Below are 113,002 nucleotides of genomic sequence, written 5' to 3' on the forward strand. Positions count from 1 at the left end.
AGGGCAAGGGCCACCCGCAGGAATTTATCGACAACTACCAGCGATACGTAGCGGGGCAGGTGTGATGGACTGGAAGAGCGTAGGCCAGCGTGTTGCCAAAGCCGCGCCCCTGCTGGGAACCGTACTGGGAGGACCTGCTGGCGGTGCTTTTGGCGCTGTCGTTGCTGGCGCTCTCGGCGTGGATAATCAGCCTGATGCTGTGGCGGCTGCTATGGCGTCCCCTGAAGCGGTGGTTAAGCTCAAGCAGATTGAGTCGGATCATCGCGCCGAACTTGAGCAGATAGCCGCCAATGTCACATTGGCTGAACTCAAAAACCAGGAGCATGCCCGGGAGATTCACAAGCATTCGCCCATGCCGGCCATTGTTACCGGTGCGCTAACGGCCATGGTTGCAGTGGCGGGCTGGCTGCTGTTCCACGTTGAGATCCCGGCAGCCAACCGCGATGTGGCCTATATGCTGTTTGGGCAGCTGCTGGGCTTATGGGCTGCATCCGTTACGTATTGGGTAGGCACCACGCGCTCCAGCGCCGAAAAAACCCGTTTACTGAAGTCCGGGGCCTGACGCTGCGGCGTTGCGGTTGAATTATTGCCACCAGAAACAGTCAAGGATTAAGAATGGCTGACGAATCACTGCACGTCGTTTGGAAGCGCTTAGATGAACACCGGCAAGCCATTAGCGACCTGGAAAAAAACGACGTGCGCCACGACACCCGGATTGCTGACATGAACACCAACATGAATGCAAAAATCGACGGACTGGCCGCGCAGGTGGCCAGCTTTATGAGTGAGTCTAAGGCGTCTAACGATGCCACAGCGCATAAACTGGATACGGTCATTGCCAACCAGAATCAGAAATCCGGCGCCATTAGGGCGGCCGGTTATATCGTCGGTCTGATCTTGGCGATAACACCCATTGTGGTGGCCGTGGTCGCGGTCATGAAGAACTAGGCAACCCTATGGAATTACTCGCCGCGCTGCGCAAGCACATCCTCACCAGTCCGCTTGATATCAAGGCCGACAACCTGGTCACCTTTGCTAAAGACGGCGAAATCGTTAGCCACCAGGGCGACACCAACCAACATTTTGCCATCCGCTACGACGCCAACATCATTGTGGTGGACTACGGCAAAGCCCCTGACATGCTGTTTTACATTGTGCTCAACTGGCTAAAGGCCAACAATGCCAACCACCAGGCCAACGCCATCCGATTTAATGCCGATATCATCGACCACAAAAAAACCGATGTAGAAATCATCGTCCAGCTCGAGGAGCTGGTGGGCGCCAACGAAGTCGAGGGCGGTATCCAGCTGGTACATAACGGCGTTGCGCCCATTGATGTTGTGCCCCTTAGTGCGGGGGAGTGGGAGCTTTACATCCCGCCAGATCCTGACCCCGTGGCCGACTGGATTGCCCAGGGCGAATAGTGGCCGCCGAATATACCGACGCCACCCTCAACGACTGGCTCAGCGCCACCCTGGCGCCATTGTCACCGGCCAGCCGCCGCCAGCTTATGCGCGATATCGCCCTGTATTTACGCCAGTCCCAAAGCCAGCGCATTGCCGCCCAGCAAAACCCCGATGGCACCGCCTTTGAGCCCCGCAAAAGCCGTCTGCAGAAGCCCGGCATTCGTCGCCGTGCCATGTTTGCCCGCATCCGCACCCGCAAGCACCTGCGCTACCGGGCCAGCGCCGATGAGGCCGCCGTGGGCTTCCGGGGCCGGGTGGCGGCCATTGCCGAGGTGCACCAACACGGCCTTATTGCCGAGGTAGAGCAGGGCGGGCCGCTGGTGAAATACGCCCAGCGGGAGCTGCTGGGTCTATCAGACACCGACATGAGCCACATCGACACCCTGGTTAGCAAGCACCTTTCTGGGCGGTAAAAGCCACCCCATAAAATACCCCGCCAAGCCGTAAACCCGCCCGTTACACCGCCGCAGCCACTACGCGCGCGCATAAATCATCAACAATCACAGCCATGACCGAACTCGAGCTCATCAGCGACCTGCAGCGCCGCATCGCCAATTTGATCACCCTGGGCATTGTGCACTCGGTGGACGGCATCTTTTGCCGGGTAGCGATTGGCGGTGATGCCAACAACCTCACCCCGCCCATCAAGTGGCTGGCAAACCGTGCTGGTGATGAAAAGAGCTGGTCCCAGCTCGACGTAGGAGAGCAGGTCATGCTGCTGTGCCCCTCGGGCGACCCCGGCAACGCCGTGGCGCTGCCCGGGCTTTACAGCGCCGCCAGGCCTGCCCCCAGCACTGACCCTGATGAAACCGTGAGTGTGCTGCCCGATGGCGCCGTGTTCAGCTACCACCACGGCAACCAGCATTTATCCGTCACGCTGCCAGAAGGTGCGACCACCGAACTGATTACCGACGGCGGCCTGCACATTGTGGGCGACACCGAAATCGACGGTAACGTGACCATTAACGGCACCACCCACAGCACCGGCGCTATCACCACCGACGACGACATGGCCGCCGCTGGCAGCGTCCATGCCGACGGCGACGTGTCCGACGGCACCCGCTCAATGGGCGCCGACCGCGATATTTACAACACCCACACTCACCCCAATGGCGTAATGAACACCGAAGCGCCGAGCCAGCAGCAATGAACGGCGTAAACGCAAAAACCGGCAAAGCGCTGAGCGGGGCAGAGCACCTGCGCCAATCCATTGCCGACATTCTCACCACCCCGGTGGGCTCCCGGGTAATGCGGCGGGACTACGGCAGCCTGGTCCCGTTGTTGATCGACCAGCCCCTCAACCCCGCGACCAAGCTGCGGCTGTTTGCCGCCACGGCCCACGCCATTGCCAAGTGGGAACCGCGCTTTACGCTCACCAAGACCCGCTTTGGCCAGGCCGATACCGGCAAATTTGAGCTGCACGTTGAGGGCATTGATGAATCGGGCCAGCAAGTGCTGACGGGAGTGCCGCTGTAATGACCACCACATTTTCCGCCATCGACCTGTCGCAGTTGCCACCGCCCAATGTGGTCCAGCCCCTGGACTACGAAACCATCCTGGCAGAAATGATTGCCGACATGCGCGCCCGCCACCCGGACTTTGACGCCAATGTGGAATCAGACCCGGCCTATAAAATTCTGGAGGTGGCCGCTGCCCGTGAGCTGAACATCCGCCAGCGGGTTAACGACGGCGCCCGGGCGATTATGCTGGCCTATGCCACCGGCTCAGATCTGGACCAGCTCGCCGCCAACAAAGAACTCACCCGTTTTGTGCTCGACCCCGGCAACCCCAACGCCATCCCCCCTGTGCCGCCCACCTACGAGTCTGACGCCGACCTCCGCCGCCGGGTGCAACTGGCTGACGAAGCTCTGACCACGGCCGGCAGTCGCGGCAGCTACGTGGCGCTCACACTGAACGCCGACGCCAGTGTTAAAGACGCCGACGCCGAAAGCCCAACCCCCGGCGAGGTGACCGTGTATGTGCTCAGCCGCACGGGTGACGGCACTGCCGACAGCGGCTTGATTGAGACGGTAGAAGGGGCGCTGAATGACGAAGACAAGCGGCCCATGACCGATAACGTCACTGTGTTGTCGGCCACCATCGCCACCTACGCCATCGAGGCCGTGCTCACCATCTACCCCGGCCCCGATGCCATGGTAGTGCAGGCCAACGCCATTGCCGCCGCCCAGGCCTACGCCGACAGCATCCATAAGCTGGGCTACGACATTAAATTGTCCGCCGTGTATGCCGCCTTGCATCAACCTGGAGTGCAGTCAGTTGATCTGGTCCAGCCCGCCGCCGATGTCGCCATCGACACCGGCGAGGCCGCGTATTGCACCGCCTTTGATATCACCGTGGAGGGCGAAGCCGGTGTCTGATACCAGCCTGCTGCCCAAAAACGCCAGCGACTATGAGCTGGCGCTGGAAGCCGTCACCGCCCGGATCGGTGAAGTGCCGGTGGTCATGCGGGAAGTCTGGAACCCCGATACCTGCCCCTATGCGCTCTTGCCCTGGCTGGCCAGCGCCGCCTCGGTAGATGCCTGGGATGCCAACTGGACCGACGCCCAAAAGCGCGCCGCTATCAAGGCCTCACTGGCCGTGCACCGCCGCAAAGGCAGCATTGGCGCCGTCAAGCGCGCCCTCAATGCCATTGGCCTTGGGGTGAAAGTGCAGGAGTGGTTCAACCAAGACCCACCCGGCGACCCTTATACATTCAACCTGATTTTTGAAACCGACCAGACCGGCATACGCTTTGAAGATATCGACAAAATTCTGGCCGTGGTCAACAGCGCCAAAAGCCTGCGCTCACACCTGAACGAAATCATCCCCATTGTGATCAGCCGCAACCAGCCTGCGTTCGCCACCGTCAGCAACAGCGGCCATGAAGTCACCGTTAATCAATACGCCGACCCCATCGTTGTCATCAACGAGCTGGTTGTGCCCGTCACCGAGGCCTGAAATGGAAGTTAAAAACTACTTCGCCTTCACCGCTGAAAATAAGCCCATCCGGTTCTGCACGGCTTACCTCTACGAAGCGGGCACCAGCAACCTGGTAACCGGGCTGACCGATAAAAACGGCAACCCCATCGACAATCCCTTTCAGGCGGATAAAGATGGATTGGTGCAGTTTGCAGGCCCTAATGGCGTGTATGACCTGCGGTTTAAAAGCAGCCTGCGGGACTATCGGATACGGGTGAGTATTGTTGATACGCCAGCGCTTCTGGCGGCAGCAGCAACGGCGGCCGAGGCGGGCAGCCAAGCGGTAGAGAGCGCGGCATCAGCCAAGCGGTCAGAAGAAATAGCCCTTGATGCAAACCAGATTTATGACTCTACGGCCGATGCTTTGAGCAACGGGGTAAAAACGGTGGTAATCACAGCGCCGGGCTCTGGTGGTACAGACGGGCAATACATTGTGCCCGTTACGGGCACCACAGGGAGCGGTGGCCAGCTATTGGTTGTGGTGTCGGGGAATGCGTTGGCGGAGGCTTACGTTCTTACGCGAGGCACGAACTACACTGGACCGTTGAGCGCGGATATTGATACTGCAGCGGGGACCGCCGGGGCAGAAGTGTCGCTGACTTTGGCCGCGAACCGGGGTGTTGGTCAGCGGTTTTACATTCCCAGTGCTAGCGCTACCGGGTTTTATGATCGATACAAAGTGAATGCCGGCCCGGTGGCAGTGCTCGAAAAGACGCTGCCGGCGCAGGACTTAATCGACGATATTGTCGCCACGATCAACGATCGAGACGATGTTGACAGTCTGCTATCGATCAGCGATTTTGCCGGTCTCGTCGGGTTTTTAGTGCGACAGAACGGGTCAATATTGTCGCCGAGTTACAATATCGAGTCCGATGATGGTGGTGCGGGTGTGGTATTTGCCGACAAATTCGGATTCGTCGGGTTTGAATTTTCACCAACTTTTGGCGCAGTTGCTCCAAAGTTTTCGGGGCTCGATTTTGACATTGAGTCGTCGCGCCATGTTGATTTTGCAGTGCTCGATGGTTTTGGCTTTGTACTGTTTACGCCATCCGGATTTTCTGCGCCACCGAGCGACCCCAGCCAGCCAGCGGAAAACTATGAGGCTCGGAACGCGCGTAATTTAGCACTGAGCGCTGCCGTTGCGCGATCGTACAACGCATCGACTGCGTCGCTCAGCGCAAAATACAACCATTTTGTGTATTACGGGCAGTCTCTCTGTACGGGGTTTGAGGGTTGGCCTGCGCTATCAAAAACCGCTTATAGCGATTTGGGCAATCTAATGCTCGGCAATTCGACGCGACCGGACGACAAATTTAGCGCGGATTTTACGCCCGTTGGCGTATCAACACTGCAGCCGCTCAAAGCGGTCGTGCAGAGTAATGATGGATCAACAATATTGTCTGATGCTGCCGTGGCTGCGCTGACGCCTGGCGCCGGCAACGAGGGCGAATCCCCGGATGTTGGGGCAATTAATTTCTCCCGCCGCCAGTTTTTGGATTATCACTCATTGTCACAGGACGGAGAGCGGCGTTTTGTTGTCACTAACTGCGGGGTGGCGGGCCGGACAATTGCGGAGCTAAGCAAGGGGGCTGATCCCGAAATCTATAACCGCACGGTCGATGCATGCACCGCAGTCAAATCTATCGCAGACAGCGAGTCTGCCGCGTATCAAATCCCAGCCATTATTTGGATGCAGGGTGAGTACGATTACATATTTGATACCCCGCAAGCGACTTACAAATCAGATTTGGTTGCGCTTAGAAATGACATGATCGACGATCTGTGCAGTGGTATTGCGGGGCAGTCCAGGCCGCCCGCGTTTATCACTTATCAAACCGGTGCGGGTTATACGAAAGATGATCAAAATCTTGCGATCGGGATGGCGCAACTGGAGTTGTCAGAGGAGCAGGATAACTGGTACCTGGCGACACCGGTGTATCCATACACCGACAAAGGTGGGCATCTGGACCCAAACGGCTATCGCTGGGTTGCAATGCAGCTGGGCAAAGTCATCCATCGCGTCTGCACCCTGCGTCAAGGCTGGCGGCCACTGTCTCCGAACGGGCTCACAAGAGACGGTCGCGTAATTGTCATTGATTTTCACGTGCCTGAGCCGCCGCTTGTTTTTGATGCGCCCTATGTCGTGTTGTCGGCGACTAACTATGCAACAAAGGGGTTTCGGGTGCTGGTCAATAATGTATCTGCATCAATTCTGTCGGTGTCTCTGCTGCATGACACGATGGTGCAGATAGAGCTGGTTAACGACGTGCCAGAGGGCGCAACCGTTGCTGTGCAATATGCGCCGCAGGCGGGCCACGGCGGCAATGGCAATTTGCGTGACAGCGATCCGACGATCGCGTCGGAAAACTACGAGTATTCAGCAGGTAATGGCCAGTACGCCGGGGCCAACATCCCGGCATTGGTCGACAAACCGTATCCGCTACACAACTGGTGTGTGGCATTTCATCTAGCTATTTGAGGGCGCAATTATGGGTTTAGTTCTGCGAGTAAAGAATGCGGATTTTTCTGCTAGCGCGGTTGCAGTCGTTATGCCGGTCATGGACGACCTTGCGTATTGCAATTTTTTTGGCGGCAACGAGGCCAATTTGGTGCGTAATCTGGCACCAAACGGCGAGCTGTCAATCGTGAGTGGTGCACCGCAGGTAAATGATAACAGTGTCGTGTTGGGCGGTGGCTATGGCTACATACAAACGCAAGTGGATGACGACTCCGAGGTGTCAATTATCACCGTTGTGCGGGCGTTAGAAGATGTTGGCGGTGCAATCGTTGTCGGCAACACGTCATCGGCTAGCCAAGTGCACGCGGGCACGACACAGGGCACCGCGCTGTATTTTACGCAGGAGACCGCTGGTGACGGCGCGCTGGCTGCGCGATTTAACAGCGCGCAAACGGATGGATCGACCTCATCTGGCGTCATCGCGTCGTTGATTGGCGGAGTTACTGAGGATCAGTTTTGCTGCTTGGCGGCCAGCCGCAAGGCATCGACAAAGGCCCGCACAGTAAAAAACCTGAGCACAGCCGCGCAGAATGTCGTCAACGGCTCGCTAGATCCAGATTACGGCGAGCAGTTCCGGATCGGCAGGGGATACAACCTGTCAACATTCCCGGATGACGTTGAAGTCGCGTTTGTTGCAATTTATAAGCGCGCGCTGAGTGATGCCGAGTTTTCTGCGATGTATGACTATCTTAAAGGTCTTTTCTCTTCAAAAAGCATTGAGATCTAGGTGGCCGTCCATGCCAAACTTCAAAACCATCCACACCGCCTACGCCCTAGAGCGCCTTGCCGCCGCTGAAATCAGCGGCGAGCCCATCAACCTGGTGGAAATCGCCGTGGGCGATGGCAACGGCGTTGATGTCTACCCCGACGAAGGCCAATCGACGCTGGTTCGGGAGCGTTTCCGTGATGTGGTCAACCGGGTATATCAACACCCGGAAGACAACACCCGCTACACCGCTGAGCTGATTATTCCCGCCACGGAGGGCGGGTTTACCCTGCGGGAAATTGGGGTTTTTGACGACCAGGGCGGGCTGTTTGTGGTCGGAAATCTGCCGGAAACCTACAAGCCCACCGACGCCGATGGGGCGTTTTCAGACACCGTGGTCCGCGTTGAATTTGCCGTAAGCAATGCGGCGGTGATCACCCTGCAGGTCGACCCCAACGTGGCGGTGGCTACGCAAACGTGGATCATCAATAACATCAAAATGGCTACGCTCACACCGGGCGGCACCACCGGCCAGGTGCTGCGCAAGCAGTCCAACACCGACGGCGATGTGGACTGGGAAGACCCTGACGTGGCCAATATCACCGTGGACACTATTGAGGAAGAACAGACCCTGGCCGACAGCCAAACCCAGGTGGATTTGGCTGTGGTCAGCACCCGGGGGCTGGCGGTGTACATTGATGGCCAGCGCCTTTACCCCGGGGCAGGGGCCGACCAGTGGCAGAAAGCGGCGGCGCCCAATGATGAAACCCGGATCATCCTGGGCCAAAGCTACACCGCCGGCACAAAGATCATCTGCGCCCAGAACGAGCCCACCGGCAGCGCGCCTGCGCCACTGGAAAAGAGCAAAAATCTGTCTGATGTGGCCAACGTGGCAACCGCCCGGGCAAACCTCAGCGTATACAGCAAGGCTGAGGCAGACCAGAAGGCACCCCCGGGGCTGGTAGGCATGTTTGCCCGCAACTCTGCACCCACGGGCTGGCTCAAGGCCAACGGCGCGCTGGTGAGTCGCACAGCCTATGCCAATCTCTTTGCTGCAATCGGCACCACCTTTGGCAATGGCGATGGCTTTAACACCTTCGCGCTGCCGGATCTGCGCGGGGAGTTTATGCGCGGCTGGGATGACAGCCGCGGCATTGATTCCGGCCGGGCTTTTGGCTCAGCCCAAGGCTCAGATAACAAGGCCCACACCCACTTTTCGTTTACGTCAGACACCGGCTCAGTCAACCCCCAAAGCAGCCCCATTACCGCCAGCAACAGCCCAGTGCCAAAGAGTGCGACCGGGGGGGAGGCCAACGCCCATATTGCCGGTAAAGCGGCCACGCCATCGGTGGGGCTCACATCGTCATCGGGCGGCACTGAGGCGCGCCCGCGCAATATTGCCATGCTGGCCTGCATCAAGTATTAAAGGAGCTGCGCATGATCGTTTATCAACACGACGCCGCAGGGCTGTATCAGGGCGAGACCGAAGCCGACGAATCACCGCTGGAAACCGGCAAGTTTTTATTGCCCGCTCGATGCACCGAAACACCGCCGCCGCCCGAGGTGCCCGAGGGCAAATGGCCGCGCTGGAATGGTCACAGCTGGGATCTGGTCAACCGGCCCGCCCAGTCAGAACCCGAAGACCCGGTGGCCAAGCTGCAGGCCTTTTTGCAGCAAAACCCCGACGTGGCGCAGCTCATTTCCCAATAGCCCACCATCTTACCCCGCTGTATAGCGGGGGTTTACTCCTGCCACTGCTTTAACGCGCATGGCAACCAGCGAAAAATGCGGGTAACGCAATCATTAATCGCTGGAGACCACCATGTCTGACCAATATCACCACGGCGTCCGCATTATCGAAAAATCCGAAGGGGCGCGCCCAATCCGCACCGTGAATACGGCGGTGATTGGTCTGGTGGGTACCGCGCCAGACGCCACCCCAGCGGTGGCCGCCACCGGCCAAATTGGTGTTGTCGCTTCAGACACCGCCATCGCGCTCACCTCAGCACTGATCGGCCAGGCGGGCAACAGCGTTACCATTACCGTGATTGATACCGGCGAAGTGGACGAAGCGCTGGCCGTCGCCGTAGACGGCAACGACATTACCGTTACCCTGGCTACCGACGGCACCGGCGATGTCACCAGCACCGCCGCCGATGTGATTAACGAGCTCACCAGCGAGGCGTCCGCCCTGGTCACCGCCGTCAATGCCACCGGCTCAGACGGAACTGGCGTAATGATTGCCGAAGCGAAAGTCACCCTTACCGGTGGCGTGAATGAACCTTTCCCACTCAATACTCCAGTTTTGGTACTGGGCAACCGGGCCAAAGCCGCCTTGCTCGATAGCACCGGCAAAGGCCTCGGCACCTTGCCTGCCGCCATGACCGCCATCTTTGATCAGATCGGCGCCATGGTTGTAGTAGTGCGGGTGGCAGAGGGCATTGATGATGCCGCCACCACCACCAATGTGATTGGCTCGGTGGTAGACGGTAAAGCCACCGGCCTGCTGGCGCTGAAAGATGCCCAGGCCCAGCTGGGTGTTAAGCCGCGCATTCTGGGTGTGCCGGGGCTGGATCACCTCACCGGCGTGATTGCGGCCATGGTGAGCGTGGCCGACGGCCTGCGCGCCTTTGCCTATGCCTACGTGAGCGCCGACACCATGGAGGCCGCTGTTACCGCCCGCGATAGCTACGGCTCCAAACGGCTTATGCTGCTGTGGCCTGAGTTCACCGGCTGGAACACCGCACTGAATGCCGAGGTCGCGCTTACCTCAACCGCCCGCGCATTGGGTGTGCGTGCCCGTGCCGACAACGAGGTGGGCTGGCACAAAACCCTTTCCAACATCGAGGTGAATGGCGTAACGGGCATTTCCAAATCGGTCCACTTTGATCTAACCAACGTCAACACCGACGCCAACTACCTCAACGGCAACGAAATCACCACGCTCATTCGCAGCAGCGGCTTCCGCTTCTGGGGTTCGCGCACTTGCTCCAACGACCCGGTGTTTGCTTTTGAGTCGGCTGCCCGCACTGGCGACATTCTGGCTGACACCATTGCCGAGGCGCACATGTGGGCAATGGATAAGCCCATGAGCAAGGTGCTGATCAAAGAGATTGTGGAGGGCATTAACGCCAAATTCCGCAGCCTCAAGGCCAGCGGCTACATCGTGGACGCCTATGCCTACGTGGATACCGATCTGAACACCACCGAGCAGCTGGCAGCGGGCAAGCTCACCATCAGTTACGACTACACTCCCGTGCCGCCGCTGGAAGACCTCACGTTTATCCAGACCATTACCGACCGTTACCTGGTGCAACTGGTCGCCTAAGCGCGCCTGACGCCATCCACTCAATCACCGGAGAGCAACCATGCTGCCCAAGAAACTGAAGAACTTTAACCTGTTTGCCGACGGTGAAAACTTTGTTGGCAAGGTGGACGAAATTACCCTGCCCAACCTTGAGCGCAAGATGGAAGAAATGCGCCCCGGCGGCTTTAACGCCCCGGTCGACAGCGACATGGGTATGAACAAACTCACGTCGTCTTTCCGCCTGCACGAAATGGCCGCCAGTGTGCTTCGCCAGTTCGGTGTAACCACCGTAGACGGCGTGGCCCTGCGCTTTCTGGGCGCCGCTGTGAGCGACGGCGACGCCAGCCGCACCGATGCCATTGAAGTGGTTATGCGCGGGCGCTACAGCGGCCTGGAGCTGCCCAGCGGCTACAAAGCCGGGGAGTCCGGCATGCTCAACTGCACCGCCAGCCTCAGCTACTTCAAATATGTGGTAAACGGCGAAACGCTGATCGAAATCGACGTGATCAACATGATCGAAAACGTGGGCGGCACCGACCGCCTGGCAAGCCAGCGCAATGCGCTGGGTCTATAAACGCGTAACAAGGGGCGACTTATGAAAACGCAAGAAGTAGTACCGGCAGGCGTAGAGCAAGCGCCTGAAGCAGAGCAAAAGCAGACGCTTAATCCCGGCGAGATCCAGCTCAAAAAGCCGATAAAACGAGGCGATCAGGAAATTACCAAACTCACTCTGCGCAAGCCCAATACCGGCGCACTGCGTGGCTGCCGTCTTTCACTGCTGCTGAACGCCGACGTCGACAGCCTGATCACGGTGTTACCGCGCATTACTGATCCCGCACTGACAGAAATGGAAATTACCGACATGGATGTAAAAGACCTGGTGAGCTGCGCAGAAGAGGTGATTGGTTTTTTGAACTGATTGGGCGGTCGGCAGGAATGCCACTGCCCGACCAGGTGGAAGACCCAATGGCAAATATCGCTACCGTCTTCCACTGGCCGCCCTCAGAAATGGCGGCAATGCCCCTGGCCGATCTGGTCATGTGGGAGCAAAAAGCGCGGGACCGATCCGGCAACACTAAACCCAACTGAACCCGGTAACGCACATGAGCAATCTGGACACCGCGCTAACCCTCAAACTGGTCGACCAATGGAGCGGCCCCGCTAAAAAGCTGGCTGGCATCAACAGCGAGCTGGCCCAAAAACTCTCTGCCACCGGTAACGAGCTCAAAAACATTGGCAACCAGCGCAAAGCGGTGGCCCGCCTCAAAGAATATGAATTGGCATCCAGCAAGGCCAAAGAGGCCTCTGCCCAGGCGGCGGAGAAGGTCAAGCAGCTGCGGCTGGCGCGGGAGAAAGAAGCCGATCAGCTGAAAATCACCCAGGCCAATCTGCGAAAATTGCAGGAACTCAAAGCCAGTGGCGTGAAAGTTGATGCCAAAACCATCAATAACCTCAAGCAACAGGCCAAAGAAAATAAAACCCTGATCCGCGAGCATGAGCGCGCAGAAAAGGCGCTGGAGCAAACCACCAAACAGCGCCGCCTGGCGGTGGAGCGTGCCGCCCAACTGCGCAGCAAGCTGAAAGCTGAGGGCATAGAAACCCGTGATTTAACCGCCGCCCAGAATCGCTTGGGCGATGCCTATGCCCGCACCCAATCGCGAATAAAAGCCGTATCTCAAGCCCACGGCCAATTGGCAGCGGCAGAAGCCAAACACAACGAAACCCTGCAGAAAGCCGCGAATACCACCATCGTGGCGGCAGGGATGGACCGTGTTGGCCGGGGCGCGCTGAATTTTCTGCGTGGCCCCACTGATCAGGCCATCGCGTTTGAATCGGCCATGGCCGATGTGAAAAAAGTCGTGGAGTTTGATAACCCCGCCCAGTTTAAAGATTTTGCCGCCACCCTCCTGCAGATGACCCGCAGTATCCCGATTGCCAAAGAGGGGCTGGCCGCCATTGCTGCTCAGGGTGGGCAGCTGGGCGTGGAGCGCAGCGCGTTGCCGGGCTTTGTTGAAACCGCTGCCAAAATGTCCACGGCCTTCGATATGTTGCCCGATCAGGCCGGTGAGTCCATGGCCAAACTGAGCAATGTGTACCAGGTGCCGATCGCTGAAATGGGGCACCTCGGAGACGCAGTAAATCACCTATCTGACAATACCGCGGCTAAAGCCAAAGAGATTGTCGACGTGCTGCTGCGGGTAGGCGGCACCGCCACCCAGTTTGGTCTCACCACAGTGCAAACCGCTGCGCTGGGTGACGCCTTTGTGGCTCTGGGCAAAAAGCCCGAGGTGGCTGGCACTGCCATTAACGCCATGCTCAACAAGCTGCAAACCGCCACCAAGCAGGGGGCCAAGTTCCAAGGCGCGCTGGACGAAATCGGCATCTCTGCTGACACCATGGAATCCATGATTGCCCAGAACGGGCAGGGCGCGCTGGACGAGTTTCTGGCGGCACTCTCACAAATCGACAAACAGGCTCGCGCCGGGGTGCTGACCGACCTGTTTGGCCTTGAATATTCCGATGATATTTCCCTGCTGGCGGGCAATCTGCAGGTGTACAAAAAGGCATTGGATAAAGTAGCCAACAGCGCAGATTTTGCTGGCAGCATGTCCAGAGAGGCGGAAAACCGCGCTGCGACTCGAGAGAGCCAATTAATCCTTCTGCAAAATCGCTGGGATGAATTTCAGACCAAGCTGGGTAATGAGCTGTTACCAGTAATCGATTGGGTTGCTGGTGCGGCTACGCGACTGATAGATGCCCTCGACTGGCTAACCGATAAATTCCCCGGCGCCAGCAAGGTGGCCATGATTTTGGTGGGCGGCCTTGGGGCGCTGGCCTTAGCTGTCGCGCCGGTATTAGTGGCCATTGCCGCCCTTCGGGTGGCCATTTCCGGGCTGGGCGTGAGCGCTAAACGGGCAGCCCTGCAGAATGCGGCCGGGGGGCTCACTGGTCCCGCTGCTGTCGTGGCAGGCGGCACCAAAGGCGGCAAAATTAAAAGCCTGCTGAAGGGGCTAGGCTCGAAGGCCGGGATAATTGGCGCCGGATTAAGCGCCCTGTCCATTGGCAGCACATTAATGAGTGACGATCCCAATATCAACAAAGGGCTGGAGGTCTCCAAAGATCTCGGCGGCATGGGCGGCGCACTGGCTGGCGGTGCGGCCGGTGCCGCACTGGGCTCAGTTGTGCCCATTGTCGGTACCGCCATTGGCGGCCTGGTGGGCGCCATTGCCGGTGGCATGGGCGGCGAGTGGTTTGGCAACAAGGTGGGCGACTGGGTGTTTGGTAACAAGGGCGCTGATGTCGCCAAAGCCAGTGTGCCGGTCAGCAGCGGGGCCCCGGTGGTAGCCGCTGGGGCTGCCGGGGGCCAGAACTACACCGATGCCAGCCAGTACACCATCAACGTGCACCAGCAGCCCGGCGAAAACGCCGATGCCCTGGTGAAAAAGACTATTGATGAAATTGACCGCCGCAAAGCCCGCCGCCGGGGCGGGGCATACGCGGACCACTCGTGAGGGCTAAGCCATGCTGATGTCGCTGGGCTTGTTTGTATTCTCCATAGACTCGCTGGCCTATGACCGGCTGCAACGCAGCACCCAATGGCGCTGGGCGGCCAATAACCGGCTGGGTGAGCGTCCGGCCCACCAATTTACCGGCCCCGGTGAAGACCGCATTACGCTTAGTGGCACGCTGGCCCACGACATTACCGGCGACGGCCAGCGCCTGCAGGATCTGCGCGATCTGGGCGACAGCGGTAAAGCCTGGGTGCTTATGCAGGGCGACGGTGAGCACAAGGGCTTCTGGTTTATCGACTCGGTGGAGGAAAACGCCAGCTATTTTTTCCCCGACGGCACCCCGCGCAAAATTGAATTTACCGTGGTGCTCAATCGCAACAACGACGGCGAAACCGACACCATTGGCACCCTGGCCATGAATGGCACCGGCAACCCTGAAACGGCCCGTACAGCATGACACCCATTGCTGCAATTACTGCCAACGGCGTCGCGCTGGCGAGCGAAGTGCAAAAGCGCATTATCAGCGTGAGTTACCACGACGCCAGCGGCACCACCGCTGACCAGTTGGTGCTGGAGCTGGACGACAGTGACGGTACCCTGAACATTCCCCCAAAGGGCGCGGTACTCAGCCTGCAGTTGGGTTTCCGGGACAAGGCCCTGCACAACAAGGGCACATTTACCGTTGACGATGTGGAGCACGCGGGGCCGCCAGACAAGCTGATTATTACCGCCCGCAGCGCGAACTTCCGCGAAGAGTTCAAGTCCCTGCGCTCTACCCATTGGGAGCCTGGCACTACCTTGGGTGCGCTGGTGGCAACCATTGCCGAGCGCTACAACCTGGCGCCGAAGGTGGCCCCCGATCTGGCCGATGTCGCGCTGGCGCAACTCAACCAAACCGCTGAATCAGACAGCGCCTTTCTCAACCGCATTGGCAAACAGTTTGACGCCGTGGCCACCAGCAAAAATGGCTACCTGTTGTTTTTCCCCAAGGGGCAGGGCGCCACTGCCAGCGGCGCGGCCTTGCCAATGGCCACCATTACCAAAAACCAGACCACAGACCATCGCTACAAAACCGCCGACCGCAACAGCCGCTTCACCGGCGTGACCGCTCGCTGGTACAACAACGACACCGCCCAGACCGAGACCGTGACCGTGGGTGAGGCGGGCTACACCAAACAAATTCGCGACCCATTGCCAGATGGGCAGCAAGCGGGTGAGGCGGCAAAAGCCGAGTGGGCACGTATTCAGCGCGGCGACGCCACCATGAGCATTACCGTGGAGCCAGGCCTCCCCGAGCTGGTAAACGGCCAACCAGTGGCGCTGAGCGGCTGGAAGGGGGATATCGACGCCCACAATTGGGTGATCGAGGACTTAAACCACACCGTCAGCGACGGCGGGTTGGTCACGGCGGTGGAGTTGGTCACGAAGAGGTAGTTTTTGTCAGGATCTTGACCAAAAAAAAGCCCCCTATGTTGGGAGCTTTCGTGAATATTCTATTTCTTTGAGAGCCTTTTATGCCGCAAGTAACTCTTCTTCGGCGGCGACAGTGGAAACAGCCTCGTTCCACATGTTGTCTAGCTCTTCAATAGCCTTAATGGCTTGGTTAAGAAGCTCTATGGTTTCAGCATAGTTACCCATATTTTGCCTCCTTGGCATTTCCCAGTTGACGACAGTGTTATGCTTCCTATCAACCACATGCTTGTGGATAAACTGTGCATAACTTTTTAGTAAGGACTATCTTGCACTATTTCTGCTTAAATTTCAATTTTTCGCAACGTGTAAAAATGACTCATTTTCTAGAGCGTTTACGGCATCTATAAATGCGGCTTCATCATCTTGGTGGATCGCCTGCACTATATTTTGAATGTGCAAAATGTACTGCCTCACGTTCGCTATCTTAATGTGGTCTTCATCAGCTAGCTCAGGCCTATCTACTATTTTTGACAGCACAGGAAGCACAACAGTTTCCAATGAGTCACATATTTTATGAACATCCGGGTCCGGTATGTCCATCAGGGTAAATCCATACGTTCGGGAGTGATGAAGGACTTTGTTACAAAAAAGAACAGTTTTTTCCCATAACTCGTCGGCCAGCTCACTTATTTTATTAGCGTGTTGATCTATTGCGTTCATACCCTTGTCAGTCCTTTGCTGGCAAAAGGTGAAATTTTACTACATGTTTTTAAGCGTGAGCTAGACCCCGTTGTCGATACGTGCTGACCAAGATGCTAGATCAACATAGATCGGAGTATAGCTCTTTCTATTTTTTGTAGCAGAGAGCCATTATTTTGCTGATAGCTTTTGCTTCAGTAGGATAAATTCTGAGTCCATAGTTGATCGCCAATGATTTAAAGCGTCTCGTGTATTCACACCGAAATCCCGCCGCGGGCGGCATCCAATCATCAGGCCCCTTAGCGCCTTTCTCCCGGTTGGCTTCAGCATCCACAGCCAGCAAATTATCCATGTCATTGGCAAAGGCACGCTTCTTTGCCCTTGTCCAACCGCTGGCTCCATGGCCATGCGCCCAGGCCAGTGGCACGATGTGATCAATATCCAGATCAGAGGCTTTATCAAAACGCTGGCCAGTGTAGGGGTCTAGCCACGATCCGTGGCTAACTGAGCAGCCTTTGTTGCGTTTGAACTTGACCGGCACCTGGCTATCACGAATCAGAACCTCAGAACGGGTGTCTTGGCAGTCATTATCTGCATCGATCCAGTGGGGCCAATCTTTCCGGTTGTAGAGAGTAGAAAATTCGCGGCCTTCGCTGACGGCCTCTGTTTGTGCCTTTTCAACTTGTGTCTTCGCGGATGTGCAGGGAGCGCGGTGGCAGTGGTATTCGCCGGTCTGGCGATTGGTGTGACCTCCGTTGCTATCCAAGCCGCCACCGTGGGGAAAGGCGCTGGGTGCAAAAATCAGGAGAGAAACTAAAAGCAGTCTATTTAACATAACTCAAGTGCAGTCCGTGCATGCTCGGTTTCTTACCCTTTTTTTTCTAGCGCCTGGCGCAAGCCTGCGATGTGTAGGGCCATACGTTCGAGGTGGAGGAGGTCGTCTAGGGTCAGGTGGCCATCTTCATAGAGTGATTGAATTCTTAACAACGTCTCTTCCGTTCTATGTGGCTCAGAATCTTCCAGGCGCTTATCTCTAAGCCAAACAGGTGGGTTAAACTCAAACAACTCGCAAATGAGAACTATGTTCTCTGCCGTAATATTCCCTGTCCTTTTCCATTTCGAAACGGCGCTCTCAGTTACCCCCAGTGCTGTGGCAACTTGGACCTGAGACACGCCCGCCTCATTGAAAAAGGTTACAAGCCACTCCGAATTCTCGGCGAGTATGTTGTCGTCTCTGTTACGCATCTTTCCCATAGGTCAAGTTTATACGAAAAATCGTTGACATTTACTGTCCAGTTGGTTCAGTATTCTTTTGAAATATGAACCTTTGGGAAAGTTTATGTCCGCAATTCAACGCGCAATCGAACTCCTCGATAGCCAAAAGTCCCTAGCCGATTTTCTAGGGGTGACAGAGAGCGCCGTTTCGAAATGGAAACGGACAGGTGTTGTTCCTCCACACCGTTGTCGCGCCATAGCTGATGCTACGGATGGTGCTATTTCAGTTCATGACCTGAGGCCTGACATTTTTGGTCCTCCCTCTCCTGTGGAAACTGAATCCTAAATCCAAAGAGTTAGAGCGTCTTGAATATCCGATCACAGACCACCCAGCGAGGCGAAAACCCATGAACCTTACCGATTTTCAGATTGCCGTTTTAGGCGATGACACCAATGAAGTCCATTCCCTGCTTTTAGACATCGACCGCAGAACAGAGCGTGACCGCTACCGTGAAGCTGCTCGACAGTTTGGGTTCGATCTGCTGGAACATCGGGGTAAATGCTATGCAATGAGGCGTGAATTGGCCTCGGTTTTTGGGTACTCGGGTGAATCAGGTCTTCGCATGTTATGCGAAAAGTATGATGTCGAGGGCGTATCTATAGCCACATTCGCACCTGAAGTGCGAATGTGGGCTCAGGAAAACCTTGGTCTCCATAGCCGAGACGGTAAAACCATCTTCCTTTCTTGGGATGGCTTTCTTCTGGCGGGCGCGCGGGGCGATAGCGAAGCTGCCCGCAAGGTTTTCGCCTATCTATTAAAGATGGAGCGCGCCGGTCGGATTGCAGGTGGCGCGATGGATGCCGCAAAAGCCAATGAAGCTCGTTTAAAGCAAGCCGAGCGCGTGGTTAACATCGCAGCAAAGTTTGGCAAGGTGCCGCAACCGCTTCAACAGAAGATCGGGGAATACCTAGACAACATCCTTGATATAACCCTTGGCCAATCCGGGCAGCTCACCCTTTTTTCCAATAAAGAAGACAAGTAGAGGGGCTGCCAGTGGGTGTTTTTGCCTGTTCAAAAGCTAAGCCCAAGGGGGTGATATCACCCCTTGGGGCCGCAATTCTCTTGCGTAACTGCCTGTTTTTGCACTCCAAGGGGGGGATATCCCCCACTAAAACCGCCGTTTTTGTTCTCGCCGGGGGTCTTAAGACCCGGTTGAAGAATCCGCCCATGCACTCCGAGTTGCTGGTTCTGAAACCTATGAGACGTTGGTGTTGCAAACATCAACACGGAAGGAAGTAAGCATGGAAATTAATCACACGCAAAATCGCCTCGCACTGATTCGTCGTTATCTGGATAGGTGGGCTTCAAGCCCACGCCATAACCGCCAGTTAGTGGCAGAGATCGTGGTGGAGAAGTTCGACCAGCTTGGCTTGAAAGAGCAACTGGCGGGCACTGGTGTGGAGTTTTCGCACGGCGATGATGCGGTTGGGGATATGCGCGCTCACGCCCAAAAGCTGTGGCGCTGGCTGGGAGCCTATGAGGAGGCCAAGCCTGCCCCGGATAAGCTTTGGTATTTAGAGCAGGCCATTGTGGCAGCAATGCCGCAGGATCTTCGTCTTCAGTACTTGCGGCATGTGTACGCGGCCTCTGGTATTTCCGTTTCTCACCAATTCGAGAGTAATGCAGCTGCATTGACGCTGGATCACTTGATTAAAGAGCAGGCGGATGCTGCCTGCTCACTGGTGTCCCTTATGGATGGCGTCGACCCCGGCGAGTTGGATAAAGCAGATAAAGAGCTGCACGAAGCCCTGTCGGCCACCGTTAGCGCCATCAACTACGTTAAAGCGCTGCGCGCAGGGGGTGCAGAATGAGCCGCCTTGTGCCATGCCCCCATTGCCTTTCTGACTCTTACATTCGTGACAGCGAGCAAATGACCCGGCTCACTCGTGAGCTGACGCTGATCTGTAAGAACCCTGTTTGCGGCCACACTTGGGTGGCCCATTTAACGGCCACCCGGACGCTGTCTGAGTCGGCCACGCCAGACCCCTCCATTCACCTCCCGGTGACCAAGGGCCTTTTCTCCAAAAACTAACACAGGTGCGACCATGAGCAATGTATTGCCGTTTAACCCTGATAACACCATCAGCAACGCTGCCCTGAGCTACATGTTGAAACACCGCAGCCAGCATCTGACCAGCCGCCAAGGCAACGAGGCGCTGCTGTCGCGCTGCCAGGCGCACCTGATGATGACGTTTGATATCACCGCCGACCGCGCCCAGAAAGAAGCGGCATTGGCGCTGGCAGAGGCCAGCCACAGTGGTGAGGTGTGGATTGATGTGGACGCCACCTGTGCGTTTTACACCACGCTGCGCACCAAGGATGGCCGCCAGATTATTGTGAGTGCAGACCAGATTCTGCACGCGATTACCGACTTCTTTTCTCTCCAATAACGAGGCCCCCACATGAACGTGACTGTGAACGCACAGGGACTGGCTGCCGCCCTGAAAAACAATCTGGCGCAAAAGCGAAGCACCTTGAACATCCTTGAGCATGTGCTGTTGATCGCTACGGAATCGCCCGCTGAGCTGCGGGTGATCAGCCGGGATTTCTCTCAAGAGATCGAGGTGGTGATTGCCGCTGAGCGTGTTGAGCAGGCGGGGAGTGTTACTTGTCATGCCGAGAAGTTGCAGGCGGCTGTCACGGGGCTGGCTGGGCCTGCCACCTTGAGCACCACGGGCAGCCCCGGCAGCGAACAGTTTAAAACCGTGTTGCAGCAAGGCCGTCGGCGCTTTCAGATTTTGTCGATGCCGGCAGATATTTTCCCCAAAGGGAAGGAGATGGGCCAGGCGAAATCGCCTGCGTTAGACCCCCAGGAATTAGCCAAAGCCATTGCGACGGTGCAGTACGCGGTGGCAGTTCATGACGCGCGCCCCGCGCTGCTGGGGGTTCACCTGAATGAGCATGACGTGGTTGCAACGGATGGTCACCGGGCCGCTTGCGCGTTGATCGATGCCGATTTTCGGCCTATTACGATTCCCCGCGATAGCCTCAAAAACCTGATTGCGGCGCTGATGGAAGAGGGCGCAGAGCTCCGCTATAGCGATAGTGCCATTGAAGTAGTCCACGCCTGCGGCCGCTACCGGTCGCAGCTGCTTGATGCCAAATACGTGGATTACAAACGAGTGATGCGCATTCCTGCAAACGGCGTGACCGCCACCCTGGACGCGGCGCATATCGCACCTGCGTTGAGCCGTCTGCGCAGCTTTGTGCCGGTAGGCACCCAGATGCTTGGCTGCGAAATCAATGAAAACCTGCTGTCGCTGACGGCGGGCACAGAGAGCGACACCAAGGACGAAGCTGAGGCGCAATGCAGCGGAAGCTGGCCGAAGGTGCACCTGAATCTGAGTTACCTGAACGATGCCATGAATACCATTAAAGGTGAGTTTACCTGGCAGAACTCTGGTGCTCACGAAACGCAATTTATGTGGACCGGCAATCAGGATGTGGTCCACATCATCATGCCGATGCGTGTTTAGTCGTCCTCACCGAATCAACTACCAAAACGGAGAAAGCATCATGAATGACGCGATGTTGAGAAACCTGACCCTGGATGAATTGGAATGCCACCTACGCGTGACTGAGCAGGATAGCCCGGCCCATATCGCGGTTTGCATGAAACTCGATGCGCTGGATTTACCGGACACCCGGCATGAGCAAGCGGTTAACAGCCTTACGGGAATGAAAGCAGACGCGAACAACATCGCCAAGGCGCTGGAAAGTATCTCTATCTCTATCCGTGATCAGCTTGGCGACGTATTCGACGACACAGAAAAGCTCAGCGCGAATATAGACGCGATTAAGCACAGCCTGCGATTTTAAGGGGCCACCATGATCCCAGCGGTACATAACGATATCACCCAGCGCCTGCTGCGGGATTATCAGTTCAAGGAGCGCAGCGGCTGGCTGCGCTCCGGTGTTTGCCCCAGCTGCGGCAAGAAGGAGCTGTACACCAAAGCGGAAAGCCCTTGGGTGATTCGCTGCGGCCGGGAAAATAACTGCGCCTGGTCCGGCCACATTAAAGAGCTGTACCCCGATGCGTTTGAGAAATTCAACGAGCGCTACCAGCCCACGGACGATAACCCCCGAGCCACCGCCGACGCGTACTTAATGCAGGCCAGGGGCTTTGATATTACCCGCATTGCGGGCTGGTATGAGCAGGACCGCTGGTGGAGCCCCAACGTGATCGGCAAGCAGTCGGGCACGGCCACGGTGCGCTTTATGATTGCCGATGGCATCTACTTTGACCGCTTCGTTGAAGAACTGTGGGTTAACGACAACGGCGAGAAGAAGAAGCGCAAGGCCTCATTCAAGGGCGATTATAAGGGCCTGGCCTGGTTCCCTCCGGGGCAGGAAATCGCCCACGGCAACGAGGTGTTTATTGTTGAGGGTATTCTGGATGCGATTGCCCTTTACCTGAACGGTTACAAGGCCTGCGCCATACTCGGTTGCACCAATTTCCCCTCGGCGTTTTTCGACGAGCACAAGCATAAAGACGTGCGCTGGGTGTGGGCGCTGGATGGCGACGTGGCAGGCCGTAAGTGGACCCTGCGCCACCATACTCGCCTGGCTGAAACCAACGAGCGGTCTACCGCCGTGACCATCCCCCAAAACAGCAAGGGCAAAGACGACTGGAACGACCTGCACATGCAGGCCCGCCTTACTGAGAAGGATATGGCGCGGTATCGCTACCACGGCAGCCTGCTGGTTGCCGCCAGTGCCAGCGAAAAAGCCCTGCTGATGTACAACCACCACCAGCGGCAGGAGTTTAATTTTGAGTTTCGCAGCCGGGTGTACTGGTTTGCGCTCAACCTGGACAAGTTCAACAAGGCCTATAACAGCCTGAGCGATGCCGATGAGGGGATGACTGAGCGGGAAATGCGCGACAAGGCGCTGGAGCTGAGCAACACGATTTGCGAGATCGCCAACTGCCACTTTCAGTTTTTGTATTTTCAGGCCAATACCATCACCGATGAGAGCTGGTATTACGCCCGCATTACCTTTCCCCACGGTGGGCCAGCCGTTAAAAACACCTTTACCGGGGGCCAGCTTTCCAGTGCCAGTGAGTTTAAAAAACGCCTGCTATCGGTCGCGGCGGGCAGTGTGTTTACCGGCACCAGTCAGCAGCTGGACACGATTGCCAAGGACCAGCTTTTCAATATTAAAACCGTCAATACCATCGACTTTTTGGGCTACAGCAAAGAGTTTGGCATTTACGTTTATAACGATGTGGCGGTGAAAGATGGGCGCCTGATCGGTATCAACGATGAGGACTATTTCGACGCGGGCAAACTGGCGATCAAGAGCCTGAACCAATCCGTTCACCTGGCGATTGCGAAAAACGCCGATAACTACCGCACCGACTGGGTACACCACATTCATGTGTGTTTTGGCGAAAAGGGCCTGGTGGCGCTGGCCTTCTGGTTTGGTGCTTTATTTGCCGAGCAGATCCGCGATACCCAAAAAAGCTACCCATTCTGCGAAATCATCGGCGAGCCCGGCGCGGGTAAAACCACCCTCATTGAGTTTTTGTGGAAGACCTTTGGTCGGCGCGATTACGAAGGCTTTGACCCCAGCAAGTCTACGGCAGCCGCCCGTGCGCGGAATATGGGGCAGGTGTCCAATATGCCGGTGGTGCTGATTGAGGGCGACCGCGACGAAGATACCGCCCACGGCAAAAAGTTTGACTGGGACGAGCTGAAAACGGCCTACAACGGGCGGTCGGTGCGCAGCCGGGGAATGAAGAACAGTGGCAACGAGACCTACGAGCCGCCGTTTCGTGGCGCGGTTGCCATCAGCCAGAACGCTGCTGTACAGGCCAGTGAGGCGGTGCTGCAGCGGATTGTGCACCTACGCTTTACCCGCGCCGCGCACAACGACGACAGCAAGCGGATGGCCCATGAGCTGGAGCACATGCCCTTGGAGCATGTGAGCAGCTTTGTGCTCGAGTCGGTAAAAAAAGAGGCCGAGATTATGGCCCTGATTACCGAAAAAACCCCCGAATTTGAGCAGCGCCTGATGGCCCAGCCCGGCATTAAGAACGTGCGGATTGCGAAGAACCACGGGCAACTGTGTGCCCTGGTAAGTGCCTTGGCGCTGGTGTTGCCCCTCAGTAAAGAGCAGGTGAAGGCGACCCAGCGGGAGCTGCTGAACATGGCGGTGGAGCGCCAGAAGGCGATTAGTGCTGATCATCCGGTGGTGCAGGAGTTTTGGGAACAATACGAATTTCTGAATGGTGACGACAACGATCCCAAGCTCAACCACAGCAAAAATAAAGATCGAATCGCCATCAACCTCAACCACTTTGTGGAGCGCGCCGTGGAGCACCGCCAGCAGGTGCCGCCCATGACCGATCTGAAGCGCCTGCTTAAAGGCAGCCGCCGTCACAAATACCTCGATACCAAGGTGGTTAATTCTGGCATTCACCTGAACGGCACCGAGGGAAAGTCGGTGCGCTGCTGGATTTTTGAAAACAAGGAGAGACCCGCGTGAGTGAATTTACCGAAGACCCCGGCATGGCCAGCTATGAGGAGCTGGTGGCCGGTGGTAATGCACTGGCCATGGCGCTGCTGGATGTGTTGCTACAAGTGCACCGTGAAGATGAGTCTAACAAGCTGATTGTGCGCGCTGCCAAGCCGCTCAGCGAATGGAAAGCGATCTATGACCGCACCGGCTTTGCCAAACGTCCGCACCTGCCGGCAGGTGCCACCCATGACCGCTGAGAAAATGCTACCCGCCGCCATGATGGTGTTGCAACTGGGCGCTGCCGCGCCCTACCTGATGGGGGGCGACTGGAGAAAAGGGCTCTATTGGCTGTTTGCCGCAGGGCTCACCTACGTGGTCACGTTTTAGTGGCCCAAAACTAAGGAAGGAGAACCACCATGTTGATATTAACCCGACGGATAGGCGAGACCCTGATTTGCGACGACAACGGCAAGCTGGTCGAAGTGACTGTGCTGGGCGTGAAGGGCAACCAGGTGCGGCTTGGCATTGTTGCTGAAAAGGATGTGGGCGTGGACCGCGAGGAGATTTACCAGCGCAAGCAGGCCCAGAAACAAGCACCTGACATCATGACCGACCGGCGCAAGCACCTCTCCGCCATTTAACGAAGGTGGCACCGGAGAGCGGCAACTCCCCGGTGCCTACTGACCACAACAGGGGCATGACCATGCACAAAACGGGAGGTCAGAACGGAAAGAAGGGCGGGGCACTGTCGCGCCGTGCGGCCATGCTGTGCCAGGCGCCGGAGTTTCGGCTTTGGCTGGACCGTATGCGCAACGCCAAATACCCGATCGACATTCCCGACGGCACCCACACCGAAGAAGACGCCCGCGACTTCTTTCTGGATGCCTGCGGCATAGAAAGCCGCGCCGAACTGGACCACAAACCCGAGGCGGCGGCGATGTTTCAGAAGATTTGTAAAAGCTATTCCCGTTATCAAGCGAGGTGAACCATGAAAAACGAACGTATCCATATTTCAATCGGCTTCGGCGATGCAATATTGCCGGTGGTGAAATGCGAAGATGGGCATGACCGAGTGCCCCTTAAACCGATATGCGATCAGATCGGTATCCAGTGGAAAAGACAAAATTGCTTAACGACTCATATCTGACCGAGCGGTTTGGGATGACTTTGGGGGTACCCCGGTACCCCCAAATGGACGAGAAACCTGTTGAAAGAGAGCAATATCTTATCCGATTAGACCGTGTCACTTCGTTTTTGAACACATTAAGTCCCCGAAATATCAATGCTCAGGGCAATCTGGAATCTGCAGAGTGGCTTAAATCTAAACATGAGGAATGGGACGGCGCGCTCCATGCCTATGAAACTCAGGGCATCGCCGTAAAAGCCGGAAATGGTTCCAGCATTGTTAACGTGCTCGCCAAAATCGATGGTATTAAAAATCCCAAGCTCAGGCAGGTCGCTATTGAGAAAGCCAACGCGGCCTATGGCCTGGATATTCCTGTGGTAACCCAGCTCGGGTTCGGGGAGTAGGTGCTTGGTGCGTATGCGAGAAGGTCAGTGGTCCCTGCTTTGGGTGAGACTATCACTCGAAGCAGGGAGGGGGGCGTCAATGCGCTACAGCGTGGTTGTCCTGCTTTGCTATAGGTGTGGCAACGACTTTAAGGCCAACGCCCATCGCCCCCAATACCTTACTGATGGTTTCAAATTGTGGTTTAGCGCCGACTCGCAATGCTTTATACAAACTTTCACGTCCGAGGCCGCTGGCCTGGGCGATCTGAGTCATTCCACGAGCTTTGGCAACATAGCCGACAGCTCGGATCAGCTCGTTGGTATCCCCGTCTTCCAGAACCATCGAAAGGTATTCTGCAATATCCTCTTCGCTGCGAAGCTGTTCGGCCATATCAAATTCAGTCAGGTCGCTTACTTTAATTTTGTCATTCATGGTTCAATCCTCCAGCTGTTCAGCCAGTTTTTTAGCGGCGTCGATATCGGCCTGTTGGCTCGATTTATCTCCACCGCCGAGCATTACAATCAGTGTTTCGCCGCGCTCTACAAAGTACATTCGCCAACCGGGGCCAAAGAACTCGCGCATTTCAAAAACGCCGTCGCCCACGGAGCTGGTGTCACCCAACAAGCCCCTAGAGGCTTTTTCCAAGCGACGAGACAAACGCAGTCGAGTTGTACTGTCTTTCAGGCCGTTAAGCCAGTCGTCGAATTCATCCAGGCGCTTTATTGTGTACATGCGGCTAGTGTATCCGTTTGGATACGATTGTCAAACATTGGTTCAACAGCATGCAATTTGACAATTCTAAATAATTATCCATACACTATCCCCGTTGCGGCAAAATCCGCAGCCGGGATTGGCGTCCCGATTCGAGCAAGAGCGCAATGGCGCTCATCCGAAGCGCTTTTTTTGTGCCCGCAGTTTATGGCGGGTGTCATGGGGGCGACTTCGGTCGCGCCGGTTCTCTTGCCCGGTAACGCCAACCCTGTGACGCCCGCCACCCTATTAATTGGCGTTAATGGTGGCGGTTCTCTGACTCAGCAAGAGGCTACTGCCATGAAAAACCCTACCCAAAATCCGTCCGGATTCAACGCAGATCACCTGGATACTGTCCGCGAGCAAGGCTCAGTTGCCGTCAATCTGACGTCAACTGAAGTCAATCTGACTCCGCTTGAACCCGCTTCAGTTGACCTCAGCCTGAGGTCAACTGCCGTCAATTTGACGGCGGTTGACCATTCAGTCGATATCAATCTGATATCGGTTGAACCTTCTGCGACTGACCTCACCGAGGATTCAGTTGGGGTCAAATTGACCCCAACTGATACCAGTTTGGTATCGACTGAGCGCGAACCATCCTTACTTTCCATTCCCGGCCTGAGCGTAAGCTGTTTGGCATCGGCTTTTCTCTACCTGCATGTAGCCCTGGACAGCGCTATTGACTCGGTCAATGAGCGCCTGATCGACAACAGCGATCTTCCCAATGTGATGGCCCACCATATCGACGAGGTGCGCGCCGTTCTGCAACTGACGCCTTACTGTTACCTGAGCAAGCAACTGAAAGCGCTGCTGTGGTGCCTGGGCCGCCAGGCCGACCTCATGCCGGAGGGCGAGCTGGACAAAAAGGCCATGGTCACCAACCTGCACCGGGTGCAAATGAATGTGTGGCGCTGGGAAGCCAAAACCCAGCAAAGCGCGGTAGTAGGGGAGGCGGCATAATGACTCAACATACCCCCATGCCCTTTCACTGGGGCCAGATCGAACTGACTCAGGCCGTATTTATCGATGGCATTCCTCATGCCACCAAAACCGCGATCGGTGAGTGGCTGGAATATGCCGAGCCGCGCAGGTGCATCAACAATATCTTAGACCGAAATTTGCACATCAATCATTACTCAGTTGACATCAAGTTGATGTCAACTGACGGCAAAAATTACGACACCAAGGTGTATCACCCCATTGGGTTTTTGCTGTTGGTGATGGAGTCCGGTCAGCCAAAAGCCCAGGCGATGAAGGTGGCGGTGGCCGAGTTTGTGTGGCATTTCGCCGGGCCAGTTAACATCAGCGACAAGGAGAGGAATGGCTACATCCGGGAGATTGAGCGGCTGACCGATAAACTGGCTGTCTGCCGGGATGCGATGGTGTACAAGCAGACCTGGATTACCCTGCAGCACTATTGCCGCCTGGCTGCCTGGCCAATGCCAGAGCTGCCGTTGCTGGGCAAAGAACCTCAGCAGATGGTGCTGGAGGTGCTGCCATGAGCAAGGCCAATATCAGCATCAATCGGGATGTGTTCACTTGCCCACAGTGCACCTCACCGGCGGTTATCACCCGCTTTAAAAAGCAGACGCGCTGCAATACCGAGGTGTCGTTGGTTTGTAATAGCCCACGGTGCTATTTCCAGTGGGTTTGTCAGATAACGGCGGTGAGGGCATTGTCGGTGGCGAGGTCGCCGCATCCAGAGGTGCGACTTGCTTCAGTTGGGTGACAGCGTAACAGGAGGGTGGGCGCGGCGGTTTGCCGCGCTCTTTTTAAGCCTTGCTATTCATATTCACAGAGAACATGGTCGCTTCTACCGTAACTGCTTTTTTGCAGCAGTTTTGGTTCAACCGATCCGAAGCAGCCGAACTGATTCCATGCCTTTTCACATAAGCCTTTTTGTTCATCATCAAAGGCATTCGAGATTCCTGCCATACAAACACCGTTGTATTTTGAATCCCGCCCTCGGAGAGGACCGCCTACTTTGGCTTCTAGCTTTTTCTCTGTATCAACTCTCATGGAGATGCCATCGCATAGGGCCATCGCTTGCAGGGCATAGCAAAAATTCTCCACGAGGTCAGCGTTTTCATCCGCTTGTGAGTAGGCGGGGAGCCAGATCAGTATGGCAATCAATAGCTTTTTCATCGTCAAATTCCTTTTGTGATTTAAGTTTCTTGACCCCCCATAGCCGTCTGGAAGAGCCTGCAGACCTTTTTGAAAGTAGGGCGATAGTAAATGGCTAAGGGTTGGGAAGTCCACGGTGGGATGCTGCGGGTCTATTTTTACTACAAGGGGGATAAGTGCCGGGAGCCATTGAACCTGCCGCCCACGGATCAAAACAAGGCGTATGCTGAGGGCCTGGTGGCCACCATTAAGCATGAGATTCGGCAGGGCATTTTTGACTATGCCAGCCGATTTCCCAATTCGCCGCGGTTGAAGCAAAACACCTTCGGCCACTACCTGGATATTTTCTATGAGATCAAAGCGCGCAAGGTGGCGGCGCTGACGCTGGAGAATTACCAGCGCTGGGGAAGAGGCTATATTCGCCCGCAATGGGGCCATAGGCTGGTGGAGGATATCGACACCATCGACATCGAGAAGTGGATCAGCGCGTCCCTTGACTCGCTTGCCAGCAAAAGCATCAAAGAGATTCTGCAGATAATGTCTCAGGTGTTTGACCTTTACGGCACCCGCCACCGCGTTCACTACAATCCCACAAAGCCAATCCGGGTGGCGTTGCCTGACTCTGAAGATCCGGATGTGTTCACGCGCCGGGAAATTAACCTGATTCTCAATACGCCCACTGAGCGTGAATCTGAGCGCAACATGACGGAGTTTTGGCTGTGGTCCGGCCCGCGCACCGCAGAGCTGATTGCGATGAGCTGGGATTATATCGACCTCGACGCCGGTATTGCCCGGTATGAAATGGGCGTGGTTGAAGGGCAGTACAAGGCGACCAAGACGCGGCGTTCAAAGCGCACGGTGGAACTGTTGAAGCCGGCTGTTGACGCGTTGCGCCGGCAGAAGGCGATTACCGGCGACCTGGAGCCGATCACGGTTGAGATGACCGACAGGGATAACCGCACTATCCGCAAAGTGAAATTCCGGCCGGTATGGGTAAGCACCGGTACCGGCGAGCCGTTCATCCACATTAAGAGTTATCGGGAATATTGGTGGACCAATCACCTGGAGGCGGCAGGGGTTCGCTACCGGGGGCCAAGCCAGTGCCGCCACACCTTCATTAGCCAGATGCTAACGGTGGGCATGCCCATCAACTGGATTATTGCGCAGGTAGGCCACACATCCGAAGCCATGATCCGGAAGCACTACGGCAAATTCATTCAGGAAGACCAGCCGATCAACTTCTCGCAACTGGCCAACGCCAAGTTGGGGTTTACTGGGCAAGAAGAATAACAAAGCCCCGGATTCACAAGCAGAAAAGGCCGGTAATTCGGCCTGCCTTCCCACTTCGTCAGTCCCAGAACGGTCCCAAAATCGTCCCATTCCAAACTGCCAGTCTCGGAAAGCCCCGTATGACGCGGGTTTAAATGGCGGAGGGGCAGGGATTCGAACCCTGGGACGGTCGCCCGTCGCCGGTTTTCAAGACCGGTGCTTTCGACCACTCAGCCACCCCTCCGGAGAAGCCCGAGATTATACCTAGGTTTGTTTCTGAAACAAGCGTATTTCTAAAAAAGACTTATAAATCAGATGGGTGTGGCTAAAAATTAGGCAAAAAAAGCCCGGCATTTGCCGGGCTTAGGTGAGATATTGTCAAACTTAGTTCCGGGGGTCGTTGGCCGCTCTTGGCAGCTTCGGACGATCCGGGTTAGGTTGCGCCATAACACTGGCGTCTAGCACTGGCGCTTGCGGTTGCGCCGTGGTGATATCCACAGTGCCAACTGGGCTGGGTGCAACGCGCGGATCGTTGGCGGCTCTACCTTGCGGCTTGGCAACGCTGCTGGGAGCGGCGGGTGACGGCGCGGCATTAGGCTCGCTCGCTGCAATCGGCGCTTCGGGCTCTGATGTTGTTTCAGCCGCCGTATCCGGTGCTGACGGCTCAGCCGGTGCCTCAGCGGCTGGTTCGACGTCCTGCGCCGGCGTATCGGACGGTGGTGTCGCTTCAGTGTCCGCTACCACGGCTTCGGTTGCGCTGTCTTCCGTCGCTGTCGATTCGGCCTCTTCATTACGCTTGGCTGGCGCCGGCTCGTTTTCAGTAACGGCGTTTTCAGTTGCCTCTACCTCCATTGAGTCGTTGCTGACGGTGTCCTTCACGTCTGCAGCCGGGGCAGTGGGCGCAGTAGCTTGGTTCGGCGTTTCCTCGCTGCGGGGTGCGGGAGCCTCAGTCGCTGTGATGGGCGCCTCTGTCGTCGGAGCCGCTTCAGTGTTTACCTTCGCATCCTCTGCAGTCTCCTCAGCAACAATACTGTTGCGTGCTTCTTCCGGCAAAGCATCTACGGGTGCGGCACTGCGTTTACGTTCCTGGGGGCCGCGAGGGCGGCGGTTGCCGCGGCGACGCGGGCGATTGTTTGACTCATTGCCCTTGTTATCGCTGTCGGCCTGATCGTTTTCCGGCTTGCGCGTGTCGTTGCTGGGCTTGTCATTGCCTTTGTTCGCCGCCGTATTGTCGCGATCATTGCGATTACGGTTGCGATTGCGGTTGTTGTTGCGGCTATCGCTGCGATTGTCACCGCGCTCGTCATTGCGCTTATCGCGGTTTTGCTTGTTGCCGCCGCGTTCGCTGTTCGCTTTCGCTGTGTCGCTGTCACCACCTTGGTTGTTGCGATTGCGCTGGTCGTTGGGGCGACGATTGCGGTTGCGGTTCTGGCCACCGCGGTTGTTGTTGCGGTTCTGACCGCCGCGGTTGTTGTTGCGGTTGCGATTGTTGGCGCGGCGTGGTTCAGGAGTGGGCTCGGGTTCAGGCTCTTCGCCTTTAAAGAAGGCGGCGATACTTTTACCCAGCTTGCTGAAAAAGCCTTCCTCATCCGCCTTTTGCTCAGCAGGCTTATTGTCGGCGGGTTTGTCGCTTGCCGGCGAGGGTGCTGGTGCCGGTGTTTTGGGCGCCAGGGTGCGAACCACAGCAGCGGGTGCGGCGGCCGGCGCTTGTGGGGCCTTGATTTGCTCGTCTTCACTTTCCGCTTCAGCGGCAATTTTGTAGCTGACCTCGGCATCGCCGTCGATGTCGCTCTCGCGCAGGCGGGCTACCTCGAAATGTGGCGTGTCCAGGTGTGGGGCGGGGATCACTACCACACGCACGTTACTGCGCTGTTCGATGTCGTGTATTGCCGTGCGCTTTTCGTTCAGCAGATATGAGCCAACATTGACGGGAACAATGGCGCGAATTTCGGCGCTTTTCTCTTTATTCGCTTCCTCTTCAACGAGGCGAAGAATCGACAGGGCGAGGGATTTGGTGTCGCGAATAGTGCCCTGGCCGCTACAGCGGGGGCAGACTTTGGCGCTGGTCTCGCCCAGAGAGGGGCGGAGGCGTTGGCGAGACATTTCAAGCAGGCCAAAGCGCGAGATTCGCCCGGTTTGGATGCGGGCGCGGTCGGTTGCCATGGCATCCCGAACCCGGTTTTCCACTTCGCGTTGGTTTTTGGCTGCCATCATGTCGATAAAATCGACAACGATCAGACCACCGATATCACGCAGCCGTAACTGGCGGGCAATCTCATCAGCAGCTTCAAGGTTGGTTTGCAGTGCTGTTTCCTCGATATCGCCGCCCTTGGTTGCTCTGGCAGAGTTGATATCGATGGAGACGAGTGCCTCTGTTGGGTCGATAACGATAGAGCCGCCGCTGGGGAGTTGAACCTCGCGCTGGAAGGCCGATTCAATCTGGGACTCTATCTGGTAGCGGTTGAATAGGGGAACCTGGTCTTGGTAGTAGCGCACCTTGTTTTTAAAGTGCGGCATCACCTGTTCAACGAAGTGCATCGCTTCGTTGTAGGATTCCTCGGAATCGATCAAGACCTGGTCGATATCGTCGCGCAAATAGTCGCGAATTGCGCGGATAATAACGTTGCTTTCCTGAAGGATAAGCACCGGAGCCTTGCGCTCTTCACCGGCTTGCTGAATCGCTGACCACAGGTGAAGAAGGTAGTCTAAATCCCACTGCAGTTCTTCCGAGCTGCGGCCGATGCCCGCTGTGCGAACAATGACGCCCATGCTGTCTGGGATGTTGATGCTGTTCAGCGCATCGCGCAAAGCGGCGCGCTCCTCTCCCTCAATGCGACGAGAAATGCCGCCGGCACGGGGATTGTTAGGCATCAGTACCATGTAGCGGCCGGCGAGACTAATAAAGGTTGTGAGTGCAGCGCCTTTGTTGCCGCGCTCCTCTTTTTCAACCTGAACGATAACTTCGGTGCCTTCTTTTACAAGGTCCTTGATTTTCGCACGGCCGGAAACGTCAGAGGGGTTGCGGTAGAAATATTCTTTGGAGATTTCTTTAAGGGGAAGAAAACCGTGGCGTTCGGCGCCGAAGTCGACAAAAGCGGCTTCCAGGCTGGGTTCAACGCGGGTAATTTTACCCTTGTATACGTTGGCTTTTTTCTGGACGCGGGTACGGTTCTCGATATCCAGGTCGTAAAGGCGTTGCCCGTCTACGAGGGCAACACGCAACTCTTCTGGCTGAGTTGCGTTAATAAGCATTCTTTTCATGAGCTATCAAATCCCAAAAGCCGGGATCTGTCGGGCCGCTCACGTGATTGAGCATCTATAAGCGTTGCAATGAGTCGATTGGGCCTTATGGGCGCCGGGGCCGTTTTCGGCCAGCGTTCTCATTGTGTGCGGCATGGTCGTTTGTTGCCGCGCTTTTCTCGGCGCGATTGTTCACGCGCTGGTCGTCGTTCGTCTAATACGGTAGGCGCAGGGTATACGCGCCAAATATCGGTAACGTCTATTCGTACGTCGCTTTTACAGAGTTCTATCACATCTACGGTGCCGGCAAATCTCGGCAGCACAATGTTTTATGTACCGGCACTACGCTAAAATGCCGCCGGTACACTGTTTGTTCACGTGGTGAGGCGCTGCCAAATTCCCTATGGCGATATCTGCCTCTGTAGACGGTTGGCGGTTTTCCCTTGCAACACAGCCCTGCTGTGGCGGGAACCGGGCCCAACGGCTACGCGTTGGAATATAGCAGTATTCAGTAGTTGTCTCAATGATTTACCGAGGTTTTGAGTGAGTTCAGACGGATTAGTTAATCCCGCAGTGCGGTTTGTCACCGTGACTGACGATTTTGCCGGGCAGAGGCTGGATAACTTTTTAATGAGAGAGTTAAAAGGTGTTCCTAAGTCTAAGATTTATAACATTTTGCGCCGTGGCGAAGTGCGAGTGAATAAATCGCGGGTTAAGCCGGCATACAAGCTCATGGCGGGGGATGTGTTACGCATTCCGCCTGTTCGGTTGGCGCAACGCGAGACGGTGCCTGTGTCGACTTCGCTGGCGACGCGGATCCGCGATGCGGTGATCTACGAAGATGAGGGCTTGATGATAGTCAATAAACCCTCGGGATTGGCGGTGCATGGCGGCAGTGGAGTGTCGATGGGCCTGATTGAATCTCTGCGCCAAATATACCCGGAGTGTCGGCATTTGGAGTTGGTTCACCGCCTTGATCGCGACACCTCAGGCTGTGTCATGGTTTCGAAAAAAAGAAGTGTTCTTAAGGAATTGCATCAACTTCTTCAGAAAAAACATGCAGTCGATAAGCGTTATCTTGCGCTGGTGGGCGGGAGTTGGCCTGTGCGCAAAAACCAGGTGAATGTACGACTGCAGAAAAATGTGCTGCAGTCCGGTGAAAGGATGGTTCGTGCAGGTATTGAGGGAAAGGCCTCGCTCACCGAATATCGGCTGCTCAAGCGTATTGAGGGTGCAAGCTTGGTGGAGGCCAGACCAATTACCGGGCGCACCCATCAAATTCGCGTTCACTGCCAGTACGCCGGCCACCCGATCCTTGGCGACGATAAATATGGGGACGACGCCGCGAATCAGCGTTTTCGGGAAAAGGGCTTAAAGCGTTTATTTCTGCATGCCCATTCGTTGTCTTTCACTTTGGGTGAAAGGAAGGTCTCGGTGGAAGCGCCTCTGCCAAGTGACCTACAAAAAGTTCTAGAAAGCGAGGGTAACTAGCCGTCATGCTTATTATTTTTGACTGGGATGGGACGCTGCTCGATTCATCTGACAAGATCGTGGCGTGCATGCGCCAGGCCGCTGCCGACTGTGGCGTGGCGCCGCCGAGCCCGGCGGAGGTGCGCGATATTATTGGCTTGGAATTGAGTCGCGCGATTGCAATTCTTTTTCCTTCGAAGTCTCCAGAGGGTGTCACCGAGATTCGCGATGCCTACGCACGGCGTTTTGTGGAGGCTGATTGCCAGCCATGCTCGTATTTTGACGGGGTTGAGCGTGGTTTGCGGCGCTTGCACGCGGCGGGCCATCAGTTGTGCGTGGCAACGGGCAAAAGTCGCAAGGGCTTGAACCGGGTATTCTCGCACTTGCCGGAGGCCGCGCTGTTTACTGCCAGTCGCTGCGCCGATGAAACGGCGTCAAAGCCAGATCCGTTGATGTTGCGTGAATTGTGTGAGGCCCTGAGTGTCGCGCCGCATGACGCGGTCATGGTCGGCGATACGGAGTACGACCTGGAGATGGCTCATCGCTTTGGTATGCCGTCGATAGGTGTTAGTTACGGCGTGCATCATCCTGATCGCCTAAAGCGGTGGGGGCCTCGCGCCATTATTGACCATTTCGATCATCTGGATGCGGCGCTGCCGCGCTAAGTTATGCTCGCGCGGCAGGGTTGCCTAGGGGAGGTCGTAGCCCTCTTTGGTCAGAAAATCCACCAAGCGTATGAGCGGTAAGCCAATCAGGGTATTGGGGTCGTCGCCGCTCAGGCGCTCAAATAAACTAATGCCCAAGCCCTCCATTTTGAAGCCGCCGGCGCAGTCGAACGCGGGCTCTTTGTCCACGTAGCGAGTGATCTGGTCGGTGGTCAAGGGGCGAAAATAGACGGTAAATGTTTCTACGCAGTTCTGCTGGCGGCCGCTTTGACTGTTAATCAGGCATAGGCCGGTGTGGAAGTGCAGCGTTTTGCCGGAGCACGCTTGAAGCTGCTCAATGGTTCGGTCCCGGTCGCCGGGCTTGCCCAGCGCGATGCCGTCGAGGTCTGCAACTTGATCACTGCCAATAACTAGGGCGTCTTTGTGCTGAGTGGCCACGTGGGCGGCTTTCTGCCGCGCTAGGCGCAGTGCGGTCTCTGCGGGCTTTTCCGTATTTAATGGTGTTTCGTCGATATTCGGAGCGTGACACTCGGCTTGTATGCCGAGTTGGCTGATTAATTGCTGGCGGTAGCGCGAGCTAGAGGCGAGTACGATCCTGGTGGGGCTGGCCATTTAATGCGGGGTCCGGTCAGAAGTTTCAGGCAGTTTAGCAGAATCCCTGCCGCCAATTTGCAGGGGCTTGAGGGCAGTGGCTTGCCCGCGGTTCTTGTGTGGGCGAAAAGGCGGCGTAAGCGCCTAAAAATACGGCTTTTTGCTTTGACATCGCCCGGTCAAATCCCTATGATTGCGCGCTTATGCAAAGACAGCCCCTGCCTAAGCAGCTGGATGCGAGGAAACTCTGCATCAGCGCTGCGGAAATTTGCGCGAAGATCAGCGTAAGCGAGTTACCCCGTTTTGCGGCGGGACTGGCTTCTGATAACGGCGAAGTACTGGCCGATATCAAGCTGTATCGAGATGAACAGGGGTTTTACCGAGTGGATGGGAAGGCTCGTGCTGCAGTCGAAGTGAGCTGCGAGCGCTGTTTACAGGCCATGCCCATTGAAATTGCGGCGGAATTCGCTCTCGCTCTAGTGTGGACCGAGGAGCAGGCCAAAGCTTTGCCGAAGTCATTGGATCCGGTGATTTTGGGTGAAGAGCTACTGGCGCTCGATGAGTTATTGCAAGACGAGCTGATTATCAGCACGCCTTTCGTTAGCTACCACGATATAGACGAGTGCAAAACCACCGCGCCAACTGACTATCCCGCGCCGGAAGGCGCCGGAATTGAAGAGAAGGGCGAGTCGCCTTTTTCTGTACTGGGGTCATTAAAACCCCAAGATTAAGTGAAGAGGAATTGTTGAGCCATGGCTGTTCAGAAAAGCAAGAAGACCCGTTCTCGTCGCGGCATGCGTCGTTCACACGATGCACTGTCTAGCGCAGCGCTGTCAGTAGACCAGACTAGCGGTGAAAAGCATCTGCGCCATAACGTTACCGCTGACGGTTTCTTCCGTGGCCGTAAAGTAGTCGCTGGTAAAGACGACTAACATTTGCGTGGCATCACTGCGGCTAGCCGTTGATGCAATGGGCGGAGACTTCGGTCTCCGCTCTACGATTCCCGCCTCCGTTCTCGCACTGAACGAGAATTCAGAACTTCATATCACGCTAGTAGGCGACGAGCCCGCTATTCGTGCTGCCCTGGCTGATTCCAGAGCGCCCCTCGACCGCTTATCAATAATCCATGCGCCGGATGTGGTGCTGATGGATGATAAACCTGCGTCAGCACTTCGAACAAAACGCCAGTCGTCCATGGCGATCGCTTTAGAGCTGCTTCGTGATGGTCAGGTGTCCGCGGTGCTTAGCGCCGGAAACACCGGCGCACTCGTGGCAATGAGCTGCATTATTGTCCAGCGCATGGACGGCATTCGCCGGCCCGCGATCTGCGCCCCAATCCCCTCCGACCACCATCACACCTTCATGTTGGATCTCGGCGCAAATGTCGAGTGCAGTGCTGAAGAACTTCGCCAGTACGCAGTGATGGGGAGTGCTTTGTGCAGCGTTGTGGATGGCAATGCCCAGCCGCGCGTTGGTTTATTGAACATTGGTGAGGAGCTGATAAAGGGGACCGCACTGATGCAAGACACGGCGGCGCTGTTGAACGCGGAACCACGGCTTAACTACGTGGGCTTCGTTGAAGGCGGGGATATTTTTGGCAGTGAGGTCGATGTGGTGGTTTGCGATGGCTTTGTTGGCAATATCGCCTTGAAGGTGAGTGAAGGTACGGCGTCATTTATCAATCGAACACTGCGTGCTCAGCTGCGCGAAACCCTTCTCGGGCGCTTGGTCGGTTTATTGTTGTTGCCTGTGCTAAAGCGTTTTCAAAAGCGGCACGACCCGCGTCATTACAACGGCGCTGTACTGCTCGGGCTGAAGGGGGTGGTTGTGAAAAGTCATGGCAGCTCTGATGAAAAAGGTTTTCTAGCGGCAATCCAGCAAGCCGCTAGGGCAGTCGGCCAGGATCTACCAGCGCGCATCGCCGAGCATTTGTAGTGCGATGCGCCATTTAAAAATCAATAAGTGAATAGATAACAAAGGATGTACAACTGATGGAAGCAAAGAAGTTAGCATTCGTTTTTCCCGGACAAGGTTCGCAGAAAGTCGGCATGCTTGCCGATTTAGCGGCAGCCTTTCCCGAGGTGAAGAACACCTTTGCCGAGGCCTCTGACGCCCTGGATTACGATATGTGGGCGTTGGTTCAAGAAGGTGAGCAAGCTCAGCTGAATCTGACCGAGACGACACAGCCCGTGTTGCTTACCGCTAGTGTGGCGGTGTGGCGCCTGTGGTTAGCACAGGGTGGCCTGCGCCCGGCGATGATGGCCGGGCACAGCCTGGGTGAGTTCTCTGCGCTGGTCTGTGCCGGTGCAATCGACTTTGCTGACGCCGTGCGACTGGTTCGTGCGCGTGGTCAATATATGCAGACTGCCGTGCCGGTGGGTGAGGGCGCTATGGCGGCTGTGCTGGGGTTGGATGACGCGAAAATTGAAGAGATTTGTGCGGCAACTGACGGCGTTGTTGAGGCCGTGAATTACAACTCGCCTGGACAGGTGGTTGTGGCGGGACATACCCAGGCTGTGGAAGCGGCGCTGGGTGCGCTGAAAGACGCCGGTGCCAAGCGCGCGATGTTGCTGCCGGTGAGCGCTCCTTTCCATACCTCATTGATGCGCCCAGCGGGTGAAAAGCTAGCCCAAGCCTTGGCAGAATTGACGATTAACGCGCCTGTCATTCCCGTGGTGCACAATGTTCACGCACAAACTGAAGCAAACCCGGCTCAGATCAAGGAATTGCTGACTCAGCAGATATACAGTGCGGTCAAATGGGTGTCCTGTGTGCAGACAATGACCGACTCTGGGATCGAAATGACGGTAGAGTGCGGGCCGGGCAAGGTGCTGAGTGGCTTGAATAAGCGAATTCAGAAATCGCTGCAGTGCTTGAACCTGGAGAGTCCAGAAACCCTAGAGGCCGCATTGGCTGCGGTCGCCGAATAATAAGGAAGTCGTTGTATGAGTGATAAAGTTGCATTGGTGACCGGAGCAAGTCGCGGTATTGGGCGGGCAATCGCTCTGGCACTAGGCGAGGCAGGTTACACCGTCGTTGGCACGGCTACATCGGAGTCAGGTGCAGAGTCAATATCTGCAGGCTTCGCTGAGCAGGGCGTGACGGGCTGCGGAATGGTATTGGATGTTGCGTCATCACAGTCAGTGGACGCCGTGCTTAAGGCCATTGGTGAGCAATACGGTGCGCCTACCGTACTGGTGAATAACGCCGGTATTACCAAAGACAATATTATGATGCGAATGAAAGAAGAGGAGTGGTTCGATGTCATCGACACTAACCTCAACTCTCTTTATCGCATTGCAAAAGCCAGCCTGCGCGGCATGACTAAAGCGCGCTGGGGGCGAATTATCAATATCAGCTCTGTTGTGGGCTCAATGGGCAATGCTGGTCAGGCCAATTATGCCGCGGCAAAGGCCGGAATGGACGGCTTTACTCGAGCGCTTGCCCGGGAGATTGGTTCTCGTGGAATCACGGTGAACAGCGTAGCGCCGGGGTTTATTGATACGGACATGACGAAGAAATTGCCCGAGGAGCAGCGTGAATCCCTCGCGGGGCAAATTCCTCTGCAGCGCCTGGGGCAGCCCGAGGAAATTGCGGCCGTTGTCGCGTTTTTGGCGAGTGATGCCGGGGCTTACATTACGGGTGAGACAATTCATGTAAATGGCGGCATGTATATGGCGTAAACATTTGAAAAATAGGGCTTTCTTTCTAGAAATGTCGAATTTTTCTGTTTTAGCTATGCACAAGCGTCGGTAGTCGATGTAGAATTAGCGTCCAAGTGCTGGGCCGTACGCATCACTATTTTCGGTGAACGACTGAGTTGCCCTAGGGTGAGTCAGGCGCTCCAAACTTTAAAAATTAATTAGGAGTCATTTAGGACCATGAGTAGCATTGAAGAACGCGTCAAGAAAATTGTGGCAGAGCAACTCGGTGTTAAGGAAGACGACGTGCAGGAGTCTGCCTCTTTTGTAGAAGATCTGGGCGCAGATTCTCTGGATACCGTTGAGCTAGTAATGGCCCTTGAAGAGGAATTTGAAACTGAAATTCCCGATGAAGAAGCCGAGAAGATCACAACTGTGAAGCTGGCCATCGATTACATCAAAGAAAATCTGCAGTAAGTTTTCTGCACAGGCGGGAATTCCCGCAAGGAAAAAGCCGTTTCTATGAACATAGAGCGGCTTTTTTTATGTCTGAAGATAAAGTTTGCGCGCAGATTGCGATAGTATTCTGCCGGTAAAGGCGGTAGCTCGGTATCAGATAGCCAGTTTCTGTAGGGTTAGCGAGCATAGAAAATAGGTAGCTGGAGGTATTCATGTCAAAGCGCAGAGTGGTGGTAACTGGATTGGGGATGGTGAGCCCACTCGGTAATTCCGTTGCAGAAAGCTGGCAGCAGATTCTCGAAGGGCGCAGCGGCGTTGCCGAAATAAATAGCTTTGACACCTCGGCGTATGCAACGCGCATTGGGGCCTCGATAAAGGATTTTTCTGTCGACGAGTATATGTCGGCGAAAGAAGCCAAGCGCTTTGATCCGTTTATCCACTATGGCATTGCGGCAGCAGAGCAGGCCCTGAGTGATTCTGGGCTGGCGATACAAGACAGCAATGCGCATCGCGTAGGAACCGCAATTGGTTCTGGTATTGGCGGTATCGGCTTGATTGAAAAAAGCCGGATGACTATCGAGAAGAGTGGCCCGAGAAAGCTGTCGCCGTTCACAGTACCAGGCGCGATCATCAATATGGTGGCGGGCCTGATGGCGATCCGCCACAACCTTCAGGGGCCAAGCATCGCGATCACCACTGCGTGCACCACGGGTACCCACAATATTGGTATGGCGGCGCGCATGATCGCCTACGGCGATGCCGATGCGATGCTCGTTGGTGGTGCCGAGATGGCAACCACGCAGGTTGGCTTGGGCGGCTTTGCCGCGGCGCGGGCAATGTCGACGCGCAACGATGACCCCCAGGGCGCAAGCCGCCCCTGGGACAAAGAGCGCGATGGCTTCGTATTGGGCGATGGCGCAGGCATGCTAGTACTGGAAGAACTTGAATCTGCAAGGCAGCGCGGCGCGACAATTTACGCTGAGTTGAGCGGTTTTGGTATGAGCTGCGACGCCTTTCATATGACCTCTCCACCAGAAGACGGCCGCGGTGCCCTTGCGGCAATGCAAGCGGCATTGAACGATGCCCAAAAAGATGCCGCGGTACTGGATTATATCAATGCCCACGGCACCTCCACGGTGGCGGGCGATGTTGCAGAAAGCCGGGCGATAGAGCGTTTAATGGGGCCGGCGGCTGATGCGGTGGCGGTAAGCTCCACCAAATCAATGGTTGGGCATCTACTGGGCGCGGCTGGCGCTGTTGAGGCGATATTCTCGGTGCTCGCCATTCGCGATCAGGTGGCGCCGCCGACCATAAATCTACAGACGCCGGATGAGGGCTGTACCCTGAATTACGTTCCCAACGCTGCCCAGCAGCGCCGGATTGAGCACGCCATGTCGAATTCGTTCGGTTTTGGTGGCACTAACGGCAGCTTGCTTTTCAGTCGCTATCAAGGCTGAGTTGGCGCTCTCGGATGGTAGATAAACAGGCCATTTTTAACGGCAAGCCCTGTGATCGATCTTTAGCGGCGAATCGAGGTATGGCCTATGGCGACGGGCTGTACGAAACCCTATTGGTGAATGAGGGTAAGCCGTTATGGCTGGACGAGCACCTGGCGAGACTGTTATCCGGTGCGACGCGCTTGCGGTTAGACATCGATAGCGTAGCCTTGTGCGAGGACGTTCGCGCAATCTGCGCGCCGGTAAAAGGTAGGCGAGTCCTTAAGATTCTGTGTTTTCGCCGCAGTGGCGGGCGCGGCTACCAGCCTCAATCGCGCACTGCAGAGCGCTTATTATCCCTTTGGCCAGAACCTGGTGGCGAGTTGTGGCACCACGGCGCCCGGCTTATGTTGTGTCAAACGCGCATGGCAATGAATGCCCAGTTTGCCGGCATTAAACATTGCAACCGGTTGGAGCAGGTAATGGCCGCCGAGGAGTTGCAAGGCAGTACTTGCGATGAAGGCTTGATGCTGGATACCAGTGGCCGCGTAATAGAAGGAACGCGAAGTAACCTGTTTGCCGTAAGTTCCGGAAAACTGTATACACCGTCGCTGAACGAGAGTGGTGTTGCAGGTATCATGCGGGAGAAAATACTGCACTGGGCGAAAGCGCAGGGAATACCGACTCTTCAAGTAAATATGGGCCCGTCAATGCTCCAACGTGCTGACGAAATCTTTGTATGCAACAGTGTTTTTGGGCTGTGGCCGGCGCTGTCTATCGGCTGTCTACAGAAATCTATCGGTCCGATGAGCCGAGCCGCGCAGGCACATTTTGAATCTCAATTTCATGCGTAAATTATTTCGCGCTGCGATAGCGCTTATTTTTCCCGTTGTAATCCTCTGCCTGCTCTTGCTGGCATATGTCGATCGCTACTTTGACCGGGCTCTGAATCTGGGCGAGACTGCCCAAACGTTTGTACTGAACCGGGGAACCGGCTTTTCTGCTGCCATTAATCAGGCCGCCTCACAGGGGTGGCTCACACAACCCGATGTACTGAAGATCTACGGCCGCTTATTTCCATCACAGGCAGAAATTCGCGCGGGGGAATATCGCCTAGAGCCCGGCATCACCGTGGGAGAATGGCTGCAAATGCTCCGCGATGGCGAGGTGCTGAGCCACCAATTGACCTTTGTCGAGGGCTCTACGCTTGGCCAGGTAATACAGCAATTGTCGTCCCACGCATTGATTGATGCTGAGGGTATGAACCCCCCGACAGATGAGCAGTTTTGGTCCAGTCTTGGTATTGAACAGCCGCTGGCAGAAAACCCGGAAGGTTTGTTTTTCCCTGATACCTATGACTTTCATCGCGGTGATTCAGCCGAGATGTTGCTGCGCCGCGCCTACCAGCGATTACAGCGAGTGTTAAATGAAGAGTGGGCGGCGCGAGCGGACGGCTTGCCATATAAAACCGCCTATGAAGCGCTGATTATGGCGTCGATCATCGAGAAAGAGACCGGCGTGCCCCATGAGCGCGGCGAGATCGCCGGCGTATTTGTTCGACGCCTTCAGCGTGGTATGCGTTTGCAGACAGACCCAACTGTCATTTATGGAATGGGGGAGGCCTACCGCGGCAACATCCGTGGGCGAGATTTGCGTGACGCCAGTAACCCTTACAACACATACAGAATCAACGGCTTGCCGCCAACGCCGATAGCATTGGCTGGGCGAGAAGCCATTCACGCAGCCCTTCACCCAGTGGCAGGTGATAGCTTGTTCTTTGTGGCGAAGGGTGATGGCAGCCATCAGTTTTCGGCCACCTTGGCCGAGCATGAGGCTGCGGTGAAACGCTACCAGCTGCGTCGACGCAGTGATTATCGATCCAGCCCTGTGGCTACGGAGAAACGCTAATGCCGACGACTGCGCGATTTATTACCCTGGAAGGTGGGGAGGGCGTCGGAAAGTCCAGCAATATGGCGTTTATCGTCGATACGCTGGCGGCGGCGGGCATCCCCTATATCCAAACCCGCGAGCCGGGCGGTACCGCTTTAGCGGAGAGTATTCGCGAATTGTTGCTCGAGCCTCGCGATGAGCCGATGGCAGAGCTGACGGAGTTATTGCTGGTGTTCGCGGCGAGAGCGCAGCATTTACAACAGAAAATAATCCCTGCGTTAAACGCCGGCACCTGGGTGATTTGTGATCGCTTTACGGATGCCACCATGGCATACCAGGGAGCTGGGAGAGGCCTATCTGTGGCAGTTATTCAGCAGTTGCGCCAATTGGTGCAGGCTGAGTTGCAACCGGATCTTACGCTGTTGCTCGATGCCCCTATTGATGTCGGTATGGGGCGCGCGAGTCGTCGCGGGGAGCTCGATCGCTTCGAGCGCGAGCAGGCAGATTTCTTTCAGCGCGTGCGCCAGGGCTATTTGGATCAGGCGCACGCTGAGCCGGAGCGATACCGGGTGATTGATGCCTCGCAAGCGCTGGAAGCAGTGCAGCAGGATATTCACCAGGTGCTGCAAGAGGTATTGCAGGGGGCTGGGGCATGAGTAGTATGCCGCTGAGTTATCCCTGGCAAATGCCACAATGGCAGCAGCTGGCAGGCTTACATGAAGGGCAGCGGTTTCCCCATGCGCTGTTACTGGGTGGACCCTCGGGTATCGGCAAGCTGCAGTTTGGTCGGGCGCTGCTTTGCAGCCTGTTGTGTGAGCACCCTAAAAATTTTTTGGCTTGTGGTGAATGCCATTCGTGCCAGCTTTACCAAAGCGGTAGTCACCCGGATATCCGCGAGCTTTGCCCGGAAGAGGGCAAGCGCCAGATTGGCGTTGATCAGGTCCGCGCTCTTCAGCAATTTACTTCGCAAAGTGCTTACCGAGAGGGTGGCCGTAAGCTGGTATTGATTCACCCCGCTGAGGCGATGAACCCCTACACCGCAAATGCCTTACTGAAAACCCTGGAGGAGCCGGCGGGCGACACCGTACTGGTTTTGCTGAGTCACTCGCCGAGTCAGTTGTTGGCGACTATTCGCTCGCGCTGCGTGCAGCTTACCTTCCCCCTGCCCGAACACAACAGTGCCCTGAAATGGTTGCAGAATCAGTTAGGGCAGACTGAGGATGCCGAGGCCCTGTTGCGGGAGTCTGGCGGGCGTCCTCTGGCCGCTCAACAGCTTTATGAGAGCGATGGCCTGAGCCAATGGCGAGCACAGGACGCCGCGCTGGCTGAGGTGGTCGAGGGCAAAAAGACCGTGCTGCAACTGGCCGATAGCTGGCAAGACCGGGAAGTTCCAGAGGTGCTTGAGTGGTGGCTGAATCGCTTGGCGGCACTGATCAAACACTTGTCGGCCGGTCAGCCGTTGAACGCGCGTTGGCAGGCTTACACGTCTATGGCCTTGCCGTCGGTTTATCTGCAATACGAGCAAGCCTTGGGATTGCGGGCGACCTTGCTTCGCGGTGCGGCGCTCAATAAACGCCTGGTATTGGAGAAGCTGCTACTGGACTGGTTTGATGCCTTTTATGGCCGTGCGCCGTCGCGGGCTTATTGATATAGTAGAAACATAACTCGCCGAACACCCGATGCAGGCGGTGGGCACAAATGGGGAAGGGTTCATGAGTGGAGCACAGCAGGGCGCGCGCAACGGTATTTTGTCCCTGACAATCCGTGATAAAGCAGTGTTGTATGCGGCATACATGCCGTTTATTCGCGATGGTGGTCTATTTGTGCCAACGACCAAGTCCTACAAGGTTGGCGATGAAGTCTTCATGCTGCTGACGCTGATGGACGAAGTGGAAAAAATTCCCGTTGCCGGAAAAGTGGTGTGGATTACCCCGCGTGGTGCGCAAAGTAATCGCGCGGCGGGTATTGGTGTTCAGTTCATTGGTGAAGACAAAACCGCCAACCAAAAAATAGAGCAGCAGTTAGCCGGAATACTGGAGTCGGAAAAACCGACCCATACCATGTAATTGAAGCCCCTCCTCGATAGCAAATTTGGAAACCCTTTTACTATGTTGGTAGACAGCCACTGTCACCTGGATCGCATTGACCTCAGTCCATACGACGGCGAGCTTGCTGCTGCCGTTCGCGCCGCGCAGGAGCGTGGGGTAGATAGAATGTTGTGTATTGGCATCGACTTAAATAATGCCCCCAAAGTCGTAGAGATCGCACAGCAGTTCGACAATATCTATGCATCTGTGGGGATTCACCCCTTGGATATCAGTGAAGATATTTGTGAAGTCGATGCCCTGGTTGAACTCTCAGACCAGGAGAAAGTGATTGCGATCGGCGAAACCGGGCTCGACTATTACTACAGCGCTGAGAAGAAAGTGCTGCAGCAAGGCAGCTTCGCCAATCACTTGAAGGCGTCAGTAAAAACGGGAAAGCCCGTCATCGTGCACACGCGTGACGCCCGTGAAGATACCCTGTCGTTGATACAGCAGCACGGCGACCCAAAGGTTGCTGGTGTGCTGCACTGCTTCACCGAATCGTGGGAAATGGCCAGCGCAGCCATGGAGATGGGCTACTACATTTCCTTTTCGGGCATTATCACCTTCAAGAATGCCGCCGAGCTGCGCGACGTGGTAAAAAAAGTACCGATGGAGCGCTTGCTGGTGGAAACCGATTCTCCCTATCTTGCGCCGGTGCCTTATCGCGGCAAGAAAAATGAGCCCAAATACGTTCGCGAGGTCGCCGAGTGTGTTGCCGAACTAAAAGGGCTGAGTTTTGAGCAGGTTGCTGAGCAGAGCAGCAGGAATTTCGACCGACTTTTCAATTTAGTGTGAGCTACTTCACCGCATCTTACCGTGGGGACAAATTTTGAGTGATTCCAATCTCCAGCGCACCGCGCTCTACCAGCTTCATATCGACCTTGGCGCAAAAATGGTGCCCTTCGCCGGTTATGAAATGCCTGTGCAATATCCTCTGGGTGTAAAGAAAGAGCACCTTCATACCAGGGAAGCGGCAGGGTTGTTCGATGTATCGCACATGGGGCAAATTCGCCTTCAAGGTGAAAATATAGCTCGGGAACTGGAGAAAATACTGCCTCAAGATGTGCTCGGTCTGGCAGAGGGGCGTCAACGCTACGGCTTAATGCTAAATGAGCAAGGCGGCATTCGTGACGATCTGATGTTTGCCAATCGCGGCGATGATTTTCTACTAGTGGTCAATGCCGCATGTAAAAACGACGATGCCGCCTGGCTGCGTGAGCACCTGCCTTCATCAATACAGGTTGAGCTGCAAAATGATCGCGCACTACTGGCATTGCAGGGGCCAAAAGCTCGCGCCGTGCTAAGTAAGTTGGCGCCGACAACGGCTGCCATGCGCTTTATGGATACGGGTTTTATCAGCGTGGCGGGCATTGATTGCTGGCTGAGCTGCTCCGGTTACACTGGCGAGGATGGCTATGAAATTTCCGTGGCCAGTGCCGATGCCGAAAAATTAGCAAAAGCGCTTTTAGCTGAACCTGAAGTGGAGGCTATAGGTCTGGGGGCTCGCGACTCGCTGCGTCTCGAGGCCGGGCTGTGCTTGTACGGGCACGATATGGACCAATCTCGCAGCCCAATTGAAGCGGGCTTGTTGTGGGCAATTCAAAAATGCCGGCGTCCAGGCGGCGAGAGAGAGGGCGGGTACATCGGCGCAAGCGTGATTGCTCAGCAACTTCAAGATGGCGTTGCTGAGAAGCGGGTGCTGTTAGATGTGGAAGGGCGGGCGCCGGTTCGTGAGCACAGCGCCATTGTCAATGCTGACGGCGAACGTGTCGGTGAGGTCTGCAGTGGGGGCTTTGGCCCGTCGACGGGTGGACCGCTGGCGATGGCCTACATCGCGTGTTCGGCGATGGAGCAGCAAACGCTGTTTGCCGAGCTGAGAGGCAAGAAAATTCCCGTGGCCGTTCGCAGCGGCAGTTTTGTTCCCCAGCGTTACTATCGCGGCTAATGCTTCCGTTTCAGCTGGGTGTCATAGAGGGTTTTTACGGCCGCCAGTGGAGTTGGCCCCAGCGTCAATCTCTGCCGAAGATGCTCTCTGATTGGGGGTATTCGGCGTATATCTACGCCCCGAAAGGCGACAGCAGTCTGCGTAGTCGTTGGCGAGAAGACTTCGACGCTGGGCACTTTGCGCGATTGCGCAGCCTCTCAGAATCCGCGCGCGAAGCCGGTATTGGCTGGGGTGTTGGTCTGTCTCCCGCCGGTCTGCAAGCTCACTTCACGGAAGCGGATGGCGCTGACCTGAGGCGAAAGCTGCAACAAATTAAAGCGCTGTGGCCGTCCCAGCTATGGATTTTGTTTGATGACCTGCCTGCGGGGGTGCCTGAATTAGCAGTGAGCCAATTACGAGTGGTGGATGCAGTTCGGCAGGTGTTGCCCGATACCCCGCTGGCGATTTGCCCGAGCTATTACAGCGAAGACCCGATACTGGAAAGCCTGTTTGGCGATTGCCCGAAGGATTATTTTGCGACCCTCAATGAGGGCTTGTCTGAGGATGTCGATATCCTGTGGACGGGACCGCGGGTTATCACTACTGCCTACGACGCTGACGACATGCATCGAGCCGCGTCGATCCTTGGCCGAAGGCCATTGTTGTGGGATAACTACCCAGTCAATGATGGCAAAAAGAGCAGCCGCTTTCTCAATATCCTGCCATTTTCCGGGCGCCCGTCGTCACTAAAAACGCTGGCGAGCGGGCATTTTGTGAACCCGATGAATCAGTTTCACCTATCGTTACTACCGCTGATGGGGCTCGCTTCGGTATATGCAGGCGAAATTATCGCGCAAGACAGCATTTTCAAGGCCGCGCTGGGGAGTTTGCCCGAAGACTTGGCGCAATTATTGGCGGAGTATGCGCCAATGTTCCAGAATGAGGGTTTGGATGGTATGCCGGCGGCATTAAAAGCGGCAATTGCATCCAGGTGTGACCGCATAGCGCATCCCGCTGCAGGGGAGTTGGCTGCTTGGCTGCGAGAGGAGTACAGGTTTGACCCGGATTGCCTGACCGAGTAGGTCGGGTGAGCGGGGATTTTACGTGGCGGCTTGCCATAAATTACGCTTTCCGGTAGTTTTAGCACCCGAATGTTTACATGGTAAACATGTTGCTTCAGGCAAATGCCGCCGCCAACATCTCGACTAGAGAACTCGAATAGAGGGAAAACAATGATTTATCAAGGCAAGGCGTTAAGCGCAAGCTTTCTGGAAGATGGCATCGCGGAGCTCTGCTTCGACCTCCAGGGCGACTCCGTCAACAAATTTAACCGCATCACTCTCGAAGAGTTGGGCGAGGCGACCAAAGCTTTGGCTGCCGAATCCGGATTGAAAGGTGTTGTGGTTACCAGTGGTAAGGCGGTATTTATCGTCGGCGCTGACATCACCGAATTCACCGAGCTGTTCAAGTTGCCAGATGACGAGCTGCGTCAATGGTGCTCGCAAGCTAATGATGTGTTCAACGCTTTTGAAGACCTGCCGGTACCCACTGTCGCTGCCATTAATGGCGTTGCACTGGGCGGTGGTTATGAGATGTGTTTGGCCTGTGACTTCCGCGTGATGTCTAGCAGCGCTGTGGTTGGTCTGCCCGAAGTGAAACTGGGTATCAACCCAGGTTTTGGCGGCACCGTACGCCTGCCACGTGTTATTGGTTGCGACAACGCGAACCTGTGGGTGGCTACTGGTAACCAGCAAAAGCCTGATGCTGCCTTGAAAGATGGCGGCGTAGATGCGGTGGTTGCACCTGAGTTATTGAAAGATGCCGCCGTTGATTTGCTGAAGAAAACCATTGCCGGTGAGTTTGATTACCAAGCGCGCCGCGAAGAGAAAAAATCGCCCGTCAAGCTGAACGATATTGAGCGCATGATGGCCTTTACTACTGGTAAAGCCATGGTTGCACAGCAAGCAGGTAAGAACATGCCCGCGCCTGTGACTGCCGTAAAATCGATGGAGCGCAACGCGACGTTGAGCCGCGATGAAGCTATCGAAGTTGAAATTGACCATTTCATCAAGCTGGTACGCACCCCGCAGTCTAACGCATTGGTCGGCTTGTTCCTGAACGAGCAGAGCGTTAGTAAAGCAGCCAAAGCCGCAGCGAAAGCCGGTGGCGACGTAAAACAAGGCGCAGTTTTGGGCGCCGGTATCATGGGTGGCGGTATCGCTTACCAATCTGCCTACAAAGGCACGCCCATTTTGATGAAAGATATCGCTGAAGCCGGTCTTGAGCTGGGTTTGAAAGAAGCTGGCAAGCTGCTTTCCAAGCGCGTTGCTCGCGGTCGTATGACCCCGGATAAAATGGCCTCAGTACTGAGCAGCATTCGTCCCACCTTGAATTACGATGGGTTTGACGCTGCCGACGTGATTGTCGAAGCGGTTGTTGAGAACCCCAAAGTGAAGCATGCTGTACTTGCTGAGACCGAAAAGCACATCCGTGAAGATGCGGTTTTGGCCTCTAATACTTCTACAATCTCTATTAGCTATCTTGCCGAAGCTCTTGAAAGACCTGAGAATTTCTGTGGTATGCACTTCTTTAACCCTGTGCATGCTATGCCTTTGGTAGAGGTTATTCGCGGCGAAAAAACCAGCGACGCCACCGTTGCGCGCACCGTTAAATATGCCCTGCAAATGGGTAAAACGCCTATCGTCGTTAACGACTGCCCAGGCTTCTTTGTAAACCGCGTGCTGTTCCCATACTTCGCTGGCTTCGACATGCTGGTTCGCGACGGTGCGGATTTCCGCCACGTAGACAAAGTAATGGAAAGCTTCGGTATGCCAATGGGCCCGGCTTACCTGATGGACGTGGTGGGTATCGATACCGGCTTCCACGCTGCAGAGGTAATGGCAGAAGGCTTCCCGGATCGCATGCGCCACGACTTCAAAGGCATCTCTCAAATGATGTTTGAAGCAAACCGCTACGGCCAGAAAAATGGCCTGGGTTTCTACAAATACGAGGAAGACAAGCGCGGTAAGCCCAAGAAGGCCGAGGACGAAACGGCTCTGTCTATGGCGGCACAAGCGCAGCAAAGCAAAGTGGAAATCAGCGATGAGGACATTCTCGCTCGCATGATGATCCCAATGTGTGTTGAAACGGTTCGCTGTTTGGACGAGGGGATTGTTCGCGACCCTGCCGATGCCGATATGGGCTTGGTGATGGGTATCGGTTTCCCGGTATTCCGCGGTGGCGCACTGCGCTACATCGACCAAATGGGCGTGAAGGCATTTGTAGAAATGGCTGATCGCTACGCTGATCTTGGCAAGCTTTACCAGGTTACTGACAGCCTGCGTGAGATGGCGGCCAAAGGCGAATCTTTCTTTAAATAATCGGGCGGAGACTGAAACATGAACTTCAAAGCAAATGATGTAGTCATTGTAGATTGCGCCCGTACTGCGATGGGCCGCTCTAAGAACGGCGTATTTCGCAATGTGCGCGCAGAAAATATGTCGGCGGCGCTGGTAGACGCGTTGCTGGCGCGCAATCCCGGTGTTGATCCCGCTTCCTTCGAAGACGTGATCTGGGGCTGTGTAAACCAAACTAACGAGCAGGGCTGGAATATTGCCCGTATGATGTCGGTGATGACTAAGCTGCCCCACGAAGTGGCTGGTCAGACGGTTAGCCGCTTGTGTGGTTCCTCGATGTCAGCCCTGCATACTGCAGCGGCGTCAATTACTGCAGGCCTCGGCGATACCTTCCTGGTGGGTGGTGTTGAGCACATGGGTCACTTGGCGATGAACCACGGTGTTGACCCCAACCCTCAGGCGAGCAAGTACGTGGCGCGCGCCGCGGGCATGATGGGTATGACCGCCGAAGCGCTGGGTATGTTGCACGGCATTAGCCGTGAGCAGCAGGACGAATTTGGTCTGCGCTCCCACCTGCGTGCCGCTGCCGCGCAGGAGCAGGGTTTATTCGACAACGAAATCGTTGCCATCGAAGGTCACGACGAAGAAGGTCGCAAGATCCTGGTGAAAGCCGATACGACCGTTCGCCCTGAAACCACGCTGGAAAGCCTGGCTCAGTTGCGGCCTGCTTTTGATCCTATAAATGGTACTGTAACTGCGGGTACCAGCTCGCAGATTGCCGACGGCGCATCAGCAATGATCGTTATGTCTGGTCAGCGGGCGATGGACCTCGGTCTCACGCCGCGCGCGAAAGTGCGCAGCATGGCAGTGGCAGGGGTTGATCCCTCAATCATGGGCTACGGTCCTGTGCCATCAACCCAAAAAGCACTGAAGCGTGTTGGTTTGACGATGGATGATATCGATACTGTTGAGCTGAACGAGGCCTTTGCCGCGCAAGCTCTGCCAGTATTGAAGGACCTGGGTCTGCTGGACAAGATGGACGAGAAAGTGAACCTGAATGGTGGCGCAATCGCGTTGGGTCACCCCTTCGGCTGTTCCGGTACCCGTATCATCGGCACGCTGCTTAACGTTATGGAGCAAAAAGATACCAGTGTGGGTCTTGCTACCATGTGTATCGGCATGGGCCAGGGTATCAGCACGATTATTGAGCGCGTATAAGCGTTCAGCCCCTCCGGCCCCTTTGTGGGGCCTTGTCGCAGGGCTTTGCTTGATTGCGGGCAGACCCTGTGGCACAATTCCGACCCTCGTTTGGCAGCAGTCAAACGAAGTCACGTTAAGTCGTTAGTTTTCAACGATTTACAAGTGTGCGGATGTGGTGAAATTGGTATACACGCCAGATTTAGGTTCTGGTGCCGCAAGGCGTGAGAGTTCGAGTCTCTCCATCCGCACCATTTCATAGAATTCTTTAAGCGGGCTGGCATTGAAAGAGCCAGGTCGTGTGATTGATCGCTTTTGAGGAACTTCCATGCAAGTCTCAGTTGAAACGACGTCAGGTCTTGAGCGTCGCTTAATCGTAGGTGTACCTGCCGCTCGTGTTGACAGTGCCGTAGACAGCCGCCTGCAAGAAGCTGCGAAAACCGTCAAGCTGAACGGTTTCCGCCCCGGTAAGGTGCCGATGAAGGTGGTTCGTCAGCGCTTCGGTCAATCTGTGCGTATGGAAGTGTTGGGTCAGGTAATGAATGACTCATTTTACGAGGCAATTCAGGAGCAGGGTCTCAAGCCTGCAGGTCGCCCTGAAATTGAGCCCAAAAGCATGGATGAAGGCAAAGATATCGAATTCGTTGCCACATTTGAGGTGTTCCCCGAGATTGAGTTGCTGGATTACAGCAGCATCGAGGTCAAGAAGCCGGTATCTGAAATCACCGACGCCGACTTGGATAAAATGATCGAAAACCTTCGTAAGCAGCGCGCTAGCTGGGAAGCGGTAGAGCGTGAGGCAGCGACGGGCGACCAAGTGAATATCGACTTTGTTGGCACAAAGGACGGTGAAGAATTCGAGGGTGGAAAAGGCGAAGGGACCGATCTGGAATTGGGTTCAGGTCGTATGATTCCAGGTTTCGAAGACGGTATTGTCGGCATGAAGGCTGGCGAAGAGAAAGTGGTAGCGCTGAGCTTCCCTGAGGATTATCACAGTGAAGAGCTAAAAGGTGCCGCGGTAGAATTTGCGATCACCGTGAACGCGGTGAAAGAGCAAGCGCTGCCCGAACTGAATGATGAGTTCTTTAAAATGTTCGGTGTGGAAGAGGGCGGCGAAGACGCTTTTCGTGCTGAAGTTAAAAAGAATATGGAACGCGAGTTGAAAAATGCGACAAAGACCCGCATTAAAACTCAAGTGATGGACGGTGTTCTTGACGTGCACGCTGAGTTGCAAGTGCCCAAGGCACTGGTCGCTCAGGAAATTGATGCCTTGCGCAACCAGCAAATGCAGCAATTTGGTGCATTGGCGGAAAAGTTGAACCCCGCGGATATCCTGCCAGACGACCTGTTCCGCGAGAATGCAGAGCGCCGCGTTAAGCTGGGCCTGGTATTGAACGAACTGATTGCTGCGGAAGAGATTAAAGCTGATGCCGATAAAGTGCGTGCCACTTTAGAGGAAATGGCAGCAAGCTATGAAGATAAAGAAGAAGTTATCAACTACTACATGAGCCAGCCGCAGCAATTGCAGCAGATTGAGGGCATGGTTATTGAAGAGGAAGTAGTTGAAAAACTTCTTGAAAAAGCGAAGGTTAGCGAAGAAACTTTAAGCTACGAAGAAGTTATGTCTCCGCCAGCTCAGGAAGACGAAGAAGATTGATCACACTAGTTCACTAGTGCTCTTCGTCAAGCGGCTGAACTTCGGTTCCGCCGCTTGATTTTTTTCTGGCATGCCATAACGTAACAGTCAATTCACGACACAGAAGAGAATTGCGTATGTCCCGAAACTCCTTTGATGGAATCAATAACAATACAATTAACAACTTAGGGCTCGTGCCCATGGTTGTTGAGCAAACGGCACGCGGTGAACGGTCTTACGATATTTACTCCCGCCTGCTCAAAGAGCGCGTGATCTTCTGTGTGGGCCCTGTTGAAGACCACATGGCTAACCTGATTGTGGCGCAGATGCTGTTTTTGGAGTCCGAGAACCCCGATAAAGATATCCATTTGTATATCAATTCGCCCGGCGGGTCGGTAACCGCGGGTTTGTCGATTTACGACACCATGAGCTTTATCAAACCCGACGTAACTACGATGTGTATTGGCCAAGCGGCCAGTATGGGTGCCTTCCTGTTGAGTGGTGGTGCCAAGGGCAAGCGTTTTATTCTGCCTAACGCGCGGACGATGATTCACCAGCCCAGCGGCGGTGCACAGGGCCAGGCGACAGATATCGATATCCATGCGCGCGAAATTTTGATCATTCGCGAACGTCTGAATCAATTAATGGCTGAGCATACCGGCCAGGATTACGAAACCATTGCTCGCGACACCGAGCGCGACAACTTTATGAATGCTCAGCAGTCGTGCGATTACGGGCTTGTTGATCAGGTTATTACGTCACGTAGCTAAGGGGGCGCGCCCTCGCGGGCGCGGCCGTTCACTTGCAAAACAGGGCAAAAGGGGTCATCTTAAGATCAGAAAAAGATGCCCAATACGTCGACAAGGTGATTGTTAATGAGTAGTAAAGACGGCGCAGATGACAACGGCAAGCTGCTGTATTGTTCGTTTTGCGGCAAAAGTCAGCATGAAGTACGCAAGCTGATTGCGGGGCCTTCGGTATTTATCTGTGATGAATGCGTGGACCTCTGTAACGATATTATCCGGGAAGAGGTTCAGGAAGCCGCCAGCGAGGCGGGCAGTGACAAGCTGCCGTCGCCGCAGGAGATTAACGCGACCCTGGATCAGTACGTTATTGGTCAGGCGCGCGCCAAGAAGGTGTTGGCGGTTGCGGTATACAACCACTACAAGCGACTCCGCCACGGCGATAAAAGCAAGGACGAAGTAGAGCTGGGCAAGAGTAATATCTTGTTGGTGGGGCCAACCGGCAGTGGTAAGACGTTGCTGGCCGAGACGCTCGCTCGTTTGTTGGATGTCCCGTTCACAATTGCTGATGCAACAACGCTGACGGAAGCTGGCTACGTCGGCGAAGACGTTGAGAACATCATTCAGAAGCTGTTGCAGAAGTGCGACTACGATGTTGAAAAAGCCCAAATGGGTATTGTCTACATCGATGAGATCGACAAAATCTCTCGCAAGTCAGATAACCCATCAATTACCCGGGATGTCTCCGGTGAGGGCGTTCAGCAAGCGCTGTTGAAGTTAATTGAGGGCACGGTAGCTTCGGTTCCCCCGCAGGGCGGTCGGAAGCACCCACAGCAGGAGTTTTTACAGGTAGATACCTCGAATATCCTGTTTATCTGTGGCGGTGCCTTTGCGGGCCTTGATCGGGTCATCCGTGACCGCTCTGAGAAAGGTGGCATCGGCTTTGGTGCGGAGGTCAAAAGTAAGGACGAATCCCGCAATGTGGGTGAAGTACTGGCTGACGTCGAACCAGAGGATCTGGTGCGTTACGGCTTGATCCCCGAGTTTGTCGGCCGACTGCCGGTGATTGCTACGCTCGAAGAGCTCGATGCGGAGGCGCTTGTCAGCATCCTGACTCAGCCGCGTAATGCGCTAACCAAGCAGTACGCCAAGCTCTTCGACATGGAAGGTGTTGAGGTTGATTTCCGTGAAGACGGGCTTCGGGCCGTTGCTGAGAAGGCCATGGTTCGTAAGACAGGTGCGCGGGGGCTGCGCTCGATCCTGGAGTCTGTACTCCTGGATACCATGTATGACCTGCCGTCCACGGATAATGTCAGCAAGGTTGTGGTGGATGCATCGGTGATCAATGGTGAATCGCCACCTATTCTGGTCTACAGCGACCAAAGAAAGGTCGCTCCAGAGGAATAAATCCACGTAAAGCCGCCTGATTCCCAGGCGGCTTTTTTGTCAGTTTGTTTACAGTCAAGTCTTGTATTTCTGCCTTCAAATCCCCATCTTAGAACCATAACCGCCCGCATATCGTAAAACGGTATACCTGCTGTGCGGGCCCAAAATGATTCAAAAAGAGGCGAGCTAATGGCTGACAAGCGTGAAACTCTAGAGTTGCCGCTGCTTCCCCTGCGAGATGTAGTTGTCTACCCCCACATGGTTATCCCTTTGTTCGTAGGCCGAGATAAGTCGATTCGGGCTCTCGAGCTGGCCATGGCTGACAACAAAGAAATTATTCTCGCAGCACAAAAAAATCCAGATGTGGATGAACCCTCCACAGAAGACCTGTATGACATTGGCACCGTCGCCAATATTCTTCAGTTGTTGAAATTGCCTGATGGCACCGTCAAGGTGCTTGTTGAAGGTGATTATCGCGCACAGATAGACGCTATCGCCGCTGAGGACGAGTATTTCAGAGCAGAGGCCTCGCCAATTGTTGAGCGGAAAATCCCGGATGAAGAGTCCGAGGTGATGCTGCGCTCTGCTATCTCCCAGTTTGAGAAATACATTAATTTAAGCAAGAAGATCCCCTCTGAAGTACTGACCTCTCTATCCGGTATTGATGAGCCTGGTCGTCTGGCAGACACCGTTGCCGCTCACATGAGCATGGAGCTCGAGCAGAAGCAGGCGGTATTGGAAATGAGTGATGAGCGCGAGCGCTTAGAGCACTTAATGGCGCTGATGGAGTCGGAAATCGACCTGTTTCAAGTAGAAAAACGCATTCGCGGGCGCGTTAAGAAACAGATGGAAAAGAGCCAGCGTGAGTACTACCTCAATGAACAGATGAAAGCGATTCAGCGCGAGTTGGGCGAATCAGAAGAGGGTGCCAACGAGCTTGAAGAGCTTGAGAAGCGCGTCGCTGAATCTGGTATGAGCAAAGAGGCGCTCGAAAAAGCCAAGGCTGAGCTTTCTAAGCTAAAAATGATGTCGCCAATGTCTGCCGAGGCCTCAGTTGTACGCGGCTATATCGATTGGCTGGTAAATATCCCCTGGCAGAAGCGCTCGCGTGTAAAACATGACCTCAAACGCGCGCAAGAAATCCTTAACAGCGATCACTACGGTCTTGAAGAGGTTAAGGAGCGTATCCTCGAGTATTTGGCTGTACAAAAACGCGTTAAGAAAGTGAAAGGGCCCGTGCTGTGCTTGGTGGGGCCGCCAGGGGTAGGTAAAACATCGCTGGGTGAGTCGATCGCACGTTCAACGAATCGGAAGTTTGTTCGGATGGCGCTTGGCGGGGTTCGCGATGAGGCAGAGATTCGCGGTCATCGCCGCACATACATTGGCTCCATGCCGGGTAAAGTTATTCAGAAAATGTCTAAGACAGGCGTGCGTAACCCGCTGTTCTTGTTAGATGAAATTGACAAGATGGGGATGGATCATCGCGGCGACCCGGCATCGGCGCTGCTTGAAGTGTTGGATCCGGAGCAAAACCACGCCTTTAACGATCATTACCTCGAGGTGGACTACGATTTATCCGACGTCATGTTTATTTGCACGTCGAATTCGTTGAATATTCCCCCGGCATTGCTGGACCGGATGGAAGTCATCCGCATACCCGGATACACCGAAGATGAGAAGATCAACATAGCGCGGCGCTACCTCATTCCTAAACAGCTGAAGAATAACGGCTTGAAGGAAAAAGAAGCGTCTATCGGCGATGAAGTGATTCAAGACATTGTCAGGTACTACACTCGCGAGGCAGGTGTCAGGGGACTGGAAAGAGAGATCGCCAAGGTTTGCCGTAAAATTGTTAAGAATGTGGCGCTTAGCGACGATAAGTCGCCTATAGAGGTCACCTCGCAAAACTTGGAAGAGTATCTGGGTGTTCGCAAATTTACCTTCGGTAAAGCGGAGGAAGAAAACAAGGTTGGTCAAGTAACAGGGCTGGCATGGACGCAAGTGGGTGGCGAGCTGCTAACCATTGAGGCGGTGTCAGTGGTCGGCAAGGGGCGTCACATCCAAACCGGATCGCTGGGCGACGTTATGCAGGAGTCGATTCAAGCTGCTATGACGGTAGTGCGGAGTCGGTCTAAGCGTTTGGGCGTGCCGGCGAAGTATCACGACCGCCACGACATTCATATTCACATGCCTGAAGGGGCAACGCCGAAAGACGGACCGTCCGCTGGTATAGGTATGTGTACCGCGCTGGTTTCTGTTATCACCGGAATTCCGGTCCGCAGCGACGTGGCGATGACCGGTGAGATCACTTTGCGCGGTCAGGTATTGGCGATTGGCGGCTTGAAAGAGAAGCTTCTGGCCGCGCACCGCGGCGGTATTACCACAGTGCTGATCCCGGCCGAAAATGAGCGCGACCTTAAAGAAATTCCGGAAAATATTAAAGCCGATCTCGATATTAAACCGGTCAAGTGGATTGACGAAGTGCTTAATATAGCGCTTGAGCGCGTGCCCGAGGAGATTTCGGAGGAGGAATACCTCGCGGGTTTGAGTGATGAGCAGAAAGCGCTGGAAAACAATCCGGAAGGAGAAAAAGACAGCCGAATCAGTGCCCACTGAGTCGGCTGAGTGCAGGCGGTAGAGCTTGCTGTTCTGGTCATCCAGTGATCAGGCTGCAAGCCGCATGTGCTCTATGCTTCGCAGTTTTACGATAATGCGGCCAGTGATGCAGAGTTTCCTTGACCGCCCCAGAAGCAGTTGGTATAAATCCTTCTCTCTGAGTCGGCGGCTACTGTCATCGTGTTTACATGCTAACGTCGCCACCAGCTTTGCAATACAGTTTTTCATAACAATTCGAAGGGGAAGGATAAGTGAATAAATCTGAGCTAATCGACGCCATTGCCGAGTCAGCAGATCTCTCTAAAGCGTCGGCCGGTCGTGCACTGGACGCAGCAGTTGAAGCCATTACTAACGCGCTGAAGTCTGACGACTCTGTGTCGCTGGTCGGTTTTGGTACTTTCAGTGTTAAAGAGCGCGCTGCTCGCACTGGCCGTAACCCCCAGACTGGTGCGCCAATTGAAATTGCTGCTGCGAAGATTCCTAGCTTCAAGGCTGGTAAAGCGCTGAAAGACGCCTGCAACTAAGTTCAGTTGCGACAGTCATAGCGTTAGACAGAGTCGTCGCGAAGAGGTACCGCCTCTGTCGAAAGGCGCATCGAAAGATGCGCTTTTTTTATATTTGAATGGGTTCAAAGGTAAATGCTGCAAAATATCCGCAACAATATCCAAGGTACCGCTGCCAAGGTCATTATCGCCATTATCGTGGTGCCATTTGCGTTCTTTGGTATCGACAGCCTTTTCAGTGGTGGCTCACAGACACCGGCCGCGGTAGTAAATGGTGAAAAAATTTCTCAGGCGGAGTTGCAGCAGGCACTTGCCATGCAGAAACGCCGCTTGATCAACATGATGGGCGACAAACTCGAGCCCTCGATGCTTGACGATGCCGTGTTGCGCAAGCCGGCTTTAGACTCGCTGATTAAACAGCAGTTGCTTTTGCAAGCGGCAGAAGACGCGGGAATTGAGATTACAGACCAGCAGCTAAATATCACCATCGCCTCCATGCCTCAGTTCCAGGAAGATGGTCGTTTTTCACAAGAGCGCTACCAGCAAGTATTGCGCCTGCAGGGCTACAACAGCGCGTTGTTCAAACAATTACTACGCTCTGACTTACTTATTCAGCAGCTGTCGGCATCTGTGGCGGCATCGGCTTTCGTTACTGAAAGAGAGTTGGACGAAGCCATCGCCTATATCCACGAAAGCCGCGATTTTCAAACCGTCACCGTGCCGCTCGAAAAATATCGCAAGTCAATCACGCTGACTGATGAAGAGCTCAAAAGCTACTACGAAGAAAATGGCGCGCGCTTCCAGAGCGAACCCAAGGTAAAAGTGTCATATCTGGAGCTGAAAGAAGAGCAGTTCTACGAGCCTGTGTCTGAACAGCAAGTGGTCGCCGAGTACGAGCGCCTTATCGAGGGGATGGCGCAGGATACAGAGCGTGAAGCAGCTCATATACTGTTAGAAATTGACGATGAGCTTAATCGCGACCAGGCGGTAGCCAAGCTCAATGAAGTTAAACAGCGCCTGCTATCCGGCGAATCGTTCGCCGAATTAGCTAAGTCGTTGTCCGAGGACCCAGGCTCAGCGTCCAATGGCGGAAACCTGGGCTTTACTGCAGGCGACAGCTTTCCAGCAGAATTTGAAGATGCCCTGGCAGCGCTGGAGGCGGGGCAAGTCTCCGACCCTGTTGAAACTGAAGCAGGTGTCCACTTAATTAAGTTGCTGAGCGTCAAGCAGCCAGAGGTGCCCAGTTTGGAGTCGGAGCGCTTGGCAATTACTGAAAGACTTCGTCGCCAAAAGGCGCGTCCGAAGTTATTGGCGGCGGTTGAGTCGCTACGCGATCTCGTCTTTAACGCAGAAAGCCTCGCTATGCCGGCTGCCGAGCTGAAACTGGAAGTTAAGCGCAGCGACTGGCTTTCTTCTGAGGATAATGACGGCTTGTTTGCTGACCAGAGAGTCAAACAAGCCGCGTTTGATAGCGAGTTGAGAGAACAAGAGTTAAACAGCGATGTGTTTGAGCTCAGTCCTGATCACTTCTTGGTGTTGCACGTCGATCAATATCAAGCGCCCCAGCTGCGGCCCTTTGAAGATGTGCGAGCAGAAATTGAAGTGAGCTTGCAAACAGAGAAAGCGGCGCAGCAGGCAAAAGCTGACGCCCAGGAGATAGAACAACAATTAGCTGCCGGTCAGCGTGCAGAGGCAGTTGCCAAGCAGCACGGTCTGGACTGGCAGGCGATGCAGGATATCCGCCGCAGTGACATCAGCGTAGAGCCGGCACTGCGACGTTTCGTTTTTGAATTGGCGGCACCGGCGCAAGATAAGGCCGTTGCGGCGACATTGCATCAACAGAGCGGTGATTACACGGTCGTTCAACTTCTTGCGAGCGAGCCTGGTCAACGCGCCGCTCTCGAGGCCGAAGCATTGTTAAATTTGCGTCGAAGCGTTGCTCAGAATGCGTCATCTCAAGCGTTTGCTAACTATTTTAACAATTTGTGGAATAACGCAGATATCACCATCAACTAACAGGTTGATATCAAGTAAGCGACGAAGTACCCCATACACTACCGTGGCGAATGCCCTGGTAAGGATAGAATAATGAATAAGGCGAGCGAACAACGGCGCCTGTCGGCGGGTCAAGTGGACGTTTGGTGTTGTGCGACTGACGACCCGCGACTATTAGCGAAGATGGACCGCTATTTGAATATGCTCTCTGATGAAGAGAAGCAGGAATACGAGCAGCGTCAGCATGCTGGACAAGCAGAAGAATACCTGGCCAGTAGAGCGTTTTTGCGCACAGTACTTGCGCAGTACACGGGGCAGGAGCCGGAGCAGCTGACATTCGACAGCAACGACTTCGGTAAACCTTTTCTACCAGCGTACAGCGATAGCGTAAGCTTTAATGCCGCCCACACCCACGGCTTAACGCTTTGTGCAGTGACCAGTGGCTGTGATATTGGCGTGGACGTCGAATTCCAAACCGATAGCCAGGGAATGCTGGACGCTGCTGATGATTATCTTTCTCCCGCGGAAATGCTTGCATTGCGCGAAGTTGAGGAAGAAGGGCGGCTAAGTGTTTTCTTTCGCTCCTGGACATTGAAAGAGGCGTATTTGAAAGCGCGCGGCAAAGGCTTGTCGATTCCGCTGCACGATTTTTCGGTACTACTCGATGGTTTGGACGTAAGCCGCTTCGACGCCGATGACGCCGAGCGTTGGGAATTGCGCTTACTTGCTCAAGATGAAGATTTTACGGCTGCTATCGCTGTGGCCGGAAAAATAGCTGATATCAAAGCGTTCCATTGCTTGCCTCTCGTTGAAATGTCCGAGCTCGGTCAACTCGCTGAATTACTACCTGCGGCTAAATCATAGGCTTGGTTTCTGCTGCAGTCCCTGCCAAGGAGGATGTGTGTACAAAATTCTTACCCTGAACCAAATCTCTGTGAAAGGCCTCGAGCGCCTGCCTCGCGAACAATATGAGATCGCCAGCGAATTTAGCTCACCCGACGCCATTTTGCTGCGCAGCCACAAATTGCAGGGCACGGATATTCCGCAATCGGTCAAAGCCATCGCTCGCGCAGGGGCTGGCACTAACAACGTGCCCGTCGCAGAGTGCACAGACCGGGGTATCCCGGTATTTAATAGCCCGGGTGCTAATGCCAACGCGGTAAAGGAGCTGGTCATAGCGGGCTTGACGTTGGGTTCGCGCGGTATTCTCGAGGGAATTGCCTACGTGAATACGCTAGGGGACATGAAAGATGGCGCCGCTCTTGCCAAATTGTTAGAAAAGGAAAAGAAACGCTTTAAGGGAAATGAGCTGGCGGGCCGCACTCTGGGTATTGTTGGCCTGGGGGCTATTGGCTCGATGATCGCCAGAGCCGCGCTTGACCTGGGCATGAAGGTCATTGGTTACGACCCCGCGCTGTCAGTCGATGCCGCATGGCGTTTGCCAAGCGCGGTGAAAAAAATGGAGAACCTGGGCAGCTTGTTTGCCCGTGCCGATTACATCACCCTCCATCTCCCGGTACTCGATGCAACGCGAGGGCTGGTGAACGCCGAGCTTCTGAGTAATTGTCGCCCAGGCACGTGCTTGCTGAATTTCGCACGTGAAGAGATTGTCGATGTTGCTGCGGTGATCGATGCCCTGGATGCCGGGCAGCTACGTCGCTTCATCACGGACTTTCCAACGCCGGAATTGATTGCGCGTGATGAGGATGTGGTGCTGATGCCGCATATCGGTGCCAGCACCGATGAGGCCGAAGAAAATTGCGCGATCATGGCGGCTGATCAGTTAGATGATTTCCTGCGTAACGGGAACATCAAGAACTCGGTAAACTTTCCGAATCTGCAGCTTGAGCGCAGTGGTGATGTGCGCCTGGCCGTGGCCAATCGCAATGTGCCGAAAATTCTTGGCAGCATCTTGGCGCTGTTATCCGATGCAAACGTAAATATCATTGATATGCTTAACAAAAGCCGCGATGAAATTGCCTATAACCTTATCGACTTAAACGGCAATGTCGACGACGCATTGCTTGCAAAAATTGCTGACCTAGACGGTGTGGTTAACGTGCGAGTCATTCGCTGAGTGCAGCTCACTTGGCGACCCTAGGGAGAGCCCCATGAGTAGCCTTGAAACCATTGAACGCTTATTGAAAGACCAGGCCGGCAGACCACCGATTGAAAAGTGGCAGCCGGCGCTGAGTGGCGAAATCGACATTCAGATTTTGGCTGACGGGCGTTGGGTTCACGAAGGTGGCGAAATCAAGCGCCATGAGTTGGTTAAGCTATTTGCCTCTATTTTGCGGTGCGAAGCGGATGGTCACTATTATTTAGTCACTCCGGTCGAGAAATGGCGCTTACAGGTTGAAGACCTCCCGCTGCTGATCGTTGACATGGAAGTAGGCGAATCAACGTCGGAAGGGCGTAGAATTGCCGTTAAAACTAACGTCGATACATGGCATGAGCTCGGTCCTCAGCATCGGCTCAGTGTGACCGAGTCACCTGATTCGGGGGAGCCGAGGCCGGCCGTTTCTCTCGAGCACGGCTTGTCAGCAAGAGTGAATCGCGCCTGTTTTTACCGCCTGGTAGATCTGGCTGAGCAGCATGGCGATCGACTCATTGTTCGCAGCGCCGGTGAACAATTTGAGCTAGGGCGTGTATAAGTAACCCCAGACATTTTGGGGAGATGAAAACCAAAAAAGGCAGCCATCTGGCTGCCTTTTTTGTTGAAGCGTCTCAACTACATGTTGGGATAGTTCGGTCCGCCCAAACCTTCAGGAGTCACCCACACAATATTCTGGGCGGGGTCCTTAATGTCACAGGTCTTGCAGTGCACGCAGTTTTGCCCGTTGATTTGGAAGCGCGCTTGGCCACCTTCGTCTTCGACCACCTCATACACCCCTGCTGGGCAGTAACGCTGAGCGGGCTCGGCGTACTTGGGCAGGTTGTCACGAATAGGCAGCTCGGCGTCCTTCAGCGTCAGGTGGCAGGGCTGATCTTCTTCGTGGTTAGTGTTAGAGAGGAATACTGACGACAAGCGGTCAAAGCTCAGCTTGTTATCAGGCTTGGGGTACTCAATCTTTTTGCAGCTGTCTGCAGGCTTCATTTGCGCGTAATCAGGCTTGGTATCGCTCAGCGTCCAAGGCAGGTTGCCGCCAAAGATATTCTGATCGATAAAGGCATAGGCTGAGCCGAAGAAGTTGCCGAACTTGTGCTGAGCTGGGCCAAAGTTGCGCTGAGCGTACAGCTCTTTATACAGCCAGGAGCCTTCAAAAGCAGTGGTGTATTCGGTGAGTTCTTCACCGGATTTATTGTCTTCAGTCAGCGCCTTGTGGACAACTTCCGCGGCCAGCAAACCGGACTTCATCGCGGTGTGGCTACCTTTGATCTTGGCAAAGTTCAGCGTGCCCGCGTCACAGCCAATCAGCAGACCACCTGGGAAGGTCATTTTTGGTAGAGACTGCAGGCCGCCTTTTGCGATAGCCCGAGCGCCGTAGGACACGCGCTCACCGCCATCAAGGTACTGCTTGACGACGGGGTGTTGCTTATAGCGTTGGAATTCCTCGAAGGGAGACAGCCACGGGTTATCGTAGCAGAGGTCGGTAATCAGGCCGATTGCGACTTGGTTGTCTTCCAGGTGGTAGAGGAAAGAGCCACCGAGGGCGCCATTTTCAGAGAGTGGCCAGCCGGCAGTATGAACGACCTTACCTTGTTCGTGCTTGGCGGGATCGATTTTCCAAAGTTCTTTAATGCCGATGCCGTAATGCTGGGGCTCTTTGCCCGCATTCAGGTCGAATTTTTCCATCAATCGCTTGCCGAGGTGACCGCGGCAGCCTTCTGCAAATAGGGTGTATTTTGCATGCAGCTCCATGCCGGGCATGTAGCTGTCTTTTTGGCTGCCATCTTCGGCAATGCCCATATCGCCAGTGACGATACCTTTTACACTACCGTCGTCATTGTACAGAACATCAGCAGCGGCAAAGCCGGGGTAGATCTCTGCACCCATGCCTTCGGCCTGCTCGGCCAGCCAGCGGCACAGGTTGCCCAGGCTAATAATGTAGTTACCTTCGTTGTGCATCGTTTTGGGCACAGCGAAGTCGGGAACTTTGATGGCTTTTTCACCGCTGGTCATGAAGTAGATGTCATCACCAGTCACTGGCGTGTGCAGCGGCGCGCCTTTTTCTTTCCAGTCTGGGAATAGCTCGTCCAGCGCGGTGGGTTCAAATACTGCGCCAGATAGAATGTGGGCGCCGACCTCAGAACCTTTTTCTACAACACAAACGCTGATGTCTTTTCCGCTGGTTTCACTTAACTGGCGAATTTTGCAAGCTGCTGCCAAACCTGCAGGCCCAGCACCGACGATCAGGACGTCAAATTCCATTGATTCGCGTTCCACAGACTCTCTCCTCTAAGATTAAGCACAGGTGTAGCCCTTATTGGCTGGGCGTTTTGACACCATTTTTGAAGGCGCAAGTATAAGTGTCAGCACGTAAAAACGCCACATAAGCACCGCTCGGCTGTCAAACTTAACGTCAGTATTACCCGGGGTTGTTCTTTTTTATATGGCAGGAATGACCGCGCAGATCGTATTTTCGGCGATATTCAGCGAAATAGAACTGCGCTATGCCTGTTATTCAGCGGCTGAATAGCGCACTCATGTTGACCTTGACGGCCAATGCCGTCAATATAACGGCGCTTTTTTTAACGGGGCTAAACGTCTGGACGGATCGAATTATTGATCCGCAGCGTAAAGACGACTAGCTGTTTCATTTCATTTACGCGTTTACTGGGGAATCCATGAAGGTTCTTGTTGCTGTCAAACGAGTTGTTGACTACAACGTCAAAGTGCGTCCGAAGTCGGACGGTACAGACGTTGATCTGAATAATGTCAAAATGGCGATCAATCCATTCTGTGAAATCGCTGTTGAAGAAGCGGTACGCCTGAAAGAGAAAGGTGTTGCTACTGAAATCATCGCTGTCTCAATCGGTCCTAAAGTGGCTCAAGAGCAGATCCGTACTGCGTTGGCCCTGGGCGCTGACCGCGGCATCCTGGTAGAAACGGAAGAAGACGTTCAGCCACTGGGTATCGCTAAAGTACTCAAAGCCGTTGTTGACAAAGAGCAGCCGCAACTCGTGATCATGGGTAAGCAGGCGATCGACGGCGACAACAACCAAACCGGCCAAATGCTGGCGGCACTGACCGGAATGGCTCAGGGTACTTTCGCATCAGAAGTTGCCGTTGACGGCGACAGTGTTGCAGTGACTCGCGAAATTGACGGCGGCCTGCAAACCGTTAAGCTGGCATTGCCCGCAGTTGTAACGACTGACCTGCGCTTGAACGAGCCTCGTTACGCGTCACTGCCTAACATCATGAAGGCGAAGAAGAAGCCTCTCGATACACTGACGCCAGACGAGTTGGGTATCGATGTTACACCACGTGTGAAAACCTTGAAGGTTGAGCCGCCTGCAGAGCGTCAAGCGGGTATCAAGGTTGCGGACGTTGCCGAACTGGTTGAGAAACTGAAGAACGAGGCGAAGGTAATCTAATGAGTATTCTAGTTATTGCAGAACACGATAACGCCTCTATCAATGGGGCAACCCTGAACACAGTCAGCGCAGCGAAAGCTATCGGTGGTGATATCGCCGTACTCGTTGCGGGTGAAGGCTGTGGTGCAGCGGCTGAAGCGGCGGCTAAAATCGACGGCGTTAGCAAGGTGCTGGTTGCAGACAACGCTGCCTACGGCCACCAGCTGGCTGAGAATGTGGCGCTGTTGGTCGCAGAACTGGGCAAAGACTACGGTTACATTCTGGCTCCTGCGACCACTAACGGTAAGAACACGCTTCCGCGTGCTGCCGCGTTGCTGGATGTTGCGCAAATTTCAGAGATCATTTCGGTAGAGAGCGCGGATACCTTCAAGCGCCCCATCTATGCCGGTAACGTTATCGCCACTGTTCAGTCTTCTGACGCGATCAAAGTCATCACTGTTCGCGCAACGGCGTTCGATGCTGCTGCCGCAGAAGGTGGTTCTGCTGCCGTAGAAGCGGTTGCTAGCGCACACGATGCGGGTAAGTCCAGCTTCGAGAAAGAAGAGCTGGCTAAGAGCGATCGTCCAGACCTGACTGCCGCAGACATCGTTGTCTCTGGTGGCCGCGGTATGCAAAATGGCGACAACTTCAGCATGCTGTACTCCCTAGCAGACAAGCTTGGTGCCGCAGTTGGCGCATCGCGCGCGGCTGTTGACGCGGGCTTCGTACCTAACGATATGCAAGTAGGTCAGACGGGTAAAATCGTCGCACCGGGGCTGTACATCGCTGTCGGCATTTCTGGTGCTATCCAGCATTTGGCTGGTATGAAGGACTCAAAAGTCATTGTTGCTATCAACAAAGACGAAGATGCTCCTATCTTCCAGGTTGCTGATTACGGTCTGGTTGCAGACTTGTTTGACGCCTTGCCTGAGCTGGAAAGCGCTATCTAATAGCCCTTCAGCTAGTGAGCACAAAAAACCCGGCTTAGGCCGGGTTTTTTGTGCTCGCAATATCGGGAATTTAGCGTAGTAAATAGAGTCAGATAAAGACAATTGGAGGTCGGGTACTCCGGCGTCTGTTCACGGTGGGAGACAGGTAATGAAAAAAATCGTATTTGGGCTTTGCTTGTATGCCGCAGCGATGGCGACTCAGGCCTTGGAACTGGCTAGCGAATCGTCGATGCTCAATGTGGTGAGCGTGAAAAACAATCGCGTTGCCGAGTTGTTTAGCTTTGATGCTGTTACCGGGCAGCTTAATACCACCACCGGCAAAGCACTTATCAATATCGAGCTGGCAAGCATTGACTCTGGGATTGATATTCGCGACAAGCGAATCAAAAAATACCTTTTTGATGTCGATAACCAGCCATTGGCCACGTTCAACGCCACAATTGATACGGATGCCCTTGCTGCTATTGAGGTATCTTCGCCGCAAGCGATGACCGTTGAGGGCGAACTGATGCTGGGCGGCAAGCGCCAGGCATTGCGTTTTAATACGCTGGTAAGCCGGCTGGAAAATGGTGATATTCGTGTGGTAACCACGTCGCCGGCGTTTATCGATATCGCCGCTTTGGGCTTGGAGCAGGGCATAGACAAACTGCGACAACTTGCTGGGCTGAATTCCATTACGCTGGCGGTGCCCGTCACCTTTTCGGTGCTGTTTCAATAAAGCGCTTAATCCCGGCGTAGCTCATCGCGAATAGCGATGGGCGTCGGGCAGTTGAGCACAACAATATACGATGACACAACAAAGCTCAGAATGGCGGTAGCTTGAATGAGATGAGACGCGCTACTGCCAATGACGCCTTGCTCAAAAGCCAGATAGGCGATCAACAGCGAGAATTCGCTGATCTGCCCCAAGCGAAGCCCCAGATCCCAGCATAGCCGCTTAGACGCTAATGTTCGCCGCAGAAGAAAGCGAAAACTCAGTGGTTTTATCGTGAGTAGTATCGCGGCGAGAAGGAGGGCTGGGGCGGCTATTTCTGTGATCAGCGCCAGATTGAAGCGTGCCCCCAACGAGAAAAAAAACAATATCAGAAAGAAATCTCTTAACGGCTTAAGGCTAATTGCGATGTACTGGGATATCGGGCTGGTAGCGAGGCTTATGCCGGCGAGAAAGGCGCCCATTTCCGCAGAAAGCCCCATCGCATGGGCCGCCTCGGCAAGCCCTAAGCACCAACCTATCGCCAGCAAAAAAATGTATTCCTGAAAGCGGTCAAAGCGCTGAATAAGTGGCAGTAATAAGTAGCGTACAGCGACAAACGCCAGGGCGCAGAGCAAGGGGAGCGCGACAAGGGTTTTACCGAGGCTGATTGGCGATAATTCGCCTTGGCTAACGCTGGAAATTAACAGTAGTACGAGTATGGCGATCATATCTTGCAGCAATAAAATCCCGACCATTAGTTCGCCGTTTTCGCGGTGGTGCAAAACGGTGGTTGGCAGTAATTTAATGCCGATAATCGTGCTGGAAAACATCATCGCGGCCCCGATTATCCACGCCTCGGCCTGAGTAAAGCCAAACGCCACGCCAACACTGTAACCAATGGCCAGGAATATTGTGGAGCTAATTAGCGCCATGCCTGTGGTTTTTTTCAGGCTGTGCAGCAGCGCTTGGGGCTGCATATCCAGACCGAGCAGAAAAAGCAAAAACACGATGCCAAACTCGGCGATCTCTGCCAATAAGCCTAAATCGGTAACCCAGCCGCCACCGTAGGGGCCAATGATTGCGCCCAGTGCAATATAGGCAATGAGTAGCGGCTGACGGCTGATTAAGGCGAGCGAGGCCAGCAAGGCGGCGCCGCTAAAAATAAGAAAAAATGAGAAGGTCAGGCTGGTTTCCACACGCGCTCCTGCTGCTCTACTTGCGCCGTATCACAATGATCCGGCACTACTCAGCATAGCGGAGCGAATGAGAGGCGTAAAAAAACCCGCATAGCGGGTTTAGTGTGCAATTACGCTTGGCGACGCCGGAACAGGGGGAGTGGCTGGTCCACGCTGGACTGATAGCTTTCGCTGAAGTCGTTCAGGCTGGCCAGCGCGGCTTCCAGCTCGTCGCTGGGCAGGGCATAGCTGGAAAACCCGCAGCGCTTCATATAGAATAGCTGGTCGCGAATAAAATCACCAACGGCACGAATTTCGCCCTGATATCGGCGTTGCTCGCGTAGCTCGCGGGCATAACTGAAGCCGCGGCCGTCCATAAACTTCGGAAAGTCTACCGCCACAAAGCTGAGCGTTGACAAGTCTTCGTCGCTCAGTGATTTAGGTGACTCGTCACTGGCCAGATAAACGGCTATTTCGCCCAAGGCGAGCAGGGCGTCGCGCTGCTGCTGCCAGAGCGCCAACGGAACGATAACGTGGTCGGCACTCGGTAAGGTCTCGGCGTCGCGCCAAACTTGCCAGTTGTCGTCAACAACCTGACCATTCTTAATAATCTTAGGCATATACACGCTCCTTAAACGGCGCCAGGCCTATGCGTTCGTAGGTATCGATAAAGCGCTCTTCGGGGTGGCGCTTTTCAAGGTAGCAGTTGAGTATTTTCTCAACGACGTCGGGAATTTCGTCTTGCGCAAAAGAAGGGCCAAGGATCTTACCCAGCGATGCATTCAGCCCCTGCTGACCGCCGAGCGACACTTGATAGAACTCCTGACCTTTTTTATCGACGCCGAGGATACCGATATTACCAATGTGGTGGTGGCCACAAGCATTCATACAGCCGGAGATATTCAGCTCTATGTCGCCCAGGTCGTAAAGGTAGTCAAGATCGTCGAAGCGGCGCTGAATGGCTTCTGCAATGGGGATCGACTTGGCGTTGGCCAGCGAGCAGAAATCACCGCCGGGGCAGCAGATGATATCGTTCATCGTGCCTACCGTCGGGCTGGCAAGCTCCAGGCTGACAAGTTTTTGCCATAGAGCAAAAAGCTGGCGCTGCTGAATATCAGGTAGTACCAGGTTCTGTTGATGGGTTGAGCGAATTTCACCAAAGCCAAACTCCTCGGCGAGGTCCGCGACTGCTTCAAACTGTTCTGCAGTGATATCGCCCGGTGCGACGCCGGTGGTTTTCAGCGATAGGGTCGCGATAGCATAGCCACGTTGCTTATGGGCGTGCACATTGTGGTTGAGCCAGCGGGCGAAATCGACATTCTCGAGGGCGAGGGCCTGGAGATCTTCATTTTCCAGCGCCTCGTAATCCGGGCGAGTGAAAAATGACTGAGCGCGGGCAATTTCCTCGTCGGGAAGGTCTAAATTGCCATCTTTAATAAAGGCCCATTCTTCTTCCACTTTAGCTTTGAAGGCGTCTGCGCCCATGGCGCGAACCAAAATTTTAATACGCGCTTTGAATTTGTTGTCACGGCGGCCCAACTGGTTGTAAACCCGAACGATGGCCTCCAGATAGCTGAGCAAGTGGCGCGGTGGCAAGGCCTCGTGGATAACACTGCCGATAACCGGCGTACGACCCAAACCGCCGCCTACAATTACTTTGAACGCGGTATTGCCGTTGTCGTCTTTGACGATCTGCACGCCGATGTCGTGAACCAATACCGCCGCCCGGTCTTGCTCAGAGCCGCACACAGCGATTTTGAATTTACGGGGAAGGAAGGCAAATTCCGGGTGAAAAGTGGACCACTGACGAATGATTTCACACCACGGCCGGGCATCTTCAACTTCATCGGCGGCAACGCCAGAGAACTGGTCTGCGGTGACATTGCGAATGCAGTTACCACTGGTCTGGATGGAGTGCATTTCCACCTCAGCCAGATGCTCCAGAATATCGGGAACTTCTTCCAGTTTCGGCCAATTCAACTGAACATTTTGGCGGGTACTAATGTGTGCATAGCCCTTGTCGTACTCGCGGGTAATAAAGGCTAGCTTGCGCAGCTGCTGGCTGTTCAGCGTGCCATAGGGCACCGCAATGCGCAGCATGGGAGCAAGGCGCTGAACATACAGGCCATTTTGAAGGCGCAGCGGCAAAAACTGTTCCTCAGTGATTTTGCCAGCCAGATAGCGCTCGGTTTGATCCCGATACTGAGCGACGCGTTGGCTGATGATCTGCCGATCGTACTGGTCGTATGCGTACATATAACGTGTAATCTCTCGCGTTAAGTGTCATGCGGTCCCGGCGTGTGACGGCGGGGCGCTTAATTATAAATCGGAGCGAATGATAAATTTTAATCGGTTCTGCCACTAACGCTTTTTGCGGATAAGCCTTATGCGTTTGACCGATTACTTCACTCTCTATCTCAGCAAATAGCAGTCTTTTTCATAATCTTGCTATACTGGCGGCTTTTCCAAGCCGGTTCGCCGGGTGTTAACGTCATCATTCCATTGAGGTTGTCATGTCTGACCAAAACCAAGAAGCCCGTGAAGATAATTTTGCTGACGCCTGTGCGTCTGTAGCGATCCTGACGATTGTTATTGCAACCGTCGTATACTGGTTGTCAGGTATGCCTTCTTAAAGCCATCACCCGTCAGCAACAAAAAAGGCTGCCAATTGGCAGCCTTTTTTGTTTCGCCACTGTTAGGGATCGTAGTCCAAAATCGGTGACAGCCAGCGTTCCATTGTCGCCATTTCCATCCCTTTTCGCTTCGCGATGTCGGCCACCTGGTCCTTGCCCACGCGCCCCACGGCAAAGTAGCGTGACTCCGGGTGGGAGTAGTAGAAACCACTCACGGCGGCCGCAGGGAACATCGCCAAGTGTTCTGTCAAACTAATGCCCGTGTTCTCGGTGGCATCGAGTAATGTAAACAGTGTTTCCTTTTCTGTATGGTCGGGGCAAGCCGGATAGCCGGGAGCAGGGCGTATGCCACGGTAGGCTTCCTTAATCAGCGCCTCGTTGTCCAGGTCTTCCTCTGGGGCGTAAGGCCAAAACTCTTTGCGAACACGCAGATGCATGTGTTCGGCAAACGATTCTGCCAGGCGATCAGCCAGCGCTTTCACCATAATGGCGCTGTAATCGTCATTGGCCTCCTCGTAACGCTTCGCTAGCTCTTCCGCGCCGATTCCTGTGGTCACCGCAAAGCCGCCCACGTAGTCTTCGACATCGCTACCCTCGGGGGCAATGTAGTCGGCAAGGCTCATTTGCGGTTTATTGTCCGCTTTTTGGGCCTGTTGGCGCAGGTGATGGAGCAGGGCGATTTCTTCGCCCTGCTCGTTAAACACGGCAATATCATCGCTGCCGCGACGCTTGGCGGGCCAAAAACCAATCACGGCGTTGGCCTTGATGTGCTTCTCGTTAATTAATTTATCGAGCATTTTCTGCGCGTCGTTGTATAGATTTTGCGCAGCCTCGCCGACTTTCTCGTCGTTGAGAATTTTTGGATACTTGCCCGCCAGTCCCCAGGAGATGAAAAACGGCGTCCAGTCGATGGTCTCGCGCAAGGCTTCCAACGGGTAGTCTTCAAAGACTTTGGTGCCGGTAAAGCTGGGTTTGGGCGGCTGATAGTCACTCCAATCGAAAGGCAGGGCGCGCTCGCAGGCCGCTGAATAGTCCAGCAGTCGGGTTTTCTGAGCATTGCCTGCGCGGCGTGCGCGAATGCGCTCGTATTCATCGCGGCGGTCAGCGACGAACTGCGCCTTCAGGTCCTGGCTTATCAGCTGAGTGGCAACGGCGACGCTGCGGGAGGCATCTGGCACGTAGACAGTGACATCATTTTGATACTTCGGCTCAATTTTTACCGCGGTATGCGCTTTCGATGTTGTGGCACCGCCGATCATCAGTGGCACTTGGTAATCCAAACGTTGCATCTCACTCGCCACGTGGACCATCTCGTCAAGTGAGGGTGTGATCAGCCCGCTAAGGCCGATAATGTCTACCTCTTCGGCTTTCGCCGTTTCCAAGATCTTATCGGCCGAGACCATAACGCCCAGGTCGATTACCTCAAAGTTATTACACTGTAGAACAACGCCAACAATGTTTTTGCCAATGTCGTGAACATCGCCTTTCACCGTCGCCATTAGCACTTTGCCGTTGGCCTTGGCGCCGACCTCTTTGCCAGCTTCAATAAAGGGGTTTAGGTAGGCAACGGCCTGTTTCATTACCCGGGCAGATTTTACAACCTGGGGCAGGAACATCTTGCCGTCGCCGAATAGATCACCAACAACGTTCATGCCGTCCATCAATGGGCCTTCAATCACGTCGATGGGTTTTGCCGCTTCTTGTCTTGCGGCCTCGGCATCCTCTTCGATAAACGTGGTGATTCCTTTTACCAGGGAGTGCTCAATACGCTTGGCGACCGGCCATTCACGCCAGCTAAGGTCTTCCTGCTGGGCCATGCCCTTGCCGTCACCGCGGTATTTCTCGGCGATATCGAGCAGCCGTTCGGTGCTGTCGTCGCGGCGATTCAAGATGACGTCTTCCACCGCGTCGCGCAGTTCGTCCGGCAGGTCGTCGTAGATGGCGAGCTGACCCGCGTTAACGATACCCATGTCCATGCCGGCTTTGATCGCGTGGTAGAGAAACACTGAGTGAATCGCCTCGCGCACCGGATTGTTGCCGCGGAACGAAAACGACACATTGGAAACGCCGCCGGAGACCATGGCGCCGGGGAGTTCGGCTTTGATATAGGCGGTGGCTTCAATAAAGTCGACGGCGTAGTTGTTGTGCTCGTCGATACCGGTGGCTACCGCAAAAATATTGGGGTCGAAAATAATATCTTCCGCGGGGAAACCGATCTCATCTACCAAGATGTCGTAGGAGCGCTTACAGATTTCTGCTTTGCGCTTAAAGGTATCTGCCTGGCCGTCTTCGTCAAAGGCCATCACCACCACGGCGGCGCCAAACTTCATGCACTGGCGAGCGCGATCGCGAAATTCCTCTTCACCTTCTTTTAGTGAGATCGAATTGACCACGGGTTTTCCCTGAATGCACTTCAGGCCAGCCTCGATAATCTCCCACTTAGACGAGTCCACCATGATGGGCACGCGCGAGATATCGGGTTCAGAGGCAATCAAGTTGAGGAAGGTCACCATTGCCGACTGGGCGTCGAGCATGCCTTCATCCATATTGATGTCGATGATCTGCGCGCCATTTTCCACTTGCTGGCGAGCAACAGATAGCGCTTCGTCGTAATTACCTTCCAAAATCAGCCGCTTGAAGATCGCCGAACCCGTTACATTGCAGCGTTCACCGACGTTGACGAACAGGCTGTCGGCGGTGATGTTGAAGGGCTCCAGGCCAGATAGGCGACATGCGGGCGCTCGCTCGGGCAGCGCTCGGGGAGCGACACCTTCCACGGCGCGTGCGATTGCTTCGATATGGGCTGGGGTCGTGCCGCAGCAACCGCCCACTAGATTCAGGTAGCCGCGCTGTGCAAATTCGCGCAGCTCGCCGTGCATATCATCGGGGGTTTCGTCGTACTCGCCGAATTCATTAGGCAAGCCAGCATTAAAGTGGCCGCTAAAATAGCAGTCTGCCGCGTCGGCGAGCTCTTCAACAAAGGGGCGAATTTCGCTGAATCGACGGCCACAGTTGGTGCCAACAATCAGCGGCTTAGCGTGGGCAATACTATTCCAGAACGCCGTCGGGGTTTGGCCGGAAAGGGTGCGCCCACTGGTGTCGGGAAACGTTACCGATATCATGATCGGTAGCTCAATATTGTGGTCTTCAAAATACTGCAGCACCGCGTATACAGCGGCCTTGGCGTTCAGGCTGTCGAAGATGGTCTCGATTAGCAGCAGATCCGCGCCACCGGTCACCAGGCCTCGGGTGGCGGCATAGTAGTCGCTGACCAGCTTGTCGAAATTGATATTGCGCGCGCCCGGGTCATTTACATCGGGAGAAATAGACGCGGTCCGCGGGGTGGGGCCGATAACACCGGCCACAAACCGGGGTTTATCCGGGTTGCGGGCCGTTTCGGCATCAGCCACTTCTCGGGCAAGCTGGGCGCCTACAACATTGAGCTCTTCGGCGATCTCGCCCAGTTCATAGTCATCCTGCGCGACCATGGTGGAGTTAAAGGTATTGGTCTCGATGATATCGGCACCAACATCCAAAAACGCCTGATGAATATCGCGAATCAGCTGAGGCTGGGTCAGTGTTAGTAGATCATTATTGCCACGCACGTCCTTGTGGTAATCGGCAAAGCGTTCGCCTCGGTAAGCAGATTCTTCCAGTTTGTACTGTTGAATCATGCTGCCCATGGCCCCATCTATTACCAGTATGCGGTCTTTGATGGCAGCTTTTAGTAGATCGGCGCGGGCAGTAGAGTGAGTCATGTAGGTCCTGATGCTGTTTTACGTGGGGCAAGTAGCCGTTCATAGGCTGTGGCCGGAATGGCCTTCGTGCTAAACTGCGCAATTCTATCAGATTGTCAGCTTGGCATAGAAATTTCATCTCACTGCCGCTTACGATCCGTCCGGAGTCCATACGAGGTACATATGACGACAGAGCAAGCCGAGGTCAAATTAACCATCACCGAGTCCGCGCAGGGCTACCTGGCTGAACTGCTTTCCAAACAAGACGACGTGATCGGTGTTCGTGTGTTTATTACGCAACCGGGCACGCCCAAGGCGGAAACCTGCATTGCTTATTGTCGTGATGACGACGCGAAAGATGACGATATCGTCATTGATTACAGCGGTTTCAAGGCCTATTTCGAGGGTCGCAGCGTGCCATTTTTGGAAGATGCGCTGATCGACTATTCGAAAGATCGCATGGGTGGTCAGCTAACAATCAAGGCGCCCAACGCTCGTCTGCCAAAGGTCAGTGCCGACAGCCCCCTGGAAGATCGCATCAATTATGTGTTGTACAACGAGGTTAACCCCTCACTCGCTGCCCACGGCGGTGAAGTGTCGCTCGTTGAAATTACCGAAGACCATATTGCCATTTTGAAATTTGGCGGCGGTTGCCAGGGTTGCGGCATGGTCGATGTCACCCTCAAAGAGGGGGTTGAGAAAACCCTGGTTGAGCAGGTGCCCGAATTGAACGGCGTGCGGGATATGACCGACCACAGCAACACGGATAACGCCTACTTTAAATAAGCCTGCTTCCTCGCATTCCGCGCCGCCTGGCGGCGCCAGAAGGATTTGCCATGATTTCGCTTCCCTATACGCGCACCTGCATACAGGTGCGCTTTTCCGACTTAGACTTTCTCGGCCACGTGTCCAACAGCGTCTACGCGCAATATTTTGACTTGGCGCGCATCGATTTTTTTCGCGAGTTGGATAAAGTCTCCAAAGCGCCTCATAACGTGGTGGCGAGTGTGAAAATGGATATGCTGCGGGAAATTCGCTTCGACCACGAGGTTGTTGTCGATACCTGGTGCTCGCACGTTGGCAACAAAAGCATGACCATCGAACACCACATCTATGCCAATGGCGAATGTGCCACCACCTCGAGCAGTGTGATTGTCGGTTTTGATCGCGAGACGCGCAGCGCCATTGCGCTGCCAAGTGGCTGGCAAGTCACTGATCCCGGTTTAATTCCTGCAAAACCGGCCTAATGGACGCGGCGTGCCCCTGCGGCAGTGGTGGCAACTACGGGGATTGCTGTCAGCGCTATCACACTCATCAGGCCACCGCGAGCACGGCCGAGCAATTGATGCGCTCGCGCTACTGTGCATTCGTGGTGGGCGACAATCGCTACCTTCGCGATAGCTGGCACCCCGATTTTCGCCCGCAAGACCCACTTATTAGCGATGACACGCCCTGGCTAGGCCTGCGTATATTGGCTGCGCCAGCCCCACAGGCGGACGCGGCGACCGTCGAATTTGTGGCATTTTATCGTCAGCAAGGGCGCGTAGCGCAGTTGCATGAGCGCTCTCGGTTTATTCGTATGGACGGCAGGTGGTACTACACCGAAGGTGATCAACTGCCAGCTATCAAGCTTGCGCGCAACGACCGCTGCTGTTGTGGCAGTGGCCGTAAACAGAAACACTGCCATGCGGAATGCTAACTTGTGAAGTCGCTGCGAATACTTTCCTATAACGTGCACAAAGGGTTCAGCGCCCGCAACCGGCGCTATTTGCTCGATGAAATTCGCGAGGGCATTCGCAGTGTAAATGCCGACATTGTCTTTCTACAGGAAGTTGTTGGCGAAAACCGCGACCACGCTAAACGCTGGGAAAATTGGGTGGATGCCGGCCAGTTTGAGTACCTGGCTGACAGCGTGTGGCCGCATTTTGCCTACGGCCGCAATGCGATCTATCAGCACGGTCATCACGGCAATGCCATCCTCAGCAAATATCCCATTGTTAACAGCGACAATGTCGATGTGTCAGTGATGAAGCGCTCCCAGCGCGGCTTACTGTTCGCGCAAATTACTCCCGGTGTTCAGCTTGTCTGTGCGCATATGGGCTTGTTGGCCTGGGAACGACGCCGCCAATTCAAGCAATTGAAGCATCAGCTTATGGAGCGAGATAGCGCTGCTGAGGGCTTGATTATCGCCGGAGATTTTAACGACTGGCAGTTGCGTCTGCACAAGCATTTCTATCGTGAACTGGATGTTCGGGAAGCGATGACGGAAATACAGGGGCGCCCCGCAAAGAGCTTCCCCGCACCGTATCCACTGTTGCCGCTGGATCGCATTTACTACAAGGGCTTGGTATTGCGTGAGGCGAAGGTGCTTCGCGGAGAGCCGTGGCGGTCGCTGTCTGATCACTGCGCCCTTTATGCTGAATTTGCTTTACCTAATTGCTAAAAAAAAGCCCCGGATAAACCGGGGCAAAGCCATAGATGGTGTAGAAGCACTTAGCTTTACGCCAAAAATATTCGGGTGGATCAATAAATAATAAAAAAGGCGCCAATTGGCGCCTTTTCATCTTTCCGGTGGGGCTTTTAACCGCGCTTGCGGCCGGGGAGCACATCGCGAAGTTTATCGCGCATATCGCGCAGTGCAGCCTCAGTTTCCTCCCAACCGATGCAGCCATCAGTGACTGATACGCCGTATTCGAGCTCAGAAAGGTCAGCCGGGATTTTTTGGTTGCCGGGCTTGAGGTTACTTTCGATCATCAAACCGATAATCGAGGTGTTACCTTCGATGATCTGGTTAGTGACATTCTCCATAACCAGAGGCTGGAGGCTCGGTTGCTTGTTGGAGTTTGCGTGGCTGCAGTCCACCATAATATTGAGTGGGTATCCGGCTTTATCCAGGGCGGCCTCACACAATTTAATATGAACAGAGTCATAGTTAGGCCCGGCGCTACCGCCGCGCAATACCACATGGGCGTAACGGTTGCCGCGCGTGTGGATCACTGCCACCTGGCCTTCGCCGTTAATACCGAGAAAACGGTGGGGTTTTACCGCTGAGCCAATAGCGTTCATGGCAACGTCTAAGCCGCCGTCGGTGCCGTTCTTAAAGCCGACGGCAGAAGACAGGCCGCTGGCCATTTCGCGGTGAGTCTGCGACTCGGTTGTTCTCGCACCAATCGCCGACCAGGAAATGCAATCCTGCAAGTACTGAGGCGAAATAGGGTCCAGAGCTTCGGTTGAGGTCGGCAAGCCCAGCTCGGCAATATCCAGCAGCAATTTGCGCCCGATATGCAAACCCTCTTCAATTTTAAAGGTGTCGTTAAGGTAGGGGTCGTTGATCAAACCCTTCCAACCCACGGTAGTACGCGGTTTTTCAAAATACACGCGCATAACGATCACTAGCGTGTCTTGAAGCTCGTCAGCCAGCGTTTTCAAGCGCTGAGCATAATCCATGGCCAGTTCGACATCGTGAATGGAGCAGGGGCCAACCACAATAAACATGCGGTGGTCTTTGCCGTCCAGGATATTGCGCACGGTTTCGCGACCGGCAGAGACAACGGCTTTGGCGCTGTCGCTCATTGGCAGGGCCGCCTTCAGGCGCGCGGGAGTAATCAGCACTTCCTGTGCTTCGACATTAAGGTTTTCGATGATGGTTTCTGACATGGCTTACCGGATTCTGTCCCGAATCAAAACGTTATAGAGCCTGATATTCTAACTGAAAAGCGTGCCAATAAAATATCAACTGGCGGTGAACAGGGCTAAAATAGCGGCTTTTCGACGAATAATTGCAAGAGTGCCCTATGCCAACCGCTTTTCCATTGCTTTTCATGCTCGCGGTGTCAGCGCCTGTGGCGGCTGAGACGCCGACAGCACAGCCGCCCATAGAGCGTTGGTTGCCAGCGGTGCGCCCTGCGTCTGAGCCTGCGATCGCACAGTGGCCCTGCGACCGTCTCAGCGAGGTGACCGTTGTGAGTGATAAACAGCAGCGGCAATTGCGAGAGCGGAAAAAGCAATGCTTGCAACGCTACCAGCAATTTATTCCAGCGACGGGGCTGCGCTAGATGGCGACGATTTTCAAACCTTCGAAGCGCAATGCTCGCGCTAAACGCGCAACGCCTGCCGATAAGGGCGTGTTTGAGTTGCAGATTGAACGTCTCGCAGACGACGGCAGGGGCATCGCCCATCATAACAACAAGGTGGTGTTCGTCCTGGGCGCACTGCCTGGCGAGCGTGTGCAGGCGCGCTTGCTCAAGCGCCACAAGCGCTTCGATGAAGCAGAGAGTGTCCAGCTGCTGGCAGCGTCCGGGTATCGAGTCGCACCGCCGTGTTCGCAGTACGGGCAGTGCGGGGGGTGTCAGCTCCAGCATTTGGCATATCCCGAGCAAGTTGAGCATAAGCGTTCACGCCTGTCAGCGATCATTGATGAGTGCGTTGATGTAGAGGTAATGGCTGGGCCGCCAGAGGCTTACCGCCACCGAGCGCGCTTGTCATACCGCGCGGGACACCTGGGGTTCAAGGCAGCGGCAACCCACCATATTGTCAATACGGCAGCCTGTTCAGTGTTAGAGCCAGCGCTGAATGCGGCAATAGCTGCCGTTCGCGAGCCTTTGTTGCACGCGTTAAAACAGAGCCACCAGGCCGAATTGCTTTTTAGCCTGGGAGAGGGCGGCAGAGTCGGCCTGGCCGTTGAGGACAGTCGCCGCAGAAGAAGAGAGTGGAGCGAATCGTTAGCAAACGCCTTATTGCCAGCGGTGCAGCTGTATCAGGTACGTAGTTCGGACGGAATCTGGGTAAATGAATGCGAGCCGCTTCGCTACAGCAGCTCGGTTTCCCATGCCTTGCACTTTACGCCGACTGACTTCACCCAGGCTAATCGCGAGCTGAATACGCAGCTGGTCGAGCGCAGTGTAGCGTGGTTGGACGCGCAGGCCGGGGAATTCGTCATTGATTATTTCTGCGGGCTGGGTAATTTCAGCTTCCCCCTTGCCCAGTCGGGCGCCTCCGTGCTCGCGGTCGACGCCGGCGAGGAGATGTTGGCGCAGGCGCGGCAGCGTGCGCAGGAGCAGGCATTAGCCATTGAGTTTGCCTGCGCCGACCTGTTTGACTCGGCGCAGATTCCGCTTCGCCAGGCCAGCGCCGCCTTATTGGATCCTCCAAGGGCGGGCGCCAGGGCAGTGTGCGAAGCCATTGCTGGCTCACCATCGATGCGCAGGGTGGTGTATGTGTCGTGTGACCCCGCGACCTTGGCCCGCGATCTCGCAATTTTGTGTGAGGCGGGCTTCGAGATCAAAAAAGCGGCGATGGTAGATATGTTCCCGCATACCCACCATATGGAGTCGCTGATTTTGCTGGAGCGCTAGGCCATTTTTGCAATAATGTCCTGAGCATAGCGCAGCACGCCGTCGCGTTTTTTCGCCGGGTCGTCGGTGTTGCCATGGTAGAACGGCCAGGGTTGAGTCAGGATATGGGTAATGCCATTGTCTTCGAGTTTGCGGTAGGCATCGGGGGTAAAGGCGTCTGACGGGGTCGCCATCACTGAGAACTGCTCGGGGTCGAATCCCTGCTCTTCACGGTAGCGGCGAATCAGTTTGACGGAGTCGATGATTTCGTCGCTGGTTTGTAAATCGCTCACCCAACCGTCGTGGCGGGCCGCGCGACGCATGGCCGCCTTACTGATGCCGCCCACCCAGATCGGCGGCAGCTCAGTGGGCGCCGGGTTCATTTCTAAACGGGGAAATTGGTAGAACTGTCCCTCGTAACTCACCATCTCACCGCTCCATAGCAGCGGCAATATTTCCAGCATTTCATCGGCGCGTTTTCCGCGAGTATGAAAGTCCTGTTGCAACAGCCCGAACTCATCCTTAGACCAGCCGACACCGATCGCGGGAATGACGCGATTATCTGAAACGATAGCCGCGGTGCTAATCGCCTTGGCAACGAGAAACGGGTTGCGCATCGGCAGCACAAAAATATTGTTGGTGAATTTAAGGTTTTCGGTCACCGCCGCCAGAGCGGCAATCATTACCCAAGGGTCTGGCCAATCGGTGAAAGGCTGCCAGCGGCGCTCGCCATCTTCTGTATAGGGATAGTCGTGACTCAATGTTTCGGGATTGACCACGTGGTCGGAAAACGACATGGCTTCCCAGCCGCTTTCATCGGCGGCGATGGCGAGTTCACGGAGTTCTTTCAAGGGGCAAAAAGACGAAGAGAGAACGAATTTCACAGTAGGTTCCTGCCGTATTTGATTATTATTTGGGGCGTGACGCGCTAAAGTTGGTGCTGCTGACGAATGTGACTCAGTAAGGCGTCTATGGCGTTTTCCAGCGTACGTATGACATGGTCGAACTGTTCGGCGTCGTCATAAAAGGGGTCGGGAATCTGGCTATTACCGCCGTTGCTCTGATAGTGAAGCAGTAGGTTGATCTCCCCGTTAAAGTCCGCGGGTGCCCAGGCCTCAACATTACTGAGATTTTTGCGGTCCATCACAATGACGTAGTGACTGCGATGGTAGTCGTCATCGCATATTTGCCGCGCGATCTGTTGGGAAATATCGTAGCCCGCTTTTTCAGCGGCCTGAATGGAGCGTGGGTCAGGCGCCTTGCCAATGTTAAAGGCTGCGGTGCCACAGGAGTCCACTGAAATATGCTCGCTAAGCCCGGCCTCGGCGACTTTATATTCGAGAATACCCTGGGCCGCAGGCGAACGGCAGATATTCCCCAGGCAAACAAACACTACGTGAATAGACATAAACAGCTCAATAAATAACAGAGCCGTCAAAGTAGCATGCTGCACCGGAGCGCAGCATCACCCATTTGGTGGGCCGCTATTTCTGCGCTAGCAAGACGACAAACTTCGCGTCCGAGCGCAGCACCTCACAGTTGCCAAAGCGCTTCTTTAATAATTTGTGGTAGTCGAGATGACGGTTCCCCACAACGCAGAATTGGCCGCCCGGTGCCAAATGCGCATGGCTGTCTGAGAACATCTGGCGCGCGATGTGATCCCCCAGCTGCTGCTCTTGGTGGAACGGCGGGTTACAAACGATGGTGTCAAATAGGGCGCCGTCGTAACCGTGCATGCAATCGCGGGCATAAAACTGGGCAGCGGCGCCCGGCAGGTTATCGCGCACATTGTGCCTGGCACTGTCTATTGCCATGTAGGACTCATCGAAAAAGTGCAGCGCCGCCTCGGGCCAACGCTTTCCCGCCATAATGCCCAACAGGCCGTTGCCACAACCTAAGTCCGCCAGTGAGTCTGGCGTGTGAAGGTCGCCCAATGCGTCGAGCAACAAGCGGCTACCCCTGTCTAACTTGCCCCGTGAAAAAACATTGGCGCGATTGCTGAGTGAAATGCCCAGTTCGCTACTGTCTAGAGCCAGCGAGTCGTCATCGACGGCCGCGCCGGGGCTTAGTGATTGCAGGTGTATCAGGCGGGCTTTTTTCCATGCCAGGCTCGCTGCGGCCTCGCCAATGCTTTCTGAAAACACCGCCATGCTTGAGCTGTCCAAGTACTTGGCCATGCAGGCGCCAATAAATACGTCGGGTGAGCGCAGCAGCTGAGCGATGTGCTGGAGCTGATAACGCAGGTAACTGTGGTTGCGTGGCAAGCGATAGATAACGCGATCGAAGCTGCCTGTGGGTGCCTCGCAGCTGCTCAGCAGCGCGGGAGCACGGCGTTGGTTTGCCGCGCAATTTTCAAGGCATGCGCGGTGGGCGACCGCCGAGTCTGACCAGGAAATACACTCGTAGTCCGACAGCGCGGCAGCGAGACAGCCAAAGGCATCGTTCACGAGCAGTAGGCGACTGCCCTGTGGCGGAGGGTTTTCGGCAAGGTAATTGAGCAGGTAGCGGTCGGCCGCATCCCAGGCCTGAAGTACTTCGTTGCGACGGCGGGGCCGGCGCTGCAGGGTGAGTTTGCCGAAAGGACTTTCCAGAGTGGTGGTGTTCAAAGGTTTAGCCGTCTTCGAGTAAAAGCTCGCGAAGCTGCTGACGTGCCAGCGCGTCGAGTTTTAGGCCATGCTCAAAGTAATCCGCCAAGCTGCCGTAGTGCTCATCGATCGCCTCAAAGGCGGCGTTAATAAACTGTGGCTGAACATGAAATAAGGTGCGAATTACCGCTTCGTCGGCGGTTAACATGTCCATTTGGGCAATCTGCTCGATCACCTGGTCGATGCGCTCCGCCGTGTAGTGATTGGTCGCCAGGTAGTCCTCCATTATCGTATCGTCGGGGACGTTCAGGGCGTGAAGCAGTAGCGCGGCGGCAAGGCCGGTTCGATCTTTTCCTGCGGTGCAGTGGAAGAGCTGGGGGTAGTGGTCCTGTTCTAAAAGGGAGTGCATCCACTGACGATAAACGGGTGTGTAGCGCACCACCATCTCGCGATTGGCGTCTACCAGAAAAGCCGCCATATCATCGGCGCTGACATCTTCCTGTTGCAGGCGCGCGGTGACCAGTTCAATTTGTGCCGCATCGACGGTAATGGGCATGGCATCGACCCGAACCGCGTAACCGCTGGCCAGTGCATGGGGTGCTGACAGGCGTTCTTCATCTGATCTAAAGTCGACGATCCGCTTTACCTCCAGCCTCTGCAAGTAACGCTGGTCTTCCTCGCTGAGTGATGACAGCTTGTCGGTGCGATAAATCATGCCCCATTTAAGTTGCTGACCATCGCGATTTTTATAGCCGCCGAGGTCGCGAAAATTATGCGCCTGTTCAAAGGGCAGTTTGCGAAGGCTGTGGCGTTCATGATGGGGCAACTGGCTGGGAATTGGCCGCTGCGCCGCAGTCAAACCACGGTGTTGGGAGGCCAAGTGAAGGCTCTTTGCAATCTCGTCGTACTGGCTCATTAGGCGGATTTCTCGGCGGAGTGGGGTGACTGCCGGCTGGCGCGATATTCGCCGGGTGTCATGCCGGTCCATTTTTTAAAGGAGCGGTGAAAAGCACTGGGTTCATCGAAGCCCAATAGTGCTGACACGGCATTGATTTTCAGCTCGGGCTGATTGAGCCAACGCAGAGCGTGCTCCTTGCGTAGCTCGTCCTTGAATTGCTGGTAGGTGGTTCCCAAATCTTTGAGACGGCGGCGCAGGGTGCGCACCGACATATTCAGGTTCTCTGCCATTGTCACCACACTGGGGAATTCGTGGCTGAGATCGTTGCCGACGATGCGCTTCATTTGTGACAGCAGAGAGCTGTCGTCATCGTCTTGCGATACCAGCAGATGGTAGGGGGCATCGCGAAGGAATTTGCGCAGTGATTCCTCCGTGTGAATCAACGGGCAGTCCAGGCAGTGTTCGGCCAATAAGAAGGCGTTGTGTTCACGGCCGTAGTGAATTTCGCAGTTAAACAAGTGCTCAAAGTACTCGGGGTTGTCGGGTGCGCTGGCCTGCATGTGCACGGCAATCAACTCGAGCGGTTTACCGATAAGCCACTGGCAGAAGCGGCGCCAGATCGCCATGGTGTGTGCCATGGTGTAGCGCTGGTCAATGGTGTCATCACTTTCTGCCAGTTCCACGTCGCTGGGGAAGCGGTAAAAGGCGGTACCGTCGCCGAGGCGCTCCACTGGCCGGCGCGCCGCGCTGGGAACGTCGCTCAAGGTTCTGCAAAACACGATAAATTCGGCGGCGCGACGCAGTGCTTGTTCCAGTGTTTCACAGTGGATGATAAACAGTGACAGCATGCGAAAACTGCCGGCCGGCGTTCGCTGACGAAGGCCCAATCCAAAGGACTCATCTTGCAGCAGCCACATAACGCGGCGATAAATCTGCGAGTAATACTGGGCGTCAATGGGCGAGTCTAGGTCCGCGCTGGGAGACAGCGGGTCTATCGGCAACTGTAGAGACCTGAGGAGTTCGGCACCGTTGTAGCCCTGCGCTTCGGCAACCTGCAGCATGCTGCGGGCATATTTCAGCGGCACGGGGTCTCTTTTAGCGTGGGGGTTGCTGCGCACGACGATTATCCGAGATCAGTTTTGCTGGCTAGTTTACGGTAAATCATCGGGAATTTCCCGCCAGAAGTGGCACGCAATTTCCCGGCCGTCGTGACGCTTTTCCAAACGCGGCGGCTGCGTAAGACACTCGGCGCGTTGGTGGGGGCAGCGCCCGGCAAAGCGGCAGCCCTCGGGCATTGCCATAGGGGATGGCATATCGCCGCTTAGGGCAGCTTGGGGCAGCGTCGGGCTGGCCAGTTGTGGTACTGCAGAAAGCAGGGCGCGGGTGTAGGGATGGGCGGGGCGCTCGCACAGCGACCGGGCATCACCGATTTCTACTAACTCTCCCAGGTACATCACCGCGATGCGGTCGCTCATGTGTTTGACAACGGAGATGTCGTGAGAAATGAACAGCATCGCCAGTGACAGCCGTTGCTGTATGTCCAATAGCAGATTCAAGATTTGCGCCTGCACTGAGACGTCGAGCGCAGAAACGGCTTCGTCGCAGATAAGCAGTTTGGGCTCCAGGGCAATGGCGCGCGCAATACCAATGCGCTGGCGCTGACCGCCGCTAAATTCGTGGGGGTATTTACCGAGTGCAGAGGCCGGAAGGCCAACGAGTTCGAGTAATTCGTTGACGCGGCGACGACGCCAACTGCTGCCGCCCAAGCGGTGGATGATCAGCGGCTCTTCAAGAATTGTTGCCACTGTGTGACGGCTGTTCAAGGACTCGAACGGGTCTTGGAACACCATCTGCATATCGCGCCGCAGCGGGCGCATTTGCGCAGCGCTGAGGCCGGTTATATCTCTTCCCTCGAACGCTACTGTGCCGGAGGTAGGGTGGTGCAGGTTGAGAAGTGCTTTACCCAGACTGCTTTTGCCACAGCCGGACTCCCCAACCAAACCCAGCGTCTCGCCCTGCTGCAAAGCGAAGCTAACGCCGTCCACTGCGCGCAGTAGCAGTTTTGGTTTTAGGAAGCCCTGAGACTGAGGGAAGTGCAGTGATAGGTTTTCGGCCCGTAGCAGTGCGTCAGTCATCAATTACCCTCCAGTGGTGACAGGCAATCTCTGCGCCATTGTCTCGCGGCGTAATAGCGGGCGCGCTTTGTTGGCACTGCGGCGTTGCATGGTCGCAGCGATTGGCGAAGCGGCAGCCTGGCGGCATGGCGTCAATGCTGGGCACCTGACCACCCAGCGCGTTTAAGCGGCTCTTCGGCGCTGCGGCTTTCGCAGGCAGTGCGGCTAACAGGCCTTTTGTATAGGGGTGTTTGGGGTTGGCAAAGAGCGCTGCGGCACGATTTTGCTCAACAATTTCCCCGGCGTACATCACTGCCACGCGGTCGGCCAGCTGAGAAACCAGCGCGAGGTCATGGGTGATAAACAGCATTGCCATATCGCGTTTATGTTGCAGGGTTTTTAGGAGCTGGAGTATTTGCGCCTGAATGGTGACATCCAGCGCGGTGGTCGGCTCATCGGCGATAAGCAGTTTGGGTTCGCCGGCCAGTGCCATGGCAATCATCACGCGCTGGCGCATGCCGCCAGAGAGTTGATGGGGGTAGCTGGAAAGCCGCTGCTCGGCGGCGGGCATCCCAACGTCTTGCAACAGCGCAATACAGCGTTCGCGTCGCTGTTTTCGGCTGAGTTCAGGGCAGTGCAAGCGCAGTGTTTCGCCAATTTGTTGTGCGATCGTGTGTACCGGGTTCAGGGCGGTCATCGGGTCCTGGAAAATAACCGCGATATCGCGACTGCGTAGTGACCGGAAGGCCTGTGCATCGCGGCAGTCGATTTCGCTGCCGCGGTAGTGAATTCGCCCACCGGAGATCTCCGCCTGGGGCCGGGGTAGCAGGCCCATCAGCGACATGGCGGTAAGGCTCTTGCCGCAGCCTGATTCGCCGACCAGCCCGAGTGTTTCGCCTGGGAAAATCTGCAAGCTCAGTTGATTAACCAGTTGATGCTGCCGACCGGCATCGTCGGTAATGCTGATGCAGAGCTTATCTGCGCGGATAACGGCTGACTCATTCATCGCCAGTTGCCCAGCGTTTATTCACAATCATGACTGGATCCAGGGCCTTATTGCGGGATTTGGCCTCGTTAACCCGCTGCTGTTCATCACTGTCTATCCAGAAAAGGCCGCCTGTGCTGCCCAGCGGATCGAATAGACTGTCGGTGCTGCGAGTACCGTGAAAGTCCGGCAGTTTTAGCCAGCGCCAGAATGCTTCGCGGGTGTAAGGCACTTTAAAAGTCGGGATAAATGAGCCCTGCTCGAACACCAGTTGTTCCAATTCGCGTGCTAATTTGACCCGGCTGGCCTTGTCTGTGGCTGCGCGATAGGCATCGATTTTTGCGTCGATTTCCGGGTTGTCGGTGTTGGTCACATTGTTTGTTTGGGGCTTGTGGGCGTTGTCCGAGTGGTAGAACTGCCAATAGCGTGGCGACAAGCCGCCGCCTGACCACGCCATCCAAGCCGCTTGATGTTTGTTTTCCAGAATTTGTTTGAAGGCGGCAGAGGGGTCGAGCAGTTGCAGTGACAGCTCTATACCCGCTTTGCGCGCCTCCTGTGCCAAGATCACCAAGCGGTCGTTGTGGCCGCTGCTGTAGTACGTTACGCGAATGCTCAGGCGCTGCCCGTCTTTTTGCCGTATACCGTCGGGACCACGGGTGTCCCAACCGGCGGCATTTAGCAGGCGGTTGGCTTTGTCTAAGTCGAATTCGCGGGCACGAATATCGGGGTTGCTGTAATCGCCATAGCCTTCGTGGGCGGTCTGGAGGCGTTCGTAGTCACCGTGCAGCACGGTGTTAATCACTTTGTCGATATTAAGGGCATGAGCAATGGCATAGCGAACATTGCGGTCGCTGAGCAGAGGGACATCCTCGTTGAGAAACAACCCGGAAATCGGCCTGGGAACGCTGTTATAAAATTTGATTTTACCCGCATAGCCCTGCTCAAAAATGCGCCCCTGGGCTTTTTTATGCCACAGCCGCGGCATGAGCAGGGGGAAGCTATCCAGCTCGCCTTTGCGAAAGTACTGATACGCGATATTGATGTCCCGTATGAGTTTTATACGCAAAAAATCGGGGTTGAAGCGGTGCTGGAAGTAACGCTTGTCATTCCCCCACCAGTCCTGCTTTCGGCGGAACTCAATATATTTGCCCTTGCGAATGGTGTCGATGACGTAAGGGCCGGTGTTCGGCGCTATTTTCCAGTTGTAGTCGCGTACCCAGTTTTCATCCAGTTTGTGGAAGTGGGCGGGTACCGGCGAAATGCTGTATTCAAACAGCATTTCATCGCGGGGTTTGGCAACACTGCCGAGGATGCCGATCGTGTGGTCGTCATACTTTACGACATCGAGGATCACGGTGTTGTAATGGTTGTTATACCACGGTGCCAATATGAATTTAGAGCGCATAAATTGCAGCGCAAACAGATAGTCATCGGCGGTAACGGGTTTGCCGTCGGACCATCGAGCGTCCGGGTCTAAGCGGTAGTAGAGGCTGTGTCCGTCGTCGCCAAACGCCCAGTGCGTGGCAAGTTCCGGTATGGGGTTGAGCGTGTTCGGGTGTATGCCGACCAGTCCCAGATGGTTGGCGCGCATATAGCTTGCAAAGCTGCCATTGGAGTCGGGGCCTACCAAACGCAGCGTGAGCGGAAAGGTGGTAATAAAGCTGCGAAAGCGGCCGCCGCGTTTGGCTTCAGGGCTGGCGAATATGGGGTCGCTCAGGTTGGTTTGCCAGGACAGATTCTCGGGCAACTGTTCGGGTAGCTTGGCGTCTTCGGCGGCGTAAATCCATAAGGGGAAAGCCGCGACGAATAACAACAGCAGTTGTGAGAGGCGTTTATTCATAGAAACTGAATTTTCGTGGATCGTAGGCATCGCGAATCGCCTCGCCGACATAGGCAACAAGCATCAATATTAGGGTCATGGCCACCACTACCGAGCCAACCAGCCACAGCGATTCCATGTTTTCTGTGCCCTGCTTGAGCAGTTCTCCCCAGCTGGGTGTTGGCGCCGGAAGGCCAAAGCCTAAGTAGTCCAAGGCGGTAAGTGCGGTGATACCCGACGCCACGGAGAAGGGAACAAAGGTGATCAGTGTCGATACGCTATTCGGCAGGATATGCCGAAAAACAATGCGGCTACCCGAGGCGCCGAGCGCGCGCGCCGCCATCACGTAATCCCGAGAGGCCTCCTTGTACGTTGCGGTACGCATATACCAGGTCATGGCGGTCCAGCCGAAGAACGCCATAATGAACAGCAGGGTCCAGAACCCCGGGGTGATGATGGAGGCGACAATCATGATCACGTACAGGAAGGGGACATTGGACCAAATTTCGATAATGCGCTGGAAAAATAAGTCAAAGGCGCCACCCAAATATCCCATCATGCAGCCAATGGCGACGCCAATAGCGTAGTTAAATACCAATAGCACAAGCGAGAATAGCATCGCAGTACGAAAGCCGTAGATCAGCCTGGCAAGGACGTCGCGCCCGCTGGTGTCGGTGCCCAGATAATGCCGTGTGGTGAGCGAGGGTGCGTGAGGTGGGAAATCCCCGGCTATCAGGTCATTTTCCAACGGGCCGTAGGGAATCGGGGGCATGAGCACCCAGTTGCCCTCGTCGGCGTCGCGAAACTGCGCCTGTAGTTCGCGGTAATTAGGCTCGTAGTCGATGTCCAGGCCAAAATCCTTGCCGCTGTGCTGCGCCCCAAAGGTGGGGAAATACAGCTCGCCCTGGTAACTCACCAGCAGTGGCCGGTGGTTGGCAAGCAGCTCCGCACCAAAGCTGAGCGTGGTCAATACCAGCAACAACCAAGCGGAGATATAGCCTCGACGGGATTGCTTGAAACGCTGCCAGCGCTTTTGGGCGACGGGGTTTCGCAGCAGATTCATTAACGGCTCCCTCCACCAAAGCGAATGCGCGGGTCAACAATGGCGACACAGATATCGGAAAGAATATTGCCGATTAGGTAGAGCAGGGAAGAGATCACCAAGATGCCCATCACAATGGGGTAGTCTCGCTCAATAATGGCCTCGTAGCCGAGTAGTCCAATACCGTCGATGTTGAAAATGGTCTCGATCAAAAAAGAGCCGCCAATCAGCAGGGAAATATTGTTGCCAAAGGAGGTGGCGACGGGAATAAGACTATTGCGCAGCGCGTGCCGGCGAACGCTTTTTCCTAAACTCAGGCCCTTTGCCGCCGCTGTGCGCATGTAGTCAGCTGATAAATTATCCATCAAGGCGTTTTTCATCATCAGGGTTGTCACCGCAAAACTTCCCGCTAAATAGGCAATAAGCGGCAGTGCAGCGTGGTGAAAAACGTCTTTGGCCTTGGCCAGCGGCGAGAGTTCCTCGAAGTTGTCGGAGACAAAGCCGCCGAGAGGAAACCAGTCGTAGTAACCGGCAAACACCGAAATCAACGCAATACCGATGACATAGCTGGGTAGTGCGTAACCCAGAAACACCACTGCTGACGACAGATTGTCAAAGCGGCTGCCGTGGAACATGCCCTTGAGCAGGCCCAGCGGGATGCAGACGAGGTAGGTGAGCACGAGTGTTGTCACGCCGTAGAATACGGAGACAGGAAAGCGCTCCTTGATGATGTCCCAAACGGGGTCCTGATAGCGGGTGGAGAGGCCCAGGTCAAAGCGCAGCACCTGTTTTAGCCAGATGGCATAACTGCTTAGCAAGGGTTTGTCGAAGCCGTAGTAGCGTTTGAGCTCTTCGAGCTGTTCGTCAGATAGCGTGCCACCGCCCTCGCTGCGGTGCAGGCTGCCTGCCTCGCCACCGAGCTGGGCTTGGGTCATCATTCGCTCTATCGGCCCGCCGGGAACAACACGGGTGATACTGAACACCAGCAGGGTGATGCCAATGAATGTAGGGATAATCAACAGGCCGCGACGAACGAAATAGCCAAGCATAGGTACTTCCAGTCAGGTGGCTGTCAACTACAGGTCGGCCCGCGTAACGTCGACGTAGAGGGTCAGCGATTGGCCGGGTTGCAAATAACTGCTGCGGCCAATTGAATTCCACTCCAGAATATCGGCAATTTTCAGCTTGAAGCGGCTCGCGATACGCGACAGCGAGTCGCCGCTGCGAACCTTATAGCCCACCTTACGCACGATACCATTGCCTGACGATGGGCCTTTTTTCCAGATCGCTAGTTTTTGCCCCGGTTTGATGAGGGCACCTTGATCTAGGCGATTCCAGCGAATGAGTTGCTTGACGGACACCTTGTGCCGTTGAGCAATGCCGCTGAGCGTGTCGCCGCGGCGAACAATATGCTGCGACTGGTGGCGGCCGCGCTCAGCAATACCACGGTCTAAGTTGGGGGAGGTGGTCGCCTGGCTGCTGGCGGGTATCAGGAGCTCTTGGCCGACGCGCAACATATCGCCATTGAGCTTGTTGAAACGCTTAATGCTGGCAATATCGATGTGGTGGCGCTTGGCAATGCTAATCAAGTTGTCACCCGGTGAAACTCGATAGCGCTGCCAGGCAATGCGCTGCTCTCTGGGCAGGGCGGCCAAGCGTGTTTTAAATTTTTCGGCCTGCTTACTGGGAATCAGAAGGTGGTGAGGGCCCTCCGGCGCTGTCACCCAGCGGTTGAAGCCTGGGTTGTAGCGATATAGCTCCTCGACGCTGATATCCGCCAGGGCAGCGGCTTTGGCGAGGTCTATCTGGCTGTCTATGGCCACCTTTTCAAAGCGCGGCGCGTCGGCAACGGCTGGCAAGCTGATATTGTAGCGTGCGGGGTTTTGGTAAATTTTGACCAGCGCCAGCAGTTTTGGCACGTAGCGCTTGGTTTCCTTGGGGAGTTTTAACGACCAAAAATCTGTCGGCTTGCCCGCCTTGCGGTTGCGGCGAATGGCGCGATTCACCGTGCCCGCGCCGGCATTGTATGCCGCCAGGGTCAGCATCCAGTCACCGTCGAAGCGCTTGTTTAAGGTGGTGAGGTAATCCAGCGCGGCGTCGGTGGCGACCAGAACATCGCGGCGACCGTCATACCACCAGTTTTGTTGAATGCCGACGTATTTGGCGGTATTCGGAATAAATTGCCAGAGACCCGCAGCGCGGCCATGGGAGTAGGCGAAAGGGTCGTAGGCGCTCTCGACAAAAGGCAGCAGCGCCAGGTCTATCGGCATATCGCGGGCTTCAAGCTCTTTCACGACGTGATAGATATAATTCCCGGCGCGGGCGCTCATCTTGGCCATGTAGTGGCCGTGCTTGCTATACCAGTCTTCCAGTTTATCGACTTCGCGGCGCTCGGTTAGCGGCAAGAAACTCAGTTGTGCACTCAAGCGCCCCCAAACATCGCTGTAGCGGCGCTCACTGGCAGGAATCGGTGGCGGCAGTAATTGATTCTCAAGTTTAGCGATATGCTCACTGCAACCCTCTGTACAAGCGGGTGCGTCGTTCTTGGCTTGCGTGGGCTGGCTGCGATTAGTTGCACAAGCGCCCACGCTGATAAGCGCGGTGGCGAGAGTTAGCCTCAACAAGAGCTGGTAGGTCGTGTTTTTCATGCAAAATTAGCTGTTGTCTTTCCAGCTTCGAAGCGCGGCGAACACCTCTTGCTGGTTTAAGTTATCGTTGCCTTCACGCAGGCAAATGGCCTGGCGAACACCGTCTTGTGCGGTGCGAAGGAATGGGTTGGTTGCCGACTCTTCCTCAATGGTGGAGGGAAGCGTTATCTCTCCGCGTTCACGCAAAGCCAGCACCTGCTCATAACGATTGCGCAGTGTGGCGTTATTGGGCTCTGCCTTCAAGGCGAACTGCAAATTACTTGCTGTGTATTCATGAGCGCAGTAAACCCGAGTAGCGCCAGGTAAAGACTGAAGTTTACTCAGCGAGTTCAACATTTGCGCCGGGCTACCCTCAAAAAGCCTGCCGCATCCGCCGGCAAACAGCGTATCGCCGCAAAAAAGCAGGGCAGACTCTTCATTATAGAAGGCCAGATGATCCAGGGTGTGGCCGGGAACGGCCAATACGCGAAATGTTTCGCCCAGCACGCCAATGGTGTCGTGGTCTGCCAAAGGGCGGGTGATGTGCTCGCAGGATGTTTCCGGGCCACAGACGTCCACGTTGGGGTATTGCGCCAGTAGGGCCTCAACACCGCCAGTATGGTCCCAGTGGTGATGGGTAATTAGAATTGCGGTAAGCTTTAACTGGGCATGCTTAAGGAAGTCGATGACGGGCGCTGCATCGCCTGGGTCGACGACAACAGCGTCTTCGCCAGATGAGATGCACCAGATGTAATTGTCGCTGAATGCCGCTATTGGCGTGACCGACAGCTTGCCCATAAATAAACCCTCATTTAGCGTCAGGGTATACAGTTTTCCCTTGTCAGACAAGGTATTAGCTCGTGGTGACAGGGTCAACACAGGGGTGAAATCATGGCTAGATGGCGCGCTCAGCATTCGCCTGAAGTATTGTTGCCCGCACTGCGGCAATGGTTTCGCGGGCCGGTCGGTGGCACCGTGTTACACGAAGAGCAGCGTTTGGTGCACCACGCGCTCAGCGACCGGAGTACCTCCGGCCGTCAACTGTTGAATTTAAGCGTGATTCCCGAGCGTTTTAATGTTGATCCACAGTTATGCCAGCGCCAATTGCACCTCGGCGGGCTGGGGCAATATGGCTATAGTCAGATACTGGATGCCGTTTGTGATTTCGACCAATTGCCGCTGGCTAATGAATCTGTGGATATGGTGGTATTGCACCACCTACTGGAGTTTGTAGAAAACCCCCATACCGTATTGCGCGAGGTCGAGCGGCTGATCGTGCCCCACGGCAAACTGGTCATATGCAGTATCAACCCATGGTCTCCATTGGCCCTGCGTGGGCTAATGGGCAGGCTTAAACGCAGCGCAATGTGGCAGAACCACAGTTTGAGTATTAATCGCATTAATGACTGGCTGTCATTGCTCGGCTTTGAAACCGCAGACGTGAGCTATGGCTTTCACCGCCTGCCGATCAGTTCTCCCAGTTTCTTTATGAACCATCGGCCATTTTCCCCGTCCATGCCAATGGGTGGTGTTTTTGTACTGAGCGCGACAAAATACCGCGCGCCGCTCACTCCGGCAGCAGAGGTCCGTAAGCGCGCTAAAATTCTCCGGCATCCAAGTATGCTCGGGGCAACACGTGATATTAAACATGAGTAACTGAATGACTAGCGGTGACAGTAAAGTTGAAATTTTTACCGATGGTGCCTGCAAGGGCAACCCCGGCCCCGGTGGTTGGGGTGCATTGCTGCGCAGCCGCGGGCAAGAAAAAACGCTGTACGGCGGGGAAGCCGATACAACAAATAACCGCATGGAACTGACCGCCGCTATCGAAGCGCTTCGGGCCCTAAAGCGGCCCTGTCAGGTGGCACTAACCACTGATTCCCAGTACGTCAGAAAAGGCATCACCGAGTGGATGGCCAACTGGAAAAAGCGCAACTGGAAGACGGCTGGCAAAGCACCGGTGAAAAACGCGGATCTGTGGCGCGAGCTGGATGCGTTGAATAGCCAGCACGACATTGAATGGCACTGGGTAAAAGGGCACTCGGGTCACCGGGAAAATGAAATTGCCGATAGCTTGGCTAATCGCGGCATAGATGAGTTGAGACGATAACGATGCGCCAGATTGTCCTCGATACAGAAACCACCGGTATTGACCCTAATGACGGCCACCGGATTATCGAAATAGGTTGTGTGGAACTCGTTGGCCGAAAGCTGACAGGGCGGCACTTTCACCGCTATATCAACCCCGAGCGCGAAGTTGAAGCGGGGGCCATAGAGGTCCACGGCATTACCAATGAAATGCTTGCCGATAAGCCCTTGTTTTCAGCAGTGGCTGAGGAATTTCTCGACTTTGTTCGCGGCGCTGAACTCGTCATTCACAATGCCCCGTTCGACGTCGGCTTCCTCGATATGGAGCTGGCTAGGCTACCGGGCCGGCAGCCAAAGCTTGCAGAAATCTGCGGTGTGGTCGACACCTTGGTCATGGCGCGCCAGAAGCACCCCGGGCAGCGGAATAGCCTGGATGCATTGTGCCAGCGTTACTATGTAGATAACTCTCAGCGCGACCTTCACGGCGCATTGCTCGATGCTGAAATTCTGGCCGATGTGTATCTAATCATGACCGGTGGCCAGACCAATCTGGCGCTTGCCGGTGAGGATAGTAACGAGGGCGGGGAAGGCGGAAGCAAGGGCATTCGGCGCCTGCCGGCGGACCGACCTGCTTTGACGGTGGTGCGCGCCAGTGAGGATGAGCTGGCCGCTCACTTAGAGCAATTGCAGATCATTGATAAAGCCAGTGGCGGCAATTGCCTTTGGCGCAGCACAGAGGCGAGTGACGGCAACTGATTTCGTGGCGCAGTAGCGCTTTATGCTGTTTGACGCTGTGCATAAGCAAAAATAACTGATAAAAAGACGAATAAATACCGCAGCTTAACTGTCAATTTTACAAGTGGGTTGAGCTTTGTTTGAGCCGCGCCAGGCTCGTGACAACGGGGCATTACCAGTGTTCAAGCAAGCCGCATTGCAGAATGATATTAATAGTAGCTCCTACGCATTGGTGGGGGAGGAGCTGAGTAATACCCTGCAGCAAGCCACCAATATCTTTGAAACCTTCTTGGCGGAGCGCCACGATTTGCGCTTGCTGGATGAGTGCGAGATGGCCCTTCGTCAGATAGGGGGAACCCTGCGGCTTATCGAAGTGCGCGGGGCTGCGCTTATCGCCGATGAAATGCGCTCACTTTGCCAAGCGATTGTCAGTAATACCGCAGCCTTGCCAGACGCCCAGTTAAATGCCTTGAGCACGGCTTTTTTTGTTCTGCCGCGCTACCTGGAATTTGTGCAAAGTCGCGGTAACGAAATCCCGTTGATGGCGATTACACACGCCAACGAGCTGCGAGAGGCTCACCGTCAATTACTGCTGCCCGATAGCTATTTCTGCAAGAACGACGCCTATGTTTTTAGCCGCGACTCGGAGCTGAAGTTGCGCAGCCAGGCAATGGCCCCGAACGCGCTAGCAGAATTGCTTAAGCGTGTTCGGCAAAGTTACCAGCGTGCCTTATTGGGGCTGCTGCGCGACGCGCAACCGGCGATGCAATTCACCCTAATGTCGCGAGCGCTACGTCGCCTGTGTGGGGCACTGCCGGCGGGACGGAACCAGCGTTTTTGGCTGCTGGCCAGCGCCGTCATTGAAGCCTTTGCTCAGGGCGGGTTGGAGCTGAACCCTCGGCGCAAACGCCTGCTCACCGGTTTGGATGGCGCTCTGCGGCGACTGGGTTCAGATAAGCCCGGGGACGAAATTCTCGAACAAGAGCTGTTATTCCTACTTCGATTGTCTTCCTGGCAGGAGGGGTTTAACGGCAAGTTACTGCAGGCAATTGGCACTCGTCCCTTTGATATTAATGATGCAGAAATCCAACGCCTGCGCACGCAGATGCTGGGTTTAAGCTACGACACGGTCTCCTCCGTGCTCAACGAGCTGCGGGCGGAGCTGCGTCATGCCAAAGATATTCTGGAGCTACTTGCGCAACACGGCCGCAGCGACGACGAAGAAATTCGCCCGCTCAGCGAATTGCTGCAGCAGGGCGCTGATGTGCTGTTGGTGCTCAACCTGCCATCACTCTCTGAAGTATTGGGGCGCTATGCCGGCGTGTTGCTCGATCTAATCGGTACTGATCTCAGCAACGCCAGAGCGGTACTTGAAGAGTTGGCGGAAACTCTGCTGTTTATCGAAAGTAGCCTGGCACAGATCGACCGACGCAAGCTCAACTACGATGAGCTCAATGCGCTCAGCATTGATAAACGCGATAGCATCAGCGCCGACAATCAAGTGAGTGAGGCCACGGCAATCGTTATCGAAGAAGCGAAAAGCGCCATTGGCATGATTAAGCGCGCCATCGCCTCCTATATCGACTCTGGCTTTGACAGCACTCATATTGCAAACGTCCCGAGCAGTTTGAGCTCGGTGCGGGGTGCTTTCGATATTTTGAAAATGCGCCGTTTGGCGGCGGTCACGGGTTCAGCAACCCGCTTCGTTAAAACCTTTATGGGACGCGAACGCAGCGACGCTCAGCGCGATGCGCAGGCGCTAGAGACGCTCGCCGATGCGATGATCAGCGTCGAGTATTACCTCGGCGAGCTGGAGTCGCGCCACATCCCCGATGAGAAAATTTTACTTATTGCGGAAGACTCATTAAAACAATTGGGCTTTCCGGTAGAGATGGCGCAGGACACGGGAAATGCCGCTTCCTGAGCTCGCTACGCTGTTACTGCTGATGTGCGCCGGCAGTGTTCTTATTTGCGTCGTTCTGCTGCTGTCGCTGCGCCGCCGTCCGCTGTCTTGCGGACTTTTACTTCTGGCATTTGCGCCGATGACAGCCACGACCGTCCTGGTCAGCCAGGACCTAATCAGTTATCGCAATTTGGCGGTGGAACAGCGCATAGCCACCGTATTCGTTGCCCAGTCCGGTGAGAATGATTTTGCGCTGCGCCTGGATATCGACGGAAACCCCATGCCATTTCACTTTCCCGTGCGCGGCGATGAATGGCGGCTTGAAGGTAGGGTGCTGCGTTGGGATGCTGCGCTGGCAAAGCTGGGGTTGAATAACCTGGTTCGCCTTGAGCGCCTTAGCGGTCGCTATCAACACCCCGAGCGCGAAGCCAATAGTCAGCGAACGGTTCACCCGCTACCCAGTGGCGAATGGCTCGACAGTTGGCCAATGCTCAGTAACTACGCGTTTATTTGGCGTTGGGTAGATGTCGACTACGGCAACGGGGTTTATGCACCCTTGCAGGACGGCGCAGTATTCGATGTTTACCTAGGCCGCAGCGGTATGTTTATTCGGCCCAAAAACCCAATTGCTATCAACGCGTTGCGTAACTGGTCAACTTGACTGTTGGTCAGCCCCGTACCACTATGACGAACCTTTTCTAACTGACTTGGAGCCCGTTTTTGGACTTTCTAGTGGATTACAGTCTGTTTCTCGCGAAAGCGGTTACGGCATTGGTATTTATTGTTTTATTGCTCACCGTTATTACCTCGTTTAGCCAGCGCAGCAAACGCGAGGGCGAAGACGGTCACGTTGAAGTCAGTCGTCTGCACGAGCGTTTTGAAGACTGGCAAGACACCATGAACTACGGCTTGCTGAGCGAAGAAAAGTACAAAAAACTGCGCAAGGACAAGAAAAAACAACACAAGGCCGAGCGCAAAGCCAAGCATGAAAAGACGAAAAAGCGGCTATTTGTCCTCGACTTCGACGGCGATATTCGCGCCTCGGCGGTGGAGTCATTACGCCACGAAATCAGCGCAATACTCACCGTTGCCAATGACCAGGACGAAGTGCTGCTGCGCCTGGAAAGCCCTGGCGGCATGGTGCATAGCTACGGCTTAGCCTCATCGCAACTGCAGCGACTGCGCGACAAGGGTATTCCCCTCACTATCGCTATCGACAGGGTTGCCGCCAGTGGTGGCTATATGATGGCGTGTATCGGCAATCAATTGCTTGCGGCACCCTTTGCAATCATTGGTTCAATCGGCGTCGTGGCGCAAATGCCCAACTTCCATCGCTTGCTGAAAAAGCACGATGTCGATGTCGAATTGCACACTGCTGGCGAGTTCAAGCGCACCCTCACTATGGTTGGCGAGAATACGGATGAAGGGCGGAAAAAATTTATTGAAGAGCTCGAGGAAACTCACCAGTTGTTCAAAGAGTTTGTCAGTGAAAATCGGCCGTCACTGGATATTGAATCCATCGCCACCGGCGAGGTGTGGTATGGCCGCCGCGCACTGGACAAAGGTCTAATTGACGGCATTTCCACCAGCGATGACTATCTGCTGAGCAAACGCGAAGACACCGATATTTATGCGGTGCACTTTAAGCAAAAGCGCAGCCTACCCGAGCGCCTTGGCTTCGCTGCTGAAACAGCGATAGATCGAGGTTTTTGGGGAGTCGTTGAAAAAATTCGCAACAGCCGCTTTGTCGGCTAAATCGGGGGAAATAATGACATTTAAAGCCGTACAGGTCAGAGAAGAGCAGGGCGCCTATCAGTGCAGCGTTGTCGACAAAGACGACTTTGCCCAGCCCGGGAATGGCGAAGTGCGCGTAGCGGTAGAATACTCGTCGCTCAACTATAAAGATGCACTGTCGGCCGCGGGCAACAAAGGTGTAACCCGAAACTATCCGCACACACCTGGCATCGATGCCGCGGGCACAGTGCTGGCCTCGTCCAGCGATAATTGGAAGGCGGGTGACCGCGTTATCGTGACGGGCTATGACCTGGGAATGAACACCGACGGTGGCCTGGCAGAACAAATTCAAGTGCCCGGTGCATGGTTACTGGCCGCCCCGGATGGCTTGGACAGTGCAGAGGCGATGGCACTCGGCACCGCTGGATTGACGGCCGGCCTATGTGTGGAGAAGCTCCAGCGTCAATTGGGCGAGCTGAGCGGTCTTAAAATTGCCGTAACGGGTGCCAGTGGTGGTGTTGGTAGTGTTGCCATTGCATTGCTTAATCAACTGGGTGCGGAGGTCACCGCGATCAGTGGCAAGGCGCAACAGTATGATTTTTTGCAGAGTATTGGCGCTCAACATTGTGTGGCGCCATCGATGCTCGCTGAGTTCGATAAAAAACCAATGTCGAAGCCGCTGTTTGATGCGGCAATTGACACGCTCGGCGGCGATCCACTGGCAAACCTGTTAAAAATTATTCAGCCCGAGGGCGCCGTCGCCTGTTGTGGACTGGCTGCCGGGGTGAATATCAACAGCAGCGTTTTCCCATTTATTCTGCGCGGTGTATGCTTACTGGGTGTCGATTCAGTAGAAATTAGTCAGCAACGGAAAGCTGATATATGGCAGCGTTTTGCCGAGCAGTGGAAGCTCGATGACGCGGCGTGGTCTGCTCTGCTAACTGAAATAACCCTCGACGAGGTGCCTGACTATTTGGCGCGCTTCCTTGAGGTATCAGTCAGCGGGAGAATTAGAGTAAAGCTATAAATGCACCTTCGCCTCCGTATGGCAAACTCAGGCCCCGGCGCTAGCCGGGGTATTACCCGTCGAGAAATTCTCTTTGTCTTGCTGATCGCCTCAGCACTAACGATATATGTAAGCAGCCTTGTTAAGCAGCGTGTCGATGAGGCTTTGCATGAACAAGCAGTGATTGATCTGGAGCGAATTACCCGGGCTCTGCATCAATATAAGCTTGATAATTTGCGTTACCCAAGCCCTGACCAAGGGCTATACGCGCTGTTGGAAAGCCCCGTCTTGGAGCCTCTCAGCCCGCGTTGGGCCGGCCCCTATTTAAGTCGTAGCAGTCTGATTCGCGACCCGTGGAAGCGCGATTATATCTATCACAGCTCCGACGCACCGCCATCCTTCAGCGTGAAAACCTTCGGTGCGGATGGCGTGGAAGGTGGCAGTGGTGAGAACCGGGATTTGCTCGTTGTTTTTGAGAGTGACAGCGACTACTGAGCTCGGCGCCTGACGAAGCCGTCACTGGCCGGTGGCGCGTTGCACCGCGGTTTCTTAAAGCCTTATCGCGCTGGCGATCGCCCTGGCAATAATGCGCCCCTGGGTATTTTTAATCACCCCTTCTGTTGCCAGCAAGCGTTTGCCGGGGTGATCGACCCGCGCTTCAATGAGCAGTTCTTCGTCGGGGTCGCGAACGGCGCCGATAAATTTGATCGACAAGTCCGTCATGGTGTGAAATTCACCCGCCGCTAACTTCGTCATCACCGCGGCACCCATCGCCGTGTCCAGCAGTGATGCCAAGATGCCGCCGTGCAGGGAGCCTATTAAATTTTGGTGGCGCGCTTTTGGTGTGTAGCGGTACACCACCTCACCATCATTGATGGAAACAATGTCGTAGCCCAAGTTCGCCGCCATACCGCTGCGCTCGGTCTGAGCCTCAAACTGCTTTACTCGCTCCATGCCGGTAAGTGTGGTATCGCTGGTCCATTGTGTCATCGGGAACGGGCCTCCGCGTTGTGTTCAATAGGGTTCTCGTGCGAGTGGCACAGGGCTTTAACTTCCCGCCTGACGACTTTGCCAACGGGATTGCGGGGCAGTGCCGAAAGCAGGTGTATACGCTTGGGGGTTTTTACGTCGCCCAATAGTGGCTTTAGTTGCGCCCGCAGGGTGTCACTGTTGGCGGTGCTGCCATCGACCAAGCACACGGCAGCTTCCACGCGCTCTCCCCAGTACTCATCCGCAACGCCAAACACGGCGCACTCTTGAACATCGGGGAGTTTTATCAAGGCATTTTCCACTTCGGCGGGGTACACATTAAAGCCGCCTGAAATAATCAATTCCTTGCTGCGCCCCTGTAGGAACAAATAGCCATCCGCATCGACGTAGCCCAAATCTCCGGTCAATAACCAGCCGTCTTTGAACGCGCCGGCCGATTGTTCTGGTGAGTCGAAATAGCCGGGCATCACGATGCCGCCACGCACCGCGACCTCGCCGGTCTCGCCAGCGGGAAGAGCGGCGCCATCTGGGCCCAGTATACACAGCTCGGAGTGCAGGCAAGGGCGACCCACTGATCGCTGCCGCGCAGGATTTTGCATGTCCTCGGCGCTCATTGCGGTAATGGTCATGGGGGCTTCAGTTTGCCCGTAGACGGTAGACAAACATGGGCCAAAACGGGTGATTACCTCGCTGATTTTCTGCGGTGGCATTGGCGCAGCACTGTAAGTAAGGTGGCGCAGCCTAGGTGCTGAATCGCGGTCGAGGCCGGGGTATTCAAGCAATTTGTAAATCAAGGTCGGCGGCATAAAGCTAACGCTGCTATGTGGCAATGCCTGAGCGATCTTTGCGATATCCGGGGTGGTGAGCAAGCAGTGGCTACCGCCAGCGCCGAGTATCGGCAGGATATAGTGCGAGCCACCATGCGTCAGTGGCGCCACGGCAAGATTGACGTCATCGCGAGTAAAGTCAAACTGCGCCTGCATATTTGCGACTACCGCCGATACATTGCCGTGAGTTTGGATAACGCCTTTCGGTTGGCCCGTGGTGCCGCCGGTAAATTTAATCGCCATTGTGCGATCAAAAGAAGGCAGCTCAAGCGTAAATGACCGGCCGCGAAATTGCTCAATCCACTGCCTTGTCCCCTCATTTGGCGTATCAATGCTTACCACAGGGCTGCGGGTTTCCGTGAGAGTTTCCGGCAGGCTGTCCAGGCTGGCGCGATCCACCAAAATGAGTTGCGGCTGACTGACTTCGATCAATTGGCTATTGAGTTGCTGACCATTTTTGGGGTTGATTGGCACCCACACCTGATTCGCCGCGATAATGGCGAGGTGTGTCACGAGGTGATCGATGTGGTTTTGCGCGCACAACGCAACGTGGGCGCCGTCGGGTAGGCGTTGCCGGAGTGCTTGTGCCAGCGCCTCAACTCGCGTGACGAGTTCACTGTAGCTGACCTGCTCGCGCTGGTCGGTGGCGGCGATACCACGAGGGTTGATATCCAAGCCCTGGTATAGGTATTCAATCGGTCGTTTCATCGGCTTGGCCCCTCCAGCACGGTGACGGTGGTTGCCGCTTCTTCGGTTTCATAGAAGCCGCCGCCGTTTTCAGCTACAGCGATGCGCGCACCATTAACTTGGCGCTTGCCGGCTTCGCCGCGTAGCTGAGTGACCAACTCATGCAGTTGCATAATACCAGTCGCTCCCACTGGGTGACCCTTGGAGACCAGCCCCCCCGAAGGGTTAACAGGGGTGGCGCCTCCCAACGCTGTGTGCCCTTGCTCGGTGTAGACGCCGCCTTCGCCAAGCTCGCACAAGCCCAGATTTTCTATTTGCTGAATTTCCGCGTAGGCGCTTGCGTCATGCACTTCGGCGACATCGACATCGCAGGGAGCAATACCAGCTTGTTCATAGGCCTGTTGCGCTGTCAGGCGGCCAATGTGGTTGGCAAAATCGTCGGCGTCACGTTGAATGCCGCTGCGCAGCGCCAGGGCGCGAATGCGTATAGCGCGCCGTTTGCCAAGGCGTCGTAATACGTCTGCAGAGCAGACAACCGCCGCCGCAGCGCCGTCGGAAATTGGTGCGCACATCGGCAACGTAAAAGGCCAGGTGATAACGCGCCCGGCGAGCACCTCGTCGACCGTCATATCGTGCTGGTACTGCGCGAGTGGATTCATGGTGGAATGCCAGTGGTTCTTTGCCGCCGCTGCGGCAAATTGGCGCTGTGTGGTGCCGTATTTTTGCATGTGCAAGCGGGCCTGTGCGGCATAGCTGTCCATAAAGAAACTGCGTTGTTTGCCGTTGTCTTGCCGGTACTCATCTGGGATCAGGGCGGCGCCCTGGGCGCTTACCTGCTGATGAAATTCCTCCAGGCGATGGATATCCGTGCCGCCTTTAAACGCATTGAACATCGCCTCGCGTTTTTCCGGGAAAAACATCTTTTCAGCGCCCACCACCAACGCGACGTCGCACATTCCAGCTTTAATGTGGGCGATGGCTTGAAGCAGGGCGGTAGAGCCCGAGGCGCACGCATTCTCGATATTGGCGATGGGGATACCCGAAAACCCTAAGGGTCTAAGGGCACACTGGCCGCGAATACCATTTTGACCTTCAAGCAGGCCTTGGCGTGTATTGGAAAACCAGGCGGCCTCGATGTCGTCCTGGTGAATATCGGCATCCGCGAGCGCTCTGGCAACCGCCTCGCGGCTCAGGTCTTTAACGCTTCGCTCGGTAAACTTGCCCAGCGCGGTCATGCCAATTCCTAAAATAAATACCTCCGTCATCACCCCTGCCTCACACGTCGGAACGCATAATCTTGCGCTGTACAATACGAAAACGACTGGCAACAAAGGCGAGGTCGGTAAGACAAGCATTGCCTGCGGGGTTTAGGCCGGTAACGTGGTAATCGCTATAGGCGGCGGCAAAATTGATGGGCATTCCCATTAAATTACAGGCAACAGAGGCGCCTGCATGGTTGTAGGCATCTTGGGCTCGCTCCAGGAACTCACTGTTCACCGAATAGACATGTGAGGTTATTGCGCCACAATCCCGGGCATTTGTGGTGGCATCGTGCAAGCAGCTATCAATGCTCGCGCCTTTGATCAAAAACGAGATAGGACCAAAAAATTCATCTCGATACAGTTCACGCTGCGCGTCGCTTACCTGAATCATTAGCGGTGTTGCGGTGCGCGCCTTTGGAAACTCAGGGTGGGAGTAGGGCGCGGAATCGCGCAATACGCGGCCGTGCTGAACGCCGAGCTCGCGCATTTTCTCCAGTGTTAGATAGATATCGTCGCTCACCAGTGTGCCGCAGAGAAAAGCGGCTTTTTTCGGATTGCTCAGGTGCGTCTCTACGGCGTCCACCAGGCCTTGCGCAACATCGTCAAAACTTCTTCGCTCACCATTGACCAGAATGCCCTCGGCGGGAATGTGAATGTTTTGAACGCTGGTGCACATCTGCGCAGAGGCCTGACACAGCGAGTGGGCAATGGCACTGCACATACCCTCGAAGTCGTCGGTGGATTCAATGACCACAGAGTTGCAGCCAGCCGTTTCGGTGAATACCAGGGCATTGCGACAGTGCTGCTCAATCCAGCTGCCAAACGTTGGGCTGCCGGTGAAATCGATGATGGCGGTATCGGGGTGCTCTAATAGCGCCATGGTGGCGGGTTCATCGCGCGTATCCGCCACCATCGTCACCAGGTTGCTATCGAAGCCTGCCTCCATTAACACCGCCTGACAAACCGAGACGACCAGGGCAACGGGCAAAATGGCGCTGGGGTGGGGTTTAAATACCACCGGATTGCCGGTCGCCAGGCTGGCAAATAGTGCCGGGTAGCCATTCCACAGCGGAAACGTCGCACAGCAGATATTAACGGCAACGCCGCGGGGCATTAGTCGATAGAACTTGGTCAGTTTCGCTGCGCCATCGCTGCCAAACTGACGTTGCCACTCCGCCTGTTCCGGTACATCACGCATTGCTTTATACGCGTAGGCAAGCGCTTCCAGGCCGCGATCCAGTGCATTCGCACCACTGCCAGCAAAGGCCATAATGTAGCTTTGCCCGGCGGTATGCATGGTGGCGTGAGCGTTTTCAAACAATTGCTGTGAACAGCGCTCAAGTATTTCAAGACACACCCCCATGCGTGTTTCCACGCCGGCATCTCGCCATGCGGGCTGAGCTTTGGAAATGGCTTGAAACAGCGTGTCGACATCCACCTTGGGGTAAAGAACCCCAAGACGCTCGCCAGTATAGGGGGAAATTTCAGCGCCTACCCAACCGTTGTTACCGGCCTGATGCAGCGGGTAGTCCTTGCCGAGCAGTGCCTCAAAGCGTGCTTTCCCAGCCGCTGGAAGCTCAACCCCATGTATTTTACTGCTGGGACTCTCGCTGAACGCGGTCCAGGAATAGCGCTTTTCGCAGGCGTCCAGGGCTTTCTCTAACATTGATTTATGGCGGGTGAACCAATTACTCATGGCTAGTCTCGTTATTGTTGGTGAATCGTAAACGGCGCTTGATTAGCGCTTTGTTAATGTTGGTATGGCCAAATCTGTTTGGGCTGGCTTGTTACTTTCTTTATTAGACTAACAGTCTGTCGGGAGGGTAAACAAGCGCGTTTTTACCTATTTTTTATTTATCGTTTGTCACTTTTGTTGTAGTGTTCGCTGCATGCAAGCCGCCCAGCAATTACTTTCCAACCCAGTGGCCCGCGGGCTGAATATCCTCGGTGACCGTTGGACGATCCTGATTCTTAGGGAAACCTTTCTCGGGCAACATCGCTTTGATGAATTCCGGCGCCGCACCGGCGCGTCACGTGGCACATTGAGCTCTCGTTTAGAGAATTTGGTTGCCAATGGCATTCTCTATAAAAACCCCTATCAAACGTCGCCACTGCGCTACGAGTACCGGCTGACCGGAAAAGGTTTGGCGCTTTACCCCTGGGCACTGTTGATCTGGCAGTGGGAGAGCGAATGGGCCGATGCCTCCGACGCGGAATTGCCTACTCAGTTGTGGCATTCCTATGGCGAGGGAGACGGGCATCGCCTCACGCCACTGGCGGTGTGTCGACATTGCGGTGAGCCTCTCCATTACGATGATGTAGAGCGCGTGGTAAAAGCCTCTCCCGAAGGGGCTACTGCCGGCGCATTGACTGAAATTGGCAGCCAACGACGTACCCGCGGTGGCAATCAGCAAATGCTGGGTCACGTCACCGATATCATTGGCGACCGTTGGACACTGTTGTTAATGGCAATGGCCTTTGTTGGCTTGACTCGCTACGACGACTTTCGCCAACATCTCGGTGTGGCGACCAATGTGCTAGCCGACCGCTTAAAGTTGTTGGTGTACACCGGTATTTTTTCCAAAGATGCATACAGTAGTAATCCACCGCGCTACGAGTACCACCTGACTGAAAAGGGCAAGGCGCTTTACCCACTCACCATGGCGCTGCGCCAGTGGGTGCTTGAGTGGTTACCCAAAGTGAAGCACCCCTTAACCCTGGTACATCGTCCCTGCGGTAAAGAGCTGGCAACCGACGTCATTTGCGACAGTTGCCACACCGTTCCCCGAACTGATGAAGTACGCTTTCAGTAAACTTGGAGCCAGTAAAAAATCTGGGTAGTGCCCCCGCACTCGGCATGAGCGCGGGGAAGGGTTTAGAAGGTTTTGCTTACCGTTACCCCAAATGTAGTGGGGTCGGCAAACTTGTTTGACGTTACCCCAGTTGGGTCCACGACCACATTGGTGGTTTGGTCTTTATCACCCAGGTTTTTCCCCCAGAGCCTCACCGACAGCGACTGATCAGCGCTAGTCCAGCCCGCGGAAACGCCCAGATTAGACAGCGACTTTTGTTTGGTGACCGCTGCGTTGCTGGCCGCCGTGTAATAGTCATCCTTCCAGGAGTAGCTCACATTGAATTCGACGATTGAACCGCCCTCCAGGGGGATGGTGTAGTCGGCATCAATGCTGCCCGAGCGGTCTGGCGACCACTGTAATTGATTGCCGCTGTAGTCATTCCCACCTGAGGTGACAAAGTCTTCGTAGCGCGCTTTCCCGTGGTTGTAATTGGCACTGATCACCAGCCGATCTGAGGCAGCTAGGGCGACGCTGGTTTCAAAGCCCGTGGACTCAGCTTGGGCGCTGTTGAGTACCAAAAGCAGGGTTGGGGTAAGCTCAAACACCTGCAAATTGTCGTAGTCGATGTCGTAGTAAGCAATGTTGAATTGCAAACGGTTATCGAACCAGGTGGACTTAAGCCCCACTTCGATGTTTTCCACAAACTCGGGGTCAACGGTCTTCGTCGCGTTCTCCGGCAAGTTGGTTTGAGAGGGGAAGGCGCCACTTTTAAAACCTTCCGAGTAGGTCAGGTAGACCATGGCGTCCTCACCAAAGCGATAGTTTACCGAGGCTTTATGGGTAATCTCTTCCCAGTCTTCCTTGCCCTTCACCGCAGTCGGGAATTCAGGAAGTATGAGTGGTACCCCCGTGGGCGCGCCTGTGCCCAGCAGGTCTTTGGCGTCTTGGCTGATTTCTTTTTCGTCCTGACTCCAGCGCACGCCGTAGGTCAGGGTCCAGTTATCGATATGCCAGTCAGCCTGGGCATAGGTTGCAATGCTGGTAGTGGTGTTATCCTGCAGAAACAGCACATTGCCTTCCGGCGCCAGGCCCAGACCGCCGCTGAGTGCGGCGTTATAGCGCGTGTAAAATTGCTCATCGCGCTCGACGTCTTCCTGCATATAAAACACACCGGCAATCCAGTCGATATTTTCCAGGCTGCCGCTGAGGCGAAATTCCTGGGAGAATTGCGAGGCACTTTCCTCGGCGCCATTGATCACGTTTTCCGGTACTGAATTGGCAACCGTGATGTCGGTGAGGGGCAGGCCGGTCAGATCGTCTACATGGAACACATCGCTGGCGCGCCAAGCGGTGATGGACAAGAGATCAGCCCATTCCAAACCGTGCTCAACACGCGCACTGAAGCCCTGAATCTCGCGTTCCTGTGAGGTATCAAATTGCGATGCACAGCTGCGAATATTGCTGCGATAGCCCGCGGACAAGCTGTCCACACCGGCTTGCCAGAGCGCGCCGGTTCCCATTACACCGGCCGACAAGTCCATTAAATGACTGCAACTGCCATTGGTTTCGTCCTTGGAGTAATCGGCGCTGAGCAACAGCAGGGTGGTGTCGCTCAGGTCGAACAGCAGCTGGCCGCGTAGGTTAATACTCTCGATGTCGCCCAGCTCGTCACCCTGGCCGGATGCTCCCTTTGAGTTGCCAATGATTGGGCTGTTGATCAGATTGGTATCAACGGTAACGTCGGAGGGACGAATAACATTTTTTTGAAAACCGTCGCGCTGCTTGCTCGCCACACTAATCTTACCGGCGATGGTGTCGGTTAATCCGCCTGTCACCAGCGCCTGCGCATGGAACAGGCCCTTGTTGCCTGCCGTTACGCTCAGCTTGGTCATGGGGTCGTAATCGGGGCGACTGGTGATGAAGTTAATGGCACCGCCATTGGTGTTTTTACCGTATAGCGTGCCTTGTGGGCCCTTTAGAATTTCAATGCGCTCAAGGTCGAACAGATCGAATCCGGAGCCGCCAGCGCGACCAATATAAATTTCGTCAATAAAAATACCCACCGCAGAATCGCTGGCCGCTGAGTCTGAGCTATTGCCGATGCCGCGAATGTACACCCGTGGCTCGCCCAGGTTGAACTGCGTGAAGGACATACCCGGTGTTTGCATCGCCACGTCATTCATTTCGGTGACTTTTCCCATACCAACGTCATCACCGGAAATCGCCGCCACAGACATGGGGACATCTTGGATACTGGCCGATTTTTTCTCGGCGGTGACTAATACCTCTTCCAGTTGCGTCGCGGCGGCCGCGCCGCTGCACACTGTAGTGGCCAGTAGGGCCGCTGGTAACCGTTTGAGTTTAAAATTACGGGTCGTAAACATCGCTATTTCTCCGCTGTTTTATTGTTATTCCAAATTGAAATCATTAGTGGGATCACGGCGGCGAGCAGGTATAGCTGGCGGCGTGATCGGGGGAATCGGGCTTGCTTAACGTCGCGACATTCGGGTAGGCGCAAATGGGGCGCGTTCGCACGACATGCTGCTGATCATCGTGCTGACTCGCGGTAAATTGCTCTGGTGCAACACCGGTTTCTACCCAGTTCGCCACGAGCTCAAGCGGGTCAAATTGATCGGGGGCATCGGCGGGGCGCTCCCAGCAGTGGCCCCAGCCCGGCAGCATAAATAGCCGCGCGTGATTCTTCAGTTTGTCCACGCCGCCGCTATGTGCGGCCGCCGCGCGGTAGTAATCCACGATTGGTCCCGGAATAATCAGCGGGTCCGCCCAGCCGTGGTAGAGGAATAATTTGCCGCCCGCCTGAGCCAGTGCAGACAGGTCGGGATTGTCGGCGTCGATCAGGGCGGGTAGGGCCGATTTGTCCAGCCACGCCGCTAGGGTGTTGTGGTCCAGCGCGGCGTTGTGATCGCGCTGAAAGAGTTCCTGTGAAAGTAGGTTGCGGTAGCCCGTTGACGCGGCCAGACCCCATGCCGCGTTCTCGTCATCGCCAAATAACCAGATGTCGGTGTAGTGCTCAGCGCCAGGTGCGAGGGTCTGGGTGACTGGCGGTGCTCCGGGAACGGGTTGGCCGCTGTACAGGCGCTCAAGGCGTGCGATGGCGTTTTTGGTAAAGCATCGCTCAGACGCGTCGCCCGATTTGCACGCGAGCGCGGCGAAGCTAGGCCGACACTGCTGTGGTGCAGAAATAATACCGTCGCGCTGGCCGTCTATGCCGTCGCACTGCGCCATGACGGCTTCTTTTAGCAATTCGTTGTTGCTGCGCGGAATCACCGGCTTGCCGTGATGGGTGGTTTGGCGGGTCATCCAATTGCCCCATTTACCGGCAATTTCGCTCAGGCTGAAAATACTGCCGCCGGCGGCGATACCGTCAAACAACTCCGGGTAGCGTTGGGCGGCTATCATGCCCAGTCGGCCACCGTTGGAGCAGCCGGAAAAGTAGCGGTGGTGGGGCGCTTTGCCGTAGAACGCTGTGGTGAGCGCTACGCCGACGTCGGTAACCACTGGCAGTACTTTGTGGGCGTAAAGTTCCAGCGCTTCGGCGTCGTTATAGGCCCATTGGGTCTCCCAGCTTTGGCCGTTGTGCCCGCCGTCGTGACTGATCGCCGCATAGCCTTTTTTCAGTGCTTCGTTAATGCTGTTGGAAAACCCCGGTTTGTCGGGCAGCAAACTGCCGCAAAAACCACCGCAGCCCGCCATCACAAAACGGCCATTCCACGACTCGGGGAGCCGTAATTCGAAATAGGTACGACCCTGTATCTGCCCGCGCACTCGGCAGTGCGCAGGCAGCGGCTCGCTGCTGTGCCACGAGGGAGGCTGGGCCAATATCGTGCCGGCGGGAGCGGCCAAGCTCGGGCAGCGTTTTGCCAGCGCGGGTTCGGGGTCAGCGCGTTGTGCAAGCGCTGAGCTGCTGATCACGATACTGGCAAGCAGCAGCACGAGGCGAGTAACGACGGTCATAGGTAAAGCCTTATTGTTATGTGTGTAACCGCAGGCGGGGCAATTATCAGTAGATGTCCTGGCCCCGCGCCCACCATCCATGAAAGCCATAGGGCACGCGGTGAGGCAGTTTTATTTTGGCAATGGGGCCGAGGCTGACATCTTTGGCGTTGAACACCAGGCAATAAGACGTCCAGTCTTTGGTGTCGGTCACGATATTGGTGACGTAGCCATCGTCCTCTTCACTGCTGCGATCGGCACCGCGTTTGGGCACGAAGACTGCCTCGCTACCGAACACGCCGGGGCCGTAATCCCACTCCTGGCGGTGGCCGGTATCATTGTCGTATTTGATTAGGCCAGTGAAGCGCAGGGTATGGCCGCCTTCGGCGCGCAGGGGGATTTTTTGGTGATAGGCGTAGCGAGTCTTCACGCCGTGAAAGATCTGATTGGATTTATTGAACTCTGAGTTCAGGTCACAAATAGGCCCTTCGCGAACCTCGCCGGTGCGTATATTAAAGCGCCAGCGATAGTTGTTTGCCTCCAGGCGCATGTAGGCCAGCATGTGCGAGAGTGCGCCTTCGCTGGGGTCGGCATCGGGCATCGGGTTGGTCGAGCGACAGCCATCAATGGTGACCCAGTCGCCATCTTCCCACGCGTTTGACGTATGCAATACATAGCAGGGCTCGCACTCAAACCAGCGAACCTGGGTGCCCAGGCGCGGAATGAGACCAAACCGCGACGGCATGTCGCGATGAAAGCGAATAACGCGCATGTTGTGCCGTTTAAGCACATCGATGTCATGGAACAGGGGGTGGTCGTGCAGGATCGCGTAATTTTCTGTGAAGGTGATCTCGTGCGGCAGCCGTGGTGCGGGTAGGTCGATCGCGCATTCGTGCTTGAGTGTGCCGTCCGGATTCAATACGCCGTAGGTCATATAAGGCGGCGTATCGCCGTAGTCGAAAAAGAACATCTCTCCGGTTTGCCAGTCCACCCGCGAATGCGCAGACATTTTGCGCGTCAGGGCGCTGGGGGAGTCCAGTGGCCCAAGATTCTCAAGTGTTATCGGGTCCATGGTGTAGGGGATGCCAGAGTTGTACCACAGCGTAATCAGGCGGCCGTTGTGCCAAATGATATCTGTGTTGGAGGTGTCTTTAATGGGAAAGTCTGGCAGCGAAAAATCAAACGGGCCCATCACACCGGGCCATACGGCTTGCTGCTCTTGCTGTTCGCGCAATAACGCTGCCGTCAGAATTTGGCTATTGCGATAACTCACCTTGCCATCGGCAAAGTAGACGCCGTGAACTAAGCCGTCGCCATCGAAAGAGTGGTACTGGTTCTTCGGCTTTTGACGCGGATTTGGCCCATTGCGCAGGTAGGCGCCATGCATATCAGTGGGTATCTCACCTTCGACGGTTAACTGATCTGCACTGATATTGATGTTTTCCGTCGGCGCGTAAACACCATGCAAGTAGGGGTTATCAATCTCATAGATCCAAGACGGGGCATCGTTGAGTTGTGGCGCCGCTCCCAGAGAGGCCTCAGTAATGGGGAAGTCACTCTGTGGGTTGGTTTGGCGGGTCATAGTCCTCTCCCTTGTTTTTATTAACGTTATCCGGCGGTCGCTACGGCGGTATCGCTCAGCGTTTGATCAGGAGTCTATAAATTTATGGTCTAATAGCGCAAGCCTTTTTTTGCGATGTCGATAAGCCGATGTGTCGTAATCGACAAAAGATATTGAAAAACATATAGTTATTGTATTAAAAATTTTAATTGCTGGAGTTCTATTGTCGTTTCAAAAGGATTTGGTATAGCATGTTGGTTCAATAAGAAAAGTAATATTGTTGATTTGGAGCGACCAGTAAATGTCACAACACCCCGCATCGAAGCCTCTTTCTGAGGGGGCGCATCCACGCCACCGCAGCGCCGGTAATTTGCGTCTGCCGATCATTCAGGCCCCCATGTTTTTGTTGTCAGGGCCAGAAATGGTGATTGCCAGTTGCCGAGCGGGCATCGTTGGTTCGTTCCCGTCGCCGAATGCGCGCACCGTTGAAGACCTGGACGCCTGGTTGGCAGAAATCACACAGGC

117 protein-coding genes and 2 tRNA genes (2 of these 119 cut by a window edge) are annotated in these 113,002 nt (G+C 55.2%); 84 read left to right on the forward strand and 35 right to left on the reverse strand.

Annotation, left to right across the window (positions count from 1 at the left end; translation table 11 throughout):
- The 20 genes from HNR64_RS10550 to HNR64_RS10645 all read left to right on the forward strand — a co-directional run.
- A protein-coding gene (locus HNR64_RS10550) for a hypothetical protein (protein WP_204996444.1) crosses the window boundary here: on the forward strand, window positions 1-65 show its 3' portion. It extends 403 nt beyond the left edge of the window; only the last 65 of its 468 coding nucleotides appear in the window; its start codon lies beyond the left edge, outside the window; the stop codon is at window positions 63-65.
- Window positions 65-562, forward strand: a complete 498-nt coding sequence (locus HNR64_RS10555; protein ID WP_204996445.1) for a hypothetical protein — start codon at window positions 65-67, stop codon at window positions 560-562. The genes HNR64_RS10550 and HNR64_RS10555 overlap by 1 nt, the downstream gene beginning before the upstream one ends.
- Before the next feature lie 53 nt (window positions 563-615).
- Window positions 616-948: a hypothetical protein gene (locus HNR64_RS10560; protein ID WP_204996446.1), complete on the forward strand. Its 333-nt coding sequence runs from the start codon at window positions 616-618 to the stop codon at window positions 946-948.
- Between the two features lie 8 nt (window positions 949-956).
- Window positions 957-1,424, forward strand: a complete 468-nt coding sequence (locus HNR64_RS10565; RefSeq protein ID WP_204996447.1) for a phage tail protein — start codon at window positions 957-959, stop codon at window positions 1,422-1,424.
- Window positions 1,424-1,879, forward strand: coding sequence for a phage virion morphogenesis protein (locus HNR64_RS10570; RefSeq protein ID WP_204996448.1), 456 nt, complete (start codon window positions 1,424-1,426; stop codon window positions 1,877-1,879). Before HNR64_RS10565 ends, HNR64_RS10570 begins: the two co-directional genes overlap by 1 nt.
- Window positions 1,880-1,974: 95 nt before the next feature.
- Window positions 1,975-2,616 (forward strand): phage baseplate assembly protein V, encoded by a 642-nt coding sequence (locus HNR64_RS10575; RefSeq protein ID WP_204996449.1) that lies wholly within the window; start codon window positions 1,975-1,977, stop codon window positions 2,614-2,616.
- On the forward strand, window positions 2,613-2,942 hold the full coding sequence (locus tag HNR64_RS10580) for a GPW/gp25 family protein (RefSeq protein WP_022957280.1): 330 nt from the start codon (window positions 2,613-2,615) through the stop codon (window positions 2,940-2,942). Before HNR64_RS10575 ends, HNR64_RS10580 begins: the two co-directional genes overlap by 4 nt.
- A complete protein-coding gene (locus HNR64_RS10585; RefSeq protein WP_204996450.1) occupies window positions 2,942-3,844 on the forward strand; it encodes a baseplate assembly protein in 903 nt (300 codons plus the stop codon). The genes HNR64_RS10580 and HNR64_RS10585 overlap by 1 nt, the downstream gene beginning before the upstream one ends.
- Window positions 3,837-4,424, forward strand: coding sequence for a phage tail protein I (locus HNR64_RS10590; RefSeq protein ID WP_204996451.1), 588 nt, complete (start codon window positions 3,837-3,839; stop codon window positions 4,422-4,424). The genes HNR64_RS10585 and HNR64_RS10590 overlap by 8 nt, the downstream gene beginning before the upstream one ends.
- A gap of 1 nt (window position 4,425) precedes the next feature.
- Window positions 4,426-6,924 (forward strand): sialate O-acetylesterase, encoded by a 2,499-nt coding sequence (locus tag HNR64_RS10595; protein WP_204996452.1) that lies wholly within the window; start codon window positions 4,426-4,428, stop codon window positions 6,922-6,924.
- Window positions 6,925-6,934: 10 nt separating this feature from the next.
- A complete protein-coding gene (locus tag HNR64_RS10600; RefSeq protein ID WP_204996453.1) occupies window positions 6,935-7,690 on the forward strand; it encodes a hypothetical protein in 756 nt (251 codons plus the stop codon).
- Window positions 7,691-7,700: 10 nt separating this feature from the next.
- Window positions 7,701-9,095 (forward strand): phage tail-collar fiber domain-containing protein, encoded by a 1,395-nt coding sequence (locus tag HNR64_RS10605; protein WP_204996454.1) that lies wholly within the window; start codon window positions 7,701-7,703, stop codon window positions 9,093-9,095.
- A gap of 11 nt (window positions 9,096-9,106) precedes the next feature.
- Complete coding sequence (locus HNR64_RS10610; protein ID WP_204996455.1) at window positions 9,107-9,379, forward strand: hypothetical protein; 273 nt, start codon at window positions 9,107-9,109, stop codon at window positions 9,377-9,379.
- Window positions 9,380-9,491: 112 nt separating this feature from the next.
- Window positions 9,492-10,997, forward strand: coding sequence for a phage tail sheath subtilisin-like domain-containing protein (locus HNR64_RS10615; protein WP_204996456.1), 1,506 nt, complete (start codon window positions 9,492-9,494; stop codon window positions 10,995-10,997).
- A gap of 40 nt (window positions 10,998-11,037) precedes the next feature.
- A complete protein-coding gene (locus HNR64_RS10620; RefSeq protein WP_204996457.1) occupies window positions 11,038-11,550 on the forward strand; it encodes a phage major tail tube protein in 513 nt (170 codons plus the stop codon).
- Window positions 11,551-11,571: 21 nt separating this feature from the next.
- A complete protein-coding gene (locus tag HNR64_RS10625; RefSeq protein ID WP_204996458.1) occupies window positions 11,572-11,895 on the forward strand; it encodes a phage tail assembly protein in 324 nt (107 codons plus the stop codon).
- 17 nt (window positions 11,896-11,912) lie between these two features.
- Window positions 11,913-12,065 (forward strand): GpE family phage tail protein, encoded by a 153-nt coding sequence (locus tag HNR64_RS10630; protein ID WP_239547781.1) that lies wholly within the window; start codon window positions 11,913-11,915, stop codon window positions 12,063-12,065.
- Between the two features lie 14 nt (window positions 12,066-12,079).
- The gene (locus HNR64_RS10635; RefSeq protein WP_204996459.1) at window positions 12,080-14,488 is read left to right on the forward strand and encodes a phage tail tape measure protein; all 2,409 of its coding nucleotides are present in this window, start codon (window positions 12,080-12,082) and stop codon (window positions 14,486-14,488) included.
- A 10-nt stretch (window positions 14,489-14,498) separates the two neighbouring features.
- The gene (locus tag HNR64_RS10640) at window positions 14,499-14,945 is read left to right on the forward strand and encodes a phage tail protein (protein WP_022957268.1); all 447 of its coding nucleotides are present in this window, start codon (window positions 14,499-14,501) and stop codon (window positions 14,943-14,945) included.
- Window positions 14,942-15,922 (forward strand): contractile injection system protein, VgrG/Pvc8 family, encoded by a 981-nt coding sequence (locus HNR64_RS10645; protein WP_204996460.1) that lies wholly within the window; start codon window positions 14,942-14,944, stop codon window positions 15,920-15,922. Before HNR64_RS10640 ends, HNR64_RS10645 begins: the two co-directional genes overlap by 4 nt.
- A gap of 78 nt (window positions 15,923-16,000) precedes the next feature.
- Here HNR64_RS10645 and HNR64_RS17375 read toward each other — a convergent pair whose 3' ends face one another.
- The 4 genes from HNR64_RS17375 to HNR64_RS17540 form a co-directional block, all read right to left on the reverse strand.
- Window positions 16,001-16,126: a hypothetical protein gene (locus HNR64_RS17375; protein ID WP_022957266.1), complete on the reverse strand. Its 126-nt coding sequence runs from the start codon at window positions 16,124-16,126 to the stop codon at window positions 16,001-16,003.
- Between the two features lie 123 nt (window positions 16,127-16,249).
- Window positions 16,250-16,621 (reverse strand): hypothetical protein, encoded by a 372-nt coding sequence (locus HNR64_RS10650; protein ID WP_022957265.1) that lies wholly within the window; start codon window positions 16,619-16,621, stop codon window positions 16,250-16,252.
- A 127-nt stretch (window positions 16,622-16,748) separates the two neighbouring features.
- Window positions 16,749-17,435 carry an HNH endonuclease gene (locus HNR64_RS17165; protein WP_239547782.1) on the reverse strand — a complete coding sequence of 229 codons (687 nt, stop codon included), beginning with the start codon at window positions 17,433-17,435 and terminating at the stop codon, window positions 16,749-16,751.
- A gap of 32 nt (window positions 17,436-17,467) precedes the next feature.
- A complete protein-coding gene (locus HNR64_RS17540; RefSeq protein WP_420853747.1) occupies window positions 17,468-17,854 on the reverse strand; it encodes a helix-turn-helix domain-containing protein in 387 nt (128 codons plus the stop codon).
- Window positions 17,855-17,939: 85 nt separating this feature from the next.
- Here HNR64_RS17540 and HNR64_RS17545 point away from each other — a divergent pair, with 85 nt between their 5' ends.
- The 13 genes from HNR64_RS17545 to HNR64_RS10730 all read left to right on the forward strand — a co-directional run bounded on the left by HNR64_RS17545 (window position 17,940) and on the right by HNR64_RS10730 (window position 25,868).
- Entirely contained in the window at window positions 17,940-18,161 is a 222-nt protein-coding gene (locus tag HNR64_RS17545; RefSeq protein WP_204996462.1) for a transcriptional regulator, read from the forward strand.
- Window positions 18,162-18,222: 61 nt separating this feature from the next.
- The gene (locus HNR64_RS10675) at window positions 18,223-18,858 is read left to right on the forward strand and encodes a hypothetical protein (protein WP_204996463.1); all 636 of its coding nucleotides are present in this window, start codon (window positions 18,223-18,225) and stop codon (window positions 18,856-18,858) included.
- Window positions 18,859-19,117: 259 nt separating this feature from the next.
- On the forward strand, window positions 19,118-19,687 hold the full coding sequence (locus HNR64_RS10680) for a hypothetical protein (protein ID WP_022957259.1): 570 nt from the start codon (window positions 19,118-19,120) through the stop codon (window positions 19,685-19,687).
- Window positions 19,684-19,908: an Ogr/Delta-like zinc finger protein gene (locus HNR64_RS17550; protein WP_157581074.1), complete on the forward strand. Its 225-nt coding sequence runs from the start codon at window positions 19,684-19,686 to the stop codon at window positions 19,906-19,908. The genes HNR64_RS10680 and HNR64_RS17550 overlap by 4 nt, the downstream gene beginning before the upstream one ends.
- Before the next feature lie 13 nt (window positions 19,909-19,921).
- Window positions 19,922-20,266, forward strand: coding sequence for a hypothetical protein (locus tag HNR64_RS10690; RefSeq protein ID WP_204996464.1), 345 nt, complete (start codon window positions 19,922-19,924; stop codon window positions 20,264-20,266).
- Window positions 20,267-20,278: 12 nt separating this feature from the next.
- A complete protein-coding gene (locus HNR64_RS10695; RefSeq protein WP_204996465.1) occupies window positions 20,279-21,352 on the forward strand; it encodes a DNA polymerase III subunit beta in 1,074 nt (357 codons plus the stop codon).
- A 40-nt stretch (window positions 21,353-21,392) separates the two neighbouring features.
- Window positions 21,393-21,695 carry a hypothetical protein gene (locus tag HNR64_RS10700; RefSeq protein WP_204996466.1) on the forward strand — a complete coding sequence of 101 codons (303 nt, stop codon included), beginning with the start codon at window positions 21,393-21,395 and terminating at the stop codon, window positions 21,693-21,695.
- Window positions 21,696-21,704: 9 nt separating this feature from the next.
- The gene (locus HNR64_RS10705) at window positions 21,705-24,365 is read left to right on the forward strand and encodes a toprim domain-containing protein (RefSeq protein WP_204996467.1); all 2,661 of its coding nucleotides are present in this window, start codon (window positions 21,705-21,707) and stop codon (window positions 24,363-24,365) included.
- Window positions 24,362-24,595: a hypothetical protein gene (locus HNR64_RS10710; RefSeq protein ID WP_204996468.1), complete on the forward strand. Its 234-nt coding sequence runs from the start codon at window positions 24,362-24,364 to the stop codon at window positions 24,593-24,595. Before HNR64_RS10705 ends, HNR64_RS10710 begins: the two co-directional genes overlap by 4 nt.
- Window positions 24,585-24,725: a hypothetical protein gene (locus tag HNR64_RS10715; protein ID WP_204996469.1), complete on the forward strand. Its 141-nt coding sequence runs from the start codon at window positions 24,585-24,587 to the stop codon at window positions 24,723-24,725. The genes HNR64_RS10710 and HNR64_RS10715 overlap by 11 nt, the downstream gene beginning before the upstream one ends.
- Before the next feature lie 29 nt (window positions 24,726-24,754).
- Window positions 24,755-24,979: a carbon storage regulator CsrA gene (csrA, locus tag HNR64_RS10720; RefSeq protein WP_204996470.1), complete on the forward strand. Its 225-nt coding sequence runs from the start codon at window positions 24,755-24,757 to the stop codon at window positions 24,977-24,979.
- A gap of 62 nt (window positions 24,980-25,041) precedes the next feature.
- On the forward strand, window positions 25,042-25,323 hold the full coding sequence (locus HNR64_RS10725; protein ID WP_204996471.1) for a hypothetical protein: 282 nt from the start codon (window positions 25,042-25,044) through the stop codon (window positions 25,321-25,323).
- 206 nt (window positions 25,324-25,529) lie between these two features.
- Window positions 25,530-25,868 carry a hypothetical protein gene (locus HNR64_RS10730; protein ID WP_204996472.1) on the forward strand — a complete coding sequence of 113 codons (339 nt, stop codon included), beginning with the start codon at window positions 25,530-25,532 and terminating at the stop codon, window positions 25,866-25,868.
- 76 nt (window positions 25,869-25,944) lie between these two features.
- Here the strand turns inward: HNR64_RS10730 and HNR64_RS10735 are convergent, their stop codons facing one another.
- Entirely contained in the window at window positions 25,945-26,280 is a 336-nt protein-coding gene (locus tag HNR64_RS10735) for an addiction module antidote protein (protein WP_204996473.1), read from the reverse strand.
- A 3-nt stretch (window positions 26,281-26,283) separates the two neighbouring features.
- Entirely contained in the window at window positions 26,284-26,580 is a 297-nt protein-coding gene (locus HNR64_RS10740) for a type II toxin-antitoxin system RelE/ParE family toxin (RefSeq protein WP_022957249.1), read from the reverse strand.
- A 27-nt stretch (window positions 26,581-26,607) separates the two neighbouring features.
- Between HNR64_RS10740 and HNR64_RS10745 the strand changes: the two genes are divergently transcribed.
- Together HNR64_RS10745 and HNR64_RS10750 are read left to right on the forward strand one after the other, a co-directional pair.
- Window positions 26,608-27,558, forward strand: coding sequence for a hypothetical protein (locus HNR64_RS10745; RefSeq protein WP_204996474.1), 951 nt, complete (start codon window positions 26,608-26,610; stop codon window positions 27,556-27,558).
- Complete coding sequence (locus HNR64_RS10750; RefSeq protein ID WP_022957247.1) at window positions 27,558-28,100, forward strand: BRO-N domain-containing protein; 543 nt, start codon at window positions 27,558-27,560, stop codon at window positions 28,098-28,100. Before HNR64_RS10745 ends, HNR64_RS10750 begins: the two co-directional genes overlap by 1 nt.
- Window positions 28,101-28,380: 280 nt before the next feature.
- Here HNR64_RS10750 and HNR64_RS10755 read toward each other — a convergent pair whose 3' ends face one another.
- The gene (locus tag HNR64_RS10755; protein ID WP_204996475.1) at window positions 28,381-28,743 is read right to left on the reverse strand and encodes a hypothetical protein; all 363 of its coding nucleotides are present in this window, start codon (window positions 28,741-28,743) and stop codon (window positions 28,381-28,383) included.
- A 90-nt stretch (window positions 28,744-28,833) separates the two neighbouring features.
- Here HNR64_RS10755 and HNR64_RS10760 point away from each other — a divergent pair, with 90 nt between their 5' ends.
- Window positions 28,834-30,012: an Arm DNA-binding domain-containing protein gene (locus HNR64_RS10760; protein WP_022957245.1), complete on the forward strand. Its 1,179-nt coding sequence runs from the start codon at window positions 28,834-28,836 to the stop codon at window positions 30,010-30,012.
- Between the two features lie 135 nt (window positions 30,013-30,147).
- On the opposite strand, the gene HNR64_RS10765 is transcribed toward HNR64_RS10760, so the two are convergent.
- Both HNR64_RS10765 and rne read right to left on the reverse strand, forming a co-directional pair.
- Window positions 30,148-30,235, reverse strand: a tRNA-Ser gene (locus tag HNR64_RS10765).
- Window positions 30,236-30,375: 140 nt separating this feature from the next.
- Entirely contained in the window at window positions 30,376-33,252 is a 2,877-nt protein-coding gene (gene rne / locus HNR64_RS10770) for a ribonuclease E (protein ID WP_204996476.1), read from the reverse strand.
- Window positions 33,253-33,774: 522 nt separating this feature from the next.
- Between rne and rluC the strand changes: the two genes are divergently transcribed.
- Together rluC and HNR64_RS10780 are read left to right on the forward strand one after the other, a co-directional pair.
- Window positions 33,775-34,722 (forward strand): 23S rRNA pseudouridine(955/2504/2580) synthase RluC, encoded by a 948-nt coding sequence (gene rluC, locus HNR64_RS10775; RefSeq protein WP_204996477.1) that lies wholly within the window; start codon window positions 33,775-33,777, stop codon window positions 34,720-34,722.
- 5 nt (window positions 34,723-34,727) lie between these two features.
- Window positions 34,728-35,366, forward strand: a complete 639-nt coding sequence (locus tag HNR64_RS10780) for an HAD family hydrolase (RefSeq protein WP_204996478.1) — start codon at window positions 34,728-34,730, stop codon at window positions 35,364-35,366.
- Between the two features lie 24 nt (window positions 35,367-35,390).
- Here HNR64_RS10780 and HNR64_RS10785 read toward each other — a convergent pair whose 3' ends face one another.
- A complete protein-coding gene (locus tag HNR64_RS10785) occupies window positions 35,391-35,978 on the reverse strand; it encodes a Maf family protein (RefSeq protein ID WP_204996479.1) in 588 nt (195 codons plus the stop codon).
- Between the two features lie 182 nt (window positions 35,979-36,160).
- Between HNR64_RS10785 and HNR64_RS10790 the strand changes: the two genes are divergently transcribed.
- The 27 genes from HNR64_RS10790 (at window position 36,161) to HNR64_RS10920 (ending at window position 63,480) form a co-directional block, all read left to right on the forward strand.
- On the forward strand, window positions 36,161-36,688 hold the full coding sequence (locus HNR64_RS10790) for a YceD family protein (RefSeq protein WP_204996480.1): 528 nt from the start codon (window positions 36,161-36,163) through the stop codon (window positions 36,686-36,688).
- Between the two features lie 21 nt (window positions 36,689-36,709).
- Window positions 36,710-36,889: a 50S ribosomal protein L32 gene (gene rpmF, locus HNR64_RS10795; RefSeq protein ID WP_022957239.1), complete on the forward strand. Its 180-nt coding sequence runs from the start codon at window positions 36,710-36,712 to the stop codon at window positions 36,887-36,889.
- Between the two features lie 7 nt (window positions 36,890-36,896).
- On the forward strand, window positions 36,897-37,892 hold the full coding sequence (gene plsX, locus HNR64_RS10800; RefSeq protein ID WP_204996481.1) for a phosphate acyltransferase PlsX: 996 nt from the start codon (window positions 36,897-36,899) through the stop codon (window positions 37,890-37,892).
- Between the two features lie 56 nt (window positions 37,893-37,948).
- The gene (fabD, locus tag HNR64_RS10805; RefSeq protein ID WP_204996482.1) at window positions 37,949-38,887 is read left to right on the forward strand and encodes an ACP S-malonyltransferase; all 939 of its coding nucleotides are present in this window, start codon (window positions 37,949-37,951) and stop codon (window positions 38,885-38,887) included.
- A gap of 15 nt (window positions 38,888-38,902) precedes the next feature.
- Window positions 38,903-39,640 (forward strand): 3-oxoacyl-ACP reductase FabG, encoded by a 738-nt coding sequence (gene fabG, locus HNR64_RS10810; protein WP_027873800.1) that lies wholly within the window; start codon window positions 38,903-38,905, stop codon window positions 39,638-39,640.
- A gap of 198 nt (window positions 39,641-39,838) precedes the next feature.
- On the forward strand, window positions 39,839-40,075 hold the full coding sequence (gene acpP / locus HNR64_RS10815) for an acyl carrier protein (RefSeq protein WP_022957235.1): 237 nt from the start codon (window positions 39,839-39,841) through the stop codon (window positions 40,073-40,075).
- Window positions 40,076-40,269: 194 nt separating this feature from the next.
- On the forward strand, window positions 40,270-41,514 hold the full coding sequence (gene fabF, locus HNR64_RS10820) for a beta-ketoacyl-ACP synthase II (RefSeq protein WP_204996483.1): 1,245 nt from the start codon (window positions 40,270-40,272) through the stop codon (window positions 41,512-41,514).
- Window positions 41,515-41,528: 14 nt separating this feature from the next.
- The gene (gene pabC / locus HNR64_RS10825; RefSeq protein WP_204996484.1) at window positions 41,529-42,347 is read left to right on the forward strand and encodes an aminodeoxychorismate lyase; all 819 of its coding nucleotides are present in this window, start codon (window positions 41,529-41,531) and stop codon (window positions 42,345-42,347) included.
- Window positions 42,340-43,401 carry an endolytic transglycosylase MltG gene (gene mltG / locus HNR64_RS10830; RefSeq protein WP_204996485.1) on the forward strand — a complete coding sequence of 354 codons (1,062 nt, stop codon included), beginning with the start codon at window positions 42,340-42,342 and terminating at the stop codon, window positions 43,399-43,401. Before pabC ends, mltG begins: the two co-directional genes overlap by 8 nt.
- Window positions 43,401-44,039, forward strand: a complete 639-nt coding sequence (tmk, locus tag HNR64_RS10835; protein ID WP_204996486.1) for a dTMP kinase — start codon at window positions 43,401-43,403, stop codon at window positions 44,037-44,039. Before mltG ends, tmk begins: the two co-directional genes overlap by 1 nt.
- Complete coding sequence (locus HNR64_RS10840) at window positions 44,036-45,031, forward strand: DNA polymerase III subunit delta' (RefSeq protein WP_204996487.1); 996 nt, start codon at window positions 44,036-44,038, stop codon at window positions 45,029-45,031. Before tmk ends, HNR64_RS10840 begins: the two co-directional genes overlap by 4 nt.
- Window positions 45,032-45,095: 64 nt before the next feature.
- A complete protein-coding gene (locus tag HNR64_RS10845; protein ID WP_027873795.1) occupies window positions 45,096-45,449 on the forward strand; it encodes a PilZ domain-containing protein in 354 nt (117 codons plus the stop codon).
- A gap of 42 nt (window positions 45,450-45,491) precedes the next feature.
- Window positions 45,492-46,265: a TatD family hydrolase gene (locus tag HNR64_RS10850; protein ID WP_204996488.1), complete on the forward strand. Its 774-nt coding sequence runs from the start codon at window positions 45,492-45,494 to the stop codon at window positions 46,263-46,265.
- Window positions 46,266-46,299: 34 nt separating this feature from the next.
- Window positions 46,300-47,415: a glycine cleavage system aminomethyltransferase GcvT gene (gene gcvT, locus HNR64_RS10855; RefSeq protein WP_204996489.1), complete on the forward strand. Its 1,116-nt coding sequence runs from the start codon at window positions 46,300-46,302 to the stop codon at window positions 47,413-47,415.
- Window positions 47,415-48,476: a beta-N-acetylglucosaminidase domain-containing protein gene (locus HNR64_RS10860; RefSeq protein ID WP_204996490.1), complete on the forward strand. Its 1,062-nt coding sequence runs from the start codon at window positions 47,415-47,417 to the stop codon at window positions 48,474-48,476. Before gcvT ends, HNR64_RS10860 begins: the two co-directional genes overlap by 1 nt.
- A gap of 150 nt (window positions 48,477-48,626) precedes the next feature.
- On the forward strand, window positions 48,627-50,774 hold the full coding sequence (fadB, locus tag HNR64_RS10865) for a fatty acid oxidation complex subunit alpha FadB (protein ID WP_204996491.1): 2,148 nt from the start codon (window positions 48,627-48,629) through the stop codon (window positions 50,772-50,774).
- 18 nt (window positions 50,775-50,792) lie between these two features.
- Window positions 50,793-51,968 (forward strand): acetyl-CoA C-acyltransferase FadA, encoded by a 1,176-nt coding sequence (fadA, locus tag HNR64_RS10870; protein ID WP_204996492.1) that lies wholly within the window; start codon window positions 50,793-50,795, stop codon window positions 51,966-51,968.
- A gap of 148 nt (window positions 51,969-52,116) precedes the next feature.
- A tRNA-Leu gene (locus HNR64_RS10875) sits at window positions 52,117-52,201 on the forward strand.
- A 74-nt stretch (window positions 52,202-52,275) separates the two neighbouring features.
- A complete protein-coding gene (gene tig, locus HNR64_RS10880; protein ID WP_204996493.1) occupies window positions 52,276-53,604 on the forward strand; it encodes a trigger factor in 1,329 nt (442 codons plus the stop codon).
- A 116-nt stretch (window positions 53,605-53,720) separates the two neighbouring features.
- A complete protein-coding gene (clpP, locus tag HNR64_RS10885) occupies window positions 53,721-54,353 on the forward strand; it encodes an ATP-dependent Clp endopeptidase proteolytic subunit ClpP (protein ID WP_204996494.1) in 633 nt (210 codons plus the stop codon).
- Window positions 54,354-54,458: 105 nt separating this feature from the next.
- Window positions 54,459-55,733, forward strand: a complete 1,275-nt coding sequence (clpX, locus tag HNR64_RS10890; protein WP_027873787.1) for an ATP-dependent Clp protease ATP-binding subunit ClpX — start codon at window positions 54,459-54,461, stop codon at window positions 55,731-55,733.
- Between the two features lie 168 nt (window positions 55,734-55,901).
- The gene (gene lon / locus HNR64_RS10895) at window positions 55,902-58,328 is read left to right on the forward strand and encodes an endopeptidase La (RefSeq protein ID WP_204996495.1); all 2,427 of its coding nucleotides are present in this window, start codon (window positions 55,902-55,904) and stop codon (window positions 58,326-58,328) included.
- 251 nt (window positions 58,329-58,579) lie between these two features.
- Window positions 58,580-58,852: an HU family DNA-binding protein gene (locus tag HNR64_RS10900; protein WP_027873785.1), complete on the forward strand. Its 273-nt coding sequence runs from the start codon at window positions 58,580-58,582 to the stop codon at window positions 58,850-58,852.
- A 114-nt stretch (window positions 58,853-58,966) separates the two neighbouring features.
- Window positions 58,967-60,847 carry a SurA N-terminal domain-containing protein gene (locus HNR64_RS10905; RefSeq protein ID WP_204996496.1) on the forward strand — a complete coding sequence of 627 codons (1,881 nt, stop codon included), beginning with the start codon at window positions 58,967-58,969 and terminating at the stop codon, window positions 60,845-60,847.
- A 72-nt stretch (window positions 60,848-60,919) separates the two neighbouring features.
- Window positions 60,920-61,690 carry a 4'-phosphopantetheinyl transferase family protein gene (locus HNR64_RS10910; RefSeq protein ID WP_204996497.1) on the forward strand — a complete coding sequence of 257 codons (771 nt, stop codon included), beginning with the start codon at window positions 60,920-60,922 and terminating at the stop codon, window positions 61,688-61,690.
- A 37-nt stretch (window positions 61,691-61,727) separates the two neighbouring features.
- The gene (locus HNR64_RS10915) at window positions 61,728-62,903 is read left to right on the forward strand and encodes a phosphoglycerate dehydrogenase (protein WP_204996498.1); all 1,176 of its coding nucleotides are present in this window, start codon (window positions 61,728-61,730) and stop codon (window positions 62,901-62,903) included.
- 34 nt (window positions 62,904-62,937) lie between these two features.
- Entirely contained in the window at window positions 62,938-63,480 is a 543-nt protein-coding gene (locus tag HNR64_RS10920) for a DUF1285 domain-containing protein (RefSeq protein ID WP_204996499.1), read from the forward strand.
- 77 nt (window positions 63,481-63,557) lie between these two features.
- On the opposite strand, the gene HNR64_RS10925 is transcribed toward HNR64_RS10920, so the two are convergent.
- Window positions 63,558-65,213, reverse strand: coding sequence for an electron transfer flavoprotein-ubiquinone oxidoreductase (locus HNR64_RS10925; RefSeq protein ID WP_204996500.1), 1,656 nt, complete (start codon window positions 65,211-65,213; stop codon window positions 63,558-63,560).
- A 401-nt stretch (window positions 65,214-65,614) separates the two neighbouring features.
- Here HNR64_RS10925 and HNR64_RS10930 point away from each other — a divergent pair, with 401 nt between their 5' ends.
- From HNR64_RS10930 to HNR64_RS10940, 3 genes are all read left to right on the forward strand, one after another.
- Window positions 65,615-66,364 (forward strand): electron transfer flavoprotein subunit beta/FixA family protein, encoded by a 750-nt coding sequence (locus HNR64_RS10930; protein ID WP_204996501.1) that lies wholly within the window; start codon window positions 65,615-65,617, stop codon window positions 66,362-66,364.
- Window positions 66,364-67,293 (forward strand): electron transfer flavoprotein subunit alpha/FixB family protein, encoded by a 930-nt coding sequence (locus HNR64_RS10935; RefSeq protein ID WP_204996502.1) that lies wholly within the window; start codon window positions 66,364-66,366, stop codon window positions 67,291-67,293. The genes HNR64_RS10930 and HNR64_RS10935 overlap by 1 nt, the downstream gene beginning before the upstream one ends.
- Window positions 67,294-67,441: 148 nt before the next feature.
- Window positions 67,442-68,011, forward strand: a complete 570-nt coding sequence (locus HNR64_RS10940) for a YceI family protein (protein WP_204996503.1) — start codon at window positions 67,442-67,444, stop codon at window positions 68,009-68,011.
- A gap of 5 nt (window positions 68,012-68,016) precedes the next feature.
- Here the strand turns inward: HNR64_RS10940 and HNR64_RS10945 are convergent, their stop codons facing one another.
- The 4 genes from HNR64_RS10945 to metH form a co-directional block, all read right to left on the reverse strand.
- Window positions 68,017-69,183 (reverse strand): cation:proton antiporter domain-containing protein, encoded by a 1,167-nt coding sequence (locus HNR64_RS10945; RefSeq protein WP_204996504.1) that lies wholly within the window; start codon window positions 69,181-69,183, stop codon window positions 68,017-68,019.
- Between the two features lie 110 nt (window positions 69,184-69,293).
- Entirely contained in the window at window positions 69,294-69,782 is a 489-nt protein-coding gene (locus HNR64_RS10950) for a DUF934 domain-containing protein (RefSeq protein ID WP_204996505.1), read from the reverse strand.
- Complete coding sequence (locus HNR64_RS10955) at window positions 69,775-71,418, reverse strand: nitrite/sulfite reductase (RefSeq protein WP_204996506.1); 1,644 nt, start codon at window positions 71,416-71,418, stop codon at window positions 69,775-69,777. Before HNR64_RS10955 ends, HNR64_RS10950 begins: the two co-directional genes overlap by 8 nt.
- Before the next feature lie 439 nt (window positions 71,419-71,857).
- Window positions 71,858-75,553: a methionine synthase gene (gene metH, locus HNR64_RS10960; protein WP_204996507.1), complete on the reverse strand. Its 3,696-nt coding sequence runs from the start codon at window positions 75,551-75,553 to the stop codon at window positions 71,858-71,860.
- 162 nt (window positions 75,554-75,715) lie between these two features.
- Here metH and nfuA point away from each other — a divergent pair, with 162 nt between their 5' ends.
- From nfuA to HNR64_RS10980, 4 genes are read left to right on the forward strand one after another with little or no spacing between them, the layout of a single operon-like run.
- On the forward strand, window positions 75,716-76,318 hold the full coding sequence (nfuA, locus tag HNR64_RS10965; protein WP_027873774.1) for a Fe-S biogenesis protein NfuA: 603 nt from the start codon (window positions 75,716-75,718) through the stop codon (window positions 76,316-76,318).
- Between the two features lie 50 nt (window positions 76,319-76,368).
- Complete coding sequence (locus HNR64_RS10970; RefSeq protein ID WP_204996508.1) at window positions 76,369-76,779, forward strand: acyl-CoA thioesterase; 411 nt, start codon at window positions 76,369-76,371, stop codon at window positions 76,777-76,779.
- Window positions 76,779-77,231 (forward strand): YchJ family protein, encoded by a 453-nt coding sequence (locus tag HNR64_RS10975; protein WP_204996509.1) that lies wholly within the window; start codon window positions 76,779-76,781, stop codon window positions 77,229-77,231. Before HNR64_RS10970 ends, HNR64_RS10975 begins: the two co-directional genes overlap by 1 nt.
- Before the next feature lie 3 nt (window positions 77,232-77,234).
- Window positions 77,235-77,975 carry an endonuclease/exonuclease/phosphatase family protein gene (locus HNR64_RS10980; RefSeq protein ID WP_204996510.1) on the forward strand — a complete coding sequence of 247 codons (741 nt, stop codon included), beginning with the start codon at window positions 77,235-77,237 and terminating at the stop codon, window positions 77,973-77,975.
- Between the two features lie 137 nt (window positions 77,976-78,112).
- Here the strand turns inward: HNR64_RS10980 and HNR64_RS10985 are convergent, their stop codons facing one another.
- The gene (locus HNR64_RS10985; RefSeq protein WP_204996511.1) at window positions 78,113-79,189 is read right to left on the reverse strand and encodes a 3-deoxy-7-phosphoheptulonate synthase; all 1,077 of its coding nucleotides are present in this window, start codon (window positions 79,187-79,189) and stop codon (window positions 78,113-78,115) included.
- Window positions 79,190-79,326: 137 nt separating this feature from the next.
- Here HNR64_RS10985 and HNR64_RS10990 point away from each other — a divergent pair, with 137 nt between their 5' ends.
- Together HNR64_RS10990 and HNR64_RS10995 are read left to right on the forward strand one after the other, a co-directional pair.
- On the forward strand, window positions 79,327-79,587 hold the full coding sequence (locus tag HNR64_RS10990; RefSeq protein ID WP_204996512.1) for a hypothetical protein: 261 nt from the start codon (window positions 79,327-79,329) through the stop codon (window positions 79,585-79,587).
- The gene (locus HNR64_RS10995) at window positions 79,588-80,886 is read left to right on the forward strand and encodes a methyltransferase domain-containing protein (protein WP_204996513.1); all 1,299 of its coding nucleotides are present in this window, start codon (window positions 79,588-79,590) and stop codon (window positions 80,884-80,886) included.
- Here HNR64_RS10995 and HNR64_RS11000 read toward each other — a convergent pair.
- From HNR64_RS11000 to gloB, 12 genes are all read right to left on the reverse strand, one after another.
- Window positions 80,883-81,749 (reverse strand): TIGR03619 family F420-dependent LLM class oxidoreductase, encoded by an 867-nt coding sequence (locus HNR64_RS11000; RefSeq protein ID WP_204996514.1) that lies wholly within the window; start codon window positions 81,747-81,749, stop codon window positions 80,883-80,885. The two genes, HNR64_RS10995 and HNR64_RS11000, sit on opposite strands and share 4 nt — an antisense overlap.
- Window positions 81,750-81,793: 44 nt before the next feature.
- Complete coding sequence (locus HNR64_RS11005) at window positions 81,794-82,273, reverse strand: low molecular weight protein-tyrosine-phosphatase (protein WP_204996515.1); 480 nt, start codon at window positions 82,271-82,273, stop codon at window positions 81,794-81,796.
- 76 nt (window positions 82,274-82,349) lie between these two features.
- Window positions 82,350-83,471: a methyltransferase gene (locus tag HNR64_RS11010; protein ID WP_204996516.1), complete on the reverse strand. Its 1,122-nt coding sequence runs from the start codon at window positions 83,469-83,471 to the stop codon at window positions 82,350-82,352.
- A 4-nt stretch (window positions 83,472-83,475) separates the two neighbouring features.
- A complete protein-coding gene (locus HNR64_RS11015; RefSeq protein ID WP_204996517.1) occupies window positions 83,476-84,366 on the reverse strand; it encodes a tyrosine-protein phosphatase in 891 nt (296 codons plus the stop codon).
- Window positions 84,366-85,433, reverse strand: a complete 1,068-nt coding sequence (locus HNR64_RS11020; protein ID WP_204996518.1) for an AraC family transcriptional regulator ligand-binding domain-containing protein — start codon at window positions 85,431-85,433, stop codon at window positions 84,366-84,368. Before HNR64_RS11020 ends, HNR64_RS11015 begins: the two co-directional genes overlap by 1 nt.
- Window positions 85,434-85,499: 66 nt before the next feature.
- Window positions 85,500-86,483: an ABC transporter ATP-binding protein gene (locus HNR64_RS11025; RefSeq protein ID WP_204996519.1), complete on the reverse strand. Its 984-nt coding sequence runs from the start codon at window positions 86,481-86,483 to the stop codon at window positions 85,500-85,502.
- Window positions 86,476-87,468, reverse strand: coding sequence for an ABC transporter ATP-binding protein (locus HNR64_RS11030; protein ID WP_204996520.1), 993 nt, complete (start codon window positions 87,466-87,468; stop codon window positions 86,476-86,478). Before HNR64_RS11030 ends, HNR64_RS11025 begins: the two co-directional genes overlap by 8 nt.
- Entirely contained in the window at window positions 87,461-89,287 is a 1,827-nt protein-coding gene (locus tag HNR64_RS11035) for an extracellular solute-binding protein (protein WP_204996521.1), read from the reverse strand. Before HNR64_RS11035 ends, HNR64_RS11030 begins: the two co-directional genes overlap by 8 nt.
- Window positions 89,280-90,329, reverse strand: a complete 1,050-nt coding sequence (locus HNR64_RS11040) for an ABC transporter permease (RefSeq protein ID WP_204996522.1) — start codon at window positions 90,327-90,329, stop codon at window positions 89,280-89,282. Before HNR64_RS11040 ends, HNR64_RS11035 begins: the two co-directional genes overlap by 8 nt.
- Window positions 90,329-91,357: an ABC transporter permease subunit gene (locus HNR64_RS11045; RefSeq protein WP_204996523.1), complete on the reverse strand. Its 1,029-nt coding sequence runs from the start codon at window positions 91,355-91,357 to the stop codon at window positions 90,329-90,331. Before HNR64_RS11045 ends, HNR64_RS11040 begins: the two co-directional genes overlap by 1 nt.
- A 27-nt stretch (window positions 91,358-91,384) precedes the next feature.
- The gene (locus HNR64_RS11050; RefSeq protein ID WP_204996524.1) at window positions 91,385-92,956 is read right to left on the reverse strand and encodes a lytic transglycosylase; all 1,572 of its coding nucleotides are present in this window, start codon (window positions 92,954-92,956) and stop codon (window positions 91,385-91,387) included.
- Between the two features lie 6 nt (window positions 92,957-92,962).
- The gene (gene gloB / locus HNR64_RS11055) at window positions 92,963-93,784 is read right to left on the reverse strand and encodes a hydroxyacylglutathione hydrolase (protein ID WP_239547783.1); all 822 of its coding nucleotides are present in this window, start codon (window positions 93,782-93,784) and stop codon (window positions 92,963-92,965) included.
- A 42-nt stretch (window positions 93,785-93,826) separates the two neighbouring features.
- Here gloB and HNR64_RS11060 point away from each other — a divergent pair, with 42 nt between their 5' ends.
- From HNR64_RS11060 to gspG, 8 genes are all read left to right on the forward strand, one after another.
- On the forward strand, window positions 93,827-94,591 hold the full coding sequence (locus HNR64_RS11060; RefSeq protein WP_204996525.1) for a class I SAM-dependent methyltransferase: 765 nt from the start codon (window positions 93,827-93,829) through the stop codon (window positions 94,589-94,591).
- A 4-nt stretch (window positions 94,592-94,595) separates the two neighbouring features.
- Complete coding sequence (gene rnhA, locus HNR64_RS11065; protein ID WP_204996526.1) at window positions 94,596-95,045, forward strand: ribonuclease HI; 450 nt, start codon at window positions 94,596-94,598, stop codon at window positions 95,043-95,045.
- Window positions 95,046-95,047: 2 nt separating this feature from the next.
- Window positions 95,048-95,779 carry a DNA polymerase III subunit epsilon gene (dnaQ, locus tag HNR64_RS11070; RefSeq protein WP_204996527.1) on the forward strand — a complete coding sequence of 244 codons (732 nt, stop codon included), beginning with the start codon at window positions 95,048-95,050 and terminating at the stop codon, window positions 95,777-95,779.
- Window positions 95,780-95,936: 157 nt separating this feature from the next.
- A complete protein-coding gene (locus HNR64_RS11075; protein ID WP_204996528.1) occupies window positions 95,937-97,682 on the forward strand; it encodes a FimL-related protein in 1,746 nt (581 codons plus the stop codon).
- Entirely contained in the window at window positions 97,669-98,322 is a 654-nt protein-coding gene (locus HNR64_RS11080) for a hypothetical protein (protein WP_204996529.1), read from the forward strand. Before HNR64_RS11075 ends, HNR64_RS11080 begins: the two co-directional genes overlap by 14 nt.
- Window positions 98,323-98,381: 59 nt before the next feature.
- Window positions 98,382-99,416 (forward strand): protease SohB, encoded by a 1,035-nt coding sequence (sohB, locus tag HNR64_RS11085; RefSeq protein WP_204996530.1) that lies wholly within the window; start codon window positions 98,382-98,384, stop codon window positions 99,414-99,416.
- Window positions 99,417-99,429: 13 nt separating this feature from the next.
- Window positions 99,430-100,422: a YhdH/YhfP family quinone oxidoreductase gene (locus HNR64_RS11090; RefSeq protein ID WP_204996531.1), complete on the forward strand. Its 993-nt coding sequence runs from the start codon at window positions 99,430-99,432 to the stop codon at window positions 100,420-100,422.
- Complete coding sequence (gene gspG, locus HNR64_RS11095) at window positions 100,423-100,896, forward strand: type II secretion system major pseudopilin GspG (protein WP_204996532.1); 474 nt, start codon at window positions 100,423-100,425, stop codon at window positions 100,894-100,896. It abuts the gene before it with no gap.
- Window positions 100,897-100,950: 54 nt separating this feature from the next.
- On the opposite strand, the gene HNR64_RS11100 is transcribed toward gspG, so the two are convergent.
- Genes HNR64_RS11100 through paaN form a run of 4 tightly spaced genes read right to left on the reverse strand, consistent with a single transcriptional unit; the run spans window position 100,951 to window position 105,863 of the window.
- Window positions 100,951-101,391: a PaaI family thioesterase gene (locus HNR64_RS11100; RefSeq protein ID WP_204996533.1), complete on the reverse strand. Its 441-nt coding sequence runs from the start codon at window positions 101,389-101,391 to the stop codon at window positions 100,951-100,953.
- Window positions 101,388-102,926 carry a class I adenylate-forming enzyme family protein gene (locus tag HNR64_RS11105; protein ID WP_204996534.1) on the reverse strand — a complete coding sequence of 513 codons (1,539 nt, stop codon included), beginning with the start codon at window positions 102,924-102,926 and terminating at the stop codon, window positions 101,388-101,390. Before HNR64_RS11105 ends, HNR64_RS11100 begins: the two co-directional genes overlap by 4 nt.
- Window positions 102,923-104,170, reverse strand: a complete 1,248-nt coding sequence (locus HNR64_RS11110; RefSeq protein ID WP_204996535.1) for a thiolase family protein — start codon at window positions 104,168-104,170, stop codon at window positions 102,923-102,925. Before HNR64_RS11110 ends, HNR64_RS11105 begins: the two co-directional genes overlap by 4 nt.
- Window positions 104,171-104,180: 10 nt before the next feature.
- Window positions 104,181-105,863: a phenylacetic acid degradation protein PaaN gene (paaN, locus tag HNR64_RS11115; protein WP_204996536.1), complete on the reverse strand. Its 1,683-nt coding sequence runs from the start codon at window positions 105,861-105,863 to the stop codon at window positions 104,181-104,183.
- Window positions 105,864-106,056: 193 nt separating this feature from the next.
- On the opposite strand from paaN, the gene HNR64_RS11120 reads away from it, so the two are divergent.
- Window positions 106,057-106,980 (forward strand): winged helix-turn-helix transcriptional regulator, encoded by a 924-nt coding sequence (locus HNR64_RS11120; RefSeq protein ID WP_204996537.1) that lies wholly within the window; start codon window positions 106,057-106,059, stop codon window positions 106,978-106,980.
- A 62-nt stretch (window positions 106,981-107,042) separates the two neighbouring features.
- Here the strand turns inward: HNR64_RS11120 and HNR64_RS11125 are convergent, their stop codons facing one another.
- From HNR64_RS11125 to HNR64_RS11135, 3 genes are read right to left on the reverse strand one after another with little or no spacing between them, the layout of a single operon-like run.
- Window positions 107,043-109,346 (reverse strand): TonB-dependent receptor, encoded by a 2,304-nt coding sequence (locus HNR64_RS11125; RefSeq protein ID WP_204996538.1) that lies wholly within the window; start codon window positions 109,344-109,346, stop codon window positions 107,043-107,045.
- Between the two features lie 52 nt (window positions 109,347-109,398).
- A complete protein-coding gene (locus HNR64_RS11130; protein ID WP_204996539.1) occupies window positions 109,399-110,937 on the reverse strand; it encodes a tannase/feruloyl esterase family alpha/beta hydrolase in 1,539 nt (512 codons plus the stop codon).
- Between the two features lie 46 nt (window positions 110,938-110,983).
- Window positions 110,984-112,498: a carotenoid oxygenase family protein gene (locus HNR64_RS11135; RefSeq protein WP_204996540.1), complete on the reverse strand. Its 1,515-nt coding sequence runs from the start codon at window positions 112,496-112,498 to the stop codon at window positions 110,984-110,986.
- 280 nt (window positions 112,499-112,778) lie between these two features.
- Between HNR64_RS11135 and HNR64_RS11140 the strand changes: the two genes are divergently transcribed.
- On the forward strand, window positions 112,779-113,002 hold the 5' portion of the coding sequence (locus HNR64_RS11140) for an NAD(P)H-dependent flavin oxidoreductase (protein ID WP_204996541.1). The gene runs 742 nt beyond the window's last position; the window shows 224 of its 966 coding nt (coding positions 1-224); the start codon lies at window positions 112,779-112,781; the stop codon falls past the right edge of the window.

Source organism: Spongiibacter marinus, assembly GCF_016906995.1.
Taxonomy (GTDB): Bacteria; Pseudomonadota; Gammaproteobacteria; order Pseudomonadales; family Spongiibacteraceae; genus Spongiibacter; species Spongiibacter marinus.

Excerpts from the sequence above, each read along its gene's own strand:
- HNR64_RS10555 (WP_204996445.1), top strand. The coding sequence starts at position 65 with ATGGACTGGAAGAGCGTAGGCCAGCGTGTTGCCAAAGCCGCGCCCCTG.
- HNR64_RS10560 (WP_204996446.1), top strand. The coding sequence starts at position 616 with ATGGCTGACGAATCACTGCACGTCGTTTGGAAGCGCTTAGATGAACAC.
- HNR64_RS10565 (WP_204996447.1), top strand. The coding sequence starts at position 957 with ATGGAATTACTCGCCGCGCTGCGCAAGCACATCCTCACCAGTCCGCTT.
- HNR64_RS10575 (WP_204996449.1), top strand. The coding sequence starts at position 1,975 with ATGACCGAACTCGAGCTCATCAGCGACCTGCAGCGCCGCATCGCCAAT.
- HNR64_RS10580 (WP_022957280.1), top strand. The coding sequence starts at position 2,613 with ATGAACGGCGTAAACGCAAAAACCGGCAAAGCGCTGAGCGGGGCAGAG.
- HNR64_RS10585 (WP_204996450.1), top strand. The coding sequence starts at position 2,942 with ATGACCACCACATTTTCCGCCATCGACCTGTCGCAGTTGCCACCGCCC.
- HNR64_RS10595 (WP_204996452.1), top strand. The coding sequence starts at position 4,426 with ATGGAAGTTAAAAACTACTTCGCCTTCACCGCTGAAAATAAGCCCATC.
- HNR64_RS10600 (WP_204996453.1), top strand. The coding sequence starts at position 6,935 with ATGGGTTTAGTTCTGCGAGTAAAGAATGCGGATTTTTCTGCTAGCGCG.
- HNR64_RS10605 (WP_204996454.1), top strand. The coding sequence starts at position 7,701 with ATGCCAAACTTCAAAACCATCCACACCGCCTACGCCCTAGAGCGCCTT.
- HNR64_RS10610 (WP_204996455.1), top strand. The coding sequence starts at position 9,107 with ATGATCGTTTATCAACACGACGCCGCAGGGCTGTATCAGGGCGAGACC.
- HNR64_RS10615 (WP_204996456.1), top strand. The coding sequence starts at position 9,492 with ATGTCTGACCAATATCACCACGGCGTCCGCATTATCGAAAAATCCGAA.
- HNR64_RS10620 (WP_204996457.1), top strand. The coding sequence starts at position 11,038 with ATGCTGCCCAAGAAACTGAAGAACTTTAACCTGTTTGCCGACGGTGAA.
- HNR64_RS10625 (WP_204996458.1), top strand. The coding sequence starts at position 11,572 with ATGAAAACGCAAGAAGTAGTACCGGCAGGCGTAGAGCAAGCGCCTGAA.
- HNR64_RS10630 (WP_239547781.1), top strand. The coding sequence starts at position 11,913 with ATGCCACTGCCCGACCAGGTGGAAGACCCAATGGCAAATATCGCTACC.
- HNR64_RS10635 (WP_204996459.1), top strand. The coding sequence starts at position 12,080 with ATGAGCAATCTGGACACCGCGCTAACCCTCAAACTGGTCGACCAATGG.
- HNR64_RS10640 (WP_022957268.1), top strand. The coding sequence starts at position 14,499 with ATGCTGATGTCGCTGGGCTTGTTTGTATTCTCCATAGACTCGCTGGCC.
- HNR64_RS10645 (WP_204996460.1), top strand. The coding sequence starts at position 14,942 with ATGACACCCATTGCTGCAATTACTGCCAACGGCGTCGCGCTGGCGAGC.
- HNR64_RS17375 (WP_022957266.1), bottom strand. The coding sequence starts at position 16,126 with ATGGGTAACTATGCTGAAACCATAGAGCTTCTTAACCAAGCCATTAAG.
- HNR64_RS10650 (WP_022957265.1), bottom strand. The coding sequence starts at position 16,621 with ATGAACGCAATAGATCAACACGCTAATAAAATAAGTGAGCTGGCCGAC.
- HNR64_RS17165 (WP_239547782.1), bottom strand. The coding sequence starts at position 17,435 with ATGTTAAATAGACTGCTTTTAGTTTCTCTCCTGATTTTTGCACCCAGC.
- HNR64_RS17540 (WP_420853747.1), bottom strand. The coding sequence starts at position 17,854 with ATGGGAAAGATGCGTAACAGAGACGACAACATACTCGCCGAGAATTCG.
- HNR64_RS17545 (WP_204996462.1), top strand. The coding sequence starts at position 17,940 with ATGTCCGCAATTCAACGCGCAATCGAACTCCTCGATAGCCAAAAGTCC.
- HNR64_RS10675 (WP_204996463.1), top strand. The coding sequence starts at position 18,223 with ATGAACCTTACCGATTTTCAGATTGCCGTTTTAGGCGATGACACCAAT.
- HNR64_RS10680 (WP_022957259.1), top strand. The coding sequence starts at position 19,118 with ATGGAAATTAATCACACGCAAAATCGCCTCGCACTGATTCGTCGTTAT.
- HNR64_RS17550 (WP_157581074.1), top strand. The coding sequence starts at position 19,684 with ATGAGCCGCCTTGTGCCATGCCCCCATTGCCTTTCTGACTCTTACATT.
- HNR64_RS10690 (WP_204996464.1), top strand. The coding sequence starts at position 19,922 with ATGAGCAATGTATTGCCGTTTAACCCTGATAACACCATCAGCAACGCT.
- HNR64_RS10695 (WP_204996465.1), top strand. The coding sequence starts at position 20,279 with ATGAACGTGACTGTGAACGCACAGGGACTGGCTGCCGCCCTGAAAAAC.
- HNR64_RS10700 (WP_204996466.1), top strand. The coding sequence starts at position 21,393 with ATGAATGACGCGATGTTGAGAAACCTGACCCTGGATGAATTGGAATGC.
- HNR64_RS10705 (WP_204996467.1), top strand. The coding sequence starts at position 21,705 with ATGATCCCAGCGGTACATAACGATATCACCCAGCGCCTGCTGCGGGAT.
- HNR64_RS10715 (WP_204996469.1), top strand. The coding sequence starts at position 24,585 with ATGACCGCTGAGAAAATGCTACCCGCCGCCATGATGGTGTTGCAACTG.
- csrA (WP_204996470.1), top strand. The coding sequence starts at position 24,755 with ATGTTGATATTAACCCGACGGATAGGCGAGACCCTGATTTGCGACGAC.
- HNR64_RS10725 (WP_204996471.1), top strand. The coding sequence starts at position 25,042 with ATGCACAAAACGGGAGGTCAGAACGGAAAGAAGGGCGGGGCACTGTCG.
- HNR64_RS10730 (WP_204996472.1), top strand. The coding sequence starts at position 25,530 with ATGGACGAGAAACCTGTTGAAAGAGAGCAATATCTTATCCGATTAGAC.
- HNR64_RS10735 (WP_204996473.1), bottom strand. The coding sequence starts at position 26,280 with ATGAATGACAAAATTAAAGTAAGCGACCTGACTGAATTTGATATGGCC.
- HNR64_RS10740 (WP_022957249.1), bottom strand. The coding sequence starts at position 26,580 with ATGTACACAATAAAGCGCCTGGATGAATTCGACGACTGGCTTAACGGC.
- HNR64_RS10750 (WP_022957247.1), top strand. The coding sequence starts at position 27,558 with ATGACTCAACATACCCCCATGCCCTTTCACTGGGGCCAGATCGAACTG.
- HNR64_RS10755 (WP_204996475.1), bottom strand. The coding sequence starts at position 28,743 with ATGAAAAAGCTATTGATTGCCATACTGATCTGGCTCCCCGCCTACTCA.
- HNR64_RS10760 (WP_022957245.1), top strand. The coding sequence starts at position 28,834 with ATGGCTAAGGGTTGGGAAGTCCACGGTGGGATGCTGCGGGTCTATTTT.
- rne (WP_204996476.1), bottom strand. The coding sequence starts at position 33,252 with ATGAAAAGAATGCTTATTAACGCAACTCAGCCAGAAGAGTTGCGTGTT.
- HNR64_RS10780 (WP_204996478.1), top strand. The coding sequence starts at position 34,728 with ATGCTTATTATTTTTGACTGGGATGGGACGCTGCTCGATTCATCTGAC.
- HNR64_RS10785 (WP_204996479.1), bottom strand. The coding sequence starts at position 35,978 with ATGGCCAGCCCCACCAGGATCGTACTCGCCTCTAGCTCGCGCTACCGC.
- HNR64_RS10790 (WP_204996480.1), top strand. The coding sequence starts at position 36,161 with ATGCAAAGACAGCCCCTGCCTAAGCAGCTGGATGCGAGGAAACTCTGC.
- rpmF (WP_022957239.1), top strand. The coding sequence starts at position 36,710 with ATGGCTGTTCAGAAAAGCAAGAAGACCCGTTCTCGTCGCGGCATGCGT.
- fabD (WP_204996482.1), top strand. The coding sequence starts at position 37,949 with ATGGAAGCAAAGAAGTTAGCATTCGTTTTTCCCGGACAAGGTTCGCAG.
- fabG (WP_027873800.1), top strand. The coding sequence starts at position 38,903 with ATGAGTGATAAAGTTGCATTGGTGACCGGAGCAAGTCGCGGTATTGGG.
- acpP (WP_022957235.1), top strand. The coding sequence starts at position 39,839 with ATGAGTAGCATTGAAGAACGCGTCAAGAAAATTGTGGCAGAGCAACTC.
- fabF (WP_204996483.1), top strand. The coding sequence starts at position 40,270 with ATGTCAAAGCGCAGAGTGGTGGTAACTGGATTGGGGATGGTGAGCCCA.
- pabC (WP_204996484.1), top strand. The coding sequence starts at position 41,529 with ATGGTAGATAAACAGGCCATTTTTAACGGCAAGCCCTGTGATCGATCT.
- mltG (WP_204996485.1), top strand. The coding sequence starts at position 42,340 with ATGCGTAAATTATTTCGCGCTGCGATAGCGCTTATTTTTCCCGTTGTA.
- tmk (WP_204996486.1), top strand. The coding sequence starts at position 43,401 with ATGCCGACGACTGCGCGATTTATTACCCTGGAAGGTGGGGAGGGCGTC.
- HNR64_RS10840 (WP_204996487.1), top strand. The coding sequence starts at position 44,036 with ATGAGTAGTATGCCGCTGAGTTATCCCTGGCAAATGCCACAATGGCAG.
- HNR64_RS10845 (WP_027873795.1), top strand. The coding sequence starts at position 45,096 with ATGAGTGGAGCACAGCAGGGCGCGCGCAACGGTATTTTGTCCCTGACA.
- HNR64_RS10850 (WP_204996488.1), top strand. The coding sequence starts at position 45,492 with ATGTTGGTAGACAGCCACTGTCACCTGGATCGCATTGACCTCAGTCCA.
- HNR64_RS10860 (WP_204996490.1), top strand. The coding sequence starts at position 47,415 with ATGCTTCCGTTTCAGCTGGGTGTCATAGAGGGTTTTTACGGCCGCCAG.
- fadB (WP_204996491.1), top strand. The coding sequence starts at position 48,627 with ATGATTTATCAAGGCAAGGCGTTAAGCGCAAGCTTTCTGGAAGATGGC.
- fadA (WP_204996492.1), top strand. The coding sequence starts at position 50,793 with ATGAACTTCAAAGCAAATGATGTAGTCATTGTAGATTGCGCCCGTACT.
- tig (WP_204996493.1), top strand. The coding sequence starts at position 52,276 with ATGCAAGTCTCAGTTGAAACGACGTCAGGTCTTGAGCGTCGCTTAATC.
- clpP (WP_204996494.1), top strand. The coding sequence starts at position 53,721 with ATGTCCCGAAACTCCTTTGATGGAATCAATAACAATACAATTAACAAC.
- clpX (WP_027873787.1), top strand. The coding sequence starts at position 54,459 with ATGAGTAGTAAAGACGGCGCAGATGACAACGGCAAGCTGCTGTATTGT.
- lon (WP_204996495.1), top strand. The coding sequence starts at position 55,902 with ATGGCTGACAAGCGTGAAACTCTAGAGTTGCCGCTGCTTCCCCTGCGA.
- HNR64_RS10905 (WP_204996496.1), top strand. The coding sequence starts at position 58,967 with ATGCTGCAAAATATCCGCAACAATATCCAAGGTACCGCTGCCAAGGTC.
- HNR64_RS10910 (WP_204996497.1), top strand. The coding sequence starts at position 60,920 with ATGAATAAGGCGAGCGAACAACGGCGCCTGTCGGCGGGTCAAGTGGAC.
- HNR64_RS10920 (WP_204996499.1), top strand. The coding sequence starts at position 62,938 with ATGAGTAGCCTTGAAACCATTGAACGCTTATTGAAAGACCAGGCCGGC.
- HNR64_RS10930 (WP_204996501.1), top strand. The coding sequence starts at position 65,615 with ATGAAGGTTCTTGTTGCTGTCAAACGAGTTGTTGACTACAACGTCAAA.
- HNR64_RS10935 (WP_204996502.1), top strand. The coding sequence starts at position 66,364 with ATGAGTATTCTAGTTATTGCAGAACACGATAACGCCTCTATCAATGGG.
- HNR64_RS10940 (WP_204996503.1), top strand. The coding sequence starts at position 67,442 with ATGAAAAAAATCGTATTTGGGCTTTGCTTGTATGCCGCAGCGATGGCG.
- HNR64_RS10950 (WP_204996505.1), bottom strand. The coding sequence starts at position 69,782 with ATGCCTAAGATTATTAAGAATGGTCAGGTTGTTGACGACAACTGGCAA.
- HNR64_RS10955 (WP_204996506.1), bottom strand. The coding sequence starts at position 71,418 with ATGTACGCATACGACCAGTACGATCGGCAGATCATCAGCCAACGCGTC.
- metH (WP_204996507.1), bottom strand. The coding sequence starts at position 75,553 with ATGACTCACTCTACTGCCCGCGCCGATCTACTAAAAGCTGCCATCAAA.
- nfuA (WP_027873774.1), top strand. The coding sequence starts at position 75,716 with ATGACGACAGAGCAAGCCGAGGTCAAATTAACCATCACCGAGTCCGCG.
- HNR64_RS10970 (WP_204996508.1), top strand. The coding sequence starts at position 76,369 with ATGATTTCGCTTCCCTATACGCGCACCTGCATACAGGTGCGCTTTTCC.
- HNR64_RS10975 (WP_204996509.1), top strand. The coding sequence starts at position 76,779 with ATGGACGCGGCGTGCCCCTGCGGCAGTGGTGGCAACTACGGGGATTGC.
- HNR64_RS10985 (WP_204996511.1), bottom strand. The coding sequence starts at position 79,189 with ATGTCAGAAACCATCATCGAAAACCTTAATGTCGAAGCACAGGAAGTG.
- HNR64_RS10990 (WP_204996512.1), top strand. The coding sequence starts at position 79,327 with ATGCCAACCGCTTTTCCATTGCTTTTCATGCTCGCGGTGTCAGCGCCT.
- HNR64_RS10995 (WP_204996513.1), top strand. The coding sequence starts at position 79,588 with ATGGCGACGATTTTCAAACCTTCGAAGCGCAATGCTCGCGCTAAACGC.
- HNR64_RS11005 (WP_204996515.1), bottom strand. The coding sequence starts at position 82,273 with ATGTCTATTCACGTAGTGTTTGTTTGCCTGGGGAATATCTGCCGTTCG.
- HNR64_RS11015 (WP_204996517.1), bottom strand. The coding sequence starts at position 84,366 with ATGAGCCAGTACGACGAGATTGCAAAGAGCCTTCACTTGGCCTCCCAA.
- HNR64_RS11025 (WP_204996519.1), bottom strand. The coding sequence starts at position 86,483 with ATGACTGACGCACTGCTACGGGCCGAAAACCTATCACTGCACTTCCCT.
- HNR64_RS11030 (WP_204996520.1), bottom strand. The coding sequence starts at position 87,468 with ATGAATGAGTCAGCCGTTATCCGCGCAGATAAGCTCTGCATCAGCATT.
- HNR64_RS11035 (WP_204996521.1), bottom strand. The coding sequence starts at position 89,287 with ATGAATAAACGCCTCTCACAACTGCTGTTGTTATTCGTCGCGGCTTTC.
- HNR64_RS11040 (WP_204996522.1), bottom strand. The coding sequence starts at position 90,329 with ATGAATCTGCTGCGAAACCCCGTCGCCCAAAAGCGCTGGCAGCGTTTC.
- HNR64_RS11045 (WP_204996523.1), bottom strand. The coding sequence starts at position 91,357 with ATGCTTGGCTATTTCGTTCGTCGCGGCCTGTTGATTATCCCTACATTC.
- HNR64_RS11050 (WP_204996524.1), bottom strand. The coding sequence starts at position 92,956 with ATGAAAAACACGACCTACCAGCTCTTGTTGAGGCTAACTCTCGCCACC.
- HNR64_RS11060 (WP_204996525.1), top strand. The coding sequence starts at position 93,827 with ATGGCTAGATGGCGCGCTCAGCATTCGCCTGAAGTATTGTTGCCCGCA.
- rnhA (WP_204996526.1), top strand. The coding sequence starts at position 94,596 with ATGACTAGCGGTGACAGTAAAGTTGAAATTTTTACCGATGGTGCCTGC.
- dnaQ (WP_204996527.1), top strand. The coding sequence starts at position 95,048 with ATGCGCCAGATTGTCCTCGATACAGAAACCACCGGTATTGACCCTAAT.
- HNR64_RS11080 (WP_204996529.1), top strand. The coding sequence starts at position 97,669 with ATGCCGCTTCCTGAGCTCGCTACGCTGTTACTGCTGATGTGCGCCGGC.
- HNR64_RS11090 (WP_204996531.1), top strand. The coding sequence starts at position 99,430 with ATGACATTTAAAGCCGTACAGGTCAGAGAAGAGCAGGGCGCCTATCAG.
- gspG (WP_204996532.1), top strand. The coding sequence starts at position 100,423 with ATGCACCTTCGCCTCCGTATGGCAAACTCAGGCCCCGGCGCTAGCCGG.
- HNR64_RS11100 (WP_204996533.1), bottom strand. The coding sequence starts at position 101,391 with ATGACACAATGGACCAGCGATACCACACTTACCGGCATGGAGCGAGTA.
- HNR64_RS11105 (WP_204996534.1), bottom strand. The coding sequence starts at position 102,926 with ATGAAACGACCGATTGAATACCTATACCAGGGCTTGGATATCAACCCT.
- HNR64_RS11110 (WP_204996535.1), bottom strand. The coding sequence starts at position 104,170 with ATGACGGAGGTATTTATTTTAGGAATTGGCATGACCGCGCTGGGCAAG.
- paaN (WP_204996536.1), bottom strand. The coding sequence starts at position 105,863 with ATGAGTAATTGGTTCACCCGCCATAAATCAATGTTAGAGAAAGCCCTG.
- HNR64_RS11120 (WP_204996537.1), top strand. The coding sequence starts at position 106,057 with ATGCAAGCCGCCCAGCAATTACTTTCCAACCCAGTGGCCCGCGGGCTG.
- HNR64_RS11125 (WP_204996538.1), bottom strand. The coding sequence starts at position 109,346 with ATGTTTACGACCCGTAATTTTAAACTCAAACGGTTACCAGCGGCCCTA.
- HNR64_RS11130 (WP_204996539.1), bottom strand. The coding sequence starts at position 110,937 with ATGACCGTCGTTACTCGCCTCGTGCTGCTGCTTGCCAGTATCGTGATC.
- HNR64_RS11135 (WP_204996540.1), bottom strand. The coding sequence starts at position 112,498 with ATGACCCGCCAAACCAACCCACAGAGTGACTTCCCCATTACTGAGGCC.